Raw genomic sequence first — 115,343 nt, forward strand, 5'->3', positions numbered from 1 at the left:
GGCGAAGACGGCATTGCGGAACAAGACGTCCATTTTGTAAACCGAGTGGACGTCAAACAGCAGCAGCCCTTCAGGACCGAGCGCGCGGGAGACGGCGGCGAACGTCCGTCTCACGTCCTCTTCATCTGTCAAATAGTTGAGCGCATCGCAAAAAATGAAGGCGCCATCAAGGCCGGAAAATCCGTCCAGCTCCGCCATGTTTTGCTCGAAAAACGGCACGTGGACACCGGCTGCCTCCGCTTTCGCCTGGGCGACGGCGAGCATATGTTCAGAGAGATCCACGCCGGATACTTGCCATCCGGCCTTGGCGAGGCGGATGGCAAGTTCGCCCGTCCCACAGCCGATGTCGACAACCCGCCGTCCCGGCCGTTTGGCGTATCGGGCGAAAACCCGCTCGACAAATGATTGCCACGCATCATACGGCGCCTCGGCCATGAGCGCATCGTACCAATCGGCGAAACGAGCATAGGTCATGGCTGCAGCACAGCCGCGACGTCTTCCATCGGGGCGTCCCCCCAAAGCCGTTCGAGATTGTAATAGTCGCGCTCGTCTTTCGCAAACACGTGGGCGACGATGTCGCCGAGGTCCACAAGCACCCATTTCGCCTCCTGGAATCCTTCAACCCGCTTCACCGCTAAGCCGTGCTCTTCCGCTTGGTCTTGAATTTCGCGGGCGATGGCCTGCACTTGTTTGTCCGAATTGCCATGGCAAATGACAAAATAATCGGCAACGGGCGAAATGCCTTTCATATTGAGCACGACAATGTTTTCCGCCTTTTTATCATCCGCGGCGCGAACGATAAGCTGCAACGCCTCTTGTTCCGTCACTGTTTTTCTTCCCCCTTCACTTCACGCACGAGTGAATTGTACGCATGAATCGTATCTGGATAAATGAGCTGGCGCTTCTCAAGCAAAAACGCAATCGTATTTTTCACCGCCTGCAACAGCGCGCGATCGAGATCTTCCTCGGCGAGGCGCCTTACTTCCTCAACGCCGGGAAACTTCCTCCCCGGTTCGATATAGTCAGCCAAATAAATAATTTTTTCAAGCAGCGTCATTTCAGCTCTTCCCGATGTATGGTAGCGAATGGCATCCAGCACGTCTGGATCGTCAATGCCGACTTCCGTCTGCACCAAATAGGCGCCGACGGGCGCATGCCACAATTCACTGTTGTACGCAAGCAAGTCGTTGGGCATATTGTGCGCCAAAATGATTTGTTTCATTTCTTCAACCGGGCGGAATTTCGCATAGTCATGGAAAATGGCGGCCAATTCCGCTTTTTTCGCGTCGGCGCCATACTGGTTGGCTAGCTTAACGGCCGTTTCGACAACGCCAAGCGTATGCTCGTAGCGCTGCTCCGTCAACTGTTGTTTCACAATCAGCAACGCCTGTTCTCGCTCCATATAATCCCTTCTCCTCAATATAAAGTCTCACACCTTCCGGCACGAGGTAGCGGATCGTCTGCCCGTTTTGCACCCGCTGGCGGATAAGCGACGAAGAGACGGCAAACTGCGGCACCTCCACCTCGACGACCGGGTATGGCGTTTCCATGGAATAACCGGGGCGCTTCACCCCGACAAACGTCACAAGCTTAATCAGCTCGTCAATGCGGTGCCAGTTCGGCAAATATTCGACCATATCCGCCCCGATAATGAAATAAAACTCATCATCCGGATGCATGGCGACGAGCTGCTGGACCGTATCGTACGTATAGGAAGGCCCCTCCCGTTCAAGCTCGATCGTCTCAACATGAAAGTATGGATGACCGGCCACCGCCAACTCGAGCATGCGGAGCCGATCCTCGCTTTTCGTCACTTGTTCGTGCTGCTTATGGGGAGGAAGGCGGTTGGGCAGAAACCAAATTTGTGACAACTCAAGGGCGTCAAGCACTTCATTCGCCATAATCAAATGGCCGTAATGGGGCGGATCGAACGTTCCGCCGAGAATCCCGATTTTTCCCATCTTCCTTCCCCCCGCCGTTTCATCTTGGCCGCGCCGCTTGTCAGTCAGGCAAAACGATTTGTTTGTGTTCTTTCGACTCTTTGTATAAGACGATCGTATTGCCGATCACTTGCACAAGTTCAGCCCCCGTCCCGGCTGCCAGCTGCTCAGCGACGGTGTAGCGGTCTTCTTCGCAGTTTTGCAACACGCTCACTTTCAACAGTTCGCGCGCCTCCAGCGCGGCGGCAATTTGTTTCGTCATCTCTTCGGTGACGCCGCCTTTGCCGACTTGGAAAATCGGCTTGATATGATGAGCTTGCGCCCGCAAAAACCGTTTTTGTTTTCCCGTCAGCATATGTTACCTCCTTAACGCTTCGATGACAAGCTGTTTCATCCGGTTGACATCCGGCCATTGGCCGGTCCATTTTTCAAACGCTAGCGCTCCCTGGTACACGAGCATGCCGACGCCGTTTTGCACACGAGCGCCGCGTGCTTTCGCTTCCTTCAGCCACTTCGTTTCAAGCGGGTTGTAAATGATATCCGATACGATCGTCCCCGGCTGCAACCGTTCAAGGGAAAGCGGCTGCGCCTCGACACGCGGATGCATGCCGACAGAAGTGGTATTGATCATAATATCGTATTCGTCAAGCCGCGTTTCCGCCTCGGCGAGTGAAAAATACGCCGAGCGGCCATCCTCCCCTTCGCGCACGAGCTGCTCCGCCTTTTCCACCGTCCGGTTGGTCATATCGATGCGCTTGGCTGCCGTCGACAGCAACGAAAAGTAAATGCCGCGCGCCCCGCCGCCAGCTCCGATCACCAAAATCCGCTTGCCGTCGAGACTGACGTCCATTTCCTCCTCGAGCGCCTTGACGTAGCCAGGTCCGTCCGTATTATAGCCGACGAGCCGGCCGTTGTCATTGACGATTGTATTTACCGCCCCGATGCGGCGCGCATGTTCGTCCACTTCGTCCAAAAACGGAATAACCGCCATTTTATGTGGAATCGTCACGTTCACGCCAGCGATGCCGAGCGCACGAACACCAGCAAGCGCCGCCCCGACTTGCCCCGGCTCGACGGAAAACAAATGATAGCGCGCCGGAATGCCCAAACAGGCGAATGCATCATTATGCATGAGCGGCGACAGCGAGTGCTCGACGGGAAACCCAATCAACCCGTATACCTTTTCCACGTTTCTCCCCCTCCCGCTTTCCATTAAATCAACGATTGACGGATAAATACGTCGACCCCTTTTGGAGCATGGACGACAAGCTGAGCTCCCGGGTCGTTGCACGTCACCCAGCCGAGTCCGGAAAAGACGATGTCCGTCTTCCGCTCTTTCACCGACAGCGAGCGCGGCACAAGCGGCGGAAATTCAGCGGCATAGCGCTTGCTTGGCGGCGACAGCAACTCGCCAAGCTGATTGGCATAAAGGGAGTCGGCTTTTTCCAACTTTGTCCGATGAACCGTCAACTCATTGGCCATGTAGCAGACGAACGAACGGCGCCCGCCTTTGATGTAATCGAGACGGGCCAAACCGCCGAAAAAGAGCGTCTGCCCTTCGTTGAGCTGATAAACGCGCGGATGGATTTCCCGCTTCGGCGTAATGATTTTCAAATCGCGCGCATCGACAAAGTGCGCCATTTGGTGATGGTTGATGATCCCTGGCGTATCATACAACGTCGCTCCACTCTCAAGCGGAATTTCGATCATATCGAGTGTCGTCCCCGGGAAATATGACGTGGTAATCACATTCCCTTTGCCGGTCGCCTCTTCAATGATGCGATTGATGAACGTCGACTTGCCGACATTCGTGCAGCCGACGACGTAGACATCGCCGCCCTCACGGTAGCGATTGATCGCTTCCATCACCTTCGCCATGCCAATTCCTTTCGCTGCGCTGACAAGGCAGACGTCAACCGGACAGAGCCCCAGCTCTTCCGCCATGCGGCGCATCCAGCGCAGCAGCTTCGGGTATTTGACCGACCGCGGCAATAAATCCGCCTTGTTGCCGACAAGCAAAATCGGGTTGTCAGCCGCAAACCGTGGCAATCCTGGAATAAAGCTTCCGTTAAAGTCAAAAATATCGACGATGTTGACGACAAGCGCCTTCGATTCCCCGATGCGGTGCAACATGCTCAAAAAATCATCATCGTCAAGCGGCACATCTTGCACCTCGTTGTAATGTTTTAGGCGGAAGCAGCGCTGGCAAATCACCTCTTCCGCATCTTTTTCGAGCACGCTTTTTGGCGCATACCCCGCGTTTTTCGGGTTTTCGAACTGAATGGCCGCCCCGCAGCCGATGCAACGCAGTTGTGGCTCCACGATCATTCCTCCCAATAAATCATGCCTTTTTTCCGCATAGCGTTTAAAATTTTCCGTTCCATTTTCCGGTTAACGCGCGTCCATAATCCGTCCGTCTGGGCGACCGGGACGACTAAAATCGTGTTCAGTCCGAGCCGGTTGCCCCCAAGCACATCGGTCAGCAGCTGATCGCCGATGACGACGACTTCCTCTTTGCTCAGCCCCATCATGGCCAGTGCCTGCAAAAATGCGCGCGTCAGCGGTTTGCGCGCTTCAAAGATGAACGGGATGCCAAGCGGTTCGGCAAACGACTGCACGCGTCGTTTATTATTATTCGATACGATCACAACCTTAATGCCCGCCCGCTTGACCGTCTCAAACCAGGCGACCAGCTCCGGCGTGGCGCTGGGCCGGTCCCATTCAACGAGCGTATTGTCCAGATCGGTGATAATTCCTTTTACCCCTTTTTTCTTCAGCTCGTCCGGCTGAATGTCAATGACGCGCTTCACAAATTGGCTTGGCAAAAAATAATGAAGCATATCGCTCACCTGCCTTTGTCTTTGCTTTTCCCATGATAGCGAATTTGGCCGTTCATTTCAAAACAAAGTTTGGCAGCCGACCGGCTGCAGACATGCAGAACAGAAAGTTTTCGACAAATTCCGCGCCCTCCTAGTTTGTGGATAACTATTATCCACAACATTCACAAAGTGATGATCATGCCTACACTACTTTATAAACAAGTTTTCCACACATTATCCACCACCCCCCTGTGGATAACAGAACGGTTGTTCTATTTTGCAAATCGTGGTACATTGAAAGTAACCTACCATTATATGTATAAACCCATCATTTCATTCCATTCAAAAGGAGGGCTTCGCCGATGAAACATTTATCGGATGAACTGTTGATCGAGTCGTACTTCAAGGCGAAAGAACTCAACTTAAGCCCGGAATTCATCGAATTGATCGAAAAGGAAATCCAGCGCCGCTCATTGACCCATAAAATCAAGCTGTCGTCGTGAAACGGAGGCCTTCGGGCTTTTTTTGTTTGCCGCCTTCATCCCGGCGCCTAGCGCCAATAGCCGAGCCGTTCGCCGACTTTCACCGGCATCGGCGCAACGATGCGTGGGTCAGGGGCGAAACTTCCGCGTTCAAACAGCAAGACGACCGTTGAACCGAACGAAAAATACGCCATCTCCTCCCCTTTCACGAGCTGCTCTCCCGTATGGGTCAACTCGATGCTGTTGACGAACATGGCGCCGATTTTCACAATCGCCAAGCGCTTGCCGCCGGCTGTGACCTCGGTGATGAGGCGGTAATTTTTCTCGAGCGGCCGACGCCCATATTTTAAGCCAAGACGGTTGACCGGATATGACTTGCGGCCGATCGCCCACTGCTTTTCGATCACTCCAGATATTGGGCTGTGGATGCGGTGATAATGGCTCGGGCTTAAATACAGAATAAAAAAGAACCCGTTCACATACGGCTTCGCCGCTTCCACGCTACCGAGCATTTCCGCAATGGAATACGGCTTTCCCTTGACGATCATTTCGCAGTTTTCTTGTATCACACCCATGTCTTCAATGACAGCATCGACCGGGCTGACGACCGTATGCTCATCCGCATCGACCGGCCTCACCCCAGCCTTCAGCCGGCGGACAAACAGTTGCTGCAACGTCTTATAATTTTTTAGGCTTTTTTCCATTTCGTCTTGGTTAATATGATAAATTTTTGCATACGATGATATCAATAGCCCGCTGAGACGCGATTTGGCAAACGAAGCGAGCAGCTTTGAAGAAAGCGAGTGGTTGGTCAGCTCAATCAACAAACGGTACAGCCATTTTCGCAAGCACGTTCCCTCCAATTTATGAAACGTCCAATCGTTACTACCTTCCATATTACCGCCAAAATGAGTATAATGGTAGTAGAATTTTCTTTTGGCGCTTTCTGTTGGAAAAGGAGTGGGGAAAGTTGTTCTTATCGGATTATTTAGATTATACGTTAAAAAAGCTGAAAGCAAACATGGCGAACATTTTGACGATGACGAACTTGTCGCTTGGCGGCTTTTCCGTCTTGACCACGCTGAAAGGGCAGCTTCATATGAGCGTGCTGCTCGTTTTTTTAGCAGCGTTTGTCGATCGCTTTGACGGCGCTGTGGCGCGCAAGATGAACATTGAATCCGAACTTGGCAAGCAGCTCGATTCGATGAGCGACATCGTCTCCTTCGGCGTCGCGCCCGCCTTGTTAATGTACGAAGCGCTGTTTTACGAATTCGGCGCGCCGGGGGCAGTGTTCACCATCTTGTATATCGCCTGCGGCGCCTTCCGGCTCGCTCGTTTCAACATTACGGAGAACAACGGCTATTTCGCCGGGCTGCCGATCACGGCTGCCGGAGTGTTGATGACGTTGGGCTATTTGGCCATTCCGTACTTTCCGCCGCAATCGTTTATGTTTTTGGCGCTCATTTTATCGTTTTTAATGGTCGGCACGTTTAAGTTGAAAAAAATATGACGATCGCCGGAGCTGCCCCTTTCCAATTGACCGACGGACTGGGCGGCTTTTTTATGTCCAAAGTCACACCTTTTTCCCTTTTCAACCTTCTCTATTCAGTATATGATAAATATGGTTTCTTCATAAAACAAAACAGCATGGATCGTTTGCACAAAAAAGCGGGGGGATCAATTTGGATAAAACATCAGTCATCGGCCTCATCCTTGGCGTGATCGCCGTCGGGTTGGGCATGTACTTTAAAGGCGTTTCGCCTGCTGTATTGATCAATCCAGCCGCCATTTTGATCATTCTCGTCGGCACAGCCGCGGCGGTCGTGATCGCCTTTCCGACGCAGGAAATTAAAAAAGTGCCAAAACTTTTCAAAGTCATTTTCACGGAATCAACGACGCCGACGGTCGAACAACTGATTCCGCTGTTCGTCGATTGGGCGAACGTCGCCCGCCGCGAAGGGCTGCTGGCGCTCGAAGCGAAGCTGGATGACATCGAGGATCCGTTTTTGCGCAACGGGCTCAGCATGGCGATCGACGGGCAGACGCAAGAGTTCATCCGCGATGTGATGACGGAAGAAATTGCCGCCATGGAAGAGCGGCACGAGGCGAACGCCGCCATTTTTACACAGGCCGGCACGTATGCGCCGACGCTTGGGGTGTTGGGCGCTGTCATCGGCTTAATCGCTGCGCTCGGGAACATGGAAAATATCGCTGAGCTCGGCAAAGCGATCAGCGCCGCTTTTGTCGCCACGATGCTCGGCATTTTCACCGGCTATGTGCTTTGGCATCCGTTTGCCAACAAACTGCGGCGGAAATCGAAGGAAGAGGCGCGCGTGCGCTACATCATGATTGAAGGGGTGCTGTCCATTTTGGAAGGACAAGCCCCGCGCATGATCGAACAAAAACTTGCGTCCTATTTGCCGGAAAGCGAACGCCATCAGGCGCTGGCGCAAGCGCAAGGGGAAACGGTCAATGGCTAAGAAAAAAAAGCACTCACACGATGACCACATAAACGAATCTTGGTTGATTCCGTACGCCGATTTGCTTACGCTGCTTCTCGCCTTGTTTATCGTTCTGTTTGCCAGCAGCCAGATCGACAAAAAAAAGTTTCAAGAAATCGCCCGCGCCTTCAGCACCGCCTTTGCCGGTGGGACAGGGGTGTTTGATTTTCAAAGCCCCGTTGAACCGATCACACCGCCTGCGGAAGACGAAAAAGGGCGGCAGCAAAATCAGCAGCAACAGTCTCAGACTCCTTCTTCGTCTATAAACGAAGGAGAAAAAGAAGAGCTGAAACAAATCCAAGTGAAAATTGACAGCTATATTCATCAAAAACACTTGACAGGGAAATTGCAGACATCGTTGACGGATGAAGGGCTTGCCATCACCATTTTGGATGACGTTTTATTCGACTCCGGCAGCGCTGAAGTACGCATGAAAGACCGGCGTCTTGCGGCGGAGATCTCCGCTTTGCTCGTCATGAACCCGCCGCGCAATATCATGATCAGCGGCCATACGGACAACGTGCCGATTCATAATGAGAAATTTGCTTCCAATTGGGAGCTGAGCGTCATGCGCGCCGTCAATTTCATGAAAGTTCTGCTTGAGAACAAGCAACTCGACCCTCGCTACTTCAGCGCCAAAGGATATGGCGAATACAAGCCGATCGCCACGAACACGACCGCCGCCGGCCGGATGAAAAACCGGCGCGTCGAGATTTTAATTTTGCCCCGCATCGACGGAAGCCGTTCACCGGCGCCTGCACAGTAAAAGACCGCCTTGCTGTCCGGTGGTCTTTTGCTTTTCTCCGGGCTCTCCACCCGTTTCATGCCCTGTTCCGTTTCAATGTTCCAATTCATAAAAAAGGAAAAGGCCGACGGCGGGCAACCTGTTCACAGCTTGATCGTCCACTTAATTACCCCGGCCTTGGCAAGCGCCTCGATCAAAATGACAACGACCGGCCCGACAAACAGCCCGATAAAGCCAAGCAGCTGGAATCCGAGGTAGACGCTGACGAGCGCCGCAAGCGGGGAAATGCCCAAATTGGTGGAAAACACTTTCGGCTCGATGATCCGCCGCACGACAGTGATGACGATAAACAGCACAATCAGCCCGACGCCAAGCGTATTGTCGCCGTTCGCCATGCTGATGATGCCCCACGGAACAAGCACTGAGCCGGTCCCCAAAATCGGCAAAATGTCGACGATGACGATGACGAGCGCCATCAAGGCAGCGTAATCAATGCCGAGCACGAGCAACCCGGCCAGCGCGAGAAAAAACGTCACCAGGCTGAGCAAAAATTGCGCTTTAATAAAGCCGATCCCCGCCTTGCTCAGCTGGGCGATGACCATCCCGAGCCGCTGGCGGGTGCGCTCTGACAAATAGCGGCTGATCGACCGTTTCATTCGCGGCAAGTCGAGCGAAATGAGAAACAATGCGACCAAATAGACTAAAAAGTGAATGAAAAACGCCGGGATGGCGGTGATATAATGAACGAGCGACTGCGTCAAATTCGTCGCAAACGACAGCAGCATCTGTTGCACCGTGCGCACGCCGCGCTCGAGCGAATCAATGATTTCCTGGGGGATCGAACTTGAATACGACCGCCACGTTTCGATGAGGCGGTTAAACACTTTTGTCGCCTCGCTCAGCACGTACGGAAGGTTTTGCGAGAGCGCCATCACTTGCTGAACCAAAATGACAACTAAAAAATAAAGCGAAAACCCAAGGATTACCAAAAAGAGTGAAAAAATCGCCGTTACGGCGTGCGCGCGCTTCAGCCGATACTGGTCTTGCAGGCGGCGGATAGGCGGCTCCAACAAGAGGGCGGTGGCAAGCGCCAGCAGGAGCGGCACGCTGTACGGCAGCAGCCATAAACAGATCGCCGACAAAAGCGCAATGATGATCCAACGTTTCACATGCGTCCCTCATTTAATCAAGATTTGTCAAAATGATGTTCCACTATAAATATAGCGAACACACTGCGGGCCGGCAACTGTTTTTGCGCATAAAGCGAAACAGCGGCTGAACGATCAGCCGCTGTTTTCCCGGTCAGACGCTTTGCTGGCGCAGTTCGGCAATATATTGTTTCCCTTGTTCTTCGTTATATTGCCCTTCCCATTTCGAAATGACGACCGCTGCCAGCGAGTTGCCGATAACATTCACAACGGTGCGCGCCATATCCAAAATGCGGTCAATGCCAGCGATAAACGCCAATCCTTCGACCGGAATGCCGACTGTGCCGAGCGTCGCCAACAACACGACGAACGAAACGCCCGGGACGCCGGCGATTCCTTTGGACGTCACCATCAAGACGAGTACGAGCGAAATTTGTTGCGACAGCGGCATGTCAATGCCATAGAGTTGGGCGATAAATACAGCCGCCAGCGCCTGATACAACGTCGACCCATCCAAGTTGAACGAATAGCCGGTCGGAACGACAAACGAGGTGATAGCCTTCGGACAACCGAACCTCTCCATTTTTTCCATAATTTTCGGGAGCACCGTCTCCGAACTCGACGTGCTATAGGCAAGCACGAGCTCATTTTTTAAGATTTTAATAATATGAAAGATATTCACACCTACCAATTTCGCGGTGCCGCCGAGCACAACGAGCACGAAAAAGGCCATCACTGCGTAAACGAGCACAACAAGCTTGCTGAGCGGAAGAAGTGAAGCGACGCCAAATTTCGACACCGTCACCCCGATCAAGGCAAAGACGCCGAACGGCGCAAACTTCATCACTTGGTTTGTCACGTAAAACATCGCTTCCGCCGTTCCTTGGAAAAAGCGAAGCACCGGTTTTCCTTTTTCGCCGATCGCGGCTACACCCAATCCGAACATGACCGAGAAGAAAATGATCGGCAACATGTTTCCTGTCGCGAGGGATTCAAACACATTTTTCGGCACGATATTGACGAATGTCTCGACCATCGAATGGTGCTGCACTTCATTCGTCGTATCAATGTATGATTGAATATCGGTTTTCTCAAGCGATTTTATATTGACGCCGGCGCCTGGTTGGAACACGTTTGCTGCCAAGAGGCCAACGACAATCGCAATCGTCGTGATAATCTCGAAATAAAGGATTGTTTTGCCGCCCAGCTTCCCGAGCTTTTTCACATCGCCGACATTGGCGACGCCGACAATTAAGCTCGAGACGACAATCGGAATCACGATCATCTTAATGAGACGGAGAAAAATGTCCCCAATCGGTTGCAAATACGTTGCCACGTTCGGGTTTCCGTAGAAAACGACTCCGACGATAATCCCGAGAATAAGACCGATCAAAATCTGCCATGCTAACCCGATCTTTCTCATCATGCTTCGCCCCCTTTAGACAATTTTAGACAAAAAACGACAAAATTATTTTGCTGTTAAAAATAAAATCTGTCAATACTTTTGAATGAAACCGCTTTGTCGCAAGGAACTATCAATATATTTTGTTTTTTTATAATAATTTAAATACTTGTATCGTTGGCAAAAGAAAACAGGCCGCCGGTCAGGTGCCTGCCTCATTCCCGAATTTCATGATCACTGCTTTTCTTTTTCCTGCCGGTAAAACTCATGAAACATTTTCATTAATGCCCGTTTTTCGATGCGCGAGACGTAGCTTCTTGAGATGCCGAGCTCTTTGGCGATTTCACGCTGCGTTTTCTCCTGTTGCCGGCCGAGGCCAAACCGCTTGACGATCACTTCTTTTTCCCGCTCGTCTAGCACGCTGATGTATCGTTTCACTTGCTCAAGCTCTATGTTAAGCTGAATTTCGTCGACGATGTCTTGCCCTTCGGATTTCAAAATATCGAGCAGGCTGATTTCATTTCCTTCCTTATCTTGGCCGATCGGCTCGTGAAGAGAAACGTCCTTGCGTGTTTTTTTCAGTGAACGCAAATGCATCAAGATTTCGTTTTCAATGCATCGGGCCGCATATGTGGCCAACTTCGTCCCTTTCCCCGGCGAATAGCTTTCAATCGCCTTGATCAAGCCGATCGTCCCGATCGAAATTAAATCTTCCACTTCTTCTCCCGTATTTTCGAACTTTTTGACAATATGGGCGACAAGGCGCAAGTTATGTTCGATGAGCCGGTTGCGGGCTTGCTCGTCGCCTTTGGCCATTAACTCCAAATATTTTTCCTCTTCTTTGGCGCTTAACGGCTGGGGAAACGCGTTGTTTTTAATGTACGAGACGAGAAACGTCAATTCTTTCAACAAAAACGCAAATGCTGAAAAAATGCCAGACATGCTCTCACCCCCGCCTGTTGTCATCGGCGGAAACCGCCTATCGTTATGTATATGCAGGGGCGTTGTTGTCCGTGTCTGGACAAAAAATTCAGCCGACCCCCTTAACGAGGCCGGCTGCGGGCAAACGTGCCACCCGTATCAGTGAACAAACACACTCATTTCTTGTGTTGCAGCTCGCCTGCTGTTCCCCTCCCATCCTAGACAGGCGCCCGCCTTGTTACACTCCTGCTTCGGCGCTCACTTCCGCAGCGATGACGAGCGCAATCGACGCCGTAATCACAACTGCCGTGACGATGGCGAACATCCCCGTTTCCTCCTTGACCTTCTCGTTTATTTTTATTTTACCAAAGAAGACGGGGAACGCTTCTGCCACATTTTGAACAATTCATGAAATTCGACGGTCAACAACAGTGCGCGGAGCACCGATCGCACTTTCGACTGAGTCAAGTGGAGTTTCCCCTTTGCTTTATCCACGTCACCAGCCATACGAGTACAATGGACATACATCGTCTCCCCTTTCATCCTTCATTGCTGAACATGTTTACAACAATCGTTGATGGAAAAAGCATTTGCGGTCAACAAGCTCCTCCTCGGCTGCACGCGCGAACCGCTTCTCTTCCCTGTTCCCCTGCCGCGGCTTTCTCCGCTCAATCGTGATCGTGAGAAAAAACCCACCTTTCGGCAAAAGGCGGGTTTACGGTTCAAATGGGTTCTCTTCTTCAAGCTGACAGACATAACGGGCAGCGCGGCGCGAGCAGTACAACGCCGCCGCCAAACACCCGGCAACCGCCAGCAAGGCGAACGGTTTTTTCGCTTCCTCAAGCGCTCCCGGGATGATCGTCCCTAAATAGAAAAACACACCGAGCGAGAACAAGACAAGGCTGTACATCTTGAAATCGCCCGCCTTCGCCCGCAGCTCGTCTCGTTGCTGCTCGTTCAAGCCCGATCCCTCCTCTCCCCTTTCACTGTATCATACATGAACGGAAGGGAGGAGCGGCAATTTCAGCCAAGCGCCTGCGCCAAATCGTCGAGCAAATCGTTCACATCCTCAAGCCCGACGGACAGGCGGATGAGTCCGTCTGTAATACCGAGCTGTTCGCGCCGCTCTTTCGGAATCGAGGCGTGCGTCATTTTCCCCGGCAGCGAAATTAAACTTTCGACCGCCCCTAAGCTTTCGGCAAGCGTAAAGTAGCGTACGCGCGACAGCACGTTCTCCGCGCGCTCCAAGCTGCCGACATCAAACGAAATCATGCCGCCGAATCCACGCATTTGTTGTTTGGCCAGCTCATGGTTCGGATGATTTGGAAGGCCTGGATAATAGACGCGGGCAACGGACGTATGCTCGGCCAAAAAGGCGGCAATGGCGCGCGCGTTTCGTTCATGCTCTTCCATCCGCACGCCAAGCGTTTTGATCCCGCGCATAAGCAGCCACGAGTCTTGCGGGCCGAGCACGCCTCCGGTTGAATTTTGCACATAATGGAGCCGTTCGGCAAGCTCCGGCGTGCGGACAACCGCCAACCCGGCGACGACGTCGCTATGGCCGCCTAAATATTTCGTCGCGCTGTGGATGACGATATCGGCGCCAAGCGCAAGCGGTGTTTGAAAGTACGGAGTGGAAAACGTATTATCGACGATCAACAGCAGCCCGCGAGCACGGGCAATGGCGGCGGCGGCTTGCAAGTCAGTGATTTTCAAAAGCGGATTCGTCGGCGTTTCAACGTAAATCGCCTTCGTGTTTGGGCGAATATGCGCTTCAATGTTGGCGACATCGCTCGTGTCGACGAACGTCGCCTCAAGCCCGAACCGGTTCAGCACGTTCGTCATGACGCGGTACGTGCCGCCATAGACGTCGTCGGTCAGCACGATATGGTCGCCGTTTTGAAACAGCATCATGACAGCCGTAATGGCGGCCATGCCGGAAGCAAACGCAAACCCGGCTTCGCCGCCTTCAAGGTCGGCAATGAGCTTTTCGAGCGCCGCGCGCGTCGGATTGCCGGTGCGCGAGTATTCAAACCCTTTATGTTTGCCGACTTCCTCTTGTTTGTACGTGCTCACTTGATAAATTGGGACCGACACCGCCCCAGTGTACGGGTCGCCTGCGATGCCGCCATGGATGAGCATCGTCTTTCGTCTCATCTTATCGCCCACCTTCGTAAATGTTTTTGCTTAAATATCGCTCGCTCCCGTCGGGGAAAATGACAACGATGTTCGTCCCGGGCTTCGCTTGTTCCGCCTCGAGCAAAGCGGCATGAAACGCGGCGCCGGACGAGCTGCCGACAAGCAGCCCTTCCCGCCTTGCCAGCTCGCTGACGCGGCGGAAAGCGTCGTCGTCGAAAATCGTGTAAATAGCGTCAAAATACTCCGGATCCATAAACGGCGGCAAAAACTCCATGCCGATTCCTTCGGTTCGGTGCGGCCCCGGCTCGCCTCCGCCTAAAATGGATCCTTCCGGCTCAACGATGACCGTTTTAATGGCCGGATTTTTTTCTTTTAAAAACGTCGCCGTCCCCATGAACGTGCCGCCCGAACCAGCGCCGGCAACAAAAACGTCGATTTGTCCGCCCAAGTCGTCCCACAACTCCGGCCCGAGCGTTTTGTAATACGTCCTTGGGTTGGCCGGGTTTTCGAACTGCTGGGGGCAATAGGCGCCCGGAATCGTGCGGGCGAGCTCTTCGGCTTTGCGAATCGCCCCCTCCATCCCCTCTTCGGTCGGCGTATGGACAATTTGCGCCCCAAGCGCCTTCATCAGCTGCTGCTTTTCAACGCTGAATTTTTCCGGTACGCAAAAAATGACGTTGACGTTCTTGCCGATCGCCGCCAGCGCCAAGCCGATGCCGGTGTTGCCGGCCGTCGGCTCAATGATCGTGCCCCCTTCTTTTAGTTTTCCCGACGCGAACGCCTCCTCGAGCAGCTCTTGCCCGAGCCGGTCTTTAATGCTTCCGCCTGGGTTGAAATACTCGAGCTTCGCAAACAAACGGACGCCTTCCGGCAACGGAAAGCGTGTAATCTCGATGACCGGCGTATGGCCGATTAATTCATGAATGCTTTTTGCTACCCGCATCGTTGGTCACTCCATTCCTCACGCTCATTTGGCGGCGGGACGGCGGCGTTTTGGCGTTTATTTTCGCTTCTGCATAGCGGACAACACAGCCAACACCAGTTGTGCAGAGTGTTTCGCCGCCGTCTCCAAAAACTGTTCAAACGACACATCCGACTCTTGACCGGCAATATCGGACAGCGCCCGAATCACCACAAACGGCGTCCCAAACTGCACGCACACTTGGGCGATGGCGGCTGCCTCCATTTCGACGGCGCACAGCTCCGGAAACTGGCTGCGCACAAATTTGACGCGTTCCGGATCGTTCATAAACGAATCGCCAGTCGCGATCAAACCGACCGCCGCCTGCAAACCGTCAAGCCGCGCTGCTGCCTGCTTCGCCGCCTCAACAAGCGCTCCATCGGCCCGGTAGCGCGCCGGCAAGCCGGGCACTTGCCCGTAGGCGTAGCCAAACGCCGTCACATCAACGTCATGGTGGACGACCTCATCGGAAATGACGAGATCGCCGACGCGCAACGACGGCAAAAATCCGCCGGCCGAGCCGGTGTTGATGACGAAATCAGGGCGGAATCGGTCAAGCAAAAGCGTCGTTCCCATCGCCGCATTCACCTTGCCGATGCCGGACTTGAGCAGCACCACCTCGGCACCGTCAAGGCGGCCGGTGGAAAACTCGCATCCGGCGATCACCGTTTCCTCGCGCCCTTCCATGCGTGCGCGCAAAATGGCCACTTCTTCTTCCATTGCTCCAATGATGGCTGCCTTCATCGTTCTCCCTCTTTCTATGTCGGTTGTTTCACCGCCTCCATCACCCAGACGAACGCGTTTTGCTGTGCAAAGGAGACGGAAAAGCCATGGCTGGCAAACAGCGAAGCCAATACGTCAAGCGTCGTGTAATATTCGCGCTCAAGATCGTCAGCCAAATCGTGGAAGCCGCGCTCCCGTGCGGCTTCGACAGCTTGGCGGAACGCCTTTTTGTCGCGAAACGCCGTATCGGCAAACACTATTTTACCACCAGTTTGGAGCAGTTGGCTATATTTGCCGAGCGCCTCGTCTTTTTCCTCATCCGTCAAATGGTGAAACGCGTACGTACTGGCAATGGTGTCGACTGGCTCAGGAGGAACCGGAAATTGCAAAAAATCGCCGTCCATAATGACCGCCCGGCCGCCGAGCTTTTCCGCCGCTTTTTTTCTCATCGGCGCCGACGGCTCGATGCCGTATACCGTTTTGCCGCGCTCCAGCAGCTTTTTCGTCAAATTGCCGGTGCCGACGCCAAATTCAAGCACAACACGGCCGGCTTTATCAGCGACAGTGTTTAAAATGCAATCATAACCGGCAAACACATCGCGGTATTGCTCATCTCCCCCTTCGACTGATCGATCGTATGACTCCGCCCATTGCTCGAACAAACCAAGAAATTCCCTGCCCATATGGCCTCACTCCATAAAGTTTATAATTCCTATAAACATAGTATTCTTTAGATGATAACCTGCTCCCACTGTACCATAACTTCTTCCGCCGTTCAATGATCGTGCTCGCTGTCATTTGTATTGTTCCCCATCGCCGCTTCTATTGCGCGGGTGGATGGAAGCGGGAAAATTTGCTACACTGTCGATGAAAGGAGGCAAAGACATGGTGAACATTTCCCTTGATTTGATTGAAGACAAAGTGGAGTTTTTTGAAGCTGACGACTTGCGAACGCTTGAAAAAAAAATCAACGAGCAAATCGAGCATAACAAAGCGCTGCTGCTTTCCGTCCATCATGTGTCGCACCAAATGCATGTCATGGAAAACGGGAAGCGGTTTTACAGTGCCGTCGTCCACTTTAAGGCAAAAAAATGACAGGCGTCCCTTCTAAGCGGGCACCTGTTCCCCTTCAAAAATCGCTACGGTTTTTCCCGCAGCTTTTGCACTTTCGTCGGCTTCCATCCTTCATTCGTCACCCATTCAATATACACTCGGTAATGGGCGGTCTGGTCTCTCGTTGAAATCGTCGCCACCGCTTTGTTCGGCCCATTGTTGCCGATGAACCAAACGATCATATCGTCCGGCGCGATGCCGGTCGCATAGCTGACCGCATCGAGCATTTCCTTCCAGTCCACCGAATCTTTTTTAAACACCGTTTCATGCGGCTCTGATTGCGTCGTGCCGACCGGCTGCCATGCCGGGTTGACGATTTCTTTTTCAATATTCGACCCCGGCGGCCCCGGCGTTGCCGTCACGTCTTGTTCGGCTTCCTCTTCAGCCGGTTCGGACTCGTCCCCGGAAGCAGCTTCCTCCGTTTCAGACGGCGCGGTCGGTTCTCCCGTTTCGATTTCGACCCGCTTCGCCCCATCCGCCCCCGCAGCCGGCTTCGCCTCAGCATCCGCCGCTTTATGGCTCGGCTCGCCGCCGAACAATATGTTCCAACCGACAATGAGAATGAGCAACACCACAACGGCGATTGCTCCATTGAGCCAGCGGTTGATTTTCCGCCGCTTGGCGCGGGTGGCAAAACGTGTTCCGGTTTGTTGCATCGGCCTCCCCCTCCTTTATGTGGCCGCAACGAATTCATTATATCGATTCGTCACTCCTGGTCGTTTTTGTTTCGGTCATACGCATAAAGCGCCTCAACCGCCGCGGCAAACACATCATTCGTGGCCGCCTGTCCGCTCGGGCAGTCGAGCTCGACGACGGCGAGGGCGTATTTCGGGCGGTCAGCTGGGAAATAGCCGGCAAACCATTTATTGATTAATTCGCTGCCGCCCTTCGTTTTTCCTGTCTCCGCCGTCCCGGATTTGCCGGCCACTTCGTACGGAAGCGAGCGAAAGCGGCGGCCGGTGCCGTCTTCATTGATGACGACGCCGCGCAGCAGCTGCTGGAGCTGCCTTGCCGTTTGCGGCGCAAGCGGCTCCTTGTCCGTCGCCGGCTCGGGTGAAAACGAAAACAACGTCGTCCCGTTTTTATACAGCACTTTGTCCACGACCCGCACCTTCAAGGCCTCGCCGCCGCGGGCGATCGTCGCCATCATGTTGGCGACGCCAAGCGGGGAGACGCGCACATCTTTTTGCCCAATGGCCGTTTGCGCCACGGCAAGCGGCACCCGCTTATCGCGCTTGTCGTGCCAAATCGTTCCTTTCTGCTCTTCTGGAAATTGACGGAAATGTTCCTCATGGTACACGGCTCCTTCCCAGCCGGCTGTCGGATACAACCCGAGCTTTTCCGCATACGTTTCCAATGCATCCGGGTCATGGCGAACGAGCTGTTTGCCGAGCGCGGCAAACGCGTTGTTGCAGCTGACGGCAAAGCTGTCGGCCAAGTTGAGCATGCCGTAGTCGTGCTCCTCATCCAGCGTCGTGCTGTCAATTTTTTTGCTGCAATCAAACATCGCAGCAGGCGAAGCCAGCCCTTCCTCAAGCGCCGCGGCGGCGACAACCGTTTTAAAGACGGAGCCGGGAATTTGCGGCAGCACCATTTGATTTTCCGCCCCGCTGTTTTTATACGGGTCGCGTGGATTCATATTGGGGCGGCTTACCATGGCGAGCACGCTGCTGTCGTCCACATCGAGCAGGACGAGCCCGCCTTTTTTCAACCCGTACCGGTCCACGATTTGCTCCATTTCTTGCTGGATATCACGATCGAGCGTCGTTTGGACAGTCGCCGGGTAAAACGGATTGCCCGGGTCGCTGTATTTCACATCAAGCCCAAACAGCGGCCTTCCTTCAGCGTCAACGTGGTACAACAGCTTCGTTTCGCCATCTGTGAGCAAAAACTCGTCGAACGCCTTCTCAAGCCCTTGAATGCCAACTTCAGCCTGCGGCGGGAGCGAACGCTTCGGATAGCGCATGCGCAGAAGCTTCTCATCCTTCCGGGTAAAGCCAAGCAAATGCGGCGCATACACCGTCTCAAGCGGATATTGTTTCTTGACGGCAAAAACCCCGGGGATGCGCAAGTCGTTAATTTGCTTCATTTGGCTGGCGCTTAAGGCGAGCGGCTCGCCGTCTTGCTGCAGGATGAACGGGCCGTTTGCCTCCTCAAGCTGGCGGCGGATGTCTTCCACCGTAACGCCGGCGATGCGGGCGACTTGCTCAATCGGCCATTTCATCGTCGCCAAAAACGGAAACAGCACAAGCGACGGCACGTACCGCTTTGTCAGCGGGCGGCCATTCCGATCGACGAACGAGCCGCGCCCGTCGTCAATTGTCAGCTCCTGCGTACGCTGGGCGACGCTTTCCGCGATTAAATTGCGGCCGGCAAACGATTCCGAATCAATGAGCTGGATTTGCGCTAACCGGCCGATCAGCAGCAGCAAGGCAGCCTGGATGAGCGCGATGGTGACGATTGTCCGTTTTTTCCACATAATGAAAACACCTCATCATCAGTTTCGACGAGGTGCTTTCCTTTCAAACGTGCCGTCGGCGGCGATTTGCTGCAACCTTCATTCGGAGCGGCCCGGACGCGGCGGTCCGCCTGTTTATTTGACCGCCACGATTTTGACCAGCATTTCTCCGCCCGGCGTTTGCACCGTCACCTCATCGCCGACGCGGCGGCCGAGAAGCGATTTGGCAATCGGCGAGTCGTTGGAAATTTTCCCTTCGAACGGGTCGGCCTCGGCGCTGCCGACGATCGTGTACGTCTCTTCTTCGCCGTCCGGAAGCTCGATGAACGTCACCGACTTGCCAAGCGAGACGACATCCGGGTTTTCTTTGTCTTCTTCAATGATGACGGCGTTGCGGATCATATTTTCAAGCATTTGAATGCGCGATTCCACAAACGCTTGCTCGTCTTTCGCGGCGTCATATTCCGAGTTTTCCGACAGATCCCCGAACCCGCGGGCGATTTTGATTCGTTCAACGACTTCTTTCCGCTTGACCGTTTTTAAGTACTCAAGCTCTTGTTCCAGTTTCTCTTTTCCCTCTTTCGTCATTGGATACTGCTTTTCATTCGCCATTTGTCTCACTCCTCTATGTTTTGCATTATGTAAAACGTACGAACAGAAAAACAACTGTTCGTACGCTTACTTGGTATATAATATATTGTTTTGTCTCTGTTATGTTATTATAAAAACGCTTTTTGTTCAAGAACTGTGCGAATTTTTGCCACCATTAAATCGATGGCGACTGCGTTTTGCCCGCCTTCTGGAATGATCACGTCCGCGTAGCGTTTCGTCGGTTCGACAAACTGGTTGTGCATCGGCCGCACGACGGACAAATACTGCTCAATGACCGAATCAAACGTGCGGCCGCGCTCTTTCATATCGCGGATGAGGCGGCGGATGATGCGAATGTCCGGGTCGGTGTCGACGTACACTTTGATGTCCATCAAATTGCGGAGCCGCTCATCCTCCAAAACGAGAATGCCTTCCAAAATAATGACATCCTTCGGCTCGACGCGGACGACTTCGTTCGAACGGGTATGCAGCTTATAGTCATACACCGGCTTGTCGATCGGCTCGTAGCGAAGCAGCCGATGAACGTGCTCGATCAACAAGTCGTTGTCAAACGCCAACGGATGGTCGTAGTTCGTCTTCAGCCGCTCTTCAAACGGGAGATGGCTTTGGTCCTTGTAATAAAAATCTTGCTCGAGCACAAGAATCGAGTGATCGCCGAAATGGTCATAAATTGCGCGGGCGACGCTCGTCTTTCCCGAGCCGGAACCGCCGGCGACGCCGATAACAACGGGCTTGTCCGCCATCTCAATTCTCCTTTCTCATCATGTTGTACGGGAAGAGAGGGCGTTTGACTCGCACTTTGACGATTTGCAGCGGGTGGCGGGCCGCATCGAGCTTGTTGCCATCTTCATCCCAAATAGTATCGATCACTTGGGTAAAGTTTTCGATTTCCGGGCCGAAAAATTCGACCTCATCACCCGGTTTAAAATGGTTGCGCTGCTGGATGGTGGCGATGCCGGTCTCCGGATCGTAGCCAAGCACAAGGCCGGCAAACTCATGTGTCGTCTTCCGGCTGTGCGTGCCGTACATATGGTTCGTATAATCCGGAAACCCGTCAAAAAACGACGGCGCTGTTTCGCGGTTGGCGCACTTGTCAAGCTCCCGCACCCACTCTTCGCGGATCGTGAAATGATCCGGGTCGGCACAGTAGGCGTCAATCACTTTCCGGTAGACGCTCACAACCGTCGCCACATAATGGATCGACTTCATCCGCCCTTCAATTTTCAAGCTGTCAACGCCAAGCTCAATCATCGCCGGAATGGCGCGGATGAGGTTTAAATCTTTCGCGCTCATGGCAAACGGAGCATCGCCCTCAGCAAACAGCGGGATTTCCCGGCCGTCAGCCAGCTGGTACAAGTCATAGTCCCAGCGGCACGACTGGCAGCACCCGCCGCGGTTCGAGTCGCGCGCCGTCATATGGTTGCTCAACACGCAGCGGCCCGAGTAGGCGGAACACATCGCTCCGTGGATGAACGCCTCGATTTCGATATCGACTTTTTCTTTGATTTGCCGAATTTCCTCGGCGCTTACCTCGCGGGCGAGCACGACCCGATCGAGCCCTTCCTCTTTCCAAAACTGGACCGCTTTCCAGTTCGAAAGCGATTGCTGGGTGCTTAAATGCACTTCAAGCTTCGGCGCCACCCGGCGCGCCGTCTCAATAATGAGCGGGTCGGCGACGATAATGCCATGGACGCCGGCATCTTCGAGCGCCCGCAAATAGTCGTCAAGGCCGGGAATGTTTTCATTATGCGCATAAATGTTGGCCGTGACGTATACTTTTGCTCCGTATCGGTTGGCAAATTCAACTCCTTCGCGAATTTCGTCAATCGTGAAGTTGTCGGCGTTGGCGCGCAGGCTGTACTCTTGGCCGCCGATAAAGACGGCATCCGCCCCGTAATGGACGGCAATTTTCAGCTTTTCCAGGTTGCCGGCCGGCGCAAGCAATTCCGGTTTTTTCACAATGACGCGCTTGCCGTCAACGATTTCGGAAATGCGGTCGTTTTTCAGCAGCATTCGTTCTCCCTCCTTTGTCAATAAATCGTCTCTTTGAAGAAAAATCCGGTGTCCAATCGGCGGTGCGGCGGTTGGAGCGCCTCAACAGCGGCAAGCAGCTCCTCTTTTTCCCGCTCATACTGCTCGCGGTCTTTGGCGCACATATCAATGGCGCGGCGGTACAGCTTTGTCACTTCCGTAATGTAGCGAGGCTCATGCAAAATGCCATCGATTTTGAAACTGTCAATGCCGGCTTCGATCATGTCGCCAAGCTCGTCGATGATGCAAACATCGTTTGGGCTCATAATATGCGTGCCGTTTTCATCTTCAAAAATCGGATATTTGTTGTCGCGCTCCTTGTCGTATAAAAACATCCCTTTTTCATATTTTTTTCGTTCAATTTCCATCACTTTTCCTTGATACTCGAAGTAGTTGCCGATGAGCGAACGCTTCGATTGGTACATGCACGTCGCCCCATGCACTTGCACTTCGATTTCCACTTCGGCATGGGCTTTGATTTCCAAAATGGCGTCCATGTTCAACTCGCGGGCCAAGACAGCGCGCTTCGCTCCTTTTCGCCCCCAATAGTTGCACGTATACCAGTTCGTCGCCGTCGTTTCCGTGCTCCAGTGGAGCTTCATATGAGGGGCGGCCTCGCGAACCGTCAACAGCACGGCCGGGTCGCCAAACACGATGGCGTCAGCGCCGGCGGCGGCGACAAAAGCGATATAATCGCCCAGTTCATCGACTTTGTCATTATGAAAAATGGCGTTCATCGCCACATACACGTTCATGCCGTGCCGGTGAGCCGCTTCGATGGCCGCAGCAACGTCGGCGCGGGAAAATTCGCCGGCAAGCCGCAAGCCATAGCGCTGTTCGCCGATCATTACAGCGTCCGCTCCCGCTTCAGCCAATTCCTCAATATGGGAAACGCTCGTCGGCGTGACGAGCAATTCCGGTTTTTTCATTCTCGTTCACCTCGTTTTTTCGATATAGCCAGCCCGTCGCCAACGGGAATGATGACCGTGTCGTAATCGCTCCGGGCCATCAGCCATTCATTGTAGCGTCGGATTTTTTGCGCGATGTTCCACAGCCGCTTATTGCCCGCAGGCTCTTCAGCCGCGACAAGCCCTTTAAACAGCACGTTGTCGCTAATGACAAGGCCGCCCTCGGCCAGAAGCGGCTCATACAGCGTAAAAAAGCGCTCATATTGCCCTTTGGCCGCGTCGATAAACAGCACATCAAACGGCGCCGCCGCTGCCGCATCCGCCACAGCGTCAAGCGCATCTCCCAAAATCACCTCAATCCGTCCGGCTATGTTCATTTTCTCGATATAAAAACGGGCGCGCTCGTACCGCTCCCGGTCTTTTTCAATCGTCACAATGCGCACATCCGGCAGCGCCTTCGCCATCCGGATCGCCGAATAGCCGATCGCGGTGCCGATTTCCAAAATACGGCGCGGCGCAGCCAAGTTCAACACAAACAGCAGCACCTCCATGCTCACCGGATCGATGATCGGCACGCGCTGTTCGCGGGCGTACCGCTCCATTTCCGCGATTTCTGCATCCGGCGCCGGGCGCAACTGCCGCAAATAACGGACGATATGTTCTGAAAGCAAGAGGACTCCTCCTCCGTCGATCATGTCATCAGCATGAAAAATAAGAGCCGCCAACCGACTCTTATCGTTGGCCGCCGCCCGATTCAGGCGGGGGCGCTGTTCAACTTTATTATAGTATCATAAACGGGCAAAAAAGCGAAGCCGTTTTGCCCATTGAGCAAGCAACTTCCAGTTTGCGCTATTGTTTCCCAATGTATTTCGCTTTTTCGCGGTTATGCTCGGCGAGCGTTTTCGTGAAAATGACGTCGCCCGCCGGAGTGGCCAGAAAGTATAAATAGTCGGTCGCAGCCGGCTGAAGCGCCGCTTCGATCGACATCTCGCCGGCGTTGGCGATCGGACCGGGCGGCAGCCCTTGATGAATGTAGGTATTATACGGCGAATCAACTTGCAAGTCTTTATACAGCACCCGATCTTTATGTTTGCCGAGCGCGTACAGGACGGTCGGATCGGTTTGCAGCGGCATGCCGATGCGCAGCCGGTTGTAAAAGACGCTGGCGATTTTTTCGCGGTCGGCTTTCTCGGTCGCCTCTTCTTCGATTAACGACGACATGGTCAACAATCGATGCGGCGACAATTGTTTTTCTTTCATCGTCTCTTTGTATTGACCGAGCACCTCCGCCGTTTTCGCGACCATCGCCTCAATGATCTCCGGAAGCGGCGGCTTTTGGTCGGCAAACACGTAAGTGGCCGGAAACAGGTAGCCTTCAAGCGGATAACGAATGCCGCGCTGAAAAATGTCCGCTGTCAACAACTCAGGGTACGTGCGGCGAAGCTGTTCAATATACGCGCGATCGTTCAACAGCTTCATCACGTCTTCCTGCTTGTACCCGGTTTTGGCGGCGATGATGGCAGCGATTTGCACAAGCTGCGATCCTTCTGGAATGGTGAGCTTCAATCCGATTTTTAGCGACCGGCCGGTTTGCAATAGCTCGATGATGCGCGCCATCGGCATCGCCCGCGTCAGCTCATACTCCCCCGTTTGAAAGCCTGACTCGTTTTTCCAGCGAACATAGAAGCGAAAGACGGCCGCGCTTTTAATGAGCCGCTTTCGTTCAAGCTGTTCGGCAATATCCGCCGCCGATGAGCCGACCGGAATCGACACATGGACAGGAGTGCGGTCGTTCGGAGCAACCGGCTGGAACGCCGAACGGATGTAGAAAAAACTGCCGGCGCCGGCGATGACGATTGCAGCCACCAGGGCGGCGCAGACGATCAAGACGGTTTTCCGTCCAAGCCGCGCCTTGGGCGCCTTGAAACCATTCTGGTTCATTTCCAGCCTCCCTCTAGAAATGTTGATTTATCAAGGCTTTTCGGCCCCTCAGGGGTGTCCAAAAAATATTTTTCGACAAAATCCCTTACATCCTTTTTCAGTTTTGTGGATATCTTACAGACCTAGGGTGCGCTTCGCGGCCACGGATGGGTATATTTTCCTTCCGTGGGGAGAAGCGTATTCGATGCACCCTTTGGATCTCCGCGTCGCTGATGAGGACGAACCCTCCCATGTCTCCGGGCGTCTTCGCGCCAACATTCCCTCGTTCGGTCTCGTCATCAGGCGGAGGCCGGCCAAGCTCCTTTAGGGACTCAAGGTCGAATGGATGAAATCACGCCAGCTTCTCCGGTGTCATCTCGTTGTCCAACGATTCTTCCGTTCGCAGGGGGAGGCCTTAGGCCGCCCGTTGCACCTGGGACAAGACGTCCTGTTTCATTCGCTCCGCGTCAAACGCTTGTTTCTTCGTACAAATCGCAAACAGCACATTCAACAGCTTCCGGCACAAGGCGACGATGGACTGCTTTCCGGTCAGCGGATTGACGGATCGGGTCGTATAATACTCATGCAGCTCGCGAAACGCCTCGTTATGCCGAATCAGCGGAATCATCGCCCGAAACAGCACCGAGCGCAACCGTTTCCGTCCCCGTTTGGAGATGTGCTTTTGCCCTTTGCGCTGGCCGGAGGAGTTCTCCTTGAGCGTCAGGCCCGCCAACTTCACCAATTGGCGCGGGTCCCGATAATGGGCGAAGCTGCCGATCTCCGCCAGCAGATCGATGATCGTGGCGTCTCCCAACCCGTCGACCGTTTTCAACCATTGGTACTCCATCGTCGTTTGAACCAATGCCTTCAACTCGGCGTCCAGTGCAGCGATCTCCGCCTCCAATTGGCGGTATCGGCGGACGAGCGCGGCGATCTCAAACCGGGCCATCGCTGTCCCTTCCGTCACCCCAATCGAGTCCTTCGCGGTGTTGATCAACGCCTGAATTTTGGCCTTCTGCGGGCATTTCATCCCTTTGCTTTGCCGGTACACCTCGATGAGCTCCTCGGCGGTCCGACCGGCCATATCAGCCGGAAGCGGCGTCCACTCCAACACCGAAAGCGCCGTTTTCCCCAAGTCACGAAACACGGTCCAAAACTCTGGAAAATACCGATCCGTCCAGCGGACGATCGCGTTTTTCACCGCCGTCTGTTCCTTGCGGAGCTTCTCTTTGAGCGTGCTTCCCACGCGCAAATCGGCTTCGATCTCGTGCAGCAGCCGGGGAACGAGGAATCGTCCGTCTTTTGCCAGTCTGGCAATGACCAGGGCGTCTTTGGCGTCGTGTTTCGTCGGCAGGTTGTCATCAAGTTCTTTCGACCGGCACACATGCGCCGGGTTGACCATGACCAACGGGATCCCGTGCTCCTCGAGGAAGTAGGCCAGGTTCAACCAGTAGTGCCCGGTCGGCTCCACCGCGACGATCACCTCTGACTTCCCAAACGCTTGCATCGCCTCCTGAATCGCTTTATACAGCTGCTGAAACCCCTCTTTCGACTGGAAGATCGGGAACGACTTGCGAAGCACGCGCCCCCGGTCATCCACGAAGCAGGCGTAGTGGGTTCGTTTCGCGATATCGATGCCCACGACAAGCGTTTGTTCCGTAACTTGATCAATTTTATAGTTTTGTGTACAATTCATCTGAAGTCCTCCTTGGCATGATGGTAGGTATTGTTTGACACCCCTGCATCATACCAAGAGGGCTTTTTTTGATCAAGTCCCCGGAAAAGCTCCTAACGGGAATGCTCCTTTCATCGGCCATATTATACTACAACTTTCGGCATTTTTCGCCTTTGGACGCTAAAAAACGGCCGCCCGCAGGCAGCCGTTTTGTCCGTTACGCCTCGTCTTCTCCTTCTTGCTCGGCGCAAAACGTATTCCACACTTCTTCAATCATATCCCATTCTTCTTCCGTTTCGATCGGGAGCAGCTCGCCCTCTTCGTTTTCATTGCCTGGGACAAAGGCTGAGACGTGCACCTCTGTCTCGCCGTCCTCATCTTCGGCTTCGGCGCCGACCGGATAGTAAAACACGTACGATTTGCCAAAATCGTCCGATTCAAACGTAAACAAAATTTCGCACAGCTGCTCGTTGCCTTGTTCGTCGACAACGGTAATATGACGGTCTCCGTGTTCCATGTTTTCTCCTCCAATTTATCGTTTACTGTCCAAATATGACTGCAAAATGACGGCCGCCGCCATTTTGTCGATCACTTTCCGCCGCTTTTTCCGGCTGACGTCGGCAGCGATCAACATCCGTTCGGCGGCCATCGTCGACAGCCGTTCATCCCAAAGCACAACGGGCAAAGAAAACTCCTCGCGCAGTTTGGCGGCGAACCGCTCACTTGCCTCAGCGCGCGGTCCGAGCGTGCCGTTCATGTTTTTCGGCCATCCGACGACGATCGCATCGACGCCGTACTCATCGATAAGGGCGCGCAGCCGCTCTAAACCATAATCGCCGCGCTCCGTATCAATGGCGATCGTCTCGAGTCCTTGCGCCGTCCAGCCAAGCTCATCGCTCACCGCGACGCCGAGCGTTTTCGTTCCGAGATCAAGCCCCAATATCCGCATCGGTCAATCCTTTCGTTGCCCCTGTAAATAGAATTTCACCAATTCCTCGATTAATTCGTCGCGTTCAATTTTGCGGATGAGCGCGCGCGCATCTTTATGGCGCGGGATGTAAGCCGGGTCGCCGGACAGCAGGTAGCCGACAATTTGGTTGATCGGGTTGTAGCCTTTTTCTTGCAAGGCGTCATACACCGTCAACAACACTTCGCGGACATTCGTTTCCGCCGGCTCTTCGGAAAAATGAAACTGCATCGTTTGGTCAAACGAGCTCACCGTTTCCACCTCGCTCCTTATTCAGGCACCCCGTCCTTTTACATCCATTGTACACGATCCGCGCCAATTAGGAAACGGATTTCACCCATGTTTCGACATAACCGAGCGCTTCGCCGACCTTGCTTGGGTCCTTGCCGCCAGCTTGCGCCAAATCCGGGCGCCCGCCGCCGCCCCCACCGCAACGCGACGCTACTTCTTTCACCAGCTTGCCGGCATGGAATCCTTTTTTCACCAAATCGTCCGTTACTGCGGCAATCAGTTGCACTTTTCCGCCCTGGGCGGACGCCAACACGATGACCGCCGTGCCGAGCTTTTGTTTCAAATCATCAGCCATGGCCCGCAGTTGATTCATGTCATTGGCCTGCACTTTTGCCGCCAACACCGGCACGCCGTTTACATCTTTCACTTGACGGGTGAGGTGCTCAGCTTCCATATGGGCGAGGCGGGCAGCAAGCGATTCATTTTCGCGTTCGAGCTCTTTCAGCTCGGCAAACAGTCCGTCAAGACGCGCATTCAATTCTTTCGGGCTTGTTTTCAGTTTTTGCGCCGCCTCTTGCAAAATAGCCAGCTGTTCACTCATAAAGCGGTATGCCGCTTCTCCGGTCACCGCTTCAATCCGACGCGTGCCGGCGCCGATGCCGGACTCGGAGACGATTTTAAACAACCCGATGGCTGATGTGTTGGGCACATGGCAGCCTCCGCACAGCTCGAGGCTGTAGTCGCCGACTTTGACGACGCGGACGATGTCGCCGTATTTTTCGCCAAACAGCGCCATCGCGCCCATCGCTTTCGCTTCCTCGAGCGGTTTATAAAAAATGTCAACCGGGAGGCTTTTCCAAATTTGTTCGTTGACGATGGCTTCGATGCGCTCGAGCTCCTCTGGCTTCACTTGCCCAAAATGGGTGAAGTCAAAACGAAGCCGGTCCGGGGTGACAAGCGACCCCGCTTGGTTGACATGGCGGCCGAGCACGTCTTTTAGCGCTTGATGGAGCAAATGGGTTGCCGTATGGTTTTTGATAATGCGGGCCCGTTTCGCTTCATCAACGCGCGCCGTATACACCGCACCTTTTTTCACCGTACCACTCTCGACGATGATCGCATGAAGATGTTGGCCGTTCGGCGCTTTTTGCACATCTTTGACGACCGCTGTTCCTGTTTCGCTTTCAAACACGCCTTGGTCAGCGATTTGTCCGCCGCTTTCGGCGTAAAATGGCGTCACATCGACGATGATTTGCGCCTCTTCACCGGCGCGGACTTCCTCGACAAGCTGTCCGTCTTTGACGATGGCGAGAACGGTGGAAGAAGCGACGAGCTCATCGTAACCGACGAAGCGGCTTTCGTCTTTAATGTCGCCAAGGACGCCGCCTTGCACCTGCATCGAATCCACGTCTTGGCGGGCGGCGCGTGCCCGTTCGCGCTGCCATTCCATTTCTCGTTCAAACCCGTCATGGTCGACTTTCATTCCCGCTTCTGCCGCGTATTCCTCCGTCAGCTCGATCGGGAAGCCGTACGTATCGTACAGACGGAACACGTCCTCGCCGGGGATGACGTCGCTTCCTTCGGATTTGGCCTTCTCGATCACGTTGCTTAAAATGGCGAGCCCTTCGTGAAGCGTCTCATGGAACCGCTCCTCCTCACTGCGGATGACGCGGGCGATAAAATCGGCTTTTTCTTTCACTTCCGGATAATAGTCATGCATAATTTCGCCGACAACCGGGACGAGCTCGTACATAAACGGACGCTCAATGCCGATGTGTTTCGCGTAGCGCACGGCGCGGCGGAGCAGGCGGCGCAGCACATAGCCGCGGCCCTCGTTGGACGGCAGCGCCCCATCGCCGATCGCAAACGTCACCGCGCGAATATGGTCGGCGATCACTTTAAACGCGACGTCTTTCTCCGGATCTTCGCCATACCGTTCGCCGGAAATTTGCTCGGTGGCGCGGATGATCGGCATAAACAAGTCGGTTTCAAAGTTTGTCGGCACATCTTGCAAAATCGAGCACATCCGCTCCAAGCCCATGCCGGTGTCGATGTTTTTCTTCGGCAGCGGCGTGTACGTGCCGTCCGGGTTATGGTTGAACTGCGAAAAGACAAGGTTCCATACTTCCAAGTAGCGCTCGTTTTCCCCGCCTGGGTACAGCTCCGGGTCGTTCGGGTCGTTGCCGAACGCTTCACCGCGGTCATAAAAAATTTCCGTATTCGGGCCGCTCGGGCCTTCGCCGATGTCCCAGAAGTTGCCTTCAAGGCGAATGATCCGCTCTTTTGGCAAGCCGATTTCGTTGCGCCAAATGTTGTACGCTTCCTCGTCTTCCGGATGGATCGTGACGGACAACCGTTCCGGATCAAAACCGAGCCATTTGTCGCTCGTTAAAAACTCCCATGCCCAATGGATCGCTTCACGCTTGAAATAATCGCCGATCGAAAAGTTGCCGAGCATTTCAAAAAACGTATGGTGGCGCGCCGTTTTCCCGACATTTTCGATATCGTTCGTGCGAATCGATTTTTGCGCATTGCAAATGCGCGGATTTTCGGGAATGATGCGGCCGTCAAAATACTTTTTCAACGTCGCGACGCCGCTGTTGATCCACAGCAGCGACGGGTCGTCAACCGGAATGAGCGATGCGCTCGGCTCCACCATATGGCCTTTTTCCTGGAAAAACTCTAAAAACATGCGCCGCACTTCGGCAGATGTCAGTTTCTTCATGATGATCCTCCCCTTTGTTTTTTCTATAAAAAAACTCCCATCCCTTGGCAGGGACGAGAGTTGCGCTCGCGGTACCACCCTGTTTATGGGCAGAAAATGCCCATCACCTCTTCGGCCGTAACGCAGCCTTGCGTCAGGTTTTGCCTGCGCTCCGGATTAGCCTTCTGTTGCCCTTCATCTGGAATTTCTTTCAGCCGCGGAAATTCCTCTCTGTGCGCCGGTTGCGCGTTAAGATGGACTGCAACATACTCGATCCGTCATCGCGTTATGTATTCGCTTTGTTCATTGAAAGATTATAGACAAGCAGCAAGCGTTTGTCAATGCGGGGCGTAATGTTCTTTCCAGTGCGATACGGCCACTTTCAGCACCGCTGCAGTCGGGACGGCGAGGATGAGGCCGAGCACGCCGGCCAGCTCGCCGCCGGCAAACAGCGCGAACATAATGACAAGCGGATGCATATGCACGCTTTTGCCGACAATGAACGGTGATAAAACGTTCCCTTCAAGAAACTGCAAGGCAAAAATGATGATCAGCACGATGATCACCATTTTGAGCGAGATGGTCGCCGCCAAAATCACAGCCGGAATCGCGCCGAGCAACGGGCCGAAGTACGGAATGATGTTCGTCAGCCCGATGATAAATCCAAGCAAAAGCGGATAGTCCATGCCGGCGAGCCAAAGGCCGAGCGACGCCGCAAGACCGATCGCTGCACAGACGAACAGCTGGCCGCGAATGTAGCCGCCGAGCGATTCATCGACATCCTTCAAAAACGTCATCCCCGGCCCACGCCACCGCTTCGGTGTCATGTACCAAATCGCTTTTTTCAACACATCGATGTCTTTTAACATATAGAAGACGATAAACGGAATGATCAACAGCGTCGCCGCCGAACCGATGAACGATTTGGCGGCGTTGATCGCCATCGCGACGGCGGCCGCCGCTGCCTGCTCGATCTCGCCAAACATCGCCTCGATGCGTGTGTGCACCTCAAGCGGCCAATTCGACGTCTCGTCGTGGATGTGGCGCACCCATTGGCGGTATGTATTCATCAAAGACGGCAGCTGTTCATCCAGTTCACGCAACTGGGCGATGAATAGCGGCACGCCGCGGTACAAGCCGTAACCGACCAAACCGAAAAACAACAAATAAATCAACAAAATGGCAAGGGCGCGCGGCATTCCCTTGCGATGGATGGATTCCACAAGCGGGTAGAGCAAATACGTAATAAACGACGCCAGCAAAAACGGCGTCAACACCGTTGCGATAAAATCAATGACCGGCCGCCAAACGTCTTTCATCCGAACGATCAAATAGATGATTGCCGTCATGAGCAGCCATTTTCCGATGCGAAAGAACGACAGCCATTGTTGCTCGCCCATCGCCACACCTCCTACCGTTTAGTGTAGGAGATGCGGCGGGAAATATGCCTTCACCGCTTTTAGCACTATTTGACAGCCACAAGGCGACGCCCCCGCGCAAAGGCGAGGGCGAGCGCCGTCAGCGGATCGCTTGCATCAAGCGGCGGCGCATCCTCCGCATCGTGCGACCGTTCATCCAATCGTTTCGTTGGGCGAGCTGATAAGCGGCGACGCCTAATCCGACTGCTAACAGCGACGTCATCATCCGGTTCATGCGTGTCCCCCCTAAAATTGGATCGTGCGTTCGTGGTCGTCAAACAAGTCGTCAAGAGAACTCAACGTTCCGTCTTCTTCCACTTGATGGGCGTGGATCATCCCTTTCGAGACGGACAGCTCAATGAAGCAATCCCAGCAATAATACTGGTTGACACCAATTTTCCCCAGATTTTTTCGCTTGCAATTGGGGCAAATGAGCATCGACAGCCACTCTCCTTACATCATAGTTTCCACGGTGATCACGCCTTCCCTGGCGGTGAACGGAACTGCCTTCATCCGTTTCTTTCCTTCGGTCAAATCGGAAAAAAATCCCTCGCTGATCTCGTATCCGTCAATTTTGCCCAATTGCCCGTCAAAATATACGTCATCCAACAGTCCGATCGTTGTTCCGTCCGCGGCGACAACCATGCTGCCGGCGAGGCCGCGTTCGCCGTAAAGAGAGTGGCCGCTGTCAGAAGAAGGAAACAACTGGAAGCTATCGGCATCACAGATGATGACTCGGTCGTTTTCGAACGACTGCACGGCGGAAAGCGGCAAGTAGCGGCGGCGGCCAAACAAACCGTCCCGTTCCGCTACCAACCCTTTGACCGTGCCGTGGCTGGTAAACCAAATGTCCGCGATCGTCCCGACCGCTTTCCCTGTCGTTTGCTCATAAATGGGAAGCCCTTTGACGTCGGAAAACGTCCGCATCGTTCTCCCACCTTTCCAGCCACCTTTAGCTTGGCTCATCGCCCATAAAGTCATACGGCGTAACGTTTTCCATCCCCATGTTCGCCTCTTCAAACGGCAGTTCGACCTCGACAAACGGCGCCGCCGCCCCCGCCAGCTTCTCAGCGAGCGCCGTCTGGCGCGCTCCGTCGCTTTGTTTTGCGACGCCGAATCGAAACGCTTCCTCTTCCCCGCATAAAACGAGAAACTGCTTGCTTCTTGTCACCGCAGTATACAACAAATTCCGTTTCAACATCCGGTAATAGCTTTTGACGACGGGCAAAATGACGATTGGAAACTCGCTTCCTTGCGCCTTATGAACCGAACAGCAGTACGCATGGGTGATTTGTCCTAAATCTTGCCGTGTGTACGTCACTTCAATGCCATCAAACGAGACGACGAGCAAGTCTTGCTTTTCGATATTTTCTTTGGCGTAAAAAATGGCAACGATTTCGCCGATGTCGCCGTTAAACACATTGTCTTCCGGTTGATTGACGAGCTGCAGCACCTTATCGCCGACGCGGTAGACGATCTCACCGACCGACAGCTCCCGCTTCCCCTCAGCCGGCGGGTTGAACAGCTCTTGAAGCGCTTTGTTCAATTGGTCAATGCCCGCTGGACCACGGTACATCGGGGCGAGCACTTGAATATCTTTGACGGAAAACCCTTTTTTGCGCGCGTTGTCCGCGATTTGCCGCACGACATCGACGACCTGGCCCGCACGGCAGCGGATGAATGAACGGTCTGCCTTCGGAGCGGTCAAATCGTCCGGCACGACGCCGCGCTTCATCTCATGAGCGAGCTCGATGATCGATGATCCTTCCGCCTGGCGATACACCTCGGTCAACCGAGCGAACGGAATGACGCCTGAAGAGAGCAAGTCTTTCAGCACTTGCCCTGGCCCGACGGATGGCAATTGATCCTCATCGCCGACAAAAATGACTTGCATGCCGTTTGGCACGGCTTTTAACAGCTGGTTGGCGAGCCACGTGTCGACCATCGACATCTCATCGATGACAAGCAGCTTGCCGGAAATCGGTTCGTTCTCGTCGCGGCTGAACCCTTCCGCCCCATTCCAGCCAAGCAAGCGGTGGATCGTCGCCGCCGGCAGCCCGGTCGCCTCGCTCATCCGCTTCGCCGCTCGGCCGGTCGGTGCGGCCAGCAGCACCGGAAACGGCTCGCCTTGTTTGTAGTCAGCCGGGTCAAGAGACAGGCCGTTTAGGGCGGCAAACAGCTCGACGATGCCTTTGATGACCGTCGTTTTCCCCGTTCCCGGACCGCCGGTCAAAATAAACAGCGGCGAAGAAAGCGCTTGTTGGATCGCTTCCCTTTGCTGGGGGGCATATTGCATGCCAAGCTGTTCCTCAAGCGCCCCAAGCGCCAGCAAAAACTCCGACTCGGCAAACGCCGACGGCGGCGTCTGCCCGAGCAGCCGCTTAATGTTGGAGACGATCCCTTTCTCGGCGAAGTAAAGGGAAGGGAGATAATAACGCCCTTGCTCGGCGATCAGCTTCCCTTCTTCGCTTAACATCAGAAGCGTTTGGCTGATCGCTCGTCCATCCACCGCACCGCTCAGCCTTCCGTCAAGCAGCTCCCCGATGCGCTCCATCAGCTCTTTTTCGCGCAAATAAACGTGCCCTTCCTGCAAGCACGCCTGTTCAAGAACAAACAACGAGGCGGCGCGCAGCCGGGCCGGATGGCTACCGGAAATGCCGAGCTGGCGCCCGATTTCATCAGCGCGGCCAAAGCCGATCCCTTCGATATCCTCAACGAGCTGGTACGGGTTCTCGTGGATGATGTCAACCGCTTCTTCGCCATACGCTTGGTAAATTTTCATGGCCAGCTGCGGGCCAAAACCGAGCTGGGCGAGGGCGATCATCGTTTGCTCAAGCCCTTCGTGGGCGCGAAGCGCATCGTACAGCTGCTTCGCCTTTTTTTTCGTCAGCTTCGGCACACGCTCTAGCGCCCTGGGGTCGCGCAAAATCGCGGCGATCGCGTTTTCGCCGAGCGTCTCGACAATCGCCGCAGCCGTTTTTTTGCCGATTCCTTTAAACAAACCGCTCGATAAATAATGAATGACTCCTTCTTTCGTGTTCGGAAGCTGTTTGCGGAACTGACTAGCCGCATATTGGCGGCCAAAACGCGGATGTTGGCGGAATTGTCCGTAAAAGATGTAGACGTCCCCTTCGTTTAAACGCGGAAAATAGCCGGTGACGACGACTTCCTCCTCAACGGGCGCTTCGTTCGTTTCCTCAACGCGCACGCGGACGACCGTGTACAATGTTTCCTCATTATGAAAAATGACCGCCAAGCACACTCCTTTAATGAACGTGCGTCCGTCAAGGGCGAGGATTTGTTGCTCTTGCAACAGCCATCCCCCTGCCTTTTTACGGCGCAAGCCGCTTTTCCATCAGTTTCTTTCCGTATCCGGCAAGCACGTGATCGGGCTTGGCTTCCAAGGCAGCGGCAAACATATTGCGGGCGGCATCGAGCTCATCTTTGTACGCATAAATGACGCCTAAATTGTAGTACGCATCAGCGTGGCGCGGATCGAGTTCCAACGTTTTTTCGAAATAACGCTTCGCCTCATCGACGTAATCGAGTGTGGCGAGGCAAAGGCCAAGCTGAAACAGCGCTTCGGCATCCGTCTCGTTCAGATCAGTCGCGCGCTGCAAATACGGCAGCGCCAGCCGCGGCATCTCGAGCCGCCATAAGGACATGCCGAGCATAAAATGCGTATCGGCATCGTCAAGACCAAGCCCTAGCGCGCGCTCAAACATATCTTTCGCTTTCGCGAACTGCTCACGCTTATAATGCACTGTACCCATGCCGTAATACGCGGCCGCCGCCTTCTTGTCAATTTTCAACGCCTGCCGGAAACAGTCAAGCGCCTTCTCTTCTTCACCGGCAGCAACGAGAACCGTGCCAATGTTAATGTACCCGGCTGGATCGTCCGGATGCTGTTCGACCGCAGCGGAAAAACAGCGGATGGCTTCCTCATACTTCCCCTCGCGCATATACCTCAAGCCTTGTTCGTTGAAATTGGCCACCGCCCATCCCCTCCCTGATTCAACGTGATTTTCAAGCAATGGCCTCCAGCCTAATAGCCTGGTTGAAGATCGTGCGCACCGGCACATCCGTCAACCAACATACCAAAGCTTTTCGCCGTTGCGGAACACTTCATCGATGATGCCGCCGCCAAGACACTCCTCGCCGTTGTAGAACACAACCGCCTGCCCCGGCGTCACCGCCCGCGCCGGCTCATCGAACACGACTTCGGCTTTGCCGTCTGGAAGCGGTCGAACTTCGACGCCGACATCCGGCTGGCGATAGCGGAATTTCGCCGTACAGCGGAACGGCGCTTCCGGTTTGCGGTCAGACACCCAGTTGACATCGATCGCTTTTAATGATGTGGAGTACAAATAATCGTTTTCAAACCCTTGGGCGACATACAACACGTTTTCGCGCACATCCTTGCCGACGACAAACCACGGCTCGCCGCCGCCGCCGATGCCAAGGCCGTGGCGCTGGCCGATCGTGTAATACATGACGCCGTCATGCCGCCCTTTCACTTCGCCATCGAGCGTTTTCATCACTCCCGGCTGAGCCGGCAAATAATGGCTCAAAAATTCTTTGAAATCGCGTTCGCCGATAAAGCAAATGCCCGTGCTGTCTTTTTTTCCAGCGGTGGCGAGTCCAGCCTCTTTGGCGATCCGGCGCACGTCCGCTTTCTGCAAATGGCCGATCGGAAACATCACTTTCGACAGCTGAGCTTGGCCGAGCTGGTTTAAAAAGTACGTTTGGTCTTTGTTCGGGTCGGCTCCACGCAGCATTTTATATTCGCCATCGCGAAACTCGACGCGGGCGTAATGGCCAGTTGCGATGTAATCGGCGCCGATCGACATGGCGTGCTCTAAAAACGCCTTGAACTTAATTTCCTTATTGCACATCACGTCCGGGTTCGGCGTGCGCCCGGCTTTGTATTCATTCAAAAAGTACGTAAACACTTTGTCCCAATACTGTTTTTCAAAATTGACCGCATAATACGGGATGCCGATTTGATTGCAAACGCGCACGACGTCTTCGTAGTCCTCAGTCGCCGTGCAAACGCCGTTTTCATCGGTGTCATCCCAGTTTTTCATAAAAATGCCGATCACATCATATCCTTGTTCTTTCAATAGCAGCGCAGCGACCGACGAGTCGACCCCGCCGGACATGCCGACGACGACGCGCGTTTCGTGCGGCGCTTTGTTCATGCTGTTTCCCTCCCTCTAGAAATGTTGATTTATCAAGGCTTTTCGGCCCCTCAGGGGTGTCCAAAAAATATTTTTCGACAAAATCCCTTACATCCTCCTTTAGCGGTTTGTGAGCCGCTTTATGATCTTCACTGTTTCCTCGGCCGCCCGCTCAATTTGTTCCATCGTATTGCCGAGCCCGAAGCTGAAGCGCACAGACGAACGGATGCGCTCCGACTCTTTTCCGCACATCGCGACAAGCACGTGCGACGGGTCGATTGATCCGGCGGTGCATGCTGACCCGCTCGAGGCGGCAATGCCGGCTAAATCCAAGTTCACGAGCAGCGATTCGACATTCGTTCCCGGGAAGGCGACATTCAAAATATGCGGCAGGCCATCCGGGCGGCCGTTGACCGCATAATCGATCCCTGAGGAGCGGAAAATCGCAAGCATCGCCTCGCGCCACGCCGCATATTGCCGACGTTTCTCTTCCCTTGTTCGCTCAGCGATTTCCGCCGCCTGCGCCAAGCCGATGATGCCGGGGACGTTTTCCGTGCCGGCGCGCCGCTTCCGCTCCTGTTCGCCGCCGAAAAAGAGCGGAGTGATGCGGACCGTTTCCCGGACATACAAAGCTCCGCTTCCTTTCGGGCCGTTGATTTTATGAGCAGAAATCGACAGCAAATCGATCCCGTATTCATTCACATCGATCGGAAGAAGCCCGTACGCCTGGACGGCGTCCGTATGGAAATAAGCCGGATGATCGCGAAGCAGCGCCCCGATTTCTCGAATCGGCTGGATCGTGCCGACTTCGTTGTTGGCAAACATGACCGACACCAAAACGGTCTCATCGCACAGCGCGGCCTTGACATCCTCGACCGATACGGTCCCTTGTTCGTCAACGGGCAAATACGTGACCTTAAACCCTTGCGTCTCTAAATATTCACAAGCGCGCAGCACCGCATGATGCTCGATGGCGGTTGTAATGATATGATTGCCGCGGCCACGGTTCGCTATGGCCGTTCCGATGACCGCAAAGTTATCCGCTTCCGTGCCGCCGCTTGTAAACACAATCTCCGTCTCTTTCGCCCCAATCGAGCGGGCGACAACAGCCCTCGCTTCATCGACCGCGCGGCGGCTCTGCCGTCCAAAATGATGGATGCTTGACGGGTTGCCGAACTGTTCCGTCATCCACTGAACCATACCGGCAGCTACGTCTGGATGGACAGGGGAAGTTGCCGCATGGTCCAAATAAATCCGTTCCAACGGTCATTCTCCTTTCCTTTCTGTTGCTTAAATATAAAACATATATGCCCCTTCATCCCCGTCGCTATACTTCGCCAAATCTTCGAGCGTTGTGCTGTCGAGCACTTCCTCGACCGCATCGCGGATGCGAATCCATAGCTCGCGCTTCGCCGGCTCTTCCTCCTCGAGCTCCTCGACCGGGGTCAGCGGCCCCTCCAACACGCGCAAAATGTCGCCGGCGGTGATTTTCGCCGGATGCTCAGCGAGCACATAGCCGCCATACGCTCCACGAATGCTTTTGACGAGCCCGGCGTTGCGCAACGGCGTGACGAGCTGCTCTAAATAATGTTCAGATAAATTGTTCGCCTTGGCGATCGAACGAAGCGAGATCGGACGATCGCCATATTTTTTGGCCAATTCAATCATAATCGTCAAGCCATATCGGCCTTTCGTCGAAATCTTCATTCATATCCCTCCTAACCGCTTAACCCTTGCAGCCGAGTGCCGGCGGCCGGTCCAAGCAGGCGGCTTGCGACCTTTTGGCATTGCGGCAGCGCCAAGCCGGCATCGAACCGATCGTCACACAAAAAAGGAACGTGCCAAACGACACCGGGCCGCCGAGCAACCAGCCGGCCAACAGCACGAACGCTTCGATCCCGATGCGAATGTACGCCACGTTCCATCCGGTCAGCTCGGTCAAAGCGAGCATGAAACGCCTATGTTATTATATCATAAAAATCCCTTTCCCTTCACGGCTGAACCTTGACCTCTTGTTTCAACTGCTCAAGCCGCCGGTACACCTTGGCGTAATGTTTTTCCTCGCCATGCTCTTTCGGTTCATAATAGCGGACGCCTTCCAGAACGGAGGGCAAATACGCTTGCGCCACCCAGCCGTTCGGATAATCGTGCGGATACAAGTAGCCTTGTCCACGCCCGAGTGCAGCCGCCCCTTTGTAATGAGCGTCTTTTAAATGATCCGGAATATCGCCAAGCTTGCCGGAACGGACATCGGCAATGGCAGCGTCCAGCGCCTTGTAAGCACTGTTGGATTTCGGGCTTAAACAGAGTTCAATCGTCACAACCGCGAGCGGAATGCGCGCTTCCGGCAGTCCGAGGCGTTCCGCCGCTTCGACCGCTGCCTGTACTTTCACTCCCATCATCGGATTGGCAAGTCCGATGTCCTCATAAGCCATCACAAGCAATCTCCGGCAAACGGACGCCAAGTCTCCGCCTTCAAGCAGACGGGCCAAATAATGAAGCGCGGCATCGGCATCGCTGCCGCGCACGCTTTTTTGAAACGCGGACAACAACGAATAATAATGATCGCCATATTTGTCATGGGTAAAACCGCGGTTTGCGGTGCATGAAGCCACGATATCCTCATCAATATACAAGCGGCCGTGGCGCTCATCGGCAGCCGCAACCGCCGCCTCCAGAAGCGAAAGCGCGACGCGCGCATCCCCACCGGCTGCCTCGGCGATGCGCCATAACAACGACTCGTCAATGACAACCGGCGGCTCGCCGACCCCTCGTTCCGGATCAGCGAGCGCCCGCTTCAGAATGATCATGAGGTCATCCGGCTTGAGCGGTTTCAGTTGTTGGATTTGCCCGCAGCGGCTGCGAATGGCGGGATTGACCTCGTGAAACGGGTTTTCCGTTGTGGCGCCAATCAAGGTCACGAGCCCGGATTCGAGATGCGGCAACAAAACGTCTTGCTGCGCTTTATTCAGCCGATGGATTTCGTCGATAAACAACACGACGTTCCCTGACCAGCGCGCCGCTTCGACTGCCTCTTCGATTTCCTTTTTGCCGGCGGCCGTCGCATTGATAGCGACCCATTCGCGCCTGGCGGTGCGGGCAATGGCGTAAGCGAGCGACGTCTTCCCTGTCCCCGGCTCTCCGTAAAGCAAAAGCGATGGAACATGACCTTTTTTGACCATTTTATAAAGCGGCGTACTAGGGCCAATGATGTGCTGTTGCCCAACGATCTCATCGATCGTCCGCGGCCGCATCCGCCAAGCAAGCGGCTCCGTCGTTTTGGGCATGCCGACCCCCTCCTTGAGATTGATGACGCTATGTTCACAGACATCCTCCGATGCCGCCTATTCATTTTCGGCGAATGGGGCGTCTCCCCGTGGGAAAATCGGTGGTTTTAATAAAAATAGCGTTCAATGGCCTCCTTCAACTCATTGTACAGCGGAAGCGAGTATTTCGCCAAATAGAGCAGAAGCGCCTCCACCATAAACCGCCTAGCTGTCTCCCCTTTCTCGAGTTCTTCCTTCAATAAGCGCAGCGAGCGAAGAATATCGTCTTCAACCGGACGCAGCGCCGCCATGCGCTCTAAACAGCTGATGGCCCGTTCTTTCCATTGACTCCGCTCTTGGGTCGCCGCAGCAATGTAATCCGCCATCACCGTTTCATCGAGCAATCCCGTCTTGCCGTCAAGCAGGCTGGCAACGATGGCATCAAGCCGATCGAGCAAGAAGGGGGCAAGCTTCTCAGGAAGCAGCGGTTTTCGGTCTACCGCCAAGTAAATCAGATATTCTTTCAGCATTCCGTTGAGCATCGTCGCGCAATCAAACGAAACTGGACGCACTTGTTCGCCGTATATGTCTTCAATCGCCCGGCGATACCAGTGGAGCGTATGGGCGCGGATGCGAAACACCAGATGCTGCACCTCATGGCTCACCTTCACAGCTTGTTCGCCCAACTGCATTTGCGCCAGCTCTTTATGTTCGTCAAACAGCTGGATTTGTACAGTCAACTGACGCCTTAACCGCTCGCGCGCGGTTAAGGCGGGATCAGCCTCGATTTGTTTAAGCTGGCGAAACAAAACTTCATAATGGTAGCGGAAAATCGATACAGCCAACTCTTCCTTCGATTTGAAATAATTGTAAATCGAACCTTTGGCTACTCCGCTCCGCTCGGCTATTTCCTGCATAGAGGTAGCGTGATAGCCTTTTTCGGCGAATAATTTCATCGCCGTTTCAATGATGTCCTCTTTCCGTCCCAATGTTTTCTCCTTCCTTACTCCTTCTTGTGACATCGGATGGGATCTTCAAATCATTTACATGTTTCGAAATATCATTCGTTACTTTCTGAATGTTGTCGCCGACAATCTGGGCGGATACGCGGGCAAACACTTTTCCGTCCAGCTTTTGAATGGACGTATACACGTCCGCCTCTTTCACTTCGGCGACAGCTGAAAGTGGAATCACTCCGTTTCTCGTCACGATCGGAAGCTCTTTCAACTCATCGATCCCAACGTTTCATCATACGAAAGTTCGACTTGCTCATCCTTGCCGCCGAGTTTCAGCGTCCCCACATCGACCGGTTTGGTCGCATCGGCCACCGCCCCCAGCCAGTCCTAGAAACATGAGCAAAAACGAACATACAAACACAGCTGCCGCATTTTTCAAACTGAACCTGGTCAAAAACGTCATCATGCCACCTCTCATCCTACGATTTTGACCAATAATTCTAATTGTTTTGGACTGACCGGTCATACAAAACTATTTCTATGATACATGAAAATGGGAAAAAATGAAAAGGGCGAAGTTTAAAGTGGAAATCAAACGGAAAAACTATGACCATATCAACATTACCATTTGATGGGGTGGACAACATGAAAACAAGACAGGATGCTTGGTCACATGAAGAAGATGTACTGTTGGCTGAAACGGTGCTGCAATATATACGCGAAGGAAAAACGCAACTTGCCGCTTTTGAAGTCGTTGGGAGACAACTGCACCGCACAGCGGCGGCATGCGGGTTCCGCTGGAACGCCGAGGTGCGGAAACGACACCTTGAAGCCATTGAACAGGCAAAAAAACAGCGAAAAGAACGGAAACGGGCATTGGAAATGATGAAAAAATGGCAAAAGGAGGCGGCCGCCGTATCGTTCGGCGCCCCTGACGATCCGAAACTTGCCGAGGGATCGTCCCCGTTTCTCCCGGCTGCCCCGTTGACGCTTGACGAGTGCATTTCCTTTTTGCAAAGGCTGCGGAACGACGTTGAGCAGCTGGAAGCCGCCCGCCGGGAAAACGAGCGACTGAAACGGGAACGGGCGGAGTGGCAGGCTCGCAATGAACAGTTGGCCAAAAAGGCCGAACGCTTGGAAGCGCGCCAGACGACGGTGCACGAAGATTACGAGGCGCTCGTCAAAATTATGGCCCGCGCCCGTCAGCTTGCCTCCGAAGAAGGCGACCGCTTTTCCCTCGCCCAGCTTCTTCTCTCCGAAACGGGCGGACAAGTCGAACCGATGGCCCATTCATAACAAAACAAGAGGCAATCATGCATCGCTCCTTGTCTGCCCATCGTTTCCTCATTCGCCGACGCGGGCGATGGGGATGTCTTTTAACAATTCATTGATGACGTAAGACGCCATAATAAGCCCGGCAACCGACGGAACAAACGCGTTCGATGATGGCGGCATTTTCGCTTTGCGGATCGGCGAAGCATCGTTGCCGACGACTTGGCGAACGTCTTCGCGGATTTTCACCGGCTTCTCATCGGAAAAGACGACCGGAATGCCGCGGCGAATCCCTTCTTTGCGCAGCTTGGCGCGGATGACTTTCGCAATCGGATCGGTGTGCGTTTTTGAAATGTCGACAATACGAAAGCGGGTCGGATCCATTTTGTTCGCCGCACCCATGCTGGAAATGATCGGAATGCCGCGCTTGAGGCATTGTTTCATCAAATGCACTTTGTACACAATCGTGTCGGACGCATCGATGACAAAATCCAGATCATAGGCGAAAAATTGCTCATACGTCTCTTCTGTATAAAACATTTGCAAAGCGATCACCTCGCACGCCGGGTTGATGTCGGCGATGCGCTCTTTCATGAGCTCCACTTTCGGACGCCCGATGGTCGAGAGCAACGCATGGATTTGCCGGTTGATGTTGGTGATATCGACGTTATCGCGATCAACAAGCACCAACCGGCCGACGCCGGAGCGGGCGAGCGCCTCGACGGCGAACGACCCGACACCGCCGACGCCAAGGACGGCGACGGTGGCGTTTTTTAAGCGTTCCAACCCTTCAGGGCCAATCGCGAGTTCATTGCGGGAAAATTGGTGCAGCATCGTTCTCCTCTCCGTTTGCTTCAAAATTGATGTTTATGCCGCTTTTTATCCTACCATCAAGACAGCAAAAGAGGCAACGGCATTTTGCTGGCAAAACAAAACCCCTATGCGGCCATCCGCATAGGGGAAATGCTGTTGATTCCTTAATGTCGCCAGTCCCAATCGTGCCGTCGATACCTTCGTTTTGAACCCGCTCTCCCATAGGTGGGTGCCCTGTTCCAAGGTTTGCGCTTCCCCTGTGACGAAGGGGCGTGCACGCCGCTTGGAAACCCCGGGCTCCCGGATCATCTACTGTTCGGTCAAAACGATGGGTGACTCGACGAACACATTAGGACGGTGTGTTGCTTTGATTGTATCATATTTTTTCGCGTTTGTGAACCTCTGCCGTCAATGTTTCTCCTTCCAACGGCGCCATTATTCCTCACGAGGAAGCACAACGGCCAAATGCAGCTCCTCGAGCTGCTTGTCGCTGACCGGCCCCGGCGCTTCCGTCAATAAGCAGCTCGCACTCGCCGTTTTCGGGAAGGCGATCGTATCGCGCAAGTTCGTGCGCCCAGCGAGCAACATCACCAGCCGGTCAAGGCCAAGCGCAATGCCGCCGTGCGGCGGAGTGCCGTATTCAAACGCCTCAAGCAAGAATCCGAATTGGCGGCGCGCTTCTTCTTCGCTGAACCCTAAGGCGCGGAACATTTTTTCTTGCACGTCGCGCTCGAAAATGCGGAGCGAACCGCCGCCGAGCTCGTACCCGTTTAACACTAAATCGTACGCCTGTGCGCGAACGGCGCCCGGGTTTGTCTCCAACAGCGGAATGTCGTCGCGCACCGGCATCGTAAACGGATGGTGGGCGGCGTAATAGCGCCCTTCTTCTTCGTCATACTCCAAAAGCGGCCAATCCGTCACCCACAAAAACGCGAGCTTCGCTTCGTCGATCAAGCCGAGCTCTTTGCCAAGCTTCAGCCGGAGCGCCCCAAGCGCCGCTGCGACGATCGCTTTTTCGTCGGCGACAAACAAAAGCAAATCTCCGTCTTCGACAGCAAGCGCTCGACGCAGCGCCGCCTGTTCCTCATCGGTGAAAAACTTGGCGATCGGCCCTTTCAGCTCATCTCCTTCCGCTTTCAGCCAGGCGAGCCCTTTCGCCCCGTAGCGGGCCGCAAATTCGCCTAACGCGTCGATGTCTTTGCGCGAATAGCGGCTTGCTGCGCCTTTCGCGTTGATCGCCTTTACTTGCCCGCCTTCCTTGACCGTGCGGGCGAACACTTGAAATGCTGAATTACGGACGATTTCCGATACGTCGACGAGCTCAAGACCAAAGCGTATATCCGGCTTGTCCGAGCCGTAGCGGCTCATCGCCTCGTCATACGTGATGCGCGGAAACGGGCGCGGGATGTCGATCCCTTTTGCTGCTTTCACGACGGCAGCCATCATCCGTTCGGTTAAATCCATAATATCCTTTTGTTCGATAAACGACATTTCGATGTCGATTTGCGTAAATTCCGGCTGGCGGTCAGCGCGCAAATCCTCGTCACGGAAGCAACGGGCGATTTGGTAGTACCGTTCCACGCCGCCGACCATGAGCAGCTGCTTAAAAATTTGCGGCGACTGCGGCAAGGCGTAAAATTCGCCCGGATGAACGCGGCTTGGCACCAAATAGTCACGCGCCCCTTCCGGCGTGCTTTTCGTCAACATCGGCGTTTCAATTTCCAAAAAGCGTTCGCTATCCAAAAAGTCGCGCACCGTCTTTGTGATTTTGTGGCGAAGCGCCAGTGTTTGAAACATGACTGGGCGGCGCAAATCCAAATACCGATATTTTAAGCGCACGTCTTCCGCCGCATCCGTGTCATCGGAAATCGAAAACGGCGGCGTTTTTGCCTCGTTGATGATCTCGATTCGTTCCGCTTGAATTTCAATGCGGCCGGTCGCGATGTTCGGATTGACCGTCTCGGGCGCGCGGGCGACGACCGTTCCTTCGACGCTTAAAACGTATTCGCTCCGCACGCGTTCCGCTGCCGCCAGCGCCTCGGCCGAGACATCGGGGCTGGCGACAACTTGGACGATGCCCGTTCGGTCGCGCAAGTCAATGAAAATGAGGCCGCCTAAGTCGCGGCGCTTTTGCACCCAGCCTTTGAGCACGACGCGCTCGCCGACGGCCGTTTCCGGCACTTCTCCGCAATGATATGTGCGTTCCATTCGCTCACTCCTCCTTCCCGATCCGTTCATGCAAAAAGTGCGCCAACTCGCCGAGCGGTACATTCGTTTGCTCGCCGCTCGCCATATGCTTTACCGCCACTTCCTGTCTCTCGAGTTCTTCATCGCCGATAATGGCGACAAACGATGCCCCAAGCCGGTCGGCGGCCTTCAGCTGCGCCTTCAATTTTCGGCCCAAATAATCTTGATCGACCCTCAATCCGGAGCGGCGCAATGCATAAACGAGGCGGACCGCCTCGTCTTTCGCCCGCTCACCGACAGCGACGACATAGCAGTCAAGCCCACTCTCCACCGGCAATTCCACTCCTTCGGCGTCAAGGGCGGCCAACAGCCGCTCGATGCTCAAGGCAAAGCCGATGCCCGGCGTCTCCGGACCGCCGATTTCTTGGACAAGCCCGTTGTAACGCCCACCGCCGCACAGCGTCGCCGCCGCGCCAAATCCTTCCGCTTCGCTCATAATTTCAAACGTCGTGTGGTTGTAATAGTCAAGCCCGCGCACGAGCCGCGCATCGATGACAAACGGGATGCCGAGCGCTGTCAAGTATTGTTTCACTTTCTCAAAATAGGCACGCGATTCGTCATTTAAATAGTCTAAAATCGACGGCGCCGTCGCCATCAGCTCATGATCGCGGTCTTTTTTGCAGTCGAGAATGCGGAGCGGATTCGTATGAAGCCTCGTCTGGCAGTCCGGGCACAGCTCGTGGATGCGGTTTGAAAAATGGCGAACAAGCGCCTCTCGGTGCGCCCGGCGGCTGTCAAGGTCGCCCAAGCTGTTCATGACAAGCCGGATCCGTTTTAAGCCAAGCGCTTCGTAAATATGCATCGCTAGCGCCATCACCTCGGCGTCAATCGCCGGATCGCTGCTGCCGAGCGCCTCGACGCCGAACTGGACGAACTGGCGGAACCGTCCCGCTTCCGGACGCTCGTAGCGAAACATCGGCCCGCTGTAATACAATTTCAGCGGCTGGTTCGGACTGCCGTACAGCTTATGCTCGACAAACGCTCTGACAACCGGCGCCGTTCCTTCCGGGCGGAGCGTCAGCGCGCGCCCCCCTTTGTCTTCGAACGTGTACATTTCTTTTTGCACAATGTCCGTTGTATCCCCCACGCCGCGCAAAAAAAGCTCCGTATGTTCAAAAATCGGCGTCCGGATTTCCTGATACCCATACCGGCTGCAGAGGCTGCGGGCAATGTGCTCGACATATTGCCATTTTTCCGAGTCACCCGGCAGCACATCTTGTGTCCCTCTTGGAATTTGAAAAGCCATGCTCATCCTCCTTTGCCCAAAATAAAACGCCCTTGTCCCCATGATCATAGGGACGAGAGCGTCATTCCCGCGGTGCCACCCTAATTGAAGCCGATCCGGCTTCCGCTTGTCGCCATTAACGCATGGCACACGTTCCCCTTTACTGGCGCAAAGCGCGTTCAAAGGGAAACCTACGGAGTGTCTTTCGTTAAGCCATCATGGAGAAGCGCTCGCAGCCTTGGGCGCTTCCTCTCTGGCCATGTGGACCTTAACTACTTTTCTCCATCATCGGTTGTTCCGTATGAGAAAGATGTAATTTTATATTACGGACAATCTCGCCCGTTTGTCAAGTTGTCCTAGCAGCTGTGATCCATGGTTGTTCGCAAAGAGAAAAACCTTGATGTCTCATCGCATTTTTCTCCTTGTTGTAAAAAAAGAGAGCCGATTCATTGAACCGCCCCTCCATGGGATCGAAGAGGCGGTCCACCTTCGGCTCTCTTTAATGGCGAATCAAGTAATCAAACGCGCTTAACGCCGCGGTTGCACCCGAGCCCATCGAGATAATGATTTGCTTATAGGCGCTGTCCGTGCAGTCGCCCGCGGCAAAGACGCCTTCAATGTTCGTCGCGCCGCGTTTATCGACGATAATTTCACCGAAGCGATTCCGTTCCACCGTTTCTCCCAACCATTCGGTGTTCGGAACAAGGCCGATTTGCACGAACACGCCTTGCAATTCGATATGATGTTCTTCTCCTGTTTCCCGGTCAATGTACGTCAAGCCGTTGACTTTGTCCGTGCCGGTGATTTCCGTCGTTTGCGCGTTTTTTATCACCGTTACGTTCGGCAGGCTGTACAACCGGTTTTGCAGCACAGCATCCGCCTTGAGTTCAGGGGCGAACTCCAGCAGCGTCACATGGCTGGCGATGCCAGCGAGGTCAATCGCCGCTTCGACTCCAGAGTTCCCGCCGCCGATGACCGCCACGTGCTTCCCTTCGAACAGCGGGCCGTCGCAGTGCGGGCAATAGGCGACCCCTTTGTTTTTGAACTCTTCCTCGCCCGGCACGCCAAGGTTGCGCCAACGGGCGCCCGTTGCGATGACAACGGTTTTGCTTTTCAACACAGCGCCGTTTTCCAGCTCGACTTCAATCAAGTCTTTTTTCTCGAGCCGTTTTGCCCGCTGCGAGCTCATGATGTCGACGTTGTATTGCTTTACATGTTCTTCAATGCTGGCCGCAAGCTTCGGTCCTTCCGTATATTTGACGCTGATAAAGTTTTCAATGCCGAGCGTATCTAAAATTTGTCCGCCGAAGCGCTCCGCGACAATGCCAGTGCGAATGCCTTTGCGCGCTGCGTAAATGGCTGCTGTCGCACCTGCAGGGCCGCCGCCGATCACCAGCACATCAAACGGCTCTTTGTTGGCGAAGGAAGAAGCGTCCGGAGCACTCCCTAATTTGGCGAGGATATCTTCAAGCGACATGCGGCCGCTCGCGAACAGTTTGCCGTTTAAAAACACCGTCGGTACGGCCATAATCCCTTTTTGCTCCGCTTCTTCTTTAAACGCCGCCCCGTCGATCATCGTATGCGAAATATCTGGGTTCAACACGCTCATAATGTTGAGCGCTTGCACGACGTCCGGGCAGTTGTGGCAGGTCAGGCTGACGTACGTTTCAAAATGATGTTTGCCTCTGATTTGTTGAATGCGGTCCACGACGTCTTGGCTGACTTTCGGCGGCCGCCCGCTCACTTGAAGCAGCGCCAAAATGAGGGACGTAAATTCATGGCCGAGCGGCACGCCGGCGAAGGTGATGCCGGTGTTTTCGCCGACCCGGTTGACGCTGAAGCTTGGCGTTCGTTCCAGCTTCGCTTTTTCCACTTTGATTTTCGGCGACATCGCCGTTAATTCATCGATTAAAGCAAGCATATCGCGGGAAACGTTGTCGTCTCCCGCGCTTACCGTCAAGACAATATCATTTTCAAGCAATTGCAAATACTGAGCTAGTTGCGCCTTGATGTCAGCATCCAACAGCATCTCCTAAGCCCCCTTAAATTTTGCCGACGAGATCTAGGTTTGGCTTCAGTGTTTCCGCTCCTTCTTTCCATTTCGCCGGGCAGACTTCACCCGGATGGTTGCGCACGTATTGGGCCGCTTTAATTTTATCAATCAGCGTGCTGGCGTTGCGGCCGATGCCGTCCGCATTGATTTCCACCGCTTGAATGACGCCGTCTGGATCAATGATGAACGTGCCGCGCTGCGCCAATCCTTGTTCTTCATCGAGCACATCAAACATGCGCGACAGTTGATGCGAAGGATCGCCGATCATCACGTATTCGATTTTGCTGATGGCTGGCGATGTATCGTGCCATGCTTTATGAGTAAAGTGAGTGTCGGTCGAAACCGAGTACACTTCTACGCCAAGTTCTTTGAACGTCGCGTAGTGGTCTTGCAAATCTTCGAGCTCCGTCGGGCAGACGAACGTAAAGTCCGCTGGATAGAAGCAAACGATGCTCCATTTTCCCATGAAGTCTTGCTCTGTCACTTCGATGAATTCGCCGTTGTGATACGCTTGGGCACGGAATGGTTGCACTTTTTTCCCTACGAGTGACATTCTTCATCTACCTCCTGTGACTATTTTATAATAATTTTAAACCAATACTTATTATCATATAGGGGCACGTGTTTGTCAATACATATGCAATAGATTTTTTCCTCTACCGATCCGGATCAGTGTTGAGCGGATGCGCAGCGCTCATTCGCAGCTGTTTCGTCTGAACGGCCACACCGCCTCGGCCCACGAAACATCCACACGCCGCGTGCGCTCCTTCCAACTCGCCATGTTTACGGACGGGGCTGCTGTTTTTTCAACATTTGTACGTCTTTCGGCGCCACACCGAATTCGGATGCCAACTCAAACGCTCTATATTGGGCCTCGAGCCGCACCCATTCGTGAAAGTCGGCGGACAACACATCGTCCGCCCGATGCGCCTGCTCGCCTCTTTTGGTTTGCCGCATCGCACTCCTCCCTCTAGAAATGTTGATTTATCAAGGCTTTTCGGCCCCTCAGGGGTGTCCAAAAAATATTTTTCGACAAAATCTCTTACATCCTTTTTCAGTTTTGTGGATATCTTACAGACCTAGGGTGCGCTTCGCGGCCACGGCTGGTTATATTTTCCTGCCATGGGGGGAAGCGTATTCGATGCACCCTTTGGATCTCCGCGTCGCTGATGAGGACGAACCCTCCCATGTCTCCGGGCGTCTTCGCGCCAACATTCCCTCGTTCGGTCTCGTCATCAGGCGGAGGCCGGCCAAGCTCCTTTGGGGACTCAAGGTCGAATGGATAAAATCACGCCAGCTTCTCCGGTGTCATCTCGTTGTCCAACGATTCTTCCGTTCGCAGGGGGAGGCCTTAGGCCGCCCGTTGCACTTGGGACAAGACGTCCTGCTTCATTCGCTCCGCGTCAAACGCTTGTTTCTTCGTACAAATCGCAAACAGCACATTCAACAGCTTCCGGCACAAGGCGACGATGGACTGCTTTCCGGTCAGCGGATTGACGGATCGGGTCGTATAATACTCATGCAGCTCGCGAAACGCCTCGTTATGCCGAATCAGCGGAATCATCGCCCGAAACAGCACCGATCGCAGCCGTTTCCGTCCCCGTTTGGAGATGTGCTTTTGCCCTTTGCGCTGGCCGGAGGAGTTCTCCTTGAGCGTCAGGCCCGCCAACTTCACCAATTGACGCGGGTCCCGATAGTGGGCGAAGCTGCCGATCTCCGCCAACAGATCGATGATCGTGGCGTCTCCCAACCCGTCGACCGTTTTCAACCATTGATACTCCATCGTCGTTTGAACCAATGCCTTCAACTCGGCGTCCAGTGCGGCGATCTCCGCCTCCAATTGGCGGTATCGGCGGACGAGCGCGGCGATCTCAAACCGGGCCATCGTCGTCCCTTCCGTCACCCCAATGGAGTCCTTCGCGGCGTTGATCAACGCCTGAATTTTGGCCTTCTGCGGGCATTTCAGCCCTTCGCTTTGCCGGTACACCTCGATGAGCTCCTCGGCGGTCCGACCCGCCATATCGGCCGGAAACGGCGTCCACTCCAACACCGAAAGCGCCGTTTTCCCCAAGTCGCGAAACACCGTCCAAAACTCTGGAAAATACCGATCCGTCCAGCGGACGATCGCGTTTTTCACCGCCGTCTGTTCCTTGCGGAGCTTCTCTTTGAGCGTGCTTCCCACGCGCAAATCGGCTTCGATCTCGTGCAGCAGCCGGGGAACGAGGAATCGTCCGTCTTTTGCCAGTCTGGCAATGACCAGGGCGTCTTTGGCGTCATGTTTCGTCGGCAGGTTGTCATCGAGTTCTTTCGACCGGCACACATGCGCCGGGTTGACCATGACCAACGGGATCCCGTGCTCCTCGAGGAAGTAGGCCAGGTTCAACCAGTAGTGCCCGGTCGGCTCCACCGCGACGATCACCTCTGACTTCCCGAACGCTTGCATCGCCTCCTGAATCGCTTCATACAGCTGGCGAAAGCCCTCTTTCGACTGGAAGATCGGGAACGATTTGCGAAGCACACGCCCCCGGTCATCCACGAAGCAGGCGTAGTGGGTTCGTTTCGCGATATCGATGCCCACGACAAGCGTTTGTTCGGTGACTTGATCAATTTTATAGTTTTGTGTACAATTCATCTGAAGTCCTCCTTGGTATGGTGAGTGATGTGTTTGACACCCCTGCATCATACCAAGAGGGCTTTTTTTGATCAAGTCCCCGGAAAAGCTCCTAACGGGAATGCTCCTTTCTTATTGCCGCACTTGTTTTCATCTTTCCCATTTTTCGCCGAAAATAAAAAAGAAACCGGGAAACTTCATCGGTTTCCCGGTTTCTCGCTGCTGTCGATGATCAAGGTGACCGGCCCGTCGTTTGTGAGCGATACGTCCATCATCGCACCGAATACGCCGGTTTCTACATGAACGCCTCTTTCGCGCAAAGCGGCGTTGAACGCTTCATACAGCGGCAAGGCATGGTCGGGCTTTGCCGCCGCCATAAAGTTCGGGCGCCGGCCTTTTCGGCAGTCGCCGTAAAGGGTGAACTGCGACACCGACAGCACCGCCCCGCCGACGTCAAGCAAGGAGCGGTTCATTTTTCCGTCTTCATCTTCAAAAATGCGCAAATGAGCGATTTTCTCAGCCAAATAGGCAGCATCGTCCTCCGTGTCCTCGTGTGTAACGCCAAGAAGGACGACAAGCCCGGCATCGATCGCTCCGACCGTCTCGCCATCGACGGTGACTTTGGCCTCTTTCGCCCGCTGGATGACCGCTCTCACTCGCCTTCCTCCTTTCGCCGCCCTTAGTTGTTCATCAAACGCTGGACGGAATAAATGTCGGGAATTTGCTTGATTCGATCGACCACTTTTTGCAAGTGGCTCAAATTATGAATGGCGATCGTCATATGGATCGTCGCGATTTTATGGCGATAATCGGAGCGTCCCGAGACGGCGGAAATGTCTGTTCGCGTTTCATTGACCGCCTGCAGCACCTCATTCAGCAAACCGCGGCGGTCAAATCCGGTGATCTCAATGTCCACGTTATATTCGCACTTTCCGTTTGCCCCGCTTTCCCATTCTACGGCAATCAACCGATCGGCCGCTTCTTCGGTCTTGACGTTCGGGCAATCGGCGCGGTGGACGGAAATGCCGCGGCCGCGGGTAATAAAGCCGATGATTTCATCCCCCGGCACCGGGTTGCAGCAGCGCGACAGACGGATGAGCAAGTTGTCCATTCCTTGGACGCGGATGCCGCAGTCGCGTTTTTTTCCAGCCGGCAGCTTGGCTTCGAAGACCGCTTCGGCCAGTTTGCGCTGCTGTTCCTCGAGATCGCGCTGCTTCCGCCATTTTTCCGTCAACCGATGAGCGATTTGCGCCGCTGTGATGCCATGATAGCCGACTGCCGCATACATATCGTCTTCATTCGAAAAATTAAATTTTTCCGCAACGCGCTTGACGTTGTCCGCCGTCATCACTTCTTTCGGTTCAAAACCGAGGCTGCGCACTTCTTTTTCGACCATTTCTTTTCCTTTTTCGATATTTTCTTCACGCCGCTGTTTTTTGAAAAACTGGCGGATTTTGTTGCGCGCCTGCGACGTCTTGGCGAGCTTCAGCCAGTCCTGGCTTGGACCGTACGAATGTTTCGACGTCAAAATTTCCACGATGTCGCCCGTCTGAAGCTTATAGTCAAGCGGCACCATTTTGCCGTTCACTTTGGCGCCGATCGTTTTATTGCCGATTTCCGAATGGATGCGATAGGCGAAATCGATCGGCACCGACCCGGCTGGCAGCTCGATGACGTCGCCCTTTGGCGTGAAAACGAACACCATATCGGAAAACAAGTCCATCTTGAGCGATTCCATGAACTCTTCGGCATTGCTCGCGTCGTTTTGCCACTCCAAAATTTCCCGAAACCAAGACAGCTTTTCTTCAAATGAATTAGGTTTGATCGTCTTTCCTTCTTTGTACGCCCAATGGGCGGCAATTCCGAACTCGGCGATTTGATGCATTTCGAATGTGCGGATTTGCACCTCAAGCGGCTCGCCCTTGGGGCCGATCACCGTCGTGTGGAGCGACTGGTACATGTTCGGCTTCGGCATGGCGATGTAGTCTTTGAAGCGCCCTGGCATCGGCTTCCAGCATGTATGGATGATGCCGAGCACCGCGTAGCAGTCTTTAATGCTGTTGACAATGATGCGGACGGCAAGCAAATCGTAAATTTCATTAAACTGTTTGTTTTGCATCACCATTTTTCGGTAAATGCTGTAAATATGTTTCGGACGCCCGGAAATTTCGCAAGGAATATGCACTTCGTTGAGCCGTTCGCGCACTTCTTGAATGACTTCCTCCAAATATTGCTCGCGCTCAGCCCGCTTTTTCTTCATTAAATTGACGATGCGGTAATATTGCTGCGGGTTTAAATAGCGAAGCGCCGTATCCTCAAGCTCCCATTTGATTTTCGAAATGCCGAGCCGATGCGCGAGCGGAGCGAAAATTTCGAGCGTCTCATTGGCAATGCGCCGCTGTTTTTCGGCCGGCAAATGTTTCAATGTCCGCATATTGTGCAGCCGGTCGGCGAGCTTGATCAAAATGACCCGGATATCTTGCGCCATGGCCAAAAACATTTTCCGGTGGTTTTCCGCCTGCTGTTCTTCCTGCGATTTATATTTAATTTTCCCAAGCTTCGTCACCCCGTCGACAAGCATCGCCACTTCCGCGCCGAACTCGCGCTCGAGGTCTTCTTTTGTCGCCTCAGTGTCTTCGATGACATCATGCAAAAACCCGGCGGCGATCGTTGTCGCGTCCATCTTTAAGTCCACCAAAATGCCCGCGACTTGAATCGGATGGATGATGTATGGTTCGCCCGATTTCCGAAATTGGTCGCGATGGGCGTGCTTGGCAAACTCATACGCCTTTTTCAAAAAGGCGACGTCTTGTTCCGACAAATAACAGCTCGCTCGTTCAAACACTTGCTCCGCTGTCAGCACTTGTTCATTGGCCATAGGGTTGAATCACCTTTTTAATCGATTAAAATTGAAGCTGCAAAGCACAGAGGTCCGTTGCGTTCATACGGTTAATAAGAAAGAGCACTCATGTGTGAGTGCCCCTTTTTTCTTTATTGTATCCGAAGATGCGAACAATGTCGACTGTTTAAAACTGCATCAGCGTCAAAATGTCGTAGCCTTCCAATTTTTTGCGGCCGCCAAGCTCGGTGAGCTCAATCAAAAACGCCAATCCGGCCACCACTCCGCCGAGCTGTTCCACCAAATCGATCGTCGCCCGCATCGTCCCACCCGTCGCGAGCAAATCGTCGGTGATCAACACACGCTGCCCTGGCTTAATGGCATCTTTATGCATCGTCAAGACATCTGTTCCATATTCCAGGCCATACTCCACACGGACGACTTCGCGCGGCAGCTTCCCTTCCTTGCGCACCGGCGCAAACCCGACGCCAAGCGCATAGGCGACCGGGCATCCGATGATAAAGCCGCGCGCTTCCGGACCAACGACGATATCGATTTGTTTTTCGCGCGCATATTGAACAATTTGGTCGATCGCGTATTTGTACGCCAGACCGTTGTCCATCAGCGTTGTAATATCTTTAAACATGATGCCCGGCTTCGGGAAATCGGGCACAATCGTAATGTATTGTTTTAAGTCCATGATACGTTTGCCTCCTCGTGCGTTTGCGAACGTGTCATTTCCGCCAAACAGCGGTTAAGCTGCTCATAAGTAGAATATAATAACTGTTGCTCCACCTCAAGCTCGTCCCGCCAGCGGCGGTACGTCGGCGATTCGTGCAAATCGCGCTTCGCCGGCGCGCGGACGAGCGAAATGACGCCGTTTTGCTCCGTAATAAACTCCAACTCCAAAAACACTTTCGCCATAAAATGAACGGTCTCTTCCGTCCAACCGCGGGCGCGCGCCAATTGCCCGCCCCGCTCGGCAAGCGGGAACGAACGGTATTTGTGCAACAGCGCATAAAACCATTTAAAATGATCGCGCGTCGGGAACGTACGGAAAAATCGGGCTTCCGGCTGGGCGAACAGCGCATAAATGCGCGCCGGCTCCTTGCCCCCAAGCAAGGCGGCAAGCCGCCCGAGCGTCGGCGGCAAATCAAGCAGCACAACGTAACGGCCGCTAATCTCCAGCGCACCCGCCTCTTCGTCCGTCAGCACGCAGCGAAGTTCCCCGCGAAACGAGGCTAAATCAGGGCGCGCGCCCGTTCCTTGGCGAAACATGACAAGCAGCCGCTTTTCTTTTGGCAACCGCTCAAGAAAGGGACGGACGTCGCGGCAGCCGCGGATGTCAAACAGCTGGCAGTGGCTGACCGCCAGATCACACAGCGACAGCTGCGCCTTCGCCAGCCCGTTCCATTCATTCACGGAAAGCTCCCCGACTGCCGAAACGCGCGCCCCCGGGGCGATTTCCTCACACAGCGGTCCGAGGCCAAAACCAATGGCGTCGACTGAGGCGCCCTCCTGCGCAAACACCGCCTTCATATGGGCGCCGTTCGCTCCGACGCGCCGCATCGTTTCAACGGACGCCCCTTCAATGAGAACAAGCGGCCGCGGATTGCCGACGCCAAACGGAGCGAGCCGTTCGAGCCCGCGGGCGGCGTCGAGCGTCAGCTCAGCGACCGAACAAGAGGCGTCAATAAACGTCAGCGGCGTCAAGTCGTCATCGGACAGCGTTTCCGCGGCGATGGCGTTCAGCCGTTGCCGCAATTCTTCGACATCATCAAGCGCCAATGTCATCCCCGCCGCCATCGGGTGGCCGCCAAAGTGCGGCAACAGGTCGCGGCATTGCGACAGGCTGGCGAATAAGTCAAACCCATGAATGCTACGGGCTGACCCTTTGGCGATCCCTTTTTCCCGGTCGATTGAAAGCACGACCGCCGGGCGGTAAAACTGCTCAACAAGCTTAGAAGCGACAATGCCCACCACTCCGGCATTCCATCCTTCGCCTGCCACAACCAAGACGCGATGTTCCTCAGGAGGAAATTGGCGGCGCACCATGTCCGCCGCTTCTTCAGCGATTTGTGTCACAAGCTGCTGACGTTCGCGGTTTAACTCGTCCATCTCCGCCGCCAGCTGCACCGCTTCGTTCTCATCGTCCGTCATTAAGAGCGCCACTGCCGGATCGGCGCCGCCGAGGCGCCCCGCCGCGTTCAAGCGCGGAGCGATGACAAATCCGACCGTCTGTTCGTTGATGGCCGCCGCATCAATGCGGCATTGCCGAAAAAGAGCGCGCAGCCCGATGCGCTCCGTCGCTCGCAACGCTTCAAGCCCGTGTGCAACAAAGAGGCGGTTTTCCCCAACAAGCGGAACCAAATCAGCGATCGTGCCGATCGCGACCAAATCAAGCAAATGGCGCGGCACCCGCCCAAGCAAGGCATGGGCTACCTTAAACGCAACGCCGACGCCGGCTAAATCGCGAAACGGATATGTACTTCCCGGCTGCTTCGGATGGATGATCGCATGCGCCTCCGGCAACACCGGACCTGGCTCGTGGTGATCCGTTACGATGACATCCATCCCCCACTCGTTGGCGGCCGCAATTTCCTTGACCGCCGCAATCCCATTGTCGACGGTCACAATGACGGAAACGCCGCGCTCTTTTGCGGAGCGAAACGCCGCCATGTTCGGCCCGTATCCTTCCGTAAATCGGTTCGGAATGTAGAACTCGACCGACGCCCCCGCCTCCTTGAGAGCACTCACCATCACCGACGTGCTGCAAACGCCATCGGCATCGTAATCGCCGTATACCAACACGCGTTCACCCGCGTCGATCGCCCGCTTTAGACGCTGAATCGCGCGCTCCATCCCGTCAAGCAAAAACGGATCATGAAACGATTGCTCAAGCGGATTGAGAAACGACGCCGCCTCCGAGGCCGTCCGCACCCCGCGGCGGACGAGAAGCCTCGCCAATAAGGGCGTGACGCCGGCTTCCTCAGCCAGCCGCCTCACCGTCTGCTCATCGAGGCGCTCCACCTCCCAACGCGTTTTCGCTTTCAACATGTCTCCCACCTCAACTCTCCTTATTATACAAAAAGGAGAAAAGGGCAGGCAACGACATTACGGTTTTTTTTCCGGGTTGTACGGATTGATGTGAACCATGACATTGCGGACGCGCGGCAGCGTCAGCAGTTTTTCTTTCACTTTCTTTCCGATCCGGTGCCCCTCTTCGACCGTCAAGCGCGGATCGACGGCGATTTTCAAATCGACGATGACGTAATGGCCGTGCTCGCGTGCATGCAGCTCATTGATTTGCCGCACATCGGGAATGGACAAGACCGCCTCGCGCAAATAGCCGGTTTCTTCCTCGTGCAGCACGTGGTCAATCGCCGTATGGATCGAATGGCGTCCAAGCTCCCATGCCATTTTCAACACAAGAATCGCCACGAACAGCCCGGCAAGCGGATCAGCGTACACAAGCCAGCCGATCCCCCATTTTCCGCCGAGAATGGCGGCGCCGACGCCGGCGAGCGCGGCGAGTGAAGAGAAAACGTCGGAGCGGTGCTCGTAAGCGTTGACGATTAATGCATCGCTTTGCAGTTTTTTTCCGAGCCGGTATTTGTAGCGGAACATCGCTTCTTTGACAACGATCGACAACAACAGAACATAAATGGCCGCGACCCCCGGCGGAGACAGCGGGGCAAAAAAGGATTCAAGCGCGGAACGCCCGATCTCGAGCCCGACGAGAAACAGAAGAACCGCCACAATAATGGCGGCGATGGATTCCGCCTTTCCGTGCCCGTACGGATGGTCTTCATCCGGCGGGCACGCCGCGGCGCGCAGCCCGACCCAAACAGCAAACGAGCCGGCAACATCGGACGCTGAATGGGCGGCATCAGCGATCAACGCTTGGCTTTGGCTCCACACACCGACCGCCGCCTTGACAGCAGCAAGCGCCATGTTGCCGGCGATGCCGACGACCGCTGCTGTTTTCGCCTGCTTGAATCGCTGTTCGTGTTCCATGGCCATCTCCCCCACCTTTGCATTCAGCAACCTCACACGCTGCCTATGTTGCATCTGACGGTTAGTGTATCCATTTTCCGCCCCGAGCATTGCCCCGAACAAAAAAGGCGCCGGAAAAGCACATTCACTTTTCCGGCGCGCTGTTACACCTGCGGTTCGGCCTCGGCCGCCGCTTTTTTGGCTCCTTTCCCTTTTTTGAGCTCCTGTCCTTTCCAAACGACCCAAAGCTGAGACGCGATGCAAAGCGACGAATAGACGCCGCACACAAGTCCAACGAGCAAGGCGAGGTTGAAATTGCGGATCGCTTCGCTGCCAAAGATGAGCAACGCGATGACCGTAAACAAGACGGTCAATACGGTATTGACCGAGCGCGTAAATGTTTGCTGCAACGCCCGGTTGACGATATACTTCAAGTCGTCAACCGTTTTCACTTTCCGCTTTTTCATCAAATCCCGGATGCGGTCAAACGTGACGATCGTATCGTTGATCGAGTACCCGATGATCGTCAGCACCGCGGCGATGAATGTCAAATCGACTTCAAGACGCGTCAAGCTGAACACAGTGACAATGAAAAAGGCGTCATGCAACAGGGCAACGATCGCCGCCAACGCCATCCGCCACTCAAAACGGATCGTCACGTAAAGAATGATGCCGATCGAGGAAATCAGCACAGCAATGAGCGCATTGCGGGCCAGCTGCTTGCCGACGACCGGAGAGACGGTGCTGATGTTTGGTTCGTTGCCATACGCTTGCTTCAATTCATTTTTCAGCTTGGCAATTTCTTGCTTATCGAGCACGCCAATCAAGCGGACGACGCCTGTTTTCCCATCCGTGCCGGACAGGACGACATCCTCCGGCTTGTAGCCGAGCCGCTCGAAATAGTCGCTCAACTCTTTCGTATCGATCGGCTGGCTGCTCTTCACCTCAACGCGCGTTCCGCTCGTGAAGTCAATGCCAAGATTCAGCCCCAGGGCAAACAACGAGATGACGCCGGCGATCGCCAATGCGCCAGAGAAAATGAAAAACTTTTTGCTATGTTTGACAAAATCCCAGCGGTCAAACTTCGTCGGCACTTCCGTTTCCTCGGTCGTTTCGGCAATGTTTAAGATTTGCGACTTTTTGACGCCAAACCACTCCGGCTTTTTATCGAGCCAGCGGCTTGACACAAGCAGTCCGAGCAACAGCCGCGTGCCATAAACAGCGGTGAGAAAGCTGACGACGATGCTGATGATGAGCGTCGTCGCAAACCCTTTCACCGAGCTTGTCCCGTAAATAAAAAGAACAGCGCCGGCGATGATCGTCGTAAGGTTGGCGTCAAAAATCGTCGCAAACGACCCGCGGTTGCCAGCACGGAACGCCGACAGCATCGACTTGCCGAGCTTCAGCTCCTCTTTGATCCGTTCGTACGTAATAATGTTGGCATCGACCGCCATCCCAACCCCTAAAATCAGGGCGGCAATGCCCGGCAGCGTCATCACGACGTTCATCCAATCAAACAAAAGCAAAATCAAATAAATGTATACCGACAGCGTAATGACGGCGATGATCCCGGGAAGCCGGTAAAACCAAATCATGAACAAGAAGATCGCCGCCACACCGATGATGCCGGCCAACACCGTTTTTTGCAGGGCGTTTTTCCCAAACTGAGCGCCGACGGACGTGGAGTAAATTTCATGCAGCTCGACCGGCAGCGCGCCGGCATTGAGCAAATCGGCCAGCTGTTGCGCTTCTTTGACCGTAAAATTGCCGACGATCGACACATCCGTCTGATTGAACACTTGGTTGACTGAAGCGGCGGAAATAAATTTCGGATCCGTTTTGCCCGCTTCTTTCCGGTAGGAGTCCACCCCTTCTTTAAAATCGAGCCAAATGACTAAAATGTTGTTTGGCGGCCCCATTTTATATACTTTTTCCGTCACCTGGCGGAACTTGTCGGCGTCTTTCAATTTCAGAGCGACGCTCGGCCGGCCGTTTTCATCAAACGACAGCTTCGCTCCGCCTTGGACGAGGTCGCTTCCATCCATAAGCACGTTGTCATTGACATCGCGGAACGTCAATTTCGCCTGCGTGGACAAAATTTCGCGCGCCTCATTTTGGTCTTTCACCCCGGCGAGCTGGACGCGGATGCGGTTTCCTCCCTCGATGTCAACGCGCGGCTCGCTGACGCCAAGGACGTTGATCCGTTTATTCAGCGCACTGACGGTGCTTTGCAGCGTCTCTTGGTCAATCTTATCGCCTTTTTTGGCCGGCTTCACTTCATACAGCACTTCAAAACCGCCTTGCAAGTCAAGGCCCAGTTTGATGTTATGTACAATTCCTTGAATCGTCGGCCCCATCACTCCGGCGAACAAAAGCAGGAGCAGAAAAAAGGCGACGATGCGGTTTCGTTTTACCATTCTCCTTAAGATCCTCCTTCAACTTGCTTCAGAGCCGTCCGGTGTCGCGCCAAGCAAAACATTGGCCTCGCCTTCCATTATGAAACAGCAGCCGGCAAGTGTCAATTTTCCACTATAACAACTCCTTTAAAACCCGCTCCAACTCATCATCGCCGGCCGCCTGCTGCTTATACGAACGCATCGTCAAAAATATCATATACTCGCTCGGCGAAAGAGAGAAAATGTCGCTGACCAACTCATGCAGTTTTTTTTCCGCCGGCCGATGCTTCCACTTTCGGGAACATAAACATTCCCACAGCCCGTCCATCGTCACTTGCGTATAGCCGAGAAGACGAAACTCATCGCACTTCGACTCGAGCGCCGGCATGAGCTGTTCGCGCAGCTTCCGGTTTTCATCCATCCCCCATACCCCCTTGTATCCATTGCCGCCTGCCAATCTTGTCATGCTTGGCCATGGGCCTTGCATATATTGTATAAAAGATGGAGGCATTTGAGAAGGCAGGGGGAGAAAATGTCTAAATTTTTACAAGGTACGGTCATTTTAATCGTCGCTGGCTTTATTACGAAAATTCTCGGCTTCATCAACCGAATTGTCGTCGCCCGCATGATCGGCGATGAAGGAGTCGGGCTGTACATGATGGCCGTGCCGACGCTCGTTTTAGCGATTACCGCGACGCAGATCGGGCTTCCGGTCGCCATTTCCAAACTCGTCGCCGAAGCAGAGGCGGCCGGCGACCGGCAACGGGTGAAACAAATTCTCGTCGTGTCGCTGGCCACCACCGGCGCGCTAAGCATCGTGCTTCTGCCGGCGTTGATCGCTGTTGCGCCATGGCTCTCCCGGACGATGTTCACCGACCCGCGTACGTACTATCCGCTTCTTGCCATCGCTCCAATTGTGCCGATCGTCGCCATCTCTTCGGTGCTGCGCGGCTACTTTCAAGGACGCCAGCAAATGAAACCGTACGCCTACTCGCTCTTGCTGGAACAAATCGTCCGCATCAGCTTGATCGCCTTATGCACACAGCCGCTTTTGCCGTACGGCGTCGAGTATGCCGCCGCCGGCGCCATGGCGTCTTCCGTTCTCGGCGAGCTGGCAGCATTATTGTATTTACTGTTTTTATTTAAGGTTAAAAAATCGATTCGCCTGCGGACAAAGTTTTTTCACTACGTCCAAGCCGGCAAAGAGACGTTCGTCCGCCTCATGCGCATTGCCTTGCCAACGACCGGCGGCCGTTTGATCGGCTCGCTTTCTTGGTTTTTTGAGCCAATCGTCGTCGCCAACAGCTTGGCATTGGCCGGCATCGCCGCCTCCACTGCCACAAGGCAATACGGACAGCTTGTCGGCTACGCGCTGCCGTTGTTGACGTTGCCGTCGTTTATTACGTACGCGCTTTCGACCACCCTGGTGCCGGCCATCAGCGAAGCCATGGCGCAACGCAAGCTGCTTTTGGTCGAATACCGGATCACCCAGGCGATGCGCTTGTCGCTTATCACCGGCGGCCTTTCCACCGTCATTCTTTACTTGTTCGCCGATCCGCTCATGCGCTGGATGTACGGCACAAGTGAAGCCGCGATCTTTATTCAAGTGATGGCGCCGTTTTTCTTATTGTATTATTTCCAAGGCCCGCTGCAGGCGGTCTTGCAAGGACTGGACTTGGCGAAAGCCGCCATGACGAACAGCTTGATCGGAGCAGTGGTGAAGCTCGTGTGCATCTTCGTCCTTGCTTCCCGTCCAAGTTTGGGCATTATGGGCGCGGCGCTGGCGACTGCAGTCAGCACCGTTCTTGTGACGTTGCTTCACTTTGCCACGGTCGTCAAGATGGTGTCTTTTTCCATCGATGCACGCGAGTACATCAAAGCGCTTGGCGCCATCATCGCTGCGGGCGCAATCGGCTATGCGCTCTCCCGCCATCCGCTTTTGGCGGTGCCCGCACCGCTTTGGACGCTGCTTGCCATGGCCGCGACAGCCGCCCTATATGCCGCCTGCCTCATTCTGTTCCGGCTCATCCGGCGCGAAGAGCTCGTCTACCTTCCGGGGCTGCACTGGCTGGCCGGAAAAAACAAGCGAAAATAAACGTCTAAACCTGTCCGGCGGTGAATATATTGTGGTAAAAAGCGTTTGGGCCAAGGAGGGATTGCGGTGTCACGGCTTGGCAGCGCACTGGTGTATGGAATCGCCACAGTTTTTGTGTTGGCGGCGCTCGTCAGCTTCATTTTTTCGTTGTTGCTCAAATGGACGGACATTCACGAATCGTCGCTCACCTGGATCGTGTTTGCCGCCTCGGTTGTCTCGCTGTTTATCGGCGGCGTTGTCGCCGGCGGAAAAAGCCAAGAAAAAGGATGGCTCGCCGGCGGGCTGACCGGCCTCTTATTTACGGCGATCATCTTTTTGTTTCAATTTCTTGGCATGGAAAAATCGTTTACCGTCGAACAATGGCTGTACCACCTTGCCTTTTTCGCCGCTGCTTCCTTAGGTGGCATCGTCGGAGTCAATTTGTCATCGTCGCGCTATGAACGGACGTAAAAACGACAAACCATCGCAAAAGCAAAAGGTGTCCTCAAGGCAAACGGGACACCTTTTGTGATGGAGAGCGCGATGGTAAGAAACGAGATTGCGTCTCGCTCGCGCTTTTCACACCGCCGTTCAAATCGGCGCTCAAGCTTAGATGCCGATGGCCGCGCTTTCGCTACGCCTTACTTTCCGCCACCACTTCTCTCACCGCGGAGCGGTCGAACGTCAGTCGCGTGCCGTCGCCGGCGCGAACGATGATTTTGTCCTCATCGACCGAGTCGATGATGCCGTGCAATCCACCGATCGTGATGATTTTATCGCCTTTTTTCAAATTCGCCTGCATTTGCTGGATGGCGCGTTGCCGTTTTTGTTGCGGGCGAATGAGCAAAAAGTAGAAAAACACAAAAAACAGCACAATCGGCAACAAATTGGCGATCACTGCGTTCATGCAATCCCCCTCCTTTCCGGTCGTCAAAAGTTTTTTGCATTCGGCTTGTTGAAGCCGTAGCGTTCGAAAAATTCCTCACGGAAATCGGCGAGTCGATCTTCGCGGATCGCTTGTCTCACCTGCTCCATCAATTTTATCAAAAAATAGACGTTATGATAAGACGTGAGGCGGATGCCAAATGTTTCATCACATTTGATGAGATGGCGGATGTACGCACGCGTATAGTTCCGGCACGTGTAGCAGTCGCAGTTCGGATCGAGCGGCGAGAAGTCGCGAGCGTACTGGGCATTTTTGATCACCACCCGTCCTTCGCTCGTCATCACGGTGCCGTTGCGGCCGATGCGCGTCGGCAATACGCAGTCGAACATGTCGATGCCGCGGATCGCCCCGTCGATGAGCGAATCCGGCGAACCGACGCCCATTAAATAGCGGGGCTTGTCCGCCGGCAGAAGCGGCGTCGTAAACTCAAGCACCCGATTCATGACCTCCTTCGGCTCGCCGACCGACAACCCGCCGACCGCATAGCCCGGGAAATCGAGCGACACTAAATCGCGGGCGCTTTGCCGGCGCAAATCTTCATATTCACCGCCTTGGACGATGCCAAACAGCCCTTGCTCATTCGGGCGGCGGTGCGCCTTCAAGCAGCGCTCCGCCCAACGGCTCGTCCGCTCGATGGACTGTTTCATGTATTCATATGTCGCTGGATACGGCGGGCACTCATCAAACGCCATGATGATGTCGGCGCCAAGCGCATTTTGAATCTCGACTGCTTTTTCCGGCGATAAAAACAGCTTATCGCCGTTTAAATGGTTGCGGAAATAGACGCCTTCTTCCTCGATGCGGCGGAATTCACTGAGGCTGAACACTTGGAAGCCGCCGGAATCCGTCAAAATGCCGCGATCCCAATTCATAAACGCATGCAATCCGCCCGCTTCCGCGACAATGTCATGCCCCGGGCGCAGCCAAAGATGATAGGTGTTGCTTAAAATGACGCCGGCCCCCATTGTCTTCAGCTCTTCCGGCGACAGCGTCTTGACCGTGGCGAGCGTCCCAACCGGCATAAACATCGGCGTTTCAAACGAGCCGTGCGGCGTATGGAGGATGCCAAGGCGCGCGCCCGTCTGCCGGCACGTTTTGATCAGTTCAAAGCGAATCGGTGTCGTCAACGTGCTCTTCTCCTTTCTCAAATGATGAGCATCGCATCACCGAAGCTGAAAAAGCGGTATCGCTCTTTGACCGCTACTTGATACGCGTGCAAAATATTTTCGCGCCCGGCGAGCGCACTCACGAGCATGATGAGCGTCGATTTCGGCAGGTGGAAGTTCGTCACCAGCCCATCAATCCCTTTGAACTCATAGCCCGGATAGATGAAAATGTCGGTCCAGCCACTTTCTGCAACAAATCGGCCGTTATGTTTGCCGGCGACCGTCTCGAGCGTCCGTGTCGACGTCGTGCCGACGGCGATGATGCGGCCGCCCTGCTCCCGGACGCGGTTTAACGTCTCAGCCGTTTCCTCGCTCATTTGATAAAATTCGGCGTGCATATCGTGCTTCTCGACTTCGTCCACTTGCACTGGCCGAAACGTGCCAAGCCCGACATGAAGGGTGATGAAGACGATATGCACCCCTTTTTCGCGAATGGCGTCAAGCAGCTCTTCGGTGAAATGCAAACCGGCGGTTGGCGCCGCTGCCGAACCAATTTCACGGGCGTACACCGTCTGATACCGCTCCGGGTCGTCGAGCTTTTCTTTAATGTACGGCGGCAGCGGCATCTCGCCAAGCTCGGCCAATACTTCATAAAACAGGCCGTCATACGAAAACTCAAGCACTCGCCCGCCGTGTTCCAGCGTATCGAGGCAGACGGCTTGAAGCTTCCCACCGCCAAAGGTGAGCTTCGTCCCCGGCTTGACTCGTTTTCCCGGCTTAACGAGCGTCTCCCAACGGTCGCCGTCCAATTGCTTTAACAGCAGCACTTCGACCGTTCCGCCCGTTTCCTCTTTTTCGCCGTAAAGCCGCGCCGGCATGACGCGCGTATCGTTTAACACGAGGCAGTCGCCCGGATTCAAGTACGAAATAATGTTGCGAAATGTTTCATGGCGGATGGCGCCCGTCCGTTTGTCCAACACCATAAGCCTTGACGCCGCCCGGTCCGGAAGCGGCGTTTGCGCAATCAACTCTTCCGGCAAATGAAAATCAAACAAATCGACTTTCATCCTATTTCGCGCAGGAGACTCCCACTTCAACGACCAAAGGGAGTAAGTGGGAGAGGAATGCGCGTTCCCCCCTTTCTTTTGTGTATGATATAATAAAGGCGTGGAGAAAACCGTTCAATAAAGGCACTCCAATCACGGCTACTCGATGTATGGAGTTGGTTACAGGAAACGTTGTAACCGTAAAACATCGAGCGTAGGTCCGTCTGTTGTGTGTGGAAGCCAAGTACTGCCAACAGACACACCGAGAGAATCGGTAACGATGCAGGCATGACCTGCGTCATTGGGTAGTCGTCAACCTGCCCCCTGATGCAACCCCAAGTCAAGGAAGGAGGACGAAGTCCGTTTGCACTTCTGGGGAGTTGCAAGCCCCCACTTCAAGCGTTCGCGAAGTGGGGGTAGTTGACGCAGTTCTCCTTCCTTCAGCGAAATCGTCCGAGCACGTAAAAAATCAACGATAACACAACGCTCAGCAAGATGGATGTCACAACGGGAAAATAAAACGTCATATTCCCTTTGCGGATGACGATATCCCCCGGCAAGCGGCCGAGTTTGACAAACTGCATGACAAACCCGACAATGATGAGCACAACGCCGATCGTCATGATCAACTTTGGCAAGCTGTTCACCGCTTCGGAACCTCCATTTCGAAATGGGCATACGCCGCCGGCGTGACGACGCGCCCGCGCGGCGTACGCTGCAAGAGACCGATCTGCATCAAGTACGGCTCATACACTTCTTCAATCGTTTGTGCTTCTTCGCCGATCACCGCCGCCAGCGTTTCGAGCCCGACCGGGCCGCCGGCGAATTTTTCAATCATCGCTGAAAGCAGCTTATGGTCGATTTGGTCGAGCCCGAGCCGGTCGACTTGCAGCCGCTCGAGCGCCTCGACAGCAAGCGGCAGCGTAATTCCCCTCTCTCCGCGCACTTGCGCAAAATCGCGGACGCGCCGCAGCAAACGGTTGGCGATGCGCGGCGTGCCGCGCGCCCGACGGGCAAGCTCAAGCGCCGCTTCGCGCTCGATGCCGATTTGCAAGATGGCCGCCGCCCGCTCAATGATTTGGGCGAGTTGGTCGACGTGATAGTATTCGAGCCGGCTGATGACACCAAACCGGTCGCGAAGCGGCGCCGACAGCGCCCCGGCTCTCGTGGTCGCCCCGACGAGCGTAAACGGCGGCAAGTCGAGGCGAAGCGTGCGCGCATCCGGCCCTTTGCCAATCGTGATATCTAAGCAATAATCTTCCATCGCCGAATAGAGCACCTCTTCCACCGCCCGCGGCAGCCGGTGGATCTCATCAATAAAGAGCACATCCCCCGGCTCAAGCGAAGTGAGAAGCGCCGCCAAATCTCCCGGCCGCTCGAGCGCCGGTCCAGATGTCGCTCGCAGCTTGACGCCCATTTCATTGGCGATGATCACGGCGAGCGTCGTTTTCCCAAGCCCCGGCGGTCCGTACAGCAGCACATGGTCGAGCGTCTCTTCGCGGAGCTTGGCCGCTTCAATGAACACTTTTAAGTTTTCTTTGATCTTATCTTGCCCGATATATTCATGCAAATATTGCGGGCGCAAACTCGGTTCAAGCGCAGTTTCTTCCCCTAAGACCTCCCCGGATACAAGCCGTTCCTCCACCGTCATTCCTCCCTTTGGCCGCTGTTTATCCCAAAAGCAGCGCCAGCGCCCGCTTCACATACTGTTCCGTCGACATCGCTTCTTCGCGGAGCGCCGGAATGATTTTCTCGATCTCCCGTTCAGCGTAGCCGAGCGCCTTGAGCGCCGCCACCGCCTCAGCCAGCTCTCCGGAAAGCGGGGCGGCCGAACGTGCAGCCGCCGGCGCCGCAAGCGCTCCGAGCTTCCCTTTTAAATCCAAAATCATTTGCCGGGCCGTCTTTTTGCCTACGCCTGGAAACTTGCATAAAAACGCCTCGTTTTCTTCCTCGATGGCCCGCGCCAGTTCATCCGGACGCCCGGCCGCCAAAATGGCGAGGCCGCCTTTCGGCCCGATGCCCGACACTTGCAGCAGCTTGGCGAACAAGTTGCGCTCCTCGCGCGTTGGGAACCCGTACAAGGCGTGCACACCTTCGCGTACATATTCGTATGTATAGACGGTCACCGCCGCCTCGCGGCTTTCCTGAAACGCAAACGGGTTCGGCGTAAAGATCTCGTAGCCGATGCCGTTATGGTCGATGACGATATATTCCGGGCAGACGTAGTCGACGTACCCGCGGATAAACTCGATCAATGGATGCTCCTCTCCTTTTCTCGTCCTTTCATTGTATCATATGATTTCATTATAGCAAAAAGAAATCCCGCGATGCGCTTTGCACCACGGGCTTTCGCTTGGTTTATTGGACGACCGCAAAATGGCGGTACATTTCGATCACTTGTTCATACCGCTCTTTCGAGAGGACGCGAATTCCTTTCTTCAGCTTTTCTTGCTGACGGCTTTCGAGCTTTTGCACGTCGATTTGGAAAAACGACTGGATGATTTCGCTCGACCGGCCCGGTTTGCCGTTGAAGATAGACAACGTGCCATCGTCCGTAATTCCGAAGTAGCCGTTTGTTTTTAACAACGGCGAAATGTCGTTGACCGTTTTGCGAAAGACGATCGTTCGGTCATCAAGATTGATAAGCTGCCAGTCGCGGTACTTCTTCCATATTTCCGTCAATGAATCGACCGTTTCCGTGACTTTCTCCTCGCTCATCTCTCCGTCTAAGTAATGCTGCTGTAACACAATGGTCATCTTGACCGGCGCAGCCGACACCCCATGGACCGGCAGCACGGCGGCAACAGCCAACAGAAGGGTGGAAAGAATTCGCATCATCCCGTTCCTCTCTTCCAGCATGGTGATTCCCTTACGCTCTTAGTTTCACCGTTGCTCTCCATTTTATTCCTATTCTGCTTAGCTTTTTTGCAAAGCGAGTTGCCGCCGATCAACAAAATTCCACCTCTTTTGGATAGACCATATACGGCGGACGGACGTACACCCCTTTTTCAAGCAACAATTGGCGGGCGCTGTCATTCGTCAAGCGCCGATTCGTCCAGGTTATGGTATACCTCCTGAACGTCGTCATCATCTTCAAGAGTGTCGATCAACTTCAACATTTTTTTCAAATCATCGCCTTCGAGCGTCGTATACGTTTGCGGAATCATCGTGATCTCTGCGCTTGCAAACGTCAGCCCATGCTGTTCCAGCTGCTCCTTCACCGATTCAAACGACTCGGGCGCTGTATAAATTTCAAACGACTCATCGGTCGTTTCCATCTCCTCAGCACCGGCTTCGATCGCCAACAGCAGCAGCTCATCCTCGTCGATATCGTGCTGCTCGCGATCGACGATCAGCAGCCCTTTACGCTCAAACAAGTAGGAGACACACCCCGTTTCCCCTAAGTTGCCGCCGTTTTTCGAAAACGCCGCACGCACGTTGGCGGCGGTGCGGTTTTTATTATCCGTCAGGCAAACGACCATGACGGCAACGCCGCCTGGTCCATATCCTTCGTAGCGAATTTCCTCATAGTTGGTATGTTCTTGGGTTCCAGTTGCTTTTTTAATCGCCCGTTCGATGTTTTCGCTCGGCATGTTGGCCGCTTTCGCCTTCTCAATGACAAGGCGCAGGCTCGGATTGGACGCTGGATCGCCTCCGCCGCTTTTGGCGGCCACATAAATTTCCTTCGCCAGTTTCATGAACAGTTTGCCGCGTTTGGCATCTTGAGCATTTTTCCGCCGTTGGATATTTTTCCACTTCGAATGTCCAGCCATCGACAGTTCTCCTCTCATCGCAACGGAATGTTCCGATTATTACTATAGCAAAAAACGCGGAAATTGTCAGCCAGCTCCAGCGAAGGAGCAGCCATGAAAAAAGGCGCCCCGCTTTTTTGGGACGCCTTTTTCGGTTTGTCACCGAGTGTTTTCCGGCCGTTCTTGAATCGTGCCATCGATAAAAATGGTGCGCAAATCACGGCGGATTTCTTCCATATTGATTGGAGTCCCGCGTCGAAGCGCGTTGTCAATCGTGCGAATGCGGTGGTACATGCTCGGATTCGAGGTGACGCGCACCCGCTTGCCGTCCGCGTACGGAGCGACCGCTTGCTCGACACGCTTCTCAAGCCGCTTGGGATGGCGGGCGTCTGTGGCAATCGCGATGAGCGCCTGATCGCCATACACAACCGCGCGGGCATCGTCGACTCCGTTCACCGCTGCGGCGCGGCGGGAAAGCTTCTCAGCCAAACCGCCGGCATAGCTTCGGTAGTACGACGGGTGCGGATCGACGTTTAGCGAGTGCAAATGCCCATGGTAGTTGTAATCACTGTCACCGAAATCGACGTCGGGCGGAAGAGCCGGAACGTCCGTGTCAAACCGGGTCGCTGCTGGTCCTCCGAGGCGGCCGTCGTCCGTCAAATAATCGGTGACCGGACCGCGGCGCGCCCATATATAACGGTTGTCATAATTGAGCGCATTCGTCCCATATTGGCCATAGCGGAAATCGTCGCCTCGCTCCGTCGAGTAAAAACCGATCGGTCTCGCCGCATCATGATAACGCTGCGCCCCTTCCTCATTCGCCCGGTAGTTGGTGCATGAGGCGAGCAATCCGGCGACCGACAACACGCCGATCCATCTGACCGCGTATCTCAATGGAAAACCCCCCTTGGTTTCCTTCGCCCAAGGCTGGCATGAAGCCAGCCTTACGTTTAGCTTGCGGCAAACGCGGGGGGTTTATCGCTGTTAGTTCAACCCAACGAGATGACAGCTTAAAACTTCGGCGGCGCAATCGCCAACTGTCGTTTATGATGCGAACGTTCATGAAGCCGTTCAATAATTTTCCGATCGCGTTCTGGAATCTCTTCCCCTTTTAAATATTTATCGATCATTTCATACGTCGTGCCCATTTCGCTTTCATCCGTCTGCCCTTCCCACAGTCCGGCGCTTGGAGCTTTCTTGATAATTTCTTCCGGGACGCCGAGCAGACGACCCATTTCGCGCACTTCGCCTTTTGTAAAGTGAATGAGCGGCACTAAATCGACTCCACCGTCACCGTATTTCGTAAAGTAGCCCGTATGCCATTCGGCGGCGTTGTCCGTACCGACGACGAGATAGCCGTAATTGTTGGCGACCGCATACAACGTTGTCATGCGCAAACGCGCCCTTGTATTCGCATCTCCGAGGCGCGCGCGCTCTTCGCTCCATTCCCCGATGGCTTTCAGCTCGGCCTCGACCGCGCCAAACAACGTCCGGTGCGCCTCGGTCAAATCGATGACCAAATGCCGGATGCCGCAGCTTTTCACCACTTTCAGCGCATCTTCCATATCTTTCGGATTGCTTTTGCAAGGCATGATCAGCCCCAGCGAATCGTCCGGAAAGGCACGCTTAATCAAATGGGCGACAACCGCCGAGTCGATGCCGCCGCTGATGCCGACGACCGCCCCGTTTAAACCGGCTGATGAGACTTGGTCACGCAACCATTGCACGAGTTTGTCAATTTTTTCTTGCATCCGCCCTCGACTCCTTTTCCAAAGATTCCATTTCTCATTGTAGCATAGCATAAAGGCTACGGACAAACCGTTCTCTCCGCTTGCGGTCAAACACAAGAGGGCGGCGGCGCGCGGCGGCTGACCGCCATTCACGAAACACATCAGCCGGAAATAAGAGCGCATGCAAAAACCAGCGTTTTTCCAACCAACGGCGAAGCGGAGCGAAACGGGCGAGTGTTGAATATGACCAACCGATATACGGCAAGAGGCGATTGGCGTATTGGCAATAGTCAAGCCCGGGCGAGGCAAGAGCGGCCGCGTCATAGTCGATGAGGTACATCTGGCCGGTTGTGGTGCGCAAAAAATTATGGGAGGCGACATCACCATGAATGATGGCAGCAGAATCCTCCGTCAACTCTGGAGCATGCTCGCGACACGTTGATAGACAGTAATCCGCCCAGCGCAGCGTAAATAAAATGTCTTCTTTGTCCATGATCGTTTCAACAACAGGCAAATGTCGGCAAAACTCCTCATAGCAGCGCCGCCATTTGTCATACAGCTGCGCACGCGGTAGCCCTATCGCCTCCTGCTTGCTGCTGGCGATGTTTGCCGTTATGGTATGGTAACGTTCGAGCAAATGAAGTCCGTCAGCGGCGTCAGCCCAAGCGGCAAACGAGATTGGACGCGCTCCGGCTACATATTCCGTCAGCAGCCAATAGCATCCGCCGGCTTCAACCACTCCTCCGCGCCCGATCGGCATAGGGGCCGGCGCGTCGGAAAAACCGGTCTTCCTTAATGCGGCAAGAAGCCAGGCGTGCCGCGCGGCCGCAACAGGAAAGCGATACGCTTTGGCGACAAACATTCCTTGCCGGGCGGCAATGGCGAAGACATGCGGTTTCAATGCCACAACTTGTTGAATAACAAGCCGATATTGGCGGTCAAGAAGAAAAAAGAGACGGCCGACGGCGTCTCTTTCGATTGGATTATTGTTCTTCACCATGTTCGCTCTCCTCATCCGGCGGCCCGGCAAACAGGCGCGGGCTGGCGGCCGGCGGAGCAGGCGAAGGCGCATACCCAGGCGGGCTTGTCGGGTAGACGACGCCCGGCCACGGAAGCGGCGCCGCCTGTTGTGGGGCATACCCGTATGGAGCCGGCGGCACGTACACGCCAGGCGGTGCATACCCCCCATAGTGCGGAACCGGCGAATATACAGGCATATAGGCAACTGGCGGATACCCAGCCGGAGGCGCATACACCCCGGGCGGCGCGTATCCCGGCGAAGCGAAAGCGGCTCCCGCTGGCGGCGTCGGCGGGATGGCAGCCCCATGTCCACCCGGCCCAAGAAGCGGTGGGGACTCCGCCGATTCACTGCTGCTTTCACTGATGCCTGGATAAGGTGCTGCACCGCTTTCTGGGCTTTCCCCGGCCGGCGGATTGGGCAGCGGAGAATACGGCGGCATCGCTGGCAACGGCGGCACATAAAACCCTGGCCCCGGCAAAATCGGCGTCACCGGCACACATCCTTGATCACTGCCAAACGCCGGCGCTGGCGGCGGCGCGACCGGAACGTATGGAATGTTCGGAAGCGGCGGCGCTTCATCACTTTCCGGTTCCATCTGCTCCCCTTTCAGTTTATCCGGGCTTTCTCCTGTTTCCTCTTTCATAATGCCAGGTAAAATATTGCTCGGCTTCGGCGGAATCGGCGGCAGATTCGACAACGATTTGGCAAATGAAACGTGAGAGGACGCAGCGGCCGGCGGGATCGTATGCACAAACGGCGGTTCGACAGTCGGCGTTTTCGCTCCCTCGGCGTTCGCGGCATTTGGCGCCTCATTGACCGGCACATTCGGTGTTTCATTTACTGGTGCGTTTGGTGTTTCGTTGACAGGTACTTTCAGCTCCCCTTTCCCCGTCGCTTTCGGTGTTTCGCTGACTGGCGCCTTCGGTGCTTCCTTCACTGCCGCTTTCGGCGCTTCGCTCACCGGCGCCTTCGGTGCTTCCTTCACCGCCGCTTTCGGCGCTTCGCTCACCGGCGCCTTCGGTGCTTCCTTCACCGCCGCTTTCGACGCTTCGCTCACCGGCGCCTTCGGTGCTTCCTTCACCGCCGCTTTCGGCGCTTCGCTCACCGGCGCCTTCGGTGCTTCCTTCACTGCCGCTTTCGGCGCTTCGCTCACCGGCGCCTTCGGTGCTTCCTTCACTGCCGCTTTCGGCGCTTCGCTCACCGGCGCCTTCGGTGCTTCCTTCACCGCCGCTTTCGGCGCTTCGCTCACCGGCGCCTTCGGTGCTTCCTTCACCGCCGCTTTCGACGCTTCGCTCACCGGCGCCTTCGGTGCTTCCTTCACCGCCGCTTTCGGCGCTTCGCTCACCGGCGCCTTCGGTGCTTCCTTCACTGCCGCTTTCGGCGCTTCGCTCACCGGCGCCTTCGGTGCTTCCTTCACCACCGCTTTCGACGCTTCGTTGGCCGGTGCGTCATTCGCCGGCGTTTTGCCTTCTGGAGCAACGGCGCCGAACTCTGTATCAATGTCGATCGAAACGAACGGCTTGGCTTCCGCGTATGGGTGCTCTTCTATTTTCGCTTTTTTCGGCGGCGCCTGCCATTTTGTTTCTTTTTTGACCGGCACTCCCGCCGTCGGCACTTTGATTTTCATTCCGGGCATAATCATATCCGGGTCGCTTACATGCCCATTTATTTTTTTCAATTGTTCAAAATCAACCCCATATTTTTGGGCTATTTTCCAAAGAGTATCTCCCTTCTGAACAATATGGATTTTCACTCCGCTCCCCCTCCTACACCGATACTGTTTGCACTCTATCCGACCGATGCTTGTTTCCCGATATCGTCTTTCAACACAATGTATGACGATGAGCGCCCATTTATGATAAAAAAATCCCCGGCCGGACGGAAGCGATTCCGTCACGCCGGGTTGGGGAACTAGGCAAGAGCAAGCATGCGGTCAAGCGCCGCTTTCGCCTGACAGGCCACTTCGTTCGGAACGGTGATGCGGTTGACGACCACACCTTGTTCCAGTGATTCAAGCGCCCAAACGAAATGCGGCAAATCAATCCGATTCATCGTCAAACACGGACACATGTACGGATTTAAAGAAATAATCTCCTTATCCGGATGTTCGTTCTTTAACCGGTTGACCAAGTTCATTTCCGTCCCGATGGCCCATTGACTGCCGGGCGGGGCGTTGCGGATCATTTCGATAATATATTTCGTCGATCCGGCGTAATCCGCCTGCTGGACGACTTCCCAGCTGCATTCCGGGTGAACGATAATGTTCATTTCCGGTTTCGTCCTCCGAATTTGTTCGATTTGCCGGACGGTGAAGTTTTCATGCACCGAGCAATGCCCTTTCCAAAGGATGACTTTGACATTGTCAACCGGCCCGCTGCATTGCAGCGACTCTTCACGCGGATCCCAGACCGCCATCTCATCGAGACTGACGCCGAGCGCATAGGCGGTGTTTCTCCCTAAATGTTGATCCGGCAAAAAGAAAACCCGCTCTTTTTGCGAAAACGCCCATTTGACCATGTTTTTCGCGTTGGATGACGTCACCGTCGCCCCGCCATGGCGGCCGACAAACGCTTTAATCGCCGCCGTCGAGTTGACATACACAAGCGGGATGATCGTTTCGCCAAATAGATCCGTGAGCGCTGCCCACGCCCGCTCGACTTGGAAAAGATCAGCCATATCGGCCATCGAACAGCCAGCGCGCATATCGGGCAAAATGACCACTTGTTCCTCTCTCGTCAAAATGTCGGCCGTTTCCGCCATAAAGTGGACGCCGCAAAATACGATATACTCCGCTTCATCGTTTTTTGCCGCCAGTTGGGCCAGTTGAAGCGAATCGCCGGTCGCACCGGCAAACTGGATGACTTCATCTTTTTGGTAGTGATGCCCAGGGATAAACAAGCGGCGGCCGAGCCGCTCTTTTATCGACCGAGCGCGGGCCTCGAGCTCGCTTTTTTCCATCGTTCTATAGCGCTCTGGCATGTCATCGAGCCGTTTTAGCTGCTCCAGTACGTTCATTATTTTCTCCCCCCGTCATTGTAAATCAAAACTAATGTCAAGCGCTCGAGCGGAATGGGTTAAACATCCGAGCGAAATGTAGTCGACGCCGGTCGCGCCGTACGCTGCTACGTTGGCGAGCGTAATTCCCCCGGACGCTTCGGTGATGATCGGCTTTGGCACGAGCCGGACAAACGAACGCACTTCATCCGGCGTCCGGTTGTCAAACATAATGACGTCTGCCCCCGCTTCGACCGCCTCGAGCACTTCCGCTTCCGTTTCCGTTTCCACCTCGATTTTCACCATATGGCCGAGCCGCTCCCGCACCGCTTTGACCGCGTCGGCGATCGATCCGCAAAAGGCGATATGGTTGTCTTTGATCATGACGCCATCATACAAGCCAAAGCGATGGTTGTAGCCGCCCCCGCACGTGACGGCATACTTTTCAAGCATGCGCAGCCCGGGAGTTGTTTTCCTTGTGTCGCAAATGCGCGTATGACTGTCACCGAGCAAATCGACGGCTTGGCGCGTCACGGTGGCGATGCCGCTTAGGCGCTGAAGCAAATTCAAAATGACGCGCTCGCCGGACAACAGCGCTCTGACCGGGCCGGATGCAGCGGCGATCGCTTCGCCGGCTGCGACCCGCTCGCCGTCCCGTTTCATAATCGATACTTCGACGCGCGGATCAAGCAGCCGATATCCGGCTGCAATGATGCCGACGCCTGCTATGACCCCGTCCGCTTTCGCGGCAAACACGCCCGCCGCCCGCTCATCAGCGGGAAAAACCGTTTCACATGTGATATCGCCATCGCCGATATCTTCAAGAAAAAACTGCCGCAGCAATTGCTCAAGCTTTACCTCGTTCATGTCCCATCCCCCTCTTTGTTCACTTGGCTCATTCACCGTCCAGCCGGCAAACAGGCCCATTCTTCTTTCGTCCGCACGAGGCGCCGCCCTTGCCAGCTCGGATGCGGATGCGGAAAATCGCTCCGGTAATGGCCGCCGCGGCTTTCTGTGCGGCGAAGCGCCGAAGAGGCGATCAGCCACCCGGCAAGCAGCATATACCCTGTTTCGATGTCCTCGGCCGCCAACGTCTCGACATCACCTTCAAGCCAATACGGCAGAGAAAATTGTTCCAGCCAATCAACCGCCTCACGAAGCCGGCTGCCATCACGCACGATGCCGACGCGTGTAGACAGCTGTTCGCGAATCAACGCCCGCTCCGGCAGCGTCGGGCCGAATGGGCAATTGGACCTTCGGGCGCGCCCTCCTTTCGCCGGCCAGTCGTCCCGGCGGCTGATCGAACAGGCGGCGCGGGCGCCAAATACAATCGCTTCAAGCAAGGAATTGCTGGCAAGCCGATTGGCGCCGTGCACGCCGGTGCATGCCGCTTCCCCGACAGCGTATAAACCCGGTACGGTCGTCTGCCCCCACTCATTGACGACGATGCCGCCCATGACAAAGTGGGCGCCCGGCACGACCGGAAGCCGGCCGGCTTCCCAATCGATCCCATGCGCTTCGCACAGCGCGGCAATCGTGGGAAAGCGGCGGCGAAAATGGGGGACAGCGGAAATATTCAAATAGACGCAGCCGCCGCGGTCAATCTCGGCAGCGATGGCGCGCGCGACGATATCGCGCGGCGCCAAATCGCCAAGCGGATGGACGCCGTCCATCACGCGCCGCCCGTCTTCCGTCTCTAACACCGCTCCCTCGCCGCGCACCGCCTCCGATACAAGCCCGACCGCTTTTCCCATGGCGGCCAACATCGTCGGATGAAACTGGATGAACTCCATATCCGCCACCGCCGCACCGGCGCGATACGCCATGGCAATGCCGTCGCCTGTTGCCGTTGGCGCATTCGAAGTAAACGTGTACAACCCCGCGCAGCCGCCGGACGCCAATACGACAGCGGACGCACGCCAGACCGAAACACGGCCGTCTTCCCGCTTCGTTTTCACCCCGACGCAACGGCCGTCTTCGATCAACAAGTCAATCACTTGTTCCCCCTCGACGATCGGCACACGGTCATTCAGCTGCTGAAGCAAAAACGAAACGAGCGCCTTTCCGGTTTGGTCGCCGCCGGCATGCAAAATGCGGCGGAAGCTGTGCCCGCCCTCAAGACCGACAGAAATCCGGCCTGATTCGTCGAGATCAAACGCCATGCCGGCGTTCATCCATTCCTGCAGCCGCTCCGGCCCCTCGCGGACGATGAGCTCAACCATTCGTTCATCGTTATGGAGACAACCGGCGGTCATTGTATCGTGAAAATGGCTGCGCCAACCATCTCCTTCCGCCAACGCCGCCGCCACCCCGCCTTGCGCCCGCCATGAGTTGCTGTCCGATCGGCCTTTCTTTGTGAAGATCATCACATTTTCATGCCGCGGCAAATAGTAAGCGACCGTTAACGCCGCCAGTCCGCTGCCGACAATCACAACGCCGCCTTCTCCCATGTTTGGACGCTCCTTTCTTTCCTCCTGTCTTGACATCTATATTTACACATATTTAAACTAATGGCAAGAGGTTGGCTGAAAAAAATGAAGTGAGGCGGGAAACGATGATTTATTTGGACTATGCAGCGACTACACCGATGTGCCAAGAAGCCATTGCGGCCTACGCCGAAGCAGCAGCTGTTTATTTTGGCAACGAAAGCAGCCTGCATGACATCGGAACGAAAGCAAAACAACTGCTCACCTTATGCCGGCGCGAGTTGGCCGCCATGATCAACGGGGAAGCGGAAGGGGTGTATTTCACAAGCGGCGGCACGGAAGCGAACGTGCTCGCGGTCCGTTCGCTCGTCGCCGCCCGCCGGCAGAACGGAAATCATTTGATTACGACGGAAATCGAGCACGCCTCTCTCCATCATCTGTTCAAACAGTTGGAAACAGAGGGGTACCGTGTCACTTACTTGCCGGTCGACCGTTTTGGACGCATCCGTCTCGAAGATTTGGAGCGGGCGATCACGCCGCAGACGATTCTCGCTTCCATCCAGCACGCCAACTCGGAAATCGGCACCACCCAGCCGCTTGCCGACATCGGCCGCCTGCTGCGGGCGCGCGGCGTCCTTTTCCATAGCGATTGCGTCCAAACTTTTGCTAAAATACAGCTAGACGTCAAAGCCATGGCGATTGACAGCATCTCGGTGTCCGCCCATAAAGTGTACGGGCCGAAAGGCGTCGGAGCGGTGTATATCGATCCGCGCCGCCATTGGAGTCCGGTGTTTCGGGGAGCGACGCATGAATCCGGCTTTCGCCCGGGAACGGTCAACGTGCCGGGCATCGCCGCCTTCATCACAGCCGCAAAGCAGCTGTACGATCGGATGGAAAGCGAGCAAGCGCACTTCGAACGGCTGCGCCGCCGGCTGCTTGACGCCATCACCGTCAAACAGCTGCCGATCACGGTCGAAGGCCATCCCGACTACCGGCTCGCCCACATTGTCGGTTTGACCGTTAACGGGTTGGACGGGCAGCTGGTGATGCTCGAATGCAACCGCGCCGGCATCGCCATTTCCACCGGCAGCGCCTGCCAGGTTGGACAGCAGGCGCCGTCGCGGACGATGCTCGCCGTCGGAAAAACGCCGGAAGAAGCGAAGCAGTTCGTCCGCATCTCCTTCGGCATGGCGACGACACAATCTGACATTGACGAACTCGTATCCACGCTCGAACAGATGATCTTGCCGCAAAAGGGGGGATGGACAGGATGAAGGAGGAAAAGAAAATTTTAGGGGAAGCAAGGCGCCAGCTCATTTTGCAGTGGCTGAAAGAAAGCGACACACCGCTTACCGGCGCCGAGTTGGCGGCGAAAACGAACGTCAGCCGCCAGGTGATCGTCCAAGACATTTCGCTGTTAAAGGCGCGCAACGAACCGATTATCGCGACAAGCCAAGGATATCTGTATTTAAAGCCGGCTGAGCCGGCCAAAACGTATACGCGAACGGTCGCCTGCTTCCATACACCCGAGCGGACGAAAGAAGAGCTGTATTTGCTCGTGGACTGCGGCGTGACGGTGAAAGACGTCAAAATCGAACATCCGGTCTACGGCGACTTGACCGCGTCGATCATGGTCAGCAACCGCCTGGAAGTGGACCAGTTTATCGCCAAAATCGAAGCGACGAAATCGTCGTATTTGCTTCAGTTGACGGATGGGACGCATTTGCATACGCTTGAGGCCGACTCACCGCTGAAACTGGATGCCGCCTGCCACGCTTTGAAACAAGCCGGCTTTTTAATTGAAGCCTAAACGGAAACCGCATGCACGTAAAGAAAAAAACGCGGACAGGAACACACCGTTCGCGTTTTTCACCTGTTTTAGGCAAAATAATATGGATAACTGCCCAACAGCTGCACCGTGCAGCCGAGCGCTTCGATTTCGGCGATCGCTCCCGGAATGAGCACCTCGTCGAGCGGCGCGTCGATATCAATGATGAAAAAGTAGTTTCCGAGACCTGTTTTCGCCGGACGCGACTCAATTTTCGTCAAGTTGAGCCGCCGCCAGGCAAACGCCGACAGCACCTGATGGAGCGCGCCAGGATGGTCTTGCGGCAACATCACAACGACAGTCGTTTTGTCGCCGGCATAAAGCGGCGAGTTGGGCGAAAGCGGCTCATTCCGCCGGCTGACAACGATGAAGCGCGTATGGTTGTAGTCATAGTCGTGAATATTCTCTTGGACGATCACCAGCCCATATTCGTTGGCAGCGAGCCGGTTGGCGATCGCGGCCGCCGGCAAGTGGGGGTGTTCGCTCACAAATTTGGCGGCAGCGCTCGTCGATGTCATCGGCACTTGACTGGCGCCTTTGAGCACCGTATGTAAAAATTTGCGGCATTGGGCGATGGCGTGTGCGTGCGAGTACACCTCTTTCACTTCGCGCCAGTGTGGGGCATGATACGGGTGCACAAGCAAATGCTGCTCGATTGGGACGACAATTTCGCCGATGATCGGCAGCGGCTGTTCATGAATCAAATAATCGAGCGTTAAGTTGACCGACCCTTCCAATGCATTCTCAAGCGGCACAACGGCCGCCTTAATTTCCCCAGCGGCGGCGGCGTCGATGCAGTCGGGAATCGTATTGTACGGCTCGCGCGGCTCCGACGGAAACAGCGCCGCGACCGCCGCTTCGGTAAACGTCGCCTTCGGTCCTAAATAGCCGATTTTCATTTCGCTTGCCTCTCCCTTGCTTTAATACACTCCTGAACCGACAATTTCCACTTTTTCGACAAATTCAAGCCTTCTCAACTTCCCCAACAGGTCATCGATGTCTTCATGCATATCGTTCGTACTGACGGAAAGCGTCACGTTCGCCCGCCCTTGCAGCGGGATCGTCTGGTGAATCGTCAACACGTTGCAGCCGGCCGCCGCCACGACGCCAAGCAGCTGTGACAGCGTGCCCGAGCGGTCTTCCAAATGGAAAAACAACGTCACGATATTTTCTTTCGTCACCGCCTGAAACGGAAAAATGGCGTCGCGGTATTTGTAAAAGACGCCGCGGCTGATGTTCGCAAGTTGCGCCGCCTCGGCGACCGAGGCGGCTTTTTTCCGCTCAAGCAGCTGCTTAGCCAGCACGACTTTTTTCATCGCTTCCGGCAGAACATCTTCGCGCACCAAGTAAAATTTTTTCTCCACCGCACCTTCCCCCGCTTTTTACCGTTCATCCCAGTCGTCGACAAACTCAAACTCGTAATCGAGCAGCCGGACGGTGTCGCCGTCTTGCGCCCCGCGCTCGCGCAGCGCATCGTCCACCCCCATGGCCCGCAGCTGGCGGGCGAAGCGGCGCACCGATTCTTCACGCGAAAAATCGGTCATTTTCAACAGCTTTTCGATTTTATCGCCAGATAGAATAAACGCTCCGTCGCTGCCGCGGGTGATCGTAAACGGCGGCTTCTCTTTCTCATACTTATAGACGACACGCTGCACAGCCGGCTCTTCCGGTTCATGGAGCGGGAACTCCGGCGTTGTTTCCAATAAATCCGCAATGGCAAACAAAAGCTCGCGCACCCCTTGCCTTGTCGCGGCTGAAATTGGAAAGATCGGCACCGCCTCGCCGACTTTCTCTTTGAAGCGGCGCAAGTTTTCTTCGGCACCTGGCATGTCCATTTTATTGGCGGCAACAATTTGCGGCCGCTCGGTCAAGCGCAAATTGTACTGTTTCAGCTCCTCGTTGATGACGACGTAATCGTCATACGGGTCGCGTCCTTCCACCGCCGCCATGTCGATGACATGGACGATGACGCGTGTCCGTTCAATATGGCGCAAAAACTGATGCCCAAGCCCCACCCCTTGATGGGCGCCTTCAATCAGCCCCGGCAAGTCGGCCATGACAAAGCTGCGGCCGTCTTCTGTTTCGACAACACCTAGGTTGGGCACAAGCGTTGTAAAATGATATTCCGCGATTTTCGGCCGCGCGGCGGAAACAACCGACAGCAACGTCGATTTGCCGACGCTTGGGAAGCCAACAAGCCCGACATCGGCAAGCAGCTTCAATTCCAAAATGACGTTTCGCTCTTCGCCCGGTTCGCCGTTTTCGGCGATTTCCGGCGCCGGATTGGCCGCAGTCGCGAACCGGGTGTTGCCGCGCCCGCCGCGCCCGCCTCTGGCGACGACAAACCGCTGTCCGGCTTCCGTCAAATCGGCGAGCACCTCATTTGTATCGGCATCGATAACGACCGTCCCAGGCGGCACTTTGACGAGCAGGTCTTCCGCATTTTTCCCATGCTGGTTTTTCGACATGCCGTTTTCGCCACGCGGCGCTTTAAAATGGCGCTGGTAGCGAAAATCCATTAGCGTTCGCAGCCCTTCGTCCACGACGAAGACGACGTCGCCGCCCTTGCCGCCGTCCCCGCCGGCCGGACCGCCTTTCGGGACGTATTTTTCCCGGCGGAACGCGACCATGCCGTTGCCGCCGTCCCCGCCTTTTACATAAATTTTCACTTGATCGACAAACATGGCTGTTCCTCCGATTCGCTTCCATCATGACAAAATGAGTGTAGCTAATATTTATTATTGTATACAGAGCCAATTCAATGCTGTCAATATGTGCTTACCAATAAGGCGACCCGGAGCCGAGCGGCAGCTCGAGCTCCACCGTCAATTCGTCCGCCCCGACAGCAAACGACACGAGCCGAAGCGGTGCTGATGGCTCACAGCGCTCGAGGCAGGCGCGAATGGCATCACCATCCCGCCATGCGCCGCGGCCGTCAAAAAAGAGCCCCACCCGCCCATCCGCAATCTCAATCGTCACGCATAAATGGTTTTCCGCCTGCTCATCGGCCTGCGCCTCAAGCAGACGAAAAAACCGGCGGCACCATTCGCTCAATTGTTCGTCATACGGCGACAAATCAGCCTCGCCGCCGACAATTTCATACTCAAGAAAAATCGGGTGCGGCTCCCAGTTGTACGTCATCATCAGCTCAGCAAACCGTTCGGCCTTTAAGTTCGTTAACCGCGTTTCCTGCTGCGCTTCGCCGATAATGCCGTTGATGATTTCTTGCACCCGCTCCACTTTATTGAGCGCCAAATGGCCTTTAATGAGCTGGATTTTGTTCAGCCAGTCATGGCGGGCATGGCGCATCACTTCGACGACAGTCCATCGCTTTTCCATGCAACGCTCCCCTATTCAATGCAGCGCAGCTTCCCGCGCCGCCTGTTGTTTCCTTCTCCCTTTTTAGAGAGGACAGTTTACTTTTACTATAGCATTTTCTGACAGCGAACGGGAGCGGTTTTTCGAGGGGAAAAAGAAAAACTCTAACCGCCACGGTTAGAGTTTTTCGAAACAATATTACGCTTCTTGACTGACCGGATAGACGCTCACGCGTTTGCGGTCGCGGCCGAGCCGTTCAAAACGGACGATGCCGTCGATTTTGGCGTACAGCGTGTCATCGCCGCCACGGCCGACGTTCAAGCCCGGATGGACTTTCGTTCCGCGTTGGCGGTACAAAATCGAGCCGCCCGTGACGAATTGGCCGTCAGCGCGTTTCGCGCCAAGGCGTTTCGCGATCGAGTCGCGGCCGTTTTTCGTCGAACCGACCCCTTTTTTCGAAGCGAAAAATTGCAAATCGAGTCTCAGCATGGCAGTCACCTCCTGCTACTTCCATGTTACACGGATGAATTTTCCGTAATCGCGTTCGATCGTCTTCAGCGAGACGACCATCGCTTTGAGCAAAAGCTGCACTTTTTCTGCCGTCGCTGCTTCTTCCAGCTCCGGAAGCTCACAGCGAAGATAGCCGCCGTCTTGGCCGAGCGACACATTCGGGCGGACGCCGGTGAGCTCCTCAATGGCGTTGATCGTGCCGAACGAAACCGCCGAAGCACCGGCGCATACAATGTCCTCTCCGCGTTTCGCAAAATGGGCATGCCCTTCCATCGTAAACGCGCGAATGCAGCCGTCCGCCTCCCGTTCAATCGTGACGCGAATCATCTTATGCGTTGATTTTTTCGATCACGACTTTGGTGTACGGCTGACGGTGGCCTTGTTTGCGGCGATAGTTCTTTTTCGCTTTATATTTGAAGACGATGATTTTCTTTTGCCGGCCATGTTTTTGCACTTTCGCCGTCACGGTTGCGCCTTCGACCGTCGGGTTTCCGATTTTCACCGTTTCCCCGCCGATGAACAACACTTTGTCAAACGTGACCGTATCGCCTTCATTGGCATCCAATTTTTCAATGTAAATTTCTTGGCCTTCTTCCACTTTCAATTGTTTGCCACCAGTTTCGATAATTGCGTACATGCATCGCACCTCCTTCATAATACTCAGACTCGCCAGCGTCAAGGCGGTTCCGAATGGAACGCTTCACAACCCGCGCTGAGCGGTTGTAGTACGGGTGCGTCTTTTTGCGACAGCCGCCCTCTTTTGTCCTTTCCGAAAGGGACAAAAAGTCTACAACGTCATTTATAATAACATAGAAACAGCCTATCGTCAACCACTATTTTCCCCACAAAAGCCAACAAAAAAGCGGCGGTCGCCGCTTTAATAAATGAGTGCACCTAGTGGCGCGTCGGTCCGCTTTTCCGCAAAAAACGCATGCAGCAGCTCATTTTCATCGAGCGTCATCCGCTCGCCGCTCCCGCCAGTGACCTCGATCGCATGCTTTTGTCCACGGTAAAAGCGGTGCAGCACGGCCGAGATGCGCTCCTCGGCGGAGGCGGTGATTGTCTGCAGCCTTGTATAGTCGCCTTTTTTTCCGTAATACCGTTCAAGCAAAAAGCGCATCACGATATACGGATGCTGCTTCCACTCCTGCCAGACGGCATGCGCCAAAAAAGCGGCGATCACCCACAACTCCAACTGGCGCGGCACCGCGACGAGCAAAAGGATCACGCCGGCAACGAGCATCGCCGCTGAGATGGCAACCATATTCCGGTGCGCCTCACTGAACGGGCGGCGATACGAAAGCAGCAAAAACAACAGTTTGCCGCCATCAAGCGGCCAAACCGGCAGCAGGTTCAGCCCGAAGACAGCAACGTTATAGTGAAAAAACAATTCCCAGCTCCCGTCATCCATCCAACCGGCCTTCCAGAAAAAACACGCTGCGGCCCCGAGCCAAAGATGCTGCGCCGGCCCGGCGAGCGTCACGATCCACTCCTCGCGAAACGGCCGGTTTCCATGCTCTTCCACTTCCGCTACCCCGCCAAACGGCAGCAGCAAAATCCGTTTCACCCGCCACGAAAAAAACGCCGCGGCCGCCGCATGGCCGAGCTCATGAACAAGGACGATAAAAAACAGCAAACAAAGCTGCTTAAAATGGGCGGTCAGCACCGCCATGCCGCCGATCAGCCATAACAACGGATGAACATGCAGTTTGCCAAGCAGCCCGATATACTTATTCAAAGGAGATCACCTGGATGGGGTCAATAAATTTATCTCCCTGCTTAATGGCAAAATAAAACAGCCCTTTTTGGTTATCCGTTTCGCTCGCTTGGACGGTGCCGATCTCTTTTCCCATTTCGACAAAATCGTATAGTTTCACCGATATCGTCCCTAAATGGCCATACCACGTCTCGCTGCCGTCGGCATGCTGAATGACGACTGTTTTCCCGAGATTCTCTTTCATGCCGGCAAAGGTGACGATCCCTTCTTTCATCGCTTCCACTTTGGCTCCATTCTCAGTTTCGATCGTCACACCCTCCCCGTTTTTTTCAAAACTTTCGAGAATCCGTCCAGAAGCCGGCACTGCATAGGATGAAGCCGTTTTCACCTTTTCTTCCTTTTTCGGGGCAAAAAAAGCGAGCGGCTCGCCAAACGTTTGTTCATACCAAGCCGAGACAGCGGCGAACTGAAATTCCGTCTCCATCGTCCGAGCGACAAACTGCCGGGCCGGCTCGAGCGAAGCGGACGGATGTTTGAACAAAATGGCGGTGACGAGCACAAGGCAAGCGGCGATGAGCGTTTGAAAAAGAAACCACTCTTTGCGGAACAGCGGGTGCGGCCCCGATTCAAACGAATAGCGGTCGTACGTAACGACCGGCAGCCCGTACCGCTCCTCATCAGCGGCGCTCCATCTAGATTCTTTTGGATCCTGCCCCTTATATTGACGTTCCCTTCTTCGTTTTTCAATGCGTTTTTTCATCTCACGGACGCGTCGATCCATACGTCCCCCCTCCACCTTTCCAACAACGTTTGTACTAATTTATGAGACAACCTCATGGAATATGAACGAGCGTTTTTCGCCGCGCCTCGCCGAACACGTCCGCGAACAAATCCCTCAAACGGTTTCACACCAACGTTTCGGCTGAGCGCCGCAACCGATCGATACCATCTGCTTCCGTTGTTACAGATCAGGAATTCCAAACAGCACAACAATTATGAATAAAAAAAGAAGGCCCATTCAACGGCCTTCTTGCGCCAACTCTATTATTTCAAACTAAATATTTTCCGAATCTTTGAAAACAGCCCCTTCTCCTCTTCCTCAAGCGGCGGCAGCGGCACCGATTCGCCGAGGATGCGGCGGGCGATGTTGCGGTAAGCGATCGACGCCTTGCTGTTAGGGTCGAGCACGATCGGTTCGCCTCGGTTCGACGCTTTGATCACGTTTTCATCGTCGACAATAATGCCGAGCAGCTCGATCGACAAATGCATGACGATTTCATCGACATCGAGCATATCTCCGTTTTTCATCATATGGCTGCGAATGCGGTTGATGATCAAGCGCGGCGACTTGACGTGCTCTTCCGCTTCAAGCAAGCCGATGATGCGGTCGGCGTCGCGGACGGCCGACACTTCCGGCGTCGTGACGACGATCGCCTCATCCGCGCCGGCGACGGCGTTGCGGTATCCTTGCTCAATGCCAGCTGGACAGTCGATGAGCACATAGTCGTATTCTTGCTTCAGCTGCTCGATCAGCTCTTTCATCTGCCCCGGATTGACCGCCGATTTATCGCTCGTTTGCGCAGCCGGCAGCAAATACAAATGGTTCTCGAACCGCTTATCTTTGACAAGCGCCTTTTGCACGGTGCAGCGCCCTTCGACGACATCGACTAAGTCGTAAATAATGCGGTTTTCAAGCCCCAGCACAACATCAAGGTTGCGCAGCCCGATGTCCGTATCGACCAGGCACACCCGCTTCCCCAAAATGGCAAGGGCCGTCCCAAGGTTCGCGGTCGTCGTCGTTTTGCCGACGCCGCCTTTCCCGGAAGTGATGACGATCGCTTCTCCCACGGTCACATTCTCCTTTCTAAGCGCGTCAAATTCGGCCGCAAATGCATGAGCAGCTGCAAGCGGTCGACAACAATCTGGTTATGTTCATCAACATAAGCGCATTCCATTTCATTTCCTTCGTCCGTTTTGTAGTCGGGAGCGCGGTTCATCACATCGCCGATGCGCAGCTGCATCGGCTTCATCACCGACGCGGCGATGACAGCTTCTTTGTTTCCACTATACCCAGCATGAGCAATGCCGCGCAAAGCACCGAGGATGAAAATGTTCCCCCCGGCGATGACTGTTCCGCCAGGGTTGACGTCGCCGATCAGCAGCAAATCCCCTTCGACATGAAGCACTTGCCCGGAACGGACGATGCGCGGGACAGCCGAAATTTTCATTTTTTGCACCCATTCGAGCGCTTCCGCTTTCGATATGACATTGCTTTCGATTGAATCGACGACCAAGTTTTTGGAACGGCGGATGAGCGCGCGCAGCTCCTCTTCTTGTTCGGGCGTCAAGTAACGGTTCCCGACTTTGAGATGCACGGAGACGAGCGGACTGTTTGGCGCAACGCCGGCGCGTTTGATGAGCCGCTCTTCGATTTCTTTCAACAAGTCCTCGTACGAACAGCGGTCATCCAACTGCAGCGTCAGCCCGTCTTTCGTCCCTTTAATCGTCACGTACTGCTGCTTTTGCTTTGCCACAACGTTCACCCCAACGAATAATTCTACAAAACGGGCCGTTTTTCCTCTTTTATTCTTCCTGCTCCGACCGGCGAATTTTTGCCATCCACCGTTCAAGCGGGTGCAAAAAGACGAGCAAAAACACGGCGTTTAACAGCAGCGTTGGCCATAAGCGGCGCCCCCAAAAGACGGCAAACGGCCAATCCGTCCGTCCGATCAACAGCTGGATGCCGTACACATAACTGTCAAGCACCGCGACAGCCAACAACGACAACAAAAAAAGAACGAGCCAGTTCTGGTGAAACCATCTCATCACTTTGCCCGCTCCATAGGCGATGAGCGCATAGGCAAACGCGTAAACGCCGAGCAGCTCCGTATAGACGCAATCATACAGAAACCCGAAAACAACCCCGTATCCCATCGCCCGCGTTCCGCCGAAGTGCACAGCCATCAGCACCAAAAAAATGAGAAAAAAGCGGGGAACAAAAAAATACCGGATGTATACATCGCCTTTCGGCCATACATCAACCAAAATGCTTTCACTGACAAAACATAACACCGCAAGGAAAGGGAGACGCCACTTATTCACTTTGCCTCCTCCTCTTCTTGCAGTGTTGCATCGATCGTCCGTTTCACAATCATAACGTCGTCCACATCGTACAAGTTGGCAAACGGCTTGACATAGATGACTTGCGTCAGCCCGTACTGATCCGGTTTGACTTCCGTCACTTCACCGATCGGCAATCCCTTTGGAAACACGCCGCCGAGGCCGGAAGTCAATACTTTTTGCTTCTCCTTCACTTTGGCGTCAATTGGAATTTCGCCAAGGATCAGTTCGCGTCGTTTGCTGTCATACCCTTCAATTAAGCCGAATACATTTTCGTTTCCTTGGACATACGCGGAAATGCGGTTGTTTTGGTCAAGCGCGCTCAACAGCTGGACGGTGGATGTGAATTGGGAAGCATGCTGCACTTTGCCGACAAGTCCAGCCGGGGTAATGACGGCCATATCTTTTTTCACGCCGTGTTGCTCGCCTTTGTTGATGATGATCGTTTCCCGCCAACGATCCGGGTTCCGCCCGATCACCGTCGCCTGAATCGAAACAAAATCACGCAAGCTCTCTTTTTTATCGAGCAACGCGCGCAGCCGTTCGTTTTCTTGCCGCAGCGCCTCGACCTCGGTCTCAAGCGCCGCATATTCCTCAAGTCTTGCCTTCAGCAGTTCGTTTTCCTTATATGTACGGCGAAGATCGCTCACATTTTCAAAGAAGCCCGCGACTTGCTGGGCGGGCTTCCCAAACAGAAGCTGAACAAAACCGACCGTATCTTTTACAAACTGCTCCGGCCACGTCAGTTGCTCGCGGCTGCGCAGCGAAAACCCGATCAACATGACGAGAATGACGATGCTGACAAGCAAAAAAATGAGGCGCTTATTTCCGAAAAACTGTGGCATGCGTCGGCACCTTCTTGCTGTCAGCGATGGTCTCTCGCCTTGTTTTTGAACAAGTCGATGTGGTCGAGCGCTTTTCCTGTGCCGATGGCCACGCAGTCAAGCGGATTTTCGGCGACGATGACCGGCATATCCGTTTCTTGGCTGATGACCTTATCCAAATTGCGCAACAAAGCTCCGCCGCCCGTCAGGACGATGCCGCGATCCATAATGTCGGCCGCTAGCTCCGGCGGCGTTTTTTCAAGCGTGTTTTTCACGGATTCCACAATGGCATAAACCGTGTCGCGAAGCGCCTCAGCCACTTCCTCGGCGCTGATTTCGATCGTTTTTGGCAGCCCAGTGAGCAAGTCGCGGCCACGAATTTCCATGTTTCCGATTCCTTCCGGATTTCCGGCTGAGCCGATCTCGACTTTAATCGCCTCCGCCGTCCGTTCTCCGATCATCAAATTGTACGTTTTTCGGATGTATTGAATGATCGCCTCATCCATTTCATCGCCGGCGATGCGAATCGACTGGCTCGTCACGATGCCGCCGAGCGAAATCACGGCCACTTCAGTCGTACCGCCGCCGATGTCGACGACCATGCTCCCGGTCGGCTCCCACACCGGCAAATTGGCGCCGATCGCGGCCGCAAATGGTTCTTCAATCGTATAGGCATCGCGTGCTCCAGCCTGGCGAGTCGCATCGATGACCGCGCGCTCCTCCACGGCTGTGATGCCGTACGGCACGCATACCATCACATACGGCTTGCTGGCAAACAACCCTTTCGTTTTGACGGCCTTGCGAATGAAATATTTCATCATCGTCGCCGTCGTTTCATAATCGGCGATGACGCCGTCTTTCATCGGACGAAGCGCCACGATGTTGCCCGGCGTGCGCCCGATCATGTTTTTCGCTTCATTGCCGACGGCGACGATTTGCTTCGTGTCGCGCTGAATGGCGACAACCGACGGCTCGCGCAAAACGATCCCTTTTCCCTTCACATAAACGAGCGTATTCGCTGTTCCTAAATCAATCCCGAGATCTTTCGTCCCAATTCCAAACATATGATCGATCTTCCTTTCCGAAACGAAATGCATATGATTTTCTATTGACAACATGGATCGGATGTCAAGTCATTTATAAATTGTACAACACCGCCCGAACGGATTCGGAAAAACCCATAGTTGATATTATAACTGATTCGACAAAAAATGAGAACCGCTAGACGTAGCCTTTTTCTTTCAAACTGATGAATTTTTGATCGCCGATGATGAGGTGATCCAAGAGCTCGATGCCGATGATGCGGCCGCATTCCGCGAGCCGTTTCGTCACATCGATGTCTTCGCGGCTTGGAGTCGGATCGCCAGAAGGGTGGTTATGCACACAAATGACGGAGGCGGCGGAACGTTTGATCGCCTCTTTAAACACTTCGCGCGGATGGACAATCGAGGCGTTTAAACTGCCGATGAACACCGTTTTGCGGTAGATGACTTGATTTTTCGTATTTAAATAAATGGCGACAAAATGTTCTTGCGATAAAAAGCGCATATCTTCCATGACGTATTTCGCTCCGTCTTCCGGGCAACGAATCACATAGCGGTCGGCGCAGCCGGACTGGTGGATGCGTCGGCCGAGCTCGAGCGCCGCCAAAATTTGCACGGCTTTCGTCGGCCCGATCCCTTTGATGTTCGTCATTTCTTCGACCGTTGCGTCTTTGAGCGACCTCAGCCCCTCAAAATGGCGAAGGAGACGCTGGGCGAGCTGCACGACCGACTCCTCCTTCGTGCCCGTGCGCAACAAAATGGCGATCAGTTCATGGTCGGATAAACTTTCTGGCCCTGATGACAGCAGCCGTTCACGCGGCCGGCTGTCTTTCGGCACATCGCGGATCATCCACGCCATCATACTCCCCCTTTTTTTCTTTTGCTTCATCAGATGGAGAGGCTTGAACCGCCCCTCGGTACGACAGCAGAATCCGTTTGCGGGGGCGTTCTTTTGCCAAAAAGCTCCAGACAGCGGCCGCCTGTGCTTTCATCTATGCCGGCGGCCACCCGAGCCGGCGCAATTCCCTCACCGTCCGCGACAGCGGCAGGCCGACGACCGTCAAATAGTCGCCTTCGATCCGTTTGACAAACAGGGCGGCGCGGCCTTGGATGCCATACGCCCCCGCCTTGTCCATCGGCTCCCCGGTCGCAATATAGGCGGCAATTTCCTCGTCATCGAGCTCCCAAAACGTGACGGCTGTTTTTTCCGCAAACGATGTGATGACACCATGAGGGAGTGCGATGGCGACACCGGTCCATACGTCATGCGTCCGCCCGGACAAGAGCCGCAACATGGCGAATGCTTCTTCTTCCGTGCGCGGCTTCCCTAACAAGCGGCCGTCGCACACAACGATCGTATCAGCGCCAAGAACATACGCGTCGGGAAAAGAGGACATCACCGCCTCCACTTTCCGGCGGGCAAGCAGTTGGACAGCTTCATCAGGGGGCGTTCCGGGGGGAATCGTCTCATCGGCATGGCTTTCCTGCACATCAAACGGCCAGCCGGCCAGCTCGAGGATCTGCCTGCGGCGCGGGGAGCGGGATGCAAGCACGAACCGTGGAGGCATCGCTCATTCTCCTTTCGCTCGTTTCGGTTCGGAAGATTCACTTGTATCGTAGCAAATTTTGCGGTGAAAGGCAATTTTCTGTATAGATGCAATTTGAAGCATGAACATTTGCAAATTTTACTAGGCATTTGATCGACTGTCGGGCGACCGAACAACGCCGCTTTCAGACCCATGTATGGGTCTGTGAAGCGGGTGGTTGTTCGGTCTTCCAAGCCACAGGCTTGCCTTCGACAGTCGAAAAATGGACAAACGTCTTTTCCGTCAAGGATATGTGAAACGTTTTCGTTGCCATCTATATAAGTTGAAATTTTGTTTTACATCCAGCCGATCACTCGCCACGTTATATCATAGTCGACTTGTATGGAGATAAATATAGAAACGAAAAATCGGAAATTCTTATGCAATAGGCAAAAAAAAAACGGGGCTTCTAGCTCCCTAGCGGCACCAATTCGATATAAGCGGCGAGCGCCTCGAGCAGCTGTTGCTGGGCTTTGGCCAACAGCGCTTCATCCCGTTGCTCTTTGTATGCGGCAAGGGCGGCATACGCCTGCTTCAGCGCTTCAACATACCGACCGACTGTTTTGTCGCTTGAAGCGTTGCTTTTTTCTAACGCGTCATACGCCTTTTGAAGCGCCTGCCAGTCATCTTCTCCTGCTTTCCTGCCGCCAAGCAAAGCCGCGGAGACCGCTGCCATGTTTTCATACAAAACCTCCCCTTTTTGGATGGCCTCCGACCGGCGCGCCGCCGCTTCGGCGGCAAACGACAGCTCTTTGACATACGTGCTTGGCACCCTTTGGCGATATTGGTCGTTGACCGTCCGCAACGTTTCCTTATCCGCGCCGACGGCGATATAGAGCGCTGCCGGTTTTTGCCCCGCGACGACGACCGGCACGCCTGCTGTTTTGATCGATTCGGACGCCTGCTTGGCCGCCGCCGCATTCGAATAGACGCCAGCTTGAATGACCGCAATGGAAAACGGCGCTCGTATGACGCTTTCTCTCCCTTCTCCTCCCGCCGCCGTTTCAGGCTTTGTCAATTCCGTCATCGCTTCAGATGCCGGCGACGAAGCAGATTTTTCCTTCGGAATGATGTGCAGCACCGTCATGCCAAACGCCATGCCGACCAACGCAGCGACCAACGCGGCGGCAAGCAGCGACTTGGCTTGAGCCGGGAGCCGCCATGGCCGACGTCTGCCGCTTTTCTTTTGTTGCATCGCCTCGGAAATGACCCGTTCATCCGCCTCAAGGGCGGCCGCCTCTTCCCAACCCGTCGTTTCAACATCTTCCCGAACTTGCCCATCCTCCGTAAACCACAGGCCTGTTGATGGCTTGCCTGCGGATGGCCCGCCTTTTTGAAACGCGCTCACTTGGCGGCTGTCATCCGCCTCGTTTTTGGCTCGCTGTCCTTTCCCTAGATGGCTGTCCAACGGATATCCACCCGACTCCTCGGACGGCCGTCCTTCCGACGAACGCTCCACGGTAAATGGGCGGGGCTTGCCGTTGATATTCACCGTAATGCGCATGCGCTGCTTGTCCATTTGGCCACCGTCCTTCTTCACACTTCGATTTCTTTCGCCTATCTTACCACAAACGGAAAAAAAAAGAACAAGACATTTGTCGTCTTGTCCCCGCTTCTGTTCTTCATTTTCCGACATCAACGGTTGCGAATCGCCTCGGTCCCCAGCGCTTCGACAGGAATCGGCTGCTCGCGCCCCTCATAGGTGCAAAGCTGCTTTGTCTCGCCTTTCAAGCAAACGGCGTAATCGATCCCGCCGTCTTCCCGCTTCGTGGCAAGCACGTACGATGGATTCGTTTCCGGCGGCAATACATTTCCGGTGAACGGATCTTCGATTGGATCCAGCAAACCGTTGCCCACCAATTCTCCATACGACAATATGGCAGAAGAACGGGCTGGCAAAAATTCCACTTTCTCGGCGCCGACATACAGCCGCGCCGCTTCATACAAGCCATAAGCATCAGAAACAAACGCCCGCTCGCGCGCCCGATCAATCACCGTCCACATGGCAAGACCGACGATCATCGCCACAATGCCGATGATCACCAACACAGCCAAAAGCTCAATGAGGGTCATCCCTCGTTTCATGCGAATGATCATCGCGTGTCCTCCTTTGCCGGCTAGGAAGCTGGCGCCGTTTCGGCAAACGGATTGTCTTTGCCGCTTGGCGGGGGAACATCGCGAACGGGAGACAACTGTTTCCATTTCTCAAGCTTCGGAGCATAAAACGCACGAACGGTCACCGAATACGTCAACGGTTGGACTTCATCAGCGATGGACATCAGCTCCGGAGGCCCAGTGACGGTCAACCCTTCAATCGCCACGATGCGCTCCGACTGCTCCAACACCTCTAAAAACCGTTCAAGCTGATAATAGGAAGGCGACTGCACGGTCAGTTGGGCGGTGATGGATTGAATGCTGCTTGGCGGAGAAACCGCTCGATTTCCTTCGCTTCCGTTGTTCGTTCCACTGTCGTTCTGCTGTGAAGATGCTGCTCCTTCATCAGAAAAATTGACGCTCACCAGCTGGCTGTCAGCGATATATTCCGCTTTCTGAAACAAGAGCAACAACTGGTCCGTAAGCGGATGGACAGGGACTTTTTTTTGCAATGAAGCAACGGTTTGTGCTGTTTCCTCTGAAGAAGGAGGCAGCTTTTGCTTCAAAGCGGCGAGCACCTTTTTCTCGCTTTGCACCGTTTGCTCCATCTGCTCGAGCTGGCTGTAGCGAGGCATGACCAGCCATGAATAGGCGGCCGCAAACAAAAGCGCGGTGACCGCAGCCATTGCCGCAACAAGAAGCGGCCATTTGCCAAAGCGGCTCATGATTTTTTTCCCTCCCCATCAGCCTGTTGCAGCTCCAGCTCATATTGCGCCATATATCTTGGCACGACTTGATGATCTTCCGGTTCGCCACTCGTCTCGCTGTTCGCCGCCACATTGACCAGTTTGACGTTTTTCACCATTCTCACTTTCTCTAATCGATCCAAATAATAGGCCGCCTCTTCCGGCGCATCAAACTGGACGACCATCGTCATCTTTGTCCGATCCGAGTACGTCACATTCATCATGAATCCGCGTTCGGGAAGCTGCTTTGTCAATGCCCGCAGCAACGGCACTGATTTCAGCGGATAGCGTTCCGCCCATTTCACCGCCTTCGCCAGCTCTTCTTGCTCCTTCTGTTCGTCTATATTTTTCATTTTCGCCGCCAGTACATCTTGCTCCGCTCGCACTTTTTTTAATTCCGCCTCCAACATGGCCTGGCGATGATCCGCACGATCGATCAACCAATACAGCACCGAACCGGCTAGGAGAAGCAGCGCCGCCCCGAACAACAAAACGAGACGGATCGGCTGCCTCGTTTCTTTTTTCGGCAATAAATTGATTTCAGCGATCATCGTCAGCCCTTCCTTCTTTCAACGCCAATCCCCAGGCGAGATGAAAGCGGTCCGGCAGCGGATCAAGAGACGCGCTGAGCCGTTCTACAGGCACTTCAAGCCGCTCTGTCAAAGCCGTGAACACATGGCCCAACTCTGGATGATCGCCGGCGAGAAACAGGCGTGTGATGGACTGTTTGCCTTGTTGGAGGGAAAACGAATAAAAGCTCATGATCCGTTCCATTTCCTTATACACATCGACGAACGGATCCACAATCGCCGCCGTCCGGTCACGATAGGCTTCAAGCGGCAAATGGCGCATAAACAACGGCAAATGACGATGAAACACGCTCAAATTCACGGCGGATTCGTCAAACTGCACAAGCAAAATATGATCGTCCGGCGCAGCTTGTCCCGCCGCATAAAACGGACGATAAGCGCAAAGCGGCGATACATCCGCGGCCACCGGGCGCAAATCGGCTTCTTCCAAAAGCGCCGCGTATTCCGACACCGCCTCTTCCGGCGCCGCAAACAGCAAAATCGACACCGCCTCGCTCGTTCTCTCCATCACCACATAATCAAACACCGGATCGGCAAACGGAAGCGGAATCGACTCGCCAAGCTCCAGAAATAAATAGCCGCGAATTTCTTCATCCGACAAATGAGAAGGAAGGGGCAAACTGCGGATCATGACGAATGGATCAGGGACGACAAAGCGCGCGCGTTGGCCGTCTATTTTCCATTCCTCCACGCATTCGTCCAAAATCATGGCCAATGTTTCCCCATCGACGATGCGGCCGTCGCGAACAACCCCTACTGGCAATGCCCGTTCGCCCCATCGTTTCACTTCAGGCGGATGCCCTAGCTTGACTTCCACATAGCGAATGGCATGATCTTTTACGACGATGTTCACATATTTGGACTTTCCCCACCATAACGTCATTCTCGTTCGCCCCCTTTCTTCCCATCCTTACACAAAAAGATCCATATACGCATCGACAAGCTGATCACCGAAAAACAGCGCCGTCAATGACCCGAGCGCAATCGCCGGCGCAAACGGCATCGGCTTTCCGCGCCGCACGCGGCCCAACGCCATGCCGACAAGCCCGATCACCGTTCCGTACAACGTCGCCAAGAAAAACGCGAGCAACACCATTTTCCAACCGAGCACAAACCCAAGCACGGCAAACAGCTTCACATCGCCGCCGCCCATCCCGCCTTTGGACAAAACGGCGATCAGCCATAAAAGCGAAAATCCGACCGCCGCCCCAAGGAGCATATCGGCCCACGGCAAAAACGGAATCACAAGCCGCTCAACCAAAAACAAACCGACAAACACCAAAAGCACCCGGTCGGGGATGAGCATGTAGCGAAGATCGGAGACGACAATGATGGTAAACAAGCTGATCAACGTCCACGCCACAACGAGCCGCCCGCTCCAGCCGACCCACATCGGCGCGGCCATAAACAAGGCAGCGGTGGCCAATTCCATCGCCGGGTAAAGGGGAGAAATGCGCCCCCCGCACCCTTTGCACCGCCCGCGCTGCACGACATACGACACAACCGGAATGAGCTCCCCCGCCGATAGCGTCCGTCCGCACGCCGGACAATGCGACCGCGGGCGGACGATCGACTCCCCGACCGGCACCCGCAGCCCGACAACGTTGAAAAATGAGGCGAGGAGGAGGGAGTAGAGGAAAACCAAAGTTAAGGCAATTTGATTCATAGATATTAATTCCTAACGCTTTTTCTATTTCCAGCTATCTTCTTAACTTCCACTTGCGTTGTTGGTCGTCGCAGGCCCAACTACACTGCGTTTAAGATTTTGTTCTTCGACAGCTGCCCCACTATTATGTACCCCCCGTTCATTGTTAATTAATTTGACAAAGTAACTTAGTTTATTATCATTATTTTTGATAAGTACGTAAGAATAATTAGCCTTAGGATCACTACTCAAGTTTGTCTGCATTTGCTGTGCACCTGTAGGACCTTTTTCATACGAATTGGTGCCTCCATCCGGGTCTTTTACTGTTTCTAAATATCCCTTATCTTCTAAGTATCCAAGCGTAACAAGTGTATACTTCCCATTCGCCGGTATCAAATCCTTATCCGCCGTCACGGCGATTTTCGCTGCATTGATCATTTGTTGCGCATTCGAAACGTGCGCGTCTTTTTTCGAATTGTCAATCAACCCCCCGATCGCCGGAATGGCAATCGCCGCAACGATCCCCAAAATGACAATGACGGCGAGCAGTTCGATGAGCGTCAAGCCGCGCTCGTTTTTCAACATCCGTTTGAACATAGTTCACTCTCCCTTTTTTTCATTTTTATCCTGTTTTCCCTATTATATTATACAACATAGGAAGAAAAATAGAAATATATTCTTATTTTTTATTGTTGAATATGGTTGAAAATATCATACATCGGCACGATGATCGAAGTGACGATCGTCCCGACGACGCCGGCGAGAAGCACGATCATAAGCGGTTCGATGAGCGATTTCAATCGGTCGGTGGCCGCATCGACTTCCGCTTCGTAAAAATCGGCGACTTTGCCGAGCATGGCGTCAAGCGCACCGGTCTGTTCGCCGATCGTGATCATTTGCGCAACAAGCGGCGGAAACGCCCAATGGCGGCGGAGCGGCTCCGAGAGCGATTGCCCGCGCTCGAGGGAGGTTCGCGCTTCAGCCAGCACAGATGCGATCACTTCATTTTCCACGACGCGCCCGGCGATAGAAAGCGCCTCTAAAATCGGCACCGAGCTTGCAACAAGCGAGCTGAGCGTCCGCGTCAGGCGGGCAAGCGCCGCTTTTTGCACGAGCGTGCCAAAAATCGGCATCCGCAAGGCGGCATAATCCAAATAGTACTTCGTTGTCTTTTGCCGCCGAAGAACCACAAACGATGCGTACACGCCGGCAAAAAGCAGGACGACGGACCACCAATACCGCTGCATCACACTGCTTGCTTTGAGCACAAACTTCGTAATCGCCGGCAGTTCAGCATGGAACTCGGCGAACATCTCGACGAACGTTGGCACAACGGCGACAAGCAAAAAAATGACAACCGCGGTGGCAACGATGGCAACGGCAATCGGATAGGCGAGTGCCGAGGCGATTTTTTGCCGCGTCCGATGCATTTTTTCAAAATGGTCGGCAAGCCGGTCGAGCGTTTCATCGAGCGTGCCGCTCGCTTCACCGGCGCGCACCATGTTGACAAACAGCGGTGGAAAGATGCGCGGATGATTCGCCGCTGCCGCTGAGAGCGGGTTCCCGCCGCGCAATGACTGTTCGATGTCAAGAAGCGTCTTAGCGAGCGGCTTGCTTTCCGTTTGCTCCGCCAAAATGCGGATCGAATCGACGATCGTCACTCCGGCGCGCACAAGCGTTGCGAACTGGCGCAAAAAGATGACAAAGTGCTGCAGTTTGACGGCGCGGCCAAACGAAATTTCTTTGTTCCATATGGACGGCGGCACTTCGGCAAGCGCCAGCGGGCGAATTCCTTTTTCCCGAAGCTTTGCCGCCGCCTCGCGCCGCGAAACGGCAGTGATCACCCCAGCTTTTTTCCGTCCGCTTCGGTCGCGCCCCTCGTACTTAAACTGCGCCATCGTCCCCACGCTCCCCTGCCAAATACACTTCAGCCGCCAGCGGATCGATGCGTCCAGCGGCTGCAAGTTCCTTAACGCTCATTTCCATCGTCTGCATGCCGAGGCTGCGGCTCGTTTGCATAATGTTGATGATTTGATGTTCTTTTTTGTTGCGGATTAAGTTGGCGACGGCCGCATTGTTCACTAAAATTTCCAGCGCTGCCGTCCGCCCGGTTTTGTGTCTGTTTGGAAACAAGCGCTGAGCGATGATGGCCACGAGCACGGAAGCAAGCTGCAGCCGGATTTGCGCCTGCTGGGCCGGCGGAAAGACGTCAATCATCCGCTCAATCGCCGCCGGCGCGCTCGCCGTATGAAGCGTGCCAAGCACTAAATGGCCCGTTTCCGCGGCGGTGATTGCCGTTTGGATTGTTTCCAAATCGCGCATTTCCCCGACTAAAATGACGTCTGGATCTTGACGAAGCGCAGCGCGCAATCCGGCGGCAAAACTGCCAGTGTCGAATCCCACCTCGCGTTGGTCGATGATCGATTTCCCGTGTTTATGCAAATACTCGATTGGATCTTCCAGCGTGATGATATGTTTCGACATCGTTTTGTTCATATAGTCGATCATCGCCGCCAATGTCGTCGATTTGCCGCTGCCGGTCGGTCCGGTGACAAGCACGAGTCCGTGCGGCTTTTCGGCGATGCGCTTTAAAACATCCGGCAGGCCAAGTTCCTCCAGCGTCGGGATGCGCACCGGGATGAGGCGCACGGCGAGCGACACGCATGACCGCTGTTTAAACACGTTTAAGCGAAAGCGGGAAACGCCGGCAATGCCATACGAAAAATCAAGCTCTCCGGTTTCCTGAAACTGCTGCCAAAGCGGCGCCGGAATGACGGCTTTCGCCATTTGCTCTGTTTCCTCCGGGTGCAGGCGCTCATGGCCGTAAGCTCTCAACTCCCCGTTCACGCGAAAAATCGGCGGCGCGCCGACGGTCAAATGCACGTCGGAAGCGCGGCATTCAAAGGACGCGCGCAATAACGCCTCAAGCTTTTCCTTCATCCGTCTCACCCATCAATGCAAAATGGCCACTTTCAGCACTTCTTCAAGCGTGGTCAACCCTTGCTTCACTTTCAACAGCCCATCATCCAGCAAAAAAATCATTTTGTTTTGCAGGGCAAGCTCTCGCAATTTCGAAAACGGCTCGTTGTTTAAAATGACGCGCCGCATCTCATCGGTGACAATAAGCAGCTCGTGAATCGCCAGCCGTCCGCGATAACCGGTCATGTTGCACATCGGGCAGCCGCGGCCGCGGACAAGTTGATGAACCTCAATGCCGCGGCGGGCGAAAATGTCCCGCTCCCGCTTCGTCGGCTCATACACCTCTTGACAGTCGCGGCAGACGCGGCGCACAAGCCGCTGCGAGACAACGCCGGCGAGTGATGTGGCCACTAAAAACGGCTCAATCCCCATATCGATCAGGCGGGTGATCGTGCTTAATGCATCGTTCGTATGGAGCGTGCTCAACACTAAATGCCCGGTGAGTGAGGCGCGGATCGCCACTTCCGCCGTCTCGCGGTCGCGAATCTCCCCAACCATGATGATGTTCGGGTCTTGACGCAAAATCGAGCGGAGCCCTTGGGCGAACGTCAAGCCGAAATTCGGGTTGACTTGAATTTGGTTGACGCCTTCGATCTGATATTCAACCGGATCTTCGATCGTAATGATGTTGACATGTTCGCTGTTTAAATGATTGAGCGCCGCGTAAAGCGTCGACGATTTCCCCGAACCGGTCGGCCCGGTGATCAAAATGATGCCGTTCGGACGCTCGATCAAACGGATGAACCGATCTAAATTGACCGGGTTGAAGCCAAGTTTATGAATATCGTTTAACGCCGCACCCAAATCGAGGACGCGCATCACGATTTTCTCCCCATACACCGTCGGCAATGTCGACACGCGCAAATCAACGGGATGAAAATCGATGTTCATTTTGATCCGCCCGTCTTGCGGCACACGATGCTCGGTGATGTCCATGTTGGCCAAAATTTTGATCCTCGCCGTCAACATGCTTTGCATATGTTTCGGCAGCGCCCTCTCCGTTCGAAGCAAGCCGTCAATTCGATAACGGATGAGCACTTTTGTCTCCTGCGGATCGATATGAATATCGCTTGCCCGCTGTTCGACAGCAAGCTGCAAAATTTGGTTCACTAGGCGAACAATCGGGGAATCGTCCTCGGCCGTCCGCCCGTCTTCGCGCATCTCCGTCGGCGGCGCTGGCAGCAAATCATCAAACGATTCGTCCATGTCATAATATTTATTGATCGCCCGCAAAATATCATCCTTTGAAGCGATCGCTGTTTCGATCTGAAACCCCGTTGACAAGCGCAAATCATCAATAGCAAAAAAATCCATTGGATCAGCCATTGCAACGAGCAATCGATCGTCTTCCACCTTAAGGGGCATGATCAGATGGCGGCGAGCAAACTCTTTTGGCACTAGGCTCGTCGCTTTCGGATCAATCGGGTAGCGATACAAGCTGACATGAGGAATGCCGAGCTGAAACTCAAGCGCCTCAATGAGCTGCTGCTCTGTGATGTAACCTCGCTGCAGCAACGCATCGCCAAGCTTTTGCCCAGGCGTTTTCTCACGCAACGCTTCAGCCAGCTGTTCTTCCGTAATCAGCCCCGCTTCCACCAACAAATCACCGAGGCGTTTCCGCTCACGTTTTTTGTTCATCGGCTTCCCCCGCTTTCCCCGCTTTGCTTCGATTCGGTTGAAGGGGCTGCGTTGGTCTGGTCGCTGCCGCTTTGCCCTTCGCCGTTTTGGACTTCTGATTTCTCTTGACCGCTTTCCGCTTCAGTCTGACCGCTATTCGTTGCATCAGACGGTGAAGATGGCGTTTCGCTTCCTTCCCCCGTTGTATTGGATGAAGATTCTGGGACTTCAAGCCCTCTTACCTCAACCGCATACGTCGGAGGGTAAAAATCCTCGCTCACCGTCTCTTTGCGGATCAGCCGGGAGCCATCGCGCACTTCGCGTTCGACTTTTACAAGCAATCCAGAACGGCCGACTTGTTTCGTCACGGTTTCATCCGGCGCCAACCGGGCATCGTATTGAATGATTTTGCGCGGTTCGATCCGCTCTAGCCCGCTCGTGCGCACGATATATTGATACGCAAACGGCCAACCGTACACTAACGCTTTCACTTGGCGGCCATCGTAGCGAAGAATGAGCGTATAGTCCGTCGAGTTCGGATTCAACCATTGTAAATCGCGTTTGTCATCCACCTTGGCCTCAAATCCCGGAGGAATGCCATCTGGAAGCGAACTTCCCGCATACCGTTCCATCAACAAAAAATTCGTCGACAGCACAGCACGATACACCGCTGATGCCAATGCGTCGACAGCCTGATTCGACAGCCCGCCACCAGCCTGCTGAATCACGGCGCGCAACGAGACCAATTGATTGGAGCGGAGGACGACACGGCGTTCCGAAGCAAGAAAACGGGAGAGACTTTGATCGCGAACGGCAACAGCCGCTTCACTCACGACCGTCTGCCCCTTCCCGGAAGAGGGAAGATAATGGGCCAAGTCGAGCGGCTTGTTCGGAACGGCAAGCTGGGACGCCGCCGCCTCCAAATCCGCTTCCAACGCTTTGAGATCCAAGGCGGGGACTGCCGCCGGCGGGAGAAGGCGTTCAACGGTTTCCATGCAAGCGCTCATGTCAGCCAACACAAGAAGCGGCGAGGAACGGCCGTTGACCACGTTTTTTGTGCTTTCCGACAAGCGAAATGTAAAGATGTCAGCCGGCAGCTCGGCTTTCTTTTCTTGATAGCGGACCGAAATCGAAGCTGTCGATCGCCAGTCGCTCACCTTGTCTGCCACCGCCTGTTGGGCTTCCGCTCTCGTCATCCCAGCAAGCGAAATCGGCCCGACGTACGTCCCGGAGCGATAGCGGTCTTGATCAGGGCCAAACGACTCATAAGCCAAAACGCCCAAGCGGGCAAAGGTGAGGAAATAAACGGTGCAAACCGCCATCACGATAAACAGTTTTCCTATGGAAGCCGCTCTCACCTCGAGCTCCCCCTTTTTCACTCAGCTTCGATGTTCATCGACACATCAACAATGACGCTTGGACCCGCCTCTTGCGCTTTTCTCACATCTTCTTCGCGAAGCGTCGTTCCCGCTGGAAACAGAAGTTCGCCGTTCAAATCATAAATATCCTTGGTCACCCGTTTCCCCGCAAGAAGCGCCACTTGCTTTTCACGGAGCGATTCAAGCGCTTCGACATTTTCCGCTGTCTCCGACATAGCTTGGATCTGTTCAGGAATGTTGCTGGCCTCTGTTTCTTTTTCATTCTTTTGAATGAGCATCGACGCATCGGAAAGGAGAGCTCCCGAAGCGTCGTCGCTGACGATCAATATATCCTTTCCATAAGTCAACACTTGGGCGGATGGCAACACCGCTTCTCCACTTTCAAGGCGAAGGGCGATGCCGATAATATCCCCTGTCTCTTCGTTTAGGAAAAACTCATGGACTTCCCCCAAAAGCTGTCCTTTGCGCGTGATGGCTTTTGTATTTTTGATGCGGATTTGCTTGTTGACAAGCTGGTTGGCAATCGGAATTTCCGCCAAATCAATGACATCATGGCTGCTTGCCACCGTAACGGCGAATTCGCCGATTCCGACGATTTTTTTAAACGGAATCGCTTTTAAACTGAGTTGCACATCTTCTTGCTCGACAGTCAAAAAATCGATGGAACCTTTATCAGGATTAATGACAAAGCTTTTCACGGCGCCGATTTGCATCCCATCCGCAATGCTGATGATCGGCAATCCGATGATTTGCGCGCTCGCTTTCATCCTCTTCACCTCAACCATTTGCTAATGTAGCGGCGATTTCCCGCCAGAGTGCCAGTTCAGCCGCGATAGCTGGATAGTTTGAAAAACGTCGCTCGAGCTGGTCAACCCACGCACGAAGCTGTTGGCCATTTTGTTCCAGTGCATAATGCTCCAACAGCAGGCGGGCGAATACGTAGTAATCGCGATCGGAAAGCGGGGCTTGCAAACATTGATGCAGGCATTGTTCATACGCATCGGCCGTCAAACGGCGGCGGCTCAGCATCAATTCCGCTGCCGCCATTTGCGCTTTTTCCGAAGCAACCAAATGCATTGGTTCTTCAGCAAACGGCTCATCTGCCGCCTCGACGCATTCTTCATATTGAGGATTCTCTTCGGAATCCGCCTTTTGTTCCTCTTGCTGCTCGGAAGCGTCCGCTGTTTTTTCGCTGACCATCGCTTCAGCAGCTGATCTCAACGAAACGGCATCATCCACGAGCCGATCCATCCAATCGACCGCACCGCTGTCTTGATCATGTCCAATCTCAAGGCCATCAGCAAACATCACGCCATCGTCCTCGAAGCTTTCCGCCTCCACGCGTTGTCCTTCTTTATGATGCCAGATGTCATGGATTCCGGCAAATCCATCCTCATCCGGAGCCACGGCCGCCTCGAAAAAGACGCCTCCGTGCTCCCGTTTGACGCTGTCCGTTGAAGAGAACTCGTATTCTCCGCCTTCCACGCGCTCTGAGAAACGATCATCCATGCTCATCCATGCATCCCATTCATTCTCGCCGCGGCTCTCACCCTTAACGATTTCTGCTGCATTCAGAACCGGCTCATCGGCTTGCGATCCTTCATTTCCGCTCTCTTTTGACACTTCATCAAGCACCGCTGTCTCAAGGTCCGGCGTCACAGCGCCCGGCCACTGATCCAACCAATCGGAAACACGCCGCAGCGGTTCGGACGCTCCAACGATTTCTTCCGCTTGCTCCCACGGTGGAACAGTTTCTGCCGCTGCCTCCATCAACAAGTCAGCGGGAGAATGGTTCACTTCTTCCGACCGTTCTGCTGTCTGCTCTATCGATGATGATTCATTAGGTTCAGAAAGGGGCGGCGCTTGATCAAACTGGATCGACGGCAACGGCGCCTTTGGCAAAACAGGGACAGAAGCCAAAGATTCCGGCGCCGACCGCTCCTCTTTTTCTTCTTTTACAAAACTTGATTCACGAGAAGCCCCGGCGCGGTAAAGAGCAGCGCCAAATCGGCGGTCAAGCAAATACGATGCAGCCGCCAACAACAAAAGAACAAGAAGCCCGGCCTGCCAAAGCGGAATGATCGAACTAGCAAATTCGGCCAAAAGCGCAGCCAACAGCGCCATAACAACCGCTGTAAGCCCCCCAAGCCGGCTGAAGCCAAGCGGAAGAAGCCAAATCAGCAGCAGCGCCACGACAAAAGCACCGGCATACATGAGCGCCTCTTTCATCATGCCCCCCCGTTTCTTCTATGACAAAAGACCTCTTTTATACTAAAAATCTGCAACATTCGACTCTTACTTATTGTATAATAAAGTTACATATTTTGAAAGAAGGTTGTGATCAATGACGGACAAGAATTTTTTTTCCTGCCGACGCACTTTAGGGTTCACCCTTATCGAGACATTGTTGTCCATCACGCTGTTGTCTGCGGTGGCGATCGGCTTGTTTTCCTTTTTCACCCACGCTATGACGTATACAGCCGATAACGAACGACGAACGGTGGCCATCAACGTGGCGCGTGGAACGATGGCGTACTTTGAAAAAAATGTTCTCTTTTCTTCCTTATCGAATTACATGACAGAGAACAATCTTTCATTTCTTAAAGTAGAGAAAAACAGCTGCAGCCATGAAGCCTTGTCCTCTTTATTGTTTCCAAGCGGAAATCAGGGCGAAACGATAAGCTCTCAACAATCATGCACCGCCCAGCTCGCCCCAACAATCAATGATGTTCAATACGAAACAACGGTGTACATCATCCGCTGCGATCAAAAAGGATGGGACGGATTCCTCACCTCCTCTGAATTTGCGTCATTGCCGGAGCGGCTCAAAGAAGAGATCCGTCGTGAACGAAACAACATGATCTCCTCCGAAGCCGGCACCTACATGGCGAAACTGTACGCCGTTGTCCGTTGGGGAGAACGAAACGGCGACATCACATGGGTGGAAGGAGTGGTGACCGATGAGACGATCCGTTAACACCCAAGATGGGATGACGCTTGTCGAGCTGTTGGCCGCCATTTCCATTTCCATGTTGATCATTGGCGCCATCTATACTGTTTTTCTAGCGGGCATTCGCGTTTATCAGCACATCGGCATTGAAAGTGAATTGCGGAGCGAGGCGGATTACGCGGTGGCACGCATCATGAATGCCTTGTACATGTTCTCGCCGGACGGCCTTGAAGCCGATCGGAGCCAAGAAAACAAAACGCTTAGTCAACTGTCGTTTGTCAAAAACGAGCAATTCAAAACGAACAACCAAGTCGGTCTTGTTTCCCGCGAAACCGCGGCGCAATCGGTCCATCGAATCATTTCGATTAAAGACGGAAAACTGATGATGGACGGGGAAGCGATTACATCCACACGCCTTTTGCTGGACGATTCTTCCTCCTTTTCGTTCCGTTGCGCGCGCAGAGACGGAGAAATTTGCCGAAGTGGGGTTATCACCATCATCTTAACGATCAAAGATGGGAATAACAACGGGATGCTTTCAATAAAACCTTTCACTTTACAGACGGAATTCGGTTTTTAGGGGGGAGGCCCTATGCGCCGAGATCAGCGAGGATATAGTTTGATTACAACATTGTTGGTCATCACCGTCTTTTTATTGCTAGGTCTAACCATTGTCACCACCGCCGTCGAGCACGCCCAATTCACCACCGTGCGCGTGGATGACGTACAATCGCTGCATGAGGCGAAGACGGATGTCAACGAGGCGGTCGCCGATCTGAAAGCAGAGTTATCGGATCCAAATTTTTTGGTCCGCCATCGTATTTTTGCGCCTGACCAATGGGATCAGTTTCTCGGGCTTGGCAGCTCGTCTCCTGGAGAAGACACGATCGCCGGCCGCCTGCGCGACCGCTACGGGGTGATCATGGAAGATGAAAGCGAGCAATATGATATTCCCAAAAACCAAGTGTTTCTTCGCGCCCTTCGTTTAACGAAAACGTTCAATGACGGCCATCGGACGCGAACCGTCAAGCGGCTCGTCTTTGTGACCAATACGCCAAGCTTTTTGAAATATGCGCTTGGCTCAAAGGAAACAGTGGTCCTCAACGGCGGGGTTTATGTCGAAAACGGGAATGTATACACAGGGCAAAACGCCTATGCCAGCAACGCGACCAACTATGTGAAGGCAAACGGACAGCTGACCGTCAATTCGTCTAACGCCGGCATGCCGCTTTTATCCTCTTCCTCGATTTGGTATACAAACGACGGACAATTGAATGCATGCGGGCAAACGACCGGTTGCTGGGAAGCATCACAAGGCCGTTTTCGCATGAAGACCAATTGGGCGCCTCGTTGGCCGACGGATGTGCCAGAACCGGCGCCAACCATCAGGCAAGAAAACGAAGATTTTATCGATGTCGATTTTGACCTTACTGTGGCCGACAAACTGTTGCAAGCATCGGGAATTTTGCCCCCGTCATCCGATTACATTGAGCAAATGGAATCCATTCAAAAAGCCGGGGACAAAAATAGCCAACTTCACACGTTAGTGGCAGAGTTGTCCAATCAATGGACCTCGATCCAATCGAATCAACCGGATCCAAACGATCCACGTAAAACGCTTGAAGAAGTGATCAAAGAGCAGTCCAAAACCAAACCGCTCTACCTCGATGGAAACAGCGTTTTGAGAGGAGATGTCGATATTCAGAACAGCGGAGTCAACCAATGGCTCATTGTCAACGGCGATCTTCGCCTTGATGGGCCGACAAATCCCAGTACATTTGTCAGCGTACGCGGAAATTTTATCGTCCTCGGTGATTTAACTTTGACAGGCAACTTGCGGCTTGACGCAAGCATCTACGTCACCGGGAGCACGAAAATTTACCAAAGCCGGATCGAACGGGCGCTAAACAACAAAGGTGTTGTGTTGCTGTCGAAAGGTCCGCTCGATATTTCCCGTATTAATGAATTCAATAACCCAACCATTCCGACACCGAATTTGAAAGGATACTTTTACACAGACAGCAGCGCCACGATTTATGCCGTTGGATCCTACTTGTATATCGAAGGCGGGCTGTTCGCCCGCGGAAACGGAGCAACAGCTCCAGACACAGACATCAATGGGCTTGTCGTCAACGCATTCCGCGGTCAAGTCAATGGGGAAAACGGAGAACCGGACCGGTTTACGCCAGGAAGTGATCCGTTATCCTCACGCCTCGTCGTCCGCTATCGTCCTGAAATGCTTGTTGAACAAGGGACAGGACTTCCTTTTGTCAATCGCATTTCGCTCGTGGTCGACCGATTGGAAGTAGAATGAAGGAGGCATTTTTGATTCAAAACGGAAAGCGGCGCTCCCGAAAGGGAGGCCGCGCTTTATTCATGGCTACCATTTGCCGCCGTTCCCGCCATTTTGGTTGGTGGAAGGCGATCGGACAATGACGGTCGCCTCAGCTTGAATATCCCGGCCATCCAGCGCTTTCACCTCGGCTGTCGCCGTGATGATGGCATATCCGACATCAACCGCTTGCAAATACCATTTCCCATTTTCTTGAACCACTTTGACAAACCGATCGTCAGACGTTACAACAGAGCGAAGCGCCTTGTCCGTCGCATTTTCCGGAATGAAACGGAGTTCTGGCGCCACTTCGAGTTGATCGCCGACATTCATGTATAGAATCGGATTGCGGAACGCCATGCCTGTAAGCGGTACGTACGGATCAATCACACGAATCGTTGCCGTCGCTGACGCATTTCCTCCGTCTGTCGAGCGGACAGTGATGGTGACCGTTCCAGGCTTTAGCGCTGTCACGGTTTCGTTTTGCACCACGGCGATCGTATTGTCGCTCGATGACCATGCCAACGTTTTGTTCGTCGCATCGCTCGGAACGATCGTCACTGGAATCGTCTGCGTATCTCCGACATTCATCGTCGCCTGATATGAACCAAGCTTCAGTTCTGTAATCAGCTTTGTATACGTAAACGCTGCGCTCGTTAAACCCGTTCCTCTCGTCAATCCTCCTGACGCCTGCACATTCACCGTGTAGGAACCGTCATTGGAAATGGCAACAACATACGGCGACGAGAGCGGCGTCCAAGCGGATGCCACCCCATTTCGCACTGCTTGGTACTGATATGACACCCCTTCACCGGCTACCAACCCGGTTATTTTAACGGTCGGCGCCTCATAAGTCGTCGCTCCGTTTGGCACGACGCCATTGGCTGTCACAACGGAAAGATGGGGTTTAATGTACACCGGTACCGTCTGGCCGTTGCTGTACGTGACAAGCAGCACGCCATCATCATTCGGGTCATATTGCAGCGCTTTGACAGGTAACGGCAATAATCCATATGAATTGGAATTAGAATTGGGATTCGCCTGTCCGACAATGTCGTCTGATAAAGCAGAAAATTTGTGTTTTGTGATAGTACCCTTTCCATCCCCTTCATAGTAAAAGTATGGAAAATCATCCAAACGAACTGTCATGCCGATTCGTTCCGCCGGCGGAACGAGCGTCGATGTTTGGGCGCCATAACGGCTGTCGGTGAATGTCACCGAAGCTGGCGGCAATTGAACACTGTTCATGGCAAAGTCCGCCTGCATCACCCATTGCGCCGAGAGCGTCAGTTTGTTGAGCTGGCTGTAGTCGAACGTTTGATTGGTGAAAGACCATTTGGCATAACGCTTGCCATTCTCCACATAGGTTGTGACTTTGTCATCGGGAACAACGGAGATGCCATCGGGCAGTTCTTGGACAATGCTCACATTGCTGATCGTCCCGGTCGCATTGCCGACATACCCGACAAGCGACAACGAATACGTAGCCCGGAAGCGGTTGTCGTCGCCATCGGTGGCCCCGCGTTTGATTAAGCTCGTGACATCATTGGTCAACCCTTGCAGCTTCACCGTTCCAGTAAACGACGGCGGCGCTTCATCTTTGACAGTGACGGTCACCGTTTTCGTCACAGCCGGCTGTGGTTGGCCATACACATCCCGATACGTCAGTTCAGCATTGAACGTATATGTCCCTTTTGCTTTAAATGACACGGGAATCGGAACTGTCACCGGCGCCGGTGTGCCCTGGCCAACTTGGTATGGGATGGAAAACGAAATATACGCATTTTGCTTGTTTTCATCCAGCCATACTTGGCCGTTTTCCGCAACGGCGACATTGCCGCCAAACGACGAAAGCGGGATGCGGATCGTTCCGGTGATCGCCGGCGTGGTGGCAAGCTGGGAAAACTGTTGGAACAAGGCGGTCAAATTTTGCGTCGTTCCTTGGCGCGCCTCGCCGCCGGCAGTCGCTGAAAGCGACCGTAAATAGTCCATATCGACTTCATCATTGTCGCCGAAGCCGATTGAGTAAAGAGTGATATTGTTCATCCCGAGCGTTTTCGCCACCGCTGTGGCATCGGCTCGGATTTTCCTTTCGATGCTGCTGTAAGTGAACGAATAGCCGTTATCCCAAGACACCCACCATCCATTAACATAATCTTGCCCATCGCTGTAAAATTGGCGAGAATATCCTTTGTTGTCGGTAAAACGGATACCGGCAGTCCATCCATCGCTGTACAATTCGTATGTGACCGAAAGAGAACCGGTTACTCTATTCCCTGTATACCGATATCCGCCCCGAAATTTCGGTTTAACCTCCCGATACGTAATCGTATCGACTGTATTCAACACCGTCGGCATGCCATCCGTTAAGAAAATGATATACTTTTTCCTCGTTGGATCCGTGAAATACGATTTAGCAAGAGACAAAGCAGCCGAATAGTTCGTTCCGCCGCCGGCGGTCAAGCTGTTGCCGGTATTGAGAATGGCATCAAGCTGACTTGCAACATTCGAGTACTTCCCAAACGGAACCACACTTGCTTCCCGCACTCCATCGGAAAACGGAATAAGAGCAAAGCGGTCATTTTGGTTGTAATTGGACTTAAAGTAGTTGACCGCCGCTTGCAGAGCGGATTTGGCGCTTTGCAGCTTCATTGCCGTCATCGACCCCGACACGTCCATGACAAACACGACATCGATCGGCGGGCGGATGATTCCTGAAACAGCGCCTTGTGGAACGAGCGTCACATCGAGCCGGCCTTGGGCATCGCCGTTTGGCGGCTTGGCGTACTCTGATTGTGACGAAGAAAACTGCAATTGAAGCGATGGCAGAGAGGAAGAAGCGGCTTGAACGGCAACCTCCTTCCCACCTGTGCAAAACATGAGCAAAAATGCCCAGACCGACGCTGTAAGAGCTTGGAAAAACCTCCTTTTCCTCATGTTCCTCTCCCCGTTTCATGACAAATTACCTATTTTTCTTTATCTTCATTATACCATTTCATAGACGTTGTTGATAGCAAATTTTTCTTACACAAGCTTTTTTTCACTTCGGAAATAAAGTATAAAGACCCCGTAATCAGCAACATTTCTTGAGCCGACAAACGTGTTTTCTGCTCACCGATCCACTTCTTCCAACGATGAACAGTCGCCTTATGCCGATGGGATGAAAGAGCATACAACTGTTCCGCCGCTGCCGCGCGCGGAAAATCAAACGTGGTAAACGTGATTGTATCCGCGAGCTCATCAAGCCGTTGAATCATCCGCTCCAGCGGCTTGTCGGTCAGCGCGGCGAACAAGACATGGACGCGCTTGTCGGGATAATGAGCGCGCACCGTCTCGACAAGGGCGCGAATTCCGGCTTCGTTATGGGCGCCGTCGAGAATGATGAGCGGTTTGCCGCTCACCCGCTCAAACCGGCCGGGCCAAGCGGCTGTGGCCAGCCCATCGGCGATATGCTCCGGCTCGATCAAAAACGAATAGCCAAGGCGCAATAGTTCGGCCGCCATCACCGCCACCGCCGCATTTTCGACTTGATGGGCGCCGGGCATTTGAATGCGCAAATCGCGATATTCGGCAAACGGCGTGGCGAGGGAAAACTGCTCTCCTTCGGCGATCGTTTTCCAGTCTGTTACAGTAAAATCAACGCCGAGACGATATGTTTTCGCCTTCCGCTCCGCCGCCGTTTTGGCGATCACTTCCCACGCCTCGGGCTCGTTGACCGCTGTCACAAGCGGAATCCCTGATTTAATGATCCCCGCTTTTTCCGCGGCGATCTGATCGAGCGTATCGCCTAAGATGTTCATATGATCGTAGCTGACGTTCGTAATGACGGAAAGGAGCGGATAAATGATGTTAGTTGAGTCCAAGCGGCCGCCGAGTCCGACTTCAATGAGCACGATGTCTTGGATGTTTTGTTTGCCGAAATAATACAACATCATCGCCGTGATCACTTCAAACTCGGTCGGTCCGCCAAGTTCCGTCTGTTCCAATTCGTCCGCAAGCGGTTTGATCGTTTGCACGAGCTCTACGATCTCTTCATCGCGAATCGGTTGGCCGTTTATGCTGATTCGTTCGTTAAACTGCTCGACATACGGCGAGGTGAACGTGCCGACCGAATAGCCCGTCGCCTGCAAAATCGAGCGCAAATAGGCGACCGTTGACCCTTTGCCGTTCGTTCCCCCGATATGGACGGCGCGGACGCGGCGTTCCGGGTGCCCGAGTTGTTCCATCATCCATTCCATCCGTTTCAACCCGGGTTTCATGCCGAGCCGCAGCCGCCCGTGAATCCAAGCGACTGCTTCTTCATACGTTCGAACCATGTTCATCATCCTCCTTGTTCGTTGTTGTCTTGTCCTGCTTCCGGTTTCATGCGGCAATCGGGGCCAAGACTGGATCGTATATGTCGAAGGCATTTTCCTTCGGCATCATCATCCCTATCGAAAAAGACGAACCCGCCCGCAAGCGGATTCGTCTTCATCATAATCAACAGCAAGATCGTTTGTCTACCGTTTGAGCTCGGCGAGGCGCGCCTTGACGGCTTCGCGTTTTTCGATGTAATCTTGCCGCTTGCGCCGCTCTTCTTCGACGACATGAGCCGGCGCTTTCGCCAAAAAGCCTTCATTCGCCAGTTTCTTTTCGACGCGCTCGACTTCTTTGTTCCATTTGTCGAGCTCTTTTTCAAGCCGCTTCATTTCTTCCTCAATATTGATCAATCCTTCAAGCGGCATGATGAGCTCGGCGCCGGTGACGACCGCCGTCATCGCTTTGTCCGGCGCGGGAACGTTTGTATCAATCAAGAGCTCGCTCGGGTTGCAGAACCGCTCAAGATAGGCGCGGTTTTTCATGAGCGCCGCCCGCACTTGTTCATCTTTCACCTTAATATAGAGCGCAATCGGCTTGCTCGGCGGCGTGTTCACTTCGGCGCGGACGTTGCGGACGGCGCGGATGATGTCCACAAGCATCCGCATTTCTTCCGCCGCTTCTTCGTTCGACAGCTCAGGGCGCACTTGCGGCCACGGAGCGACGGTGATCGATTCGCCTTCATGCGGCAAGTTTTGCCAAATTTCCTCGGTAATGAACGGCATGAACGGGTGAAGCAGGCGCATCGTGTTGTCGAGCACATACGCCAACACGGAGCGCGTCGTCTTTTTCGCCGCTTCGTCGTCACCGTAAAGCGGCAATTTCGCCATTTCAATGTACCAGTCGCACAAGTCGTCCCAAATAAAGTTGTACAGCGTGCGCCCCGCTTCGCCGAATTCGTATTTCTCAGCAAGCTTCGTCACCGTGTCGATCGTTTCGTTGAGGCGCGTTAAAATCCAATGGTCGGCGACCGTTTTTTCGCCGCTCAAATCAAGCTCCTCGTACGTCATGCCGCCCATGTTCATCAAGGTAAAGCGCGAGGCGTTCCAAATTTTGTTAGCAAAATTCCACGTCGCTTCGACTTTTTCTGTGCTGAAGCGCAAGTCTTGCCCCGGCGAGCTGCCGGTCGCCAAGAAGTAACGGAGCGCATCGGCGCCGTACTGGTCGATCACATCCATCGGATCGACGCCGTTGCCGAGCGACTTGCTCATTTTCCGCCCTTGGGCGTCGCGGACGAGGCCGTGGATGAGCACGTCTTTGAACGGGCGCTTGCCGGTGAATTCGAGCCCTTGGAAAATCATGCGCGACACCCAGAAGAAAATGATGTCATAACCGGTGACCAGCACATCGGTCGGGTAGTAGCGCTTGTAATCCGGCGATTCCACATCCGGCCAGCCCATGGTCGAGAACGGCCAAAGCGCCGAGCTGAACCATGTGTCGAGCACATCGGGGTCTTGTTCCCAGTTTTCGATGTCTTTGGGCGGTTCATGGTCGACGTAAATTTCACCCGTTTCTTTATGGTACCATGCCGGGATGCGATGCCCCCACCAAAGCTGGCGTGAAATGCACCAGTCGCGGATGTTTTCAAGCCAATGCAAATACGTTTTTTCAAACCGTTCCGGCACGAACTGCACTTTGCCGTCGGTTTGCTGGAGCTTGATGGCGGCTTCGGCGAGCGGCTTCATTTTCACGAACCATTGCGTCGACAAATACGGTTCAATAACTGCGCCGCTTCGTTCGCTATGGCCGACCGAGTGAACATGCTCTTCAATCTTAAAGAGAACGCCTTGTTCTTGCAAATCGCGGACGATCTGCTTCCGGCATTCAAACCGGTCAAGCCCCTGGTATTGCATGGCGTTTTCATTCATCGTGCCGTCTTCGTTCATGACGAGAATGCGCGGCAAGTTGTGGCGATTGCCGATTTCAAAGTCGTTCGGGTCGTGCGCCGGCGTAATTTTGACCGCTCCGGATCCGAACTCCATATCGACGTATTCGTCGGCAATGATCGGAATTTCGCGGCCAACGATCGGCAGTTTTACCATTTTGCCGATCAAGTGCTTGTACCGCTCGTCATCGGGGTGCACAGCAACGGCCGTATCGCCGAGCATCGTTTCCGGACGGGTCGTCGCCACTTCAATGTAGCCGAAGCCGTCAGCGAGCGGATAGCGCATATGGTAGAGCGCGCCTTTCACTTCTTTATAAATAACCTCAATGTCCGACAACGCGGTTTTCGTCACCGGATCCCAGTTGATGATGTATTCGCCGCGGTAAATGAGCCCTTTCCGGTAGAGCGAGACGAACACTTCGCGCACCGCTTTGGAAAGCCCTTCGTCAAGTGTAAACCGCTCGCGCGTGTAATCAAGCCCAAGCCCTAACTTCGCCCATTGGCTGCGAATATGGCCGGCGTATTCTTCCTTCCACTTCCACGTTTCTTCTAAAAATTTTTCCCGGCCTAAATCGTAGCGCGACAGCCCTTGCTGGCGCAATTTTTCCTCGACTTTCGCCTGGGTGGCGATGCCGGCGTGATCCATTCCCGGAAGCCACAGGACGTCATACCCTTGCATCCGCTTCATGCGCGTAATGATGTCTTGCAGCGTCGTATCCCACGCATGCCCTAAGTGCAATTTGCCGGTGACGTTGGGCGGCGGGATGACGATCGTAAACGGTCGTTTGTTCGGATCACCGGTCGCTTCAAAAAATTTTCCTTTCAGCCACCATTCGTAGCGCCCGGCTTCAACGGCGCGATGATCGTATTTGGGTGGCATCGACACTTCGTGCTGTGCCATGTTTCATTTCCCTCCTTCAACATGATGGACAATGCGGCGACGGCGGCTTCCCACTAAGCAATGCCGCGCAGCCGGCAAGCAAAAAAGCCCCTTTCATCCGAAAAGGACGAAAGGAGCTGCTTTCGCGGTACCACCTTTTTTCTTAAGCCTAGAAGG

The 115,343-nt window shown here is 54.4% G+C and carries 117 protein-coding genes, 1 other RNA gene, 1 pseudogene and 3 other annotated features (2 of these 122 only partly in view); of the genes and pseudogenes, 13 read left to right on the top strand and 106 right to left on the bottom strand.

The annotated features are described in order from the left end of the window. The 8 genes in view from NSQ51_RS11550 to NSQ51_RS11585 are tightly spaced (at most 40 nt apart) and all read right to left on the bottom strand, a layout consistent with a single transcriptional unit that may run on beyond the window. Positions 1-474, bottom strand: the 5' portion of a protein-coding gene (locus NSQ51_RS11550; RefSeq protein WP_033014721.1) for a class I SAM-dependent methyltransferase. 270 nt of this gene lie to the left of the window's left edge; the window shows 474 of its 744 coding nt (coding positions 1-474); the start codon lies at positions 472-474; its stop codon lies off the left edge, out of view. Then, on the bottom strand, positions 471-827 hold the full coding sequence (rsfS, locus tag NSQ51_RS11555; protein WP_033014722.1) for a ribosome silencing factor: 357 nt from the start codon (positions 825-827) through the stop codon (positions 471-473). The genes NSQ51_RS11550 and rsfS overlap by 4 nt, the downstream gene beginning before the upstream one ends. Then, on the bottom strand, positions 824-1,402 hold the full coding sequence (yqeK, locus tag NSQ51_RS11560; protein ID WP_049624295.1) for a bis(5'-nucleosyl)-tetraphosphatase (symmetrical) YqeK: 579 nt from the start codon (positions 1,400-1,402) through the stop codon (positions 824-826). Before yqeK ends, rsfS begins: the two co-directional genes overlap by 4 nt. After that, on the bottom strand, positions 1,311-1,961 hold the full coding sequence (locus NSQ51_RS11565) for a nicotinate-nucleotide adenylyltransferase (protein WP_033014726.1): 651 nt from the start codon (positions 1,959-1,961) through the stop codon (positions 1,311-1,313). Before NSQ51_RS11565 ends, yqeK begins: the two co-directional genes overlap by 92 nt. Positions 1,962-2,001: 40 nt before the next feature. Further along, complete coding sequence (gene yhbY / locus NSQ51_RS11570) at positions 2,002-2,295, bottom strand: ribosome assembly RNA-binding protein YhbY (RefSeq protein ID WP_033014727.1); 294 nt, start codon at positions 2,293-2,295, stop codon at positions 2,002-2,004. A gap of 3 nt (positions 2,296-2,298) precedes the next feature. Further along, positions 2,299-3,129, bottom strand: a complete 831-nt coding sequence (gene aroE / locus NSQ51_RS11575) for a shikimate dehydrogenase (protein ID WP_049624294.1) — start codon at positions 3,127-3,129, stop codon at positions 2,299-2,301. A 23-nt stretch (positions 3,130-3,152) separates the two neighbouring features. Further along, complete coding sequence (yqeH, locus tag NSQ51_RS11580) at positions 3,153-4,262, bottom strand: ribosome biogenesis GTPase YqeH (RefSeq protein ID WP_033014730.1); 1,110 nt, start codon at positions 4,260-4,262, stop codon at positions 3,153-3,155. Between the two features lie 2 nt (positions 4,263-4,264). Beyond that, a complete protein-coding gene (locus NSQ51_RS11585) occupies positions 4,265-4,780 on the bottom strand; it encodes a YqeG family HAD IIIA-type phosphatase (protein WP_055357964.1) in 516 nt (171 codons plus the stop codon). Between the two features lie 341 nt (positions 4,781-5,121). Here NSQ51_RS11585 and NSQ51_RS11590 point away from each other — a divergent pair, with 341 nt between their 5' ends. Beyond that, positions 5,122-5,262, top strand: a complete 141-nt coding sequence (locus NSQ51_RS11590) for a sporulation histidine kinase inhibitor Sda (protein ID WP_008879941.1) — start codon at positions 5,122-5,124, stop codon at positions 5,260-5,262. 47 nt (positions 5,263-5,309) lie between these two features. Here NSQ51_RS11590 and NSQ51_RS11595 read toward each other — a convergent pair whose 3' ends face one another. Then, positions 5,310-6,089 (bottom strand): phosphatidylserine decarboxylase, encoded by a 780-nt coding sequence (locus tag NSQ51_RS11595; RefSeq protein ID WP_033014734.1) that lies wholly within the window; start codon positions 6,087-6,089, stop codon positions 5,310-5,312. A gap of 122 nt (positions 6,090-6,211) precedes the next feature. On the opposite strand from NSQ51_RS11595, the gene pssA reads away from it, so the two are divergent. The 3 genes from pssA to motB all read left to right on the top strand — a co-directional run bounded on the left by pssA (position 6,212) and on the right by motB (position 8,508). Next, positions 6,212-6,751, top strand: a complete 540-nt coding sequence (pssA, locus tag NSQ51_RS11600) for a CDP-diacylglycerol--serine O-phosphatidyltransferase (RefSeq protein WP_049624293.1) — start codon at positions 6,212-6,214, stop codon at positions 6,749-6,751. Between the two features lie 172 nt (positions 6,752-6,923). Beyond that, a complete protein-coding gene (motA, locus tag NSQ51_RS11605) occupies positions 6,924-7,721 on the top strand; it encodes a flagellar motor stator protein MotA (RefSeq protein WP_033014738.1) in 798 nt (265 codons plus the stop codon). Further along, positions 7,714-8,508 carry a flagellar motor protein MotB gene (motB, locus tag NSQ51_RS11610; RefSeq protein WP_033014740.1) on the top strand — a complete coding sequence of 265 codons (795 nt, stop codon included), beginning with the start codon at positions 7,714-7,716 and terminating at the stop codon, positions 8,506-8,508. Before motA ends, motB begins: the two co-directional genes overlap by 8 nt. 122 nt (positions 8,509-8,630) lie before the next feature. Here motB and ytvI read toward each other — a convergent pair whose 3' ends face one another. From ytvI to NSQ51_RS11655, 9 genes are all read right to left on the bottom strand, one after another. After that, on the bottom strand, positions 8,631-9,656 hold the full coding sequence (gene ytvI / locus NSQ51_RS11615) for a sporulation integral membrane protein YtvI (protein ID WP_033014742.1): 1,026 nt from the start codon (positions 9,654-9,656) through the stop codon (positions 8,631-8,633). A 133-nt stretch (positions 9,657-9,789) separates the two neighbouring features. Further along, on the bottom strand, positions 9,790-11,058 hold the full coding sequence (locus tag NSQ51_RS11620) for a cation:dicarboxylase symporter family transporter (protein WP_049626615.1): 1,269 nt from the start codon (positions 11,056-11,058) through the stop codon (positions 9,790-9,792). A 213-nt stretch (positions 11,059-11,271) separates the two neighbouring features. Next, positions 11,272-11,979 carry an RNA polymerase sporulation sigma factor SigK gene (gene sigK / locus NSQ51_RS11625; RefSeq protein ID WP_033014743.1) on the bottom strand — a complete coding sequence of 236 codons (708 nt, stop codon included), beginning with the start codon at positions 11,977-11,979 and terminating at the stop codon, positions 11,272-11,274. Between the two features lie 217 nt (positions 11,980-12,196). Further along, entirely contained in the window at positions 12,197-12,352 is a 156-nt protein-coding gene (locus NSQ51_RS11630) for a hypothetical protein (RefSeq protein WP_155266787.1), read from the bottom strand. Positions 12,353-12,673: 321 nt separating this feature from the next. After that, on the bottom strand, positions 12,674-12,919 hold the full coding sequence (locus tag NSQ51_RS11635) for a YrhC family protein (RefSeq protein ID WP_033014744.1): 246 nt from the start codon (positions 12,917-12,919) through the stop codon (positions 12,674-12,676). A gap of 62 nt (positions 12,920-12,981) precedes the next feature. Further along, a complete protein-coding gene (locus tag NSQ51_RS11640; RefSeq protein ID WP_033011952.1) occupies positions 12,982-14,115 on the bottom strand; it encodes a bifunctional cystathionine gamma-lyase/homocysteine desulfhydrase in 1,134 nt (377 codons plus the stop codon). A gap of 1 nt (position 14,116) precedes the next feature. Continuing rightward, positions 14,117-15,040, bottom strand: a complete 924-nt coding sequence (locus tag NSQ51_RS11645; protein ID WP_121649969.1) for a cysteine synthase family protein — start codon at positions 15,038-15,040, stop codon at positions 14,117-14,119. A 57-nt stretch (positions 15,041-15,097) separates the two neighbouring features. Continuing rightward, positions 15,098-15,802, bottom strand: a complete 705-nt coding sequence (gene mtnN, locus NSQ51_RS11650) for a 5'-methylthioadenosine/S-adenosylhomocysteine nucleosidase (RefSeq protein WP_061580799.1) — start codon at positions 15,800-15,802, stop codon at positions 15,098-15,100. A gap of 14 nt (positions 15,803-15,816) precedes the next feature. After that, positions 15,817-16,464: a class I SAM-dependent methyltransferase gene (locus NSQ51_RS11655; RefSeq protein ID WP_121649968.1), complete on the bottom strand. Its 648-nt coding sequence runs from the start codon at positions 16,462-16,464 to the stop codon at positions 15,817-15,819. A 202-nt stretch (positions 16,465-16,666) separates the two neighbouring features. Here NSQ51_RS11655 and NSQ51_RS11660 point away from each other — a divergent pair, with 202 nt between their 5' ends. Continuing rightward, a complete protein-coding gene (locus tag NSQ51_RS11660) occupies positions 16,667-16,876 on the top strand; it encodes a YrzA family protein (protein WP_063165193.1) in 210 nt (69 codons plus the stop codon). Positions 16,877-16,920: 44 nt separating this feature from the next. On the opposite strand, the gene NSQ51_RS11665 is transcribed toward NSQ51_RS11660, so the two are convergent. From NSQ51_RS11665 to NSQ51_RS11790, 26 genes and pseudogenes are all read right to left on the bottom strand, one after another. Further along, entirely contained in the window at positions 16,921-17,550 is a 630-nt protein-coding gene (locus tag NSQ51_RS11665) for a YrrS family protein (RefSeq protein WP_033011947.1), read from the bottom strand. Positions 17,551-17,600: 50 nt separating this feature from the next. After that, a complete protein-coding gene (locus NSQ51_RS11670; RefSeq protein WP_033014750.1) occupies positions 17,601-19,373 on the bottom strand; it encodes a penicillin-binding protein 2 in 1,773 nt (590 codons plus the stop codon). 114 nt (positions 19,374-19,487) lie between these two features. After that, positions 19,488-19,964 carry a transcription elongation factor GreA gene (greA, locus tag NSQ51_RS11675; protein ID WP_011232025.1) on the bottom strand — a complete coding sequence of 159 codons (477 nt, stop codon included), beginning with the start codon at positions 19,962-19,964 and terminating at the stop codon, positions 19,488-19,490. A gap of 107 nt (positions 19,965-20,071) precedes the next feature. After that, complete coding sequence (gene udk, locus NSQ51_RS11680) at positions 20,072-20,707, bottom strand: uridine kinase (protein ID WP_033014751.1); 636 nt, start codon at positions 20,705-20,707, stop codon at positions 20,072-20,074. Between the two features lies 1 nt (position 20,708). Continuing rightward, entirely contained in the window at positions 20,709-21,977 is a 1,269-nt protein-coding gene (locus NSQ51_RS11685; protein ID WP_049624292.1) for a U32 family peptidase, read from the bottom strand. Between the two features lie 17 nt (positions 21,978-21,994). Next, positions 21,995-22,924: a peptidase U32 family protein gene (locus tag NSQ51_RS11690; protein WP_033011940.1), complete on the bottom strand. Its 930-nt coding sequence runs from the start codon at positions 22,922-22,924 to the stop codon at positions 21,995-21,997. After that, the gene (locus NSQ51_RS11695; protein ID WP_033014754.1) at positions 22,921-23,574 is read right to left on the bottom strand and encodes an O-methyltransferase; all 654 of its coding nucleotides are present in this window, start codon (positions 23,572-23,574) and stop codon (positions 22,921-22,923) included. The genes NSQ51_RS11690 and NSQ51_RS11695 overlap by 4 nt, the downstream gene beginning before the upstream one ends. 178 nt (positions 23,575-23,752) lie before the next feature. Beyond that, on the bottom strand, positions 23,753-24,844 hold the full coding sequence (mltG, locus tag NSQ51_RS11700) for an endolytic transglycosylase MltG (RefSeq protein ID WP_033014755.1): 1,092 nt from the start codon (positions 24,842-24,844) through the stop codon (positions 23,753-23,755). A gap of 394 nt (positions 24,845-25,238) precedes the next feature. Then, on the bottom strand, positions 25,239-26,519 hold the full coding sequence (locus tag NSQ51_RS11705) for an IS110 family transposase (RefSeq protein WP_033013870.1): 1,281 nt from the start codon (positions 26,517-26,519) through the stop codon (positions 25,239-25,241). A gap of 196 nt (positions 26,520-26,715) precedes the next feature. Then, on the bottom strand, positions 26,716-27,015 hold the full coding sequence (locus NSQ51_RS11710; protein WP_033014756.1) for a DUF1292 domain-containing protein: 300 nt from the start codon (positions 27,013-27,015) through the stop codon (positions 26,716-26,718). A 15-nt stretch (positions 27,016-27,030) separates the two neighbouring features. Then, complete coding sequence (gene ruvX / locus NSQ51_RS11715; protein WP_033014757.1) at positions 27,031-27,447, bottom strand: Holliday junction resolvase RuvX; 417 nt, start codon at positions 27,445-27,447, stop codon at positions 27,031-27,033. 3 nt (positions 27,448-27,450) lie between these two features. Then, positions 27,451-27,717: an IreB family regulatory phosphoprotein gene (locus NSQ51_RS11720; protein ID WP_015375467.1), complete on the bottom strand. Its 267-nt coding sequence runs from the start codon at positions 27,715-27,717 to the stop codon at positions 27,451-27,453. A 67-nt stretch (positions 27,718-27,784) separates the two neighbouring features. Beyond that, positions 27,785-30,421, bottom strand: coding sequence for an alanine--tRNA ligase (gene alaS / locus NSQ51_RS11725; RefSeq protein WP_049625195.1), 2,637 nt, complete (start codon positions 30,419-30,421; stop codon positions 27,785-27,787). 317 nt (positions 30,422-30,738) lie between these two features. Then, the gene (locus NSQ51_RS11730; RefSeq protein ID WP_033014760.1) at positions 30,739-31,800 is read right to left on the bottom strand and encodes an AI-2E family transporter; all 1,062 of its coding nucleotides are present in this window, start codon (positions 31,798-31,800) and stop codon (positions 30,739-30,741) included. A gap of 118 nt (positions 31,801-31,918) precedes the next feature. Then, positions 31,919-32,053 carry a YrzQ family protein gene (locus tag NSQ51_RS11735; protein ID WP_013144658.1) on the bottom strand — a complete coding sequence of 45 codons (135 nt, stop codon included), beginning with the start codon at positions 32,051-32,053 and terminating at the stop codon, positions 31,919-31,921. 11 nt (positions 32,054-32,064) lie between these two features. Then, entirely contained in the window at positions 32,065-32,256 is a 192-nt protein-coding gene (locus NSQ51_RS11740) for a hypothetical protein (RefSeq protein WP_008881018.1), read from the bottom strand. Between the two features lie 15 nt (positions 32,257-32,271). After that, positions 32,272-32,745 (bottom strand): PRC-barrel domain-containing protein, encoded by a 474-nt coding sequence (locus NSQ51_RS11745; RefSeq protein WP_049625196.1) that lies wholly within the window; start codon positions 32,743-32,745, stop codon positions 32,272-32,274. A 25-nt stretch (positions 32,746-32,770) separates the two neighbouring features. Beyond that, positions 32,771-35,131, bottom strand: coding sequence for an ATP-dependent RecD-like DNA helicase (locus tag NSQ51_RS11750; protein WP_049626647.1), 2,361 nt, complete (start codon positions 35,129-35,131; stop codon positions 32,771-32,773). Positions 35,132-35,150: 19 nt separating this feature from the next. Beyond that, a complete protein-coding gene (locus NSQ51_RS11755) occupies positions 35,151-35,813 on the bottom strand; it encodes a tetratricopeptide repeat protein (protein WP_080986193.1) in 663 nt (220 codons plus the stop codon). 90 nt (positions 35,814-35,903) lie between these two features. After that, on the bottom strand, positions 35,904-37,019 hold the full coding sequence (mnmA, locus tag NSQ51_RS11760; protein WP_033014767.1) for a tRNA 2-thiouridine(34) synthase MnmA: 1,116 nt from the start codon (positions 37,017-37,019) through the stop codon (positions 35,904-35,906). Positions 37,020-37,118: 99 nt separating this feature from the next. Beyond that, positions 37,119-38,261: a cysteine desulfurase family protein gene (locus tag NSQ51_RS11765; RefSeq protein ID WP_033014768.1), complete on the bottom strand. Its 1,143-nt coding sequence runs from the start codon at positions 38,259-38,261 to the stop codon at positions 37,119-37,121. Between the two features lie 27 nt (positions 38,262-38,288). After that, a complete protein-coding gene (locus NSQ51_RS11770) occupies positions 38,289-38,705 on the bottom strand; it encodes an Rrf2 family transcriptional regulator (protein ID WP_011232042.1) in 417 nt (138 codons plus the stop codon). A gap of 19 nt (positions 38,706-38,724) precedes the next feature. Beyond that, positions 38,725-38,949, bottom strand: coding sequence for a hypothetical protein (locus tag NSQ51_RS11775; RefSeq protein WP_033014772.1), 225 nt, complete (start codon positions 38,947-38,949; stop codon positions 38,725-38,727). Positions 38,950-38,989: 40 nt separating this feature from the next. Continuing rightward, a complete protein-coding gene (locus NSQ51_RS11780; protein WP_121674099.1) occupies positions 38,990-40,285 on the bottom strand; it encodes a replication-associated recombination protein A in 1,296 nt (431 codons plus the stop codon). 107 nt (positions 40,286-40,392) lie between these two features. Further along, on the bottom strand, positions 40,393-41,253 hold the full coding sequence (locus NSQ51_RS11785) for a TetR/AcrR family transcriptional regulator (RefSeq protein WP_049625199.1): 861 nt from the start codon (positions 41,251-41,253) through the stop codon (positions 40,393-40,395). A 16-nt stretch (positions 41,254-41,269) separates the two neighbouring features. Next, a pseudogene (locus NSQ51_RS11790) lies at positions 41,270-41,601 on the bottom strand (AcrB/AcrD/AcrF family protein); the annotation flags it as partial. A 264-nt stretch (positions 41,602-41,865) separates the two neighbouring features. Here NSQ51_RS11790 and NSQ51_RS11795 point away from each other — a divergent pair. Then, a complete protein-coding gene (locus NSQ51_RS11795; protein ID WP_049625200.1) occupies positions 41,866-42,516 on the top strand; it encodes an RsfA family transcriptional regulator in 651 nt (216 codons plus the stop codon). 48 nt (positions 42,517-42,564) lie between these two features. Here the strand turns inward: NSQ51_RS11795 and NSQ51_RS11800 are convergent, their stop codons facing one another. From NSQ51_RS11800 to NSQ51_RS11870, 15 genes are all read right to left on the bottom strand, one after another. Further along, positions 42,565-43,326 (bottom strand): tRNA threonylcarbamoyladenosine dehydratase, encoded by a 762-nt coding sequence (locus tag NSQ51_RS11800; RefSeq protein WP_049625201.1) that lies wholly within the window; start codon positions 43,324-43,326, stop codon positions 42,565-42,567. A gap of 151 nt (positions 43,327-43,477) precedes the next feature. Then, positions 43,478-43,664: non-coding RNA, 6S RNA (ssrS, locus tag NSQ51_RS11805), on the bottom strand. A gap of 76 nt (positions 43,665-43,740) precedes the next feature. Then, on the bottom strand, positions 43,741-45,513 hold the full coding sequence (aspS, locus tag NSQ51_RS11810; RefSeq protein ID WP_049625202.1) for an aspartate--tRNA ligase: 1,773 nt from the start codon (positions 45,511-45,513) through the stop codon (positions 43,741-43,743). A 4-nt stretch (positions 45,514-45,517) separates the two neighbouring features. Next, complete coding sequence (hisS, locus tag NSQ51_RS11815; RefSeq protein ID WP_033014784.1) at positions 45,518-46,798, bottom strand: histidine--tRNA ligase; 1,281 nt, start codon at positions 46,796-46,798, stop codon at positions 45,518-45,520. Between the two features lie 45 nt (positions 46,799-46,843). Next, positions 46,844-47,075: a binding site (T-box leader), on the bottom strand. 201 nt (positions 47,076-47,276) lie between these two features. After that, positions 47,277-48,806: an alkyl hydroperoxide reductase subunit F gene (gene ahpF, locus NSQ51_RS11820; RefSeq protein ID WP_033014785.1), complete on the bottom strand. Its 1,530-nt coding sequence runs from the start codon at positions 48,804-48,806 to the stop codon at positions 47,277-47,279. A 13-nt stretch (positions 48,807-48,819) separates the two neighbouring features. Continuing rightward, on the bottom strand, positions 48,820-49,383 hold the full coding sequence (gene ahpC, locus NSQ51_RS11825; protein ID WP_033014786.1) for an alkyl hydroperoxide reductase subunit C: 564 nt from the start codon (positions 49,381-49,383) through the stop codon (positions 48,820-48,822). A gap of 230 nt (positions 49,384-49,613) precedes the next feature. Next, a complete protein-coding gene (locus NSQ51_RS11830; RefSeq protein WP_015375481.1) occupies positions 49,614-49,787 on the bottom strand; it encodes a hypothetical protein in 174 nt (57 codons plus the stop codon). Positions 49,788-50,181: 394 nt separating this feature from the next. Further along, positions 50,182-51,462 carry an IS110 family transposase gene (locus NSQ51_RS11835; RefSeq protein WP_342462681.1) on the bottom strand — a complete coding sequence of 427 codons (1,281 nt, stop codon included), beginning with the start codon at positions 51,460-51,462 and terminating at the stop codon, positions 50,182-50,184. A gap of 176 nt (positions 51,463-51,638) precedes the next feature. After that, positions 51,639-52,097 carry a D-aminoacyl-tRNA deacylase gene (dtd, locus tag NSQ51_RS11840; protein WP_013144643.1) on the bottom strand — a complete coding sequence of 153 codons (459 nt, stop codon included), beginning with the start codon at positions 52,095-52,097 and terminating at the stop codon, positions 51,639-51,641. 23 nt (positions 52,098-52,120) lie between these two features. Then, complete coding sequence (locus tag NSQ51_RS11845) at positions 52,121-54,319, bottom strand: bifunctional (p)ppGpp synthetase/guanosine-3',5'-bis(diphosphate) 3'-pyrophosphohydrolase (protein ID WP_049626409.1); 2,199 nt, start codon at positions 54,317-54,319, stop codon at positions 52,121-52,123. A gap of 148 nt (positions 54,320-54,467) precedes the next feature. Then, on the bottom strand, positions 54,468-54,980 hold the full coding sequence (locus NSQ51_RS11850; RefSeq protein ID WP_033014788.1) for an adenine phosphoribosyltransferase: 513 nt from the start codon (positions 54,978-54,980) through the stop codon (positions 54,468-54,470). Continuing rightward, entirely contained in the window at positions 54,971-57,337 is a 2,367-nt protein-coding gene (recJ, locus tag NSQ51_RS11855; protein ID WP_061580811.1) for a single-stranded-DNA-specific exonuclease RecJ, read from the bottom strand. The genes NSQ51_RS11850 and recJ overlap by 10 nt, the downstream gene beginning before the upstream one ends. A gap of 57 nt (positions 57,338-57,394) precedes the next feature. After that, positions 57,395-58,303 (bottom strand): cation diffusion facilitator family transporter, encoded by a 909-nt coding sequence (locus tag NSQ51_RS11860; protein ID WP_121649944.1) that lies wholly within the window; start codon positions 58,301-58,303, stop codon positions 57,395-57,397. A 137-nt stretch (positions 58,304-58,440) separates the two neighbouring features. Then, complete coding sequence (gene secDF / locus NSQ51_RS11865) at positions 58,441-60,693, bottom strand: protein translocase subunit SecDF (RefSeq protein ID WP_121649945.1); 2,253 nt, start codon at positions 60,691-60,693, stop codon at positions 58,441-58,443. Between the two features lie 112 nt (positions 60,694-60,805). Further along, entirely contained in the window at positions 60,806-61,093 is a 288-nt protein-coding gene (locus NSQ51_RS11870; RefSeq protein WP_033014790.1) for a post-transcriptional regulator, read from the bottom strand. Positions 61,094-61,204: 111 nt separating this feature from the next. On the opposite strand from NSQ51_RS11870, the gene spoVB reads away from it, so the two are divergent. Both spoVB and NSQ51_RS11880 read left to right on the top strand, forming a co-directional pair. Beyond that, positions 61,205-62,767 carry a stage V sporulation protein B gene (gene spoVB, locus NSQ51_RS11875; protein WP_049624741.1) on the top strand — a complete coding sequence of 521 codons (1,563 nt, stop codon included), beginning with the start codon at positions 61,205-61,207 and terminating at the stop codon, positions 62,765-62,767. Between the two features lie 66 nt (positions 62,768-62,833). Next, positions 62,834-63,217 (top strand): TIGR04086 family membrane protein, encoded by a 384-nt coding sequence (locus NSQ51_RS11880; RefSeq protein WP_033006360.1) that lies wholly within the window; start codon positions 62,834-62,836, stop codon positions 63,215-63,217. A 163-nt stretch (positions 63,218-63,380) separates the two neighbouring features. Here the strand turns inward: NSQ51_RS11880 and yajC are convergent, their stop codons facing one another. The 15 genes from yajC to nadB form a co-directional block, all read right to left on the bottom strand. Continuing rightward, positions 63,381-63,653, bottom strand: a complete 273-nt coding sequence (gene yajC / locus NSQ51_RS11885; protein WP_033014793.1) for a preprotein translocase subunit YajC — start codon at positions 63,651-63,653, stop codon at positions 63,381-63,383. Between the two features lie 23 nt (positions 63,654-63,676). After that, the gene (gene tgt, locus NSQ51_RS11890) at positions 63,677-64,819 is read right to left on the bottom strand and encodes a tRNA guanosine(34) transglycosylase Tgt (protein ID WP_033014797.1); all 1,143 of its coding nucleotides are present in this window, start codon (positions 64,817-64,819) and stop codon (positions 63,677-63,679) included. Between the two features lie 17 nt (positions 64,820-64,836). Next, the gene (gene queA, locus NSQ51_RS11895) at positions 64,837-65,865 is read right to left on the bottom strand and encodes a tRNA preQ1(34) S-adenosylmethionine ribosyltransferase-isomerase QueA (RefSeq protein ID WP_049624742.1); all 1,029 of its coding nucleotides are present in this window, start codon (positions 65,863-65,865) and stop codon (positions 64,837-64,839) included. 419 nt (positions 65,866-66,284) lie between these two features. After that, positions 66,285-66,491 (bottom strand): DUF2905 domain-containing protein, encoded by a 207-nt coding sequence (locus tag NSQ51_RS11900; RefSeq protein ID WP_013524224.1) that lies wholly within the window; start codon positions 66,489-66,491, stop codon positions 66,285-66,287. Then, a complete protein-coding gene (gene ruvB / locus NSQ51_RS11905; RefSeq protein WP_049624743.1) occupies positions 66,488-67,489 on the bottom strand; it encodes a Holliday junction branch migration DNA helicase RuvB in 1,002 nt (333 codons plus the stop codon). The genes NSQ51_RS11900 and ruvB overlap by 4 nt, the downstream gene beginning before the upstream one ends. A gap of 25 nt (positions 67,490-67,514) precedes the next feature. Then, positions 67,515-68,099 carry a Holliday junction branch migration protein RuvA gene (gene ruvA / locus NSQ51_RS11910; RefSeq protein ID WP_049624744.1) on the bottom strand — a complete coding sequence of 195 codons (585 nt, stop codon included), beginning with the start codon at positions 68,097-68,099 and terminating at the stop codon, positions 67,515-67,517. A gap of 103 nt (positions 68,100-68,202) precedes the next feature. Beyond that, a complete protein-coding gene (locus tag NSQ51_RS11915; RefSeq protein ID WP_049624761.1) occupies positions 68,203-68,679 on the bottom strand; it encodes an intercompartmental signaling factor BofC in 477 nt (158 codons plus the stop codon). 197 nt (positions 68,680-68,876) lie between these two features. Beyond that, positions 68,877-69,617, bottom strand: a complete 741-nt coding sequence (locus tag NSQ51_RS11920; protein ID WP_049624745.1) for a YebC/PmpR family DNA-binding transcriptional regulator — start codon at positions 69,615-69,617, stop codon at positions 68,877-68,879. 138 nt (positions 69,618-69,755) lie between these two features. Further along, positions 69,756-70,490: a YhcN/YlaJ family sporulation lipoprotein gene (locus NSQ51_RS11925; RefSeq protein ID WP_033014804.1), complete on the bottom strand. Its 735-nt coding sequence runs from the start codon at positions 70,488-70,490 to the stop codon at positions 69,756-69,758. Between the two features lie 116 nt (positions 70,491-70,606). Further along, on the bottom strand, positions 70,607-71,347 hold the full coding sequence (gene nadE, locus NSQ51_RS11930) for an NAD(+) synthase (RefSeq protein WP_033014805.1): 741 nt from the start codon (positions 71,345-71,347) through the stop codon (positions 70,607-70,609). Between the two features lie 34 nt (positions 71,348-71,381). Then, a complete protein-coding gene (locus NSQ51_RS11935; RefSeq protein ID WP_049624747.1) occupies positions 71,382-72,326 on the bottom strand; it encodes a phosphotransferase in 945 nt (314 codons plus the stop codon). Beyond that, a complete protein-coding gene (safA, locus tag NSQ51_RS11940; protein WP_342462682.1) occupies positions 72,310-74,100 on the bottom strand; it encodes a SafA/ExsA family spore coat assembly protein in 1,791 nt (596 codons plus the stop codon). The genes NSQ51_RS11935 and safA overlap by 17 nt, the downstream gene beginning before the upstream one ends. A gap of 158 nt (positions 74,101-74,258) precedes the next feature. After that, positions 74,259-75,362 (bottom strand): quinolinate synthase NadA, encoded by a 1,104-nt coding sequence (nadA, locus tag NSQ51_RS11945; RefSeq protein ID WP_049626406.1) that lies wholly within the window; start codon positions 75,360-75,362, stop codon positions 74,259-74,261. 15 nt (positions 75,363-75,377) lie between these two features. Continuing rightward, entirely contained in the window at positions 75,378-76,208 is an 831-nt protein-coding gene (nadC, locus tag NSQ51_RS11950) for a carboxylating nicotinate-nucleotide diphosphorylase (protein WP_049624750.1), read from the bottom strand. Between the two features lie 32 nt (positions 76,209-76,240). Next, positions 76,241-77,791: an L-aspartate oxidase gene (gene nadB / locus NSQ51_RS11955; RefSeq protein WP_049624751.1), complete on the bottom strand. Its 1,551-nt coding sequence runs from the start codon at positions 77,789-77,791 to the stop codon at positions 76,241-76,243. Positions 77,792-77,895: 104 nt separating this feature from the next. On the opposite strand from nadB, the gene NSQ51_RS11960 reads away from it, so the two are divergent. Further along, the gene (locus tag NSQ51_RS11960; RefSeq protein WP_047819372.1) at positions 77,896-79,041 is read left to right on the top strand and encodes an IscS subfamily cysteine desulfurase; all 1,146 of its coding nucleotides are present in this window, start codon (positions 77,896-77,898) and stop codon (positions 79,039-79,041) included. Next, positions 79,038-79,577, top strand: coding sequence for a transcription repressor NadR (locus NSQ51_RS11965; RefSeq protein ID WP_033014264.1), 540 nt, complete (start codon positions 79,038-79,040; stop codon positions 79,575-79,577). Before NSQ51_RS11960 ends, NSQ51_RS11965 begins: the two co-directional genes overlap by 4 nt. 68 nt (positions 79,578-79,645) lie before the next feature. On the opposite strand, the gene pheA is transcribed toward NSQ51_RS11965, so the two are convergent. The 29 genes from pheA to NSQ51_RS12110 all read right to left on the bottom strand — a co-directional run bounded on the left by pheA (position 79,646) and on the right by NSQ51_RS12110 (position 104,992). Continuing rightward, positions 79,646-80,494, bottom strand: coding sequence for a prephenate dehydratase (gene pheA, locus NSQ51_RS11970; RefSeq protein ID WP_033010956.1), 849 nt, complete (start codon positions 80,492-80,494; stop codon positions 79,646-79,648). 21 nt (positions 80,495-80,515) lie between these two features. Continuing rightward, complete coding sequence (locus tag NSQ51_RS11975; protein ID WP_033010955.1) at positions 80,516-80,959, bottom strand: ACT domain-containing protein; 444 nt, start codon at positions 80,957-80,959, stop codon at positions 80,516-80,518. Positions 80,960-80,977: 18 nt separating this feature from the next. Then, the gene (gene obgE, locus NSQ51_RS11980) at positions 80,978-82,279 is read right to left on the bottom strand and encodes a GTPase ObgE (protein WP_049624752.1); all 1,302 of its coding nucleotides are present in this window, start codon (positions 82,277-82,279) and stop codon (positions 80,978-80,980) included. Between the two features lie 94 nt (positions 82,280-82,373). Further along, positions 82,374-82,934, bottom strand: coding sequence for a sporulation initiation phosphotransferase B (locus NSQ51_RS11985; protein WP_033010953.1), 561 nt, complete (start codon positions 82,932-82,934; stop codon positions 82,374-82,376). A 177-nt stretch (positions 82,935-83,111) separates the two neighbouring features. Then, positions 83,112-83,402 (bottom strand): 50S ribosomal protein L27, encoded by a 291-nt coding sequence (rpmA, locus tag NSQ51_RS11990; protein WP_008881065.1) that lies wholly within the window; start codon positions 83,400-83,402, stop codon positions 83,112-83,114. 15 nt (positions 83,403-83,417) lie between these two features. Continuing rightward, a complete protein-coding gene (locus tag NSQ51_RS11995) occupies positions 83,418-83,750 on the bottom strand; it encodes a ribosomal-processing cysteine protease Prp (protein ID WP_033010951.1) in 333 nt (110 codons plus the stop codon). 1 nt (position 83,751) lies between these two features. Further along, positions 83,752-84,060 carry a 50S ribosomal protein L21 gene (rplU, locus tag NSQ51_RS12000; RefSeq protein ID WP_033010949.1) on the bottom strand — a complete coding sequence of 103 codons (309 nt, stop codon included), beginning with the start codon at positions 84,058-84,060 and terminating at the stop codon, positions 83,752-83,754. 15 nt (positions 84,061-84,075) lie between these two features. Then, positions 84,076-84,155 (bottom strand) — a sequence feature (ribosomal protein L21 leader region). 145 nt (positions 84,156-84,300) lie between these two features. Then, a complete protein-coding gene (locus tag NSQ51_RS12005; RefSeq protein ID WP_049624753.1) occupies positions 84,301-85,161 on the bottom strand; it encodes a M50 family metallopeptidase in 861 nt (286 codons plus the stop codon). Then, complete coding sequence (locus tag NSQ51_RS12010; protein WP_049624754.1) at positions 85,154-85,921, bottom strand: M23 family metallopeptidase; 768 nt, start codon at positions 85,919-85,921, stop codon at positions 85,154-85,156. Before NSQ51_RS12010 ends, NSQ51_RS12005 begins: the two co-directional genes overlap by 8 nt. Before the next feature lie 263 nt (positions 85,922-86,184). After that, complete coding sequence (gene minD, locus NSQ51_RS12015) at positions 86,185-86,988, bottom strand: septum site-determining protein MinD (RefSeq protein WP_033014273.1); 804 nt, start codon at positions 86,986-86,988, stop codon at positions 86,185-86,187. Positions 86,989-86,990: 2 nt separating this feature from the next. Further along, positions 86,991-87,683, bottom strand: coding sequence for a septum site-determining protein MinC (gene minC / locus NSQ51_RS12020; RefSeq protein WP_033010588.1), 693 nt, complete (start codon positions 87,681-87,683; stop codon positions 86,991-86,993). Between the two features lie 40 nt (positions 87,684-87,723). Continuing rightward, on the bottom strand, positions 87,724-88,242 hold the full coding sequence (gene mreD, locus NSQ51_RS12025; protein ID WP_049624755.1) for a rod shape-determining protein MreD: 519 nt from the start codon (positions 88,240-88,242) through the stop codon (positions 87,724-87,726). Next, on the bottom strand, positions 88,239-89,105 hold the full coding sequence (mreC, locus tag NSQ51_RS12030; protein WP_121649947.1) for a rod shape-determining protein MreC: 867 nt from the start codon (positions 89,103-89,105) through the stop codon (positions 88,239-88,241). Before mreC ends, mreD begins: the two co-directional genes overlap by 4 nt. Before the next feature lie 20 nt (positions 89,106-89,125). Then, positions 89,126-90,148, bottom strand: coding sequence for a rod shape-determining protein (locus tag NSQ51_RS12035; protein ID WP_031407957.1), 1,023 nt, complete (start codon positions 90,146-90,148; stop codon positions 89,126-89,128). Positions 90,149-90,305: 157 nt separating this feature from the next. Next, positions 90,306-90,986: a DNA repair protein RadC gene (radC, locus tag NSQ51_RS12040; protein WP_013144611.1), complete on the bottom strand. Its 681-nt coding sequence runs from the start codon at positions 90,984-90,986 to the stop codon at positions 90,306-90,308. Between the two features lie 133 nt (positions 90,987-91,119). Continuing rightward, positions 91,120-91,695, bottom strand: coding sequence for a Maf family protein (locus NSQ51_RS12045; RefSeq protein WP_049624757.1), 576 nt, complete (start codon positions 91,693-91,695; stop codon positions 91,120-91,122). 427 nt (positions 91,696-92,122) lie between these two features. Then, positions 92,123-93,232: a hypothetical protein gene (locus NSQ51_RS12050; protein WP_049626509.1), complete on the bottom strand. Its 1,110-nt coding sequence runs from the start codon at positions 93,230-93,232 to the stop codon at positions 92,123-92,125. Positions 93,233-93,348: 116 nt separating this feature from the next. After that, positions 93,349-93,810 (bottom strand): type II secretion system protein, encoded by a 462-nt coding sequence (locus NSQ51_RS12055; protein WP_025949367.1) that lies wholly within the window; start codon positions 93,808-93,810, stop codon positions 93,349-93,351. A gap of 20 nt (positions 93,811-93,830) precedes the next feature. Next, entirely contained in the window at positions 93,831-94,532 is a 702-nt protein-coding gene (locus NSQ51_RS12060; protein WP_049626510.1) for a hypothetical protein, read from the bottom strand. Continuing rightward, a complete protein-coding gene (locus NSQ51_RS12065; protein WP_049626511.1) occupies positions 94,529-95,104 on the bottom strand; it encodes a DUF2681 domain-containing protein in 576 nt (191 codons plus the stop codon). Before NSQ51_RS12065 ends, NSQ51_RS12060 begins: the two co-directional genes overlap by 4 nt. Further along, entirely contained in the window at positions 95,094-96,026 is a 933-nt protein-coding gene (gene pilM, locus NSQ51_RS12070; RefSeq protein WP_049626512.1) for a pilus assembly protein PilM, read from the bottom strand. The genes NSQ51_RS12065 and pilM overlap by 11 nt, the downstream gene beginning before the upstream one ends. A 27-nt stretch (positions 96,027-96,053) precedes the next feature. Then, positions 96,054-96,809, bottom strand: coding sequence for an A24 family peptidase (locus NSQ51_RS12075; RefSeq protein ID WP_049626513.1), 756 nt, complete (start codon positions 96,807-96,809; stop codon positions 96,054-96,056). Between the two features lie 42 nt (positions 96,810-96,851). Next, positions 96,852-97,385 (bottom strand): prepilin-type N-terminal cleavage/methylation domain-containing protein, encoded by a 534-nt coding sequence (locus NSQ51_RS12080; RefSeq protein WP_049626514.1) that lies wholly within the window; start codon positions 97,383-97,385, stop codon positions 96,852-96,854. Positions 97,386-97,474: 89 nt separating this feature from the next. Further along, positions 97,475-98,686, bottom strand: a complete 1,212-nt coding sequence (locus NSQ51_RS12085) for a type II secretion system F family protein (protein WP_049626515.1) — start codon at positions 98,684-98,686, stop codon at positions 97,475-97,477. Continuing rightward, positions 98,673-99,728: a type IV pilus twitching motility protein PilT gene (locus NSQ51_RS12090; protein ID WP_049626516.1), complete on the bottom strand. Its 1,056-nt coding sequence runs from the start codon at positions 99,726-99,728 to the stop codon at positions 98,673-98,675. Before NSQ51_RS12090 ends, NSQ51_RS12085 begins: the two co-directional genes overlap by 14 nt. 12 nt (positions 99,729-99,740) lie before the next feature. Next, positions 99,741-101,405, bottom strand: coding sequence for an ATPase, T2SS/T4P/T4SS family (locus NSQ51_RS12095; protein ID WP_049626517.1), 1,665 nt, complete (start codon positions 101,403-101,405; stop codon positions 99,741-99,743). After that, positions 101,402-102,742, bottom strand: coding sequence for a VanW family protein (locus tag NSQ51_RS12100; protein WP_049626518.1), 1,341 nt, complete (start codon positions 102,740-102,742; stop codon positions 101,402-101,404). Before NSQ51_RS12100 ends, NSQ51_RS12095 begins: the two co-directional genes overlap by 4 nt. A 17-nt stretch (positions 102,743-102,759) precedes the next feature. Next, complete coding sequence (locus NSQ51_RS12105; protein WP_033025927.1) at positions 102,760-103,530, bottom strand: PRC-barrel domain-containing protein; 771 nt, start codon at positions 103,528-103,530, stop codon at positions 102,760-102,762. A 10-nt stretch (positions 103,531-103,540) separates the two neighbouring features. After that, the gene (locus NSQ51_RS12110) at positions 103,541-104,992 is read right to left on the bottom strand and encodes a hypothetical protein (protein ID WP_011232108.1); all 1,452 of its coding nucleotides are present in this window, start codon (positions 104,990-104,992) and stop codon (positions 103,541-103,543) included. Positions 104,993-105,107: 115 nt separating this feature from the next. On the opposite strand from NSQ51_RS12110, the gene NSQ51_RS12115 reads away from it, so the two are divergent. Genes NSQ51_RS12115 through NSQ51_RS12125 form a run of 3 tightly spaced genes read left to right on the top strand, consistent with a single transcriptional unit; the run spans position 105,108 to position 108,027 of the window. Next, complete coding sequence (locus NSQ51_RS12115) at positions 105,108-105,740, top strand: prepilin-type N-terminal cleavage/methylation domain-containing protein (RefSeq protein WP_061580781.1); 633 nt, start codon at positions 105,108-105,110, stop codon at positions 105,738-105,740. Further along, positions 105,724-106,293: a prepilin-type N-terminal cleavage/methylation domain-containing protein gene (locus tag NSQ51_RS12120; RefSeq protein WP_021321852.1), complete on the top strand. Its 570-nt coding sequence runs from the start codon at positions 105,724-105,726 to the stop codon at positions 106,291-106,293. The genes NSQ51_RS12115 and NSQ51_RS12120 overlap by 17 nt, the downstream gene beginning before the upstream one ends. Positions 106,294-106,305: 12 nt before the next feature. After that, positions 106,306-108,027, top strand: a complete 1,722-nt coding sequence (locus NSQ51_RS12125; protein ID WP_121674092.1) for a hypothetical protein — start codon at positions 106,306-106,308, stop codon at positions 108,025-108,027. A 66-nt stretch (positions 108,028-108,093) separates the two neighbouring features. Here NSQ51_RS12125 and NSQ51_RS12130 read toward each other — a convergent pair whose 3' ends face one another. From NSQ51_RS12130 to NSQ51_RS12140, 3 genes are all read right to left on the bottom strand, one after another. Further along, positions 108,094-110,982 (bottom strand): VWA domain-containing protein, encoded by a 2,889-nt coding sequence (locus NSQ51_RS12130; protein WP_121649949.1) that lies wholly within the window; start codon positions 110,980-110,982, stop codon positions 108,094-108,096. 29 nt (positions 110,983-111,011) lie between these two features. Then, a complete protein-coding gene (locus tag NSQ51_RS12135) occupies positions 111,012-112,361 on the bottom strand; it encodes a folylpolyglutamate synthase/dihydrofolate synthase family protein (protein ID WP_121649950.1) in 1,350 nt (449 codons plus the stop codon). 183 nt (positions 112,362-112,544) lie between these two features. After that, positions 112,545-115,187: a valine--tRNA ligase gene (locus tag NSQ51_RS12140; RefSeq protein WP_121649951.1), complete on the bottom strand. Its 2,643-nt coding sequence runs from the start codon at positions 115,185-115,187 to the stop codon at positions 112,545-112,547. A gap of 99 nt (positions 115,188-115,286) precedes the next feature. After that, positions 115,287-115,343 (bottom strand) — a binding site (T-box leader); it runs 273 nt beyond the window's last position.

Origin of the sequence: Geobacillus sp. FSL K6-0789, from assembly GCF_038593135.1 — a bacterium.
Classification (GTDB): domain Bacteria; phylum Bacillota; class Bacilli; order Bacillales; family Anoxybacillaceae; genus Geobacillus; species Geobacillus stearothermophilus.

Coding starts and splice junctions, on each gene's coding strand:
- yqeK (WP_049624295.1), bottom strand. CDS start 1,402: ATGGAGCGAGAACAGGCGTTGCTGATTGTGAAACAACAGTTGACGGAG.
- NSQ51_RS11565 (WP_033014726.1), bottom strand. CDS start 1,961: ATGGGAAAAATCGGGATTCTCGGCGGAACGTTCGATCCGCCCCATTAC.
- yhbY (WP_033014727.1), bottom strand. CDS start 2,295: ATGCTGACGGGAAAACAAAAACGGTTTTTGCGGGCGCAAGCTCATCAT.
- NSQ51_RS11585 (WP_055357964.1), bottom strand. CDS start 4,780: ATGCTTCATTATTTTTTGCCAAGCCAATTTGTGAAGCGCGTCATTGAC.
- NSQ51_RS11590 (WP_008879941.1), top strand. CDS start 5,122: ATGAAACATTTATCGGATGAACTGTTGATCGAGTCGTACTTCAAGGCG.
- motB (WP_033014740.1), top strand. CDS start 7,714: ATGGCTAAGAAAAAAAAGCACTCACACGATGACCACATAAACGAATCT.
- NSQ51_RS11620 (WP_049626615.1), bottom strand. CDS start 11,058: ATGAGAAAGATCGGGTTAGCATGGCAGATTTTGATCGGTCTTATTCTC.
- sigK (WP_033014743.1), bottom strand. CDS start 11,979: ATGTCTGGCATTTTTTCAGCATTTGCGTTTTTGTTGAAAGAATTGACG.
- NSQ51_RS11640 (WP_033011952.1), bottom strand. CDS start 14,115: ATGAGACGAAAGACGATGCTCATCCATGGCGGCATCGCAGGCGACCCG.
- NSQ51_RS11645 (WP_121649969.1), bottom strand. CDS start 15,040: ATGCGGGTAGCAAAAAGCATTCATGAATTAATCGGCCATACGCCGGTC.
- mtnN (WP_061580799.1), bottom strand. CDS start 15,802: ATGAAGGCAGCCATCATTGGAGCAATGGAAGAAGAAGTGGCCATTTTG.
- NSQ51_RS11655 (WP_121649968.1), bottom strand. CDS start 16,464: ATGGGCAGGGAATTTCTTGGTTTGTTCGAGCAATGGGCGGAGTCATAC.
- NSQ51_RS11660 (WP_063165193.1), top strand. CDS start 16,667: ATGGTGAACATTTCCCTTGATTTGATTGAAGACAAAGTGGAGTTTTTT.
- NSQ51_RS11665 (WP_033011947.1), bottom strand. CDS start 17,550: ATGCAACAAACCGGAACACGTTTTGCCACCCGCGCCAAGCGGCGGAAA.
- NSQ51_RS11670 (WP_033014750.1), bottom strand. CDS start 19,373: ATGTGGAAAAAACGGACAATCGTCACCATCGCGCTCATCCAGGCTGCC.
- greA (WP_011232025.1), bottom strand. CDS start 19,964: ATGGCGAATGAAAAGCAGTATCCAATGACGAAAGAGGGAAAAGAGAAA.
- udk (WP_033014751.1), bottom strand. CDS start 20,707: ATGGCGGACAAGCCCGTTGTTATCGGCGTCGCCGGCGGTTCCGGCTCG.
- NSQ51_RS11685 (WP_049624292.1), bottom strand. CDS start 21,977: ATGCTGCTGAAAAACGACCGCATTTCCGAAATCGTTGACGGCAAGCGC.
- NSQ51_RS11690 (WP_033011940.1), bottom strand. CDS start 22,924: ATGAAAAAACCGGAATTGCTCGTCACGCCGACGAGCGTTTCCCATATT.
- mltG (WP_033014755.1), bottom strand. CDS start 24,844: ATGAACCAGAATGGTTTCAAGGCGCCCAAGGCGCGGCTTGGACGGAAA.
- NSQ51_RS11705 (WP_033013870.1), bottom strand. CDS start 26,519: ATGAATTGTACACAAAACTATAAAATTGATCAAGTTACGGAACAAACG.
- NSQ51_RS11710 (WP_033014756.1), bottom strand. CDS start 27,015: ATGGAACACGGAGACCGTCATATTACCGTTGTCGACGAACAAGGCAAC.
- ruvX (WP_033014757.1), bottom strand. CDS start 27,447: ATGCGGATATTGGGGCTTGATCTCGGAACGAAAACGCTCGGCGTCGCG.
- alaS (WP_049625195.1), bottom strand. CDS start 30,421: ATGAAGAAACTGACATCTGCCGAAGTGCGGCGCATGTTTTTAGAGTTT.
- NSQ51_RS11730 (WP_033014760.1), bottom strand. CDS start 31,800: ATGGGCGAGCAACAATGGCTGTCGTTCTTTCGCATCGGAAAATGGCTG.
- NSQ51_RS11735 (WP_013144658.1), bottom strand. CDS start 32,053: ATGAACCGGATGATGACGTCGCTGTTAGCAGTCGGATTAGGCGTCGCC.
- NSQ51_RS11740 (WP_008881018.1), bottom strand. CDS start 32,256: ATGCTCATTTGCCCCAATTGCAAGCGAAAAAATCTGGGGAAAATTGGT.
- NSQ51_RS11745 (WP_049625196.1), bottom strand. CDS start 32,745: ATGCGGACGTTTTCCGACGTCAAAGGGCTTCCCATTTATGAGCAAACG.
- mnmA (WP_033014767.1), bottom strand. CDS start 37,019: ATGAACAAAGCGCCGCACGAAACGCGCGTCGTCGTCGGCATGTCCGGC.
- NSQ51_RS11770 (WP_011232042.1), bottom strand. CDS start 38,705: ATGAAGATTTCGACGAAAGGCCGATATGGCTTGACGATTATGATTGAA.
- NSQ51_RS11775 (WP_033014772.1), bottom strand. CDS start 38,949: ATGCTCGCTTTGACCGAGCTGACCGGATGGAACGTGGCGTACATTCGC.
- NSQ51_RS11780 (WP_121674099.1), bottom strand. CDS start 40,285: ATGCCCAAAACGACGGAGCCGCTTGCTTGGCGGATGCGGCCGCGGACG.
- NSQ51_RS11795 (WP_049625200.1), top strand. CDS start 41,866: ATGAAAACAAGACAGGATGCTTGGTCACATGAAGAAGATGTACTGTTG.
- NSQ51_RS11800 (WP_049625201.1), bottom strand. CDS start 43,326: ATGCTGCACCAATTTTCCCGCAATGAACTCGCGATTGGCCCTGAAGGG.
- aspS (WP_049625202.1), bottom strand. CDS start 45,513: ATGGAACGCACATATCATTGCGGAGAAGTGCCGGAAACGGCCGTCGGC.
- hisS (WP_033014784.1), bottom strand. CDS start 46,798: ATGGCTTTTCAAATTCCAAGAGGGACACAAGATGTGCTGCCGGGTGAC.
- ahpF (WP_033014785.1), bottom strand. CDS start 48,806: ATGCTGTTGGATGCTGACATCAAGGCGCAACTAGCTCAGTATTTGCAA.
- ahpC (WP_033014786.1), bottom strand. CDS start 49,383: ATGTCACTCGTAGGGAAAAAAGTGCAACCATTCCGTGCCCAAGCGTAT.
- NSQ51_RS11830 (WP_015375481.1), bottom strand. CDS start 49,787: ATGCGGCAAACCAAAAGAGGCGAGCAGGCGCATCGGGCGGACGATGTG.
- NSQ51_RS11835 (WP_342462681.1), bottom strand. CDS start 51,462: ATGAATTGTACACAAAACTATAAAATTGATCAAGTCACCGAACAAACG.
- NSQ51_RS11845 (WP_049626409.1), bottom strand. CDS start 54,319: ATGGCCAATGAACAAGTGCTGACAGCGGAGCAAGTGTTTGAACGAGCG.
- NSQ51_RS11850 (WP_033014788.1), bottom strand. CDS start 54,980: ATGGACTTAAAACAATACATTACGATTGTGCCCGATTTCCCGAAGCCG.
- recJ (WP_061580811.1), bottom strand. CDS start 57,337: ATGTTGAAAGCGAAAACGCGTTGGGAGGTGGAGCGCCTCGATGAGCAG.
- NSQ51_RS11860 (WP_121649944.1), bottom strand. CDS start 58,303: ATGGCCATGGAACACGAACAGCGATTCAAGCAGGCGAAAACAGCAGCG.
- secDF (WP_121649945.1), bottom strand. CDS start 60,693: ATGGTAAAACGAAACCGCATCGTCGCCTTTTTTCTGCTCCTGCTTTTG.
- NSQ51_RS11870 (WP_033014790.1), bottom strand. CDS start 61,093: ATGGATGAAAACCGGAAGCTGCGCGAACAGCTCATGCCGGCGCTCGAG.
- spoVB (WP_049624741.1), top strand. CDS start 61,205: ATGTCTAAATTTTTACAAGGTACGGTCATTTTAATCGTCGCTGGCTTT.
- yajC (WP_033014793.1), bottom strand. CDS start 63,653: ATGAACGCAGTGATCGCCAATTTGTTGCCGATTGTGCTGTTTTTTGTG.
- queA (WP_049624742.1), bottom strand. CDS start 65,865: ATGAAAGTCGATTTGTTTGATTTTCATTTGCCGGAAGAGTTGATTGCG.
- NSQ51_RS11915 (WP_049624761.1), bottom strand. CDS start 68,679: ATGCGAATTCTTTCCACCCTTCTGTTGGCTGTTGCCGCCGTGCTGCCG.
- NSQ51_RS11920 (WP_049624745.1), bottom strand. CDS start 69,617: ATGGCTGGACATTCGAAGTGGAAAAATATCCAACGGCGGAAAAATGCT.
- nadE (WP_033014805.1), bottom strand. CDS start 71,347: ATGCAAGAAAAAATTGACAAACTCGTGCAATGGTTGCGTGACCAAGTC.
- NSQ51_RS11935 (WP_049624747.1), bottom strand. CDS start 72,326: ATGGTGAAGAACAATAATCCAATCGAAAGAGACGCCGTCGGCCGTCTC.
- nadA (WP_049626406.1), bottom strand. CDS start 75,362: ATGAACGTACTGGAGCAGCTAAAACGGCTCGATGACATGCCAGAGCGC.
- nadC (WP_049624750.1), bottom strand. CDS start 76,208: ATGAACGAGGTAAAGCTTGAGCAATTGCTGCGGCAGTTTTTTCTTGAA.
- nadB (WP_049624751.1), bottom strand. CDS start 77,791: ATGGGAGAAGGCGGCGTTGTGATTGTCGGCAGCGGACTGGCGGCGTTA.
- NSQ51_RS11960 (WP_047819372.1), top strand. CDS start 77,896: ATGATTTATTTGGACTATGCAGCGACTACACCGATGTGCCAAGAAGCC.
- NSQ51_RS11965 (WP_033014264.1), top strand. CDS start 79,038: ATGAAGGAGGAAAAGAAAATTTTAGGGGAAGCAAGGCGCCAGCTCATT.
- pheA (WP_033010956.1), bottom strand. CDS start 80,494: ATGAAAATCGGCTATTTAGGACCGAAGGCGACGTTTACCGAAGCGGCG.
- obgE (WP_049624752.1), bottom strand. CDS start 82,279: ATGTTTGTCGATCAAGTGAAAATTTATGTAAAAGGCGGGGACGGCGGC.
- NSQ51_RS11985 (WP_033010953.1), bottom strand. CDS start 82,934: ATGGAAAAGCGATGGACTGTCGTCGAAGTGATGCGCCATGCCCGCCAT.
- rpmA (WP_008881065.1), bottom strand. CDS start 83,402: ATGCTGAGACTCGATTTGCAATTTTTCGCTTCGAAAAAAGGGGTCGGT.
- NSQ51_RS11995 (WP_033010951.1), bottom strand. CDS start 83,750: ATGATTCGCGTCACGATTGAACGGGAGGCGGACGGCTGCATTCGCGCG.
- rplU (WP_033010949.1), bottom strand. CDS start 84,060: ATGTACGCAATTATCGAAACTGGTGGCAAACAATTGAAAGTGGAAGAA.
- NSQ51_RS12010 (WP_049624754.1), bottom strand. CDS start 85,921: ATGGATCGACGCGTCCGTGAGATGAAAAAACGCATTGAAAAACGAAGA.
- mreC (WP_121649947.1), bottom strand. CDS start 89,105: ATGCCACAGTTTTTCGGAAATAAGCGCCTCATTTTTTTGCTTGTCAGC.
- NSQ51_RS12035 (WP_031407957.1), bottom strand. CDS start 90,148: ATGTTTGGAATTGGGACGAAAGATCTCGGGATTGATTTAGGAACAGCG.
- radC (WP_013144611.1), bottom strand. CDS start 90,986: ATGGCGTGGATGATCCGCGATGTGCCGAAAGACAGCCGGCCGCGTGAA.
- NSQ51_RS12045 (WP_049624757.1), bottom strand. CDS start 91,695: ATGCCTCCACGGTTCGTGCTTGCATCCCGCTCCCCGCGCCGCAGGCAG.
- NSQ51_RS12050 (WP_049626509.1), bottom strand. CDS start 93,232: ATGGACAAGCAGCGCATGCGCATTACGGTGAATATCAACGGCAAGCCC.
- NSQ51_RS12055 (WP_025949367.1), bottom strand. CDS start 93,810: ATGATCATTCGCATGAAACGAGGGATGACCCTCATTGAGCTTTTGGCT.
- NSQ51_RS12060 (WP_049626510.1), bottom strand. CDS start 94,532: ATGAGCCGCTTTGGCAAATGGCCGCTTCTTGTTGCGGCAATGGCTGCG.
- NSQ51_RS12065 (WP_049626511.1), bottom strand. CDS start 95,104: ATGATCGCTGAAATCAATTTATTGCCGAAAAAAGAAACGAGGCAGCCG.
- pilM (WP_049626512.1), bottom strand. CDS start 96,026: ATGACGTTATGGTGGGGAAAGTCCAAATATGTGAACATCGTCGTAAAA.
- NSQ51_RS12075 (WP_049626513.1), bottom strand. CDS start 96,809: ATGAATCAAATTGCCTTAACTTTGGTTTTCCTCTACTCCCTCCTCCTC.
- NSQ51_RS12080 (WP_049626514.1), bottom strand. CDS start 97,385: ATGTTCAAACGGATGTTGAAAAACGAGCGCGGCTTGACGCTCATCGAA.
- NSQ51_RS12085 (WP_049626515.1), bottom strand. CDS start 98,686: ATGGCGCAGTTTAAGTACGAGGGGCGCGACCGAAGCGGACGGAAAAAA.
- NSQ51_RS12090 (WP_049626516.1), bottom strand. CDS start 99,728: ATGAAGGAAAAGCTTGAGGCGTTATTGCGCGCGTCCTTTGAATGCCGC.
- NSQ51_RS12095 (WP_049626517.1), bottom strand. CDS start 101,405: ATGAACAAAAAACGTGAGCGGAAACGCCTCGGTGATTTGTTGGTGGAA.
- NSQ51_RS12105 (WP_033025927.1), bottom strand. CDS start 103,530: ATGAAAGCGAGCGCGCAAATCATCGGATTGCCGATCATCAGCATTGCG.
- NSQ51_RS12110 (WP_011232108.1), bottom strand. CDS start 104,992: ATGAAAGAGGCGCTCATGTATGCCGGTGCTTTTGTCGTGGCGCTGCTG.
- NSQ51_RS12115 (WP_061580781.1), top strand. CDS start 105,108: ATGACGGACAAGAATTTTTTTTCCTGCCGACGCACTTTAGGGTTCACC.
- NSQ51_RS12120 (WP_021321852.1), top strand. CDS start 105,724: ATGAGACGATCCGTTAACACCCAAGATGGGATGACGCTTGTCGAGCTG.
- NSQ51_RS12125 (WP_121674092.1), top strand. CDS start 106,306: ATGCGCCGAGATCAGCGAGGATATAGTTTGATTACAACATTGTTGGTC.
- NSQ51_RS12130 (WP_121649949.1), bottom strand. CDS start 110,982: ATGAGGAAAAGGAGGTTTTTCCAAGCTCTTACAGCGTCGGTCTGGGCA.
- NSQ51_RS12135 (WP_121649950.1), bottom strand. CDS start 112,361: ATGGTTCGAACGTATGAAGAAGCAGTCGCTTGGATTCACGGGCGGCTG.
- NSQ51_RS12140 (WP_121649951.1), bottom strand. CDS start 115,187: ATGGCACAGCACGAAGTGTCGATGCCACCCAAATACGATCATCGCGCC.